Annotated in this window: 92 protein-coding genes and 4 tRNA genes (2 of these 96 cut by a window edge); 38 read left to right on the top strand and 58 right to left on the bottom strand. The window is 70.5% G+C overall.

From position 1 onward, the window contains the following. The 3 genes from J3P44_RS07630 to J3P44_RS07620 all read right to left on the bottom strand — a co-directional run. On the bottom strand, positions 1 to 114 hold the 5' portion of the coding sequence (locus J3P44_RS07630; protein WP_255889686.1) for a hypothetical protein. 237 nt of this gene lie to the left of the window's left edge; the window shows 114 of its 351 coding nt (coding positions 1-114); it begins with the start codon at positions 112 to 114; its stop codon lies beyond the left edge, outside the window. Positions 115 to 161: 47 nt separating this feature from the next. Beyond that, positions 162 to 1,379 carry a class I SAM-dependent RNA methyltransferase gene (locus J3P44_RS07625; RefSeq protein WP_255889685.1) on the bottom strand — a complete coding sequence of 406 codons (1,218 nt, stop codon included), beginning with the start codon at positions 1,377 to 1,379 and terminating at the stop codon, positions 162 to 164. Between the two features lie 61 nt (positions 1,380 to 1,440). Further along, entirely contained in the window at positions 1,441 to 3,486 is a 2,046-nt protein-coding gene (locus J3P44_RS07620; RefSeq protein WP_255889684.1) for an APC family permease, read from the bottom strand. 56 nt (positions 3,487 to 3,542) lie between these two features. Between J3P44_RS07620 and J3P44_RS07615 the strand changes: the two genes are divergently transcribed. Beyond that, the gene (locus J3P44_RS07615) at positions 3,543 to 4,205 is read left to right on the top strand and encodes a potassium channel family protein (protein WP_255889683.1); all 663 of its coding nucleotides are present in this window, start codon (positions 3,543 to 3,545) and stop codon (positions 4,203 to 4,205) included. A 42-nt stretch (positions 4,206 to 4,247) separates the two neighbouring features. Beyond that, positions 4,248 to 4,919 (top strand): potassium channel family protein, encoded by a 672-nt coding sequence (locus J3P44_RS07610; protein WP_255889682.1) that lies wholly within the window; start codon positions 4,248 to 4,250, stop codon positions 4,917 to 4,919. A gap of 13 nt (positions 4,920 to 4,932) precedes the next feature. Here the strand turns inward: J3P44_RS07610 and J3P44_RS07605 are convergent, their stop codons facing one another. The 4 genes from J3P44_RS07605 to dut form a co-directional block, all read right to left on the bottom strand. Further along, positions 4,933 to 5,658 (bottom strand): DUF3159 domain-containing protein, encoded by a 726-nt coding sequence (locus tag J3P44_RS07605; protein WP_255889681.1) that lies wholly within the window; start codon positions 5,656 to 5,658, stop codon positions 4,933 to 4,935. Next, entirely contained in the window at positions 5,655 to 6,017 is a 363-nt protein-coding gene (locus J3P44_RS07600; protein ID WP_255889680.1) for an OB-fold nucleic acid binding domain-containing protein, read from the bottom strand. The genes J3P44_RS07605 and J3P44_RS07600 overlap by 4 nt, the downstream gene beginning before the upstream one ends. Positions 6,018 to 6,020: 3 nt before the next feature. Beyond that, complete coding sequence (locus tag J3P44_RS07595; RefSeq protein ID WP_255889679.1) at positions 6,021 to 6,683, bottom strand: DUF3710 domain-containing protein; 663 nt, start codon at positions 6,681 to 6,683, stop codon at positions 6,021 to 6,023. Between the two features lie 61 nt (positions 6,684 to 6,744). Continuing rightward, a complete protein-coding gene (dut, locus tag J3P44_RS07590; protein ID WP_255890018.1) occupies positions 6,745 to 7,182 on the bottom strand; it encodes a dUTP diphosphatase in 438 nt (145 codons plus the stop codon). A gap of 108 nt (positions 7,183 to 7,290) precedes the next feature. Here dut and J3P44_RS07585 point away from each other — a divergent pair, with 108 nt between their 5' ends. Both J3P44_RS07585 and J3P44_RS07580 read left to right on the top strand, forming a co-directional pair. Beyond that, positions 7,291 to 7,755: a DUF3093 domain-containing protein gene (locus J3P44_RS07585; RefSeq protein WP_255889678.1), complete on the top strand. Its 465-nt coding sequence runs from the start codon at positions 7,291 to 7,293 to the stop codon at positions 7,753 to 7,755. Positions 7,756 to 7,765: 10 nt separating this feature from the next. Next, a complete protein-coding gene (locus J3P44_RS07580) occupies positions 7,766 to 8,095 on the top strand; it encodes a DUF4235 domain-containing protein (RefSeq protein WP_255889677.1) in 330 nt (109 codons plus the stop codon). Between the two features lie 79 nt (positions 8,096 to 8,174). Here the strand turns inward: J3P44_RS07580 and J3P44_RS07575 are convergent, their stop codons facing one another. The 3 genes from J3P44_RS07575 to J3P44_RS07565 all read right to left on the bottom strand — a co-directional run bounded on the left by J3P44_RS07575 (position 8,175) and on the right by J3P44_RS07565 (position 10,632). Next, positions 8,175 to 8,465, bottom strand: coding sequence for a DUF4193 domain-containing protein (locus J3P44_RS07575; RefSeq protein ID WP_056600397.1), 291 nt, complete (start codon positions 8,463 to 8,465; stop codon positions 8,175 to 8,177). Positions 8,466 to 8,707: 242 nt separating this feature from the next. Then, positions 8,708 to 9,517 carry an inositol monophosphatase family protein gene (locus tag J3P44_RS07570; RefSeq protein ID WP_255889674.1) on the bottom strand — a complete coding sequence of 270 codons (810 nt, stop codon included), beginning with the start codon at positions 9,515 to 9,517 and terminating at the stop codon, positions 8,708 to 8,710. After that, complete coding sequence (locus J3P44_RS07565; RefSeq protein WP_255889673.1) at positions 9,514 to 10,632, bottom strand: ferrochelatase; 1,119 nt, start codon at positions 10,630 to 10,632, stop codon at positions 9,514 to 9,516. Before J3P44_RS07565 ends, J3P44_RS07570 begins: the two co-directional genes overlap by 4 nt. A 33-nt stretch (positions 10,633 to 10,665) precedes the next feature. On the opposite strand from J3P44_RS07565, the gene J3P44_RS07560 reads away from it, so the two are divergent. After that, positions 10,666 to 11,862 carry an MFS transporter gene (locus J3P44_RS07560; RefSeq protein WP_255889672.1) on the top strand — a complete coding sequence of 399 codons (1,197 nt, stop codon included), beginning with the start codon at positions 10,666 to 10,668 and terminating at the stop codon, positions 11,860 to 11,862. After that, on the top strand, positions 11,859 to 13,193 hold the full coding sequence (locus J3P44_RS07555) for a D-arabinono-1,4-lactone oxidase (RefSeq protein ID WP_255889671.1): 1,335 nt from the start codon (positions 11,859 to 11,861) through the stop codon (positions 13,191 to 13,193). Before J3P44_RS07560 ends, J3P44_RS07555 begins: the two co-directional genes overlap by 4 nt. Positions 13,194 to 13,223: 30 nt before the next feature. On the opposite strand, the gene J3P44_RS07550 is transcribed toward J3P44_RS07555, so the two are convergent. Then, positions 13,224 to 13,859, bottom strand: a complete 636-nt coding sequence (locus J3P44_RS07550) for a trimeric intracellular cation channel family protein (RefSeq protein WP_255889670.1) — start codon at positions 13,857 to 13,859, stop codon at positions 13,224 to 13,226. 199 nt (positions 13,860 to 14,058) lie between these two features. Between J3P44_RS07550 and sepH the strand changes: the two genes are divergently transcribed. Next, entirely contained in the window at positions 14,059 to 15,018 is a 960-nt protein-coding gene (sepH, locus tag J3P44_RS07545; RefSeq protein ID WP_255889669.1) for a septation protein SepH, read from the top strand. Between the two features lie 6 nt (positions 15,019 to 15,024). Beyond that, positions 15,025 to 15,858 carry an MOSC domain-containing protein gene (locus J3P44_RS07540; protein ID WP_255889668.1) on the top strand — a complete coding sequence of 278 codons (834 nt, stop codon included), beginning with the start codon at positions 15,025 to 15,027 and terminating at the stop codon, positions 15,856 to 15,858. 2 nt (positions 15,859 to 15,860) lie between these two features. Here J3P44_RS07540 and J3P44_RS07535 read toward each other — a convergent pair whose 3' ends face one another. Beyond that, complete coding sequence (locus J3P44_RS07535) at positions 15,861 to 16,697, bottom strand: sulfurtransferase (RefSeq protein WP_255889667.1); 837 nt, start codon at positions 16,695 to 16,697, stop codon at positions 15,861 to 15,863. A 54-nt stretch (positions 16,698 to 16,751) separates the two neighbouring features. On the opposite strand from J3P44_RS07535, the gene J3P44_RS07530 reads away from it, so the two are divergent. After that, positions 16,752 to 17,405, top strand: coding sequence for a thymidine kinase (locus J3P44_RS07530; protein WP_255889666.1), 654 nt, complete (start codon positions 16,752 to 16,754; stop codon positions 17,403 to 17,405). 19 nt (positions 17,406 to 17,424) lie between these two features. Here the strand turns inward: J3P44_RS07530 and J3P44_RS07525 are convergent, their stop codons facing one another. The 3 genes from J3P44_RS07525 to J3P44_RS07515 are packed head-to-tail and all read right to left on the bottom strand — an operon-like array spanning position 17,425 to position 21,994. Continuing rightward, positions 17,425 to 18,636 carry an alkaline phosphatase family protein gene (locus J3P44_RS07525; protein ID WP_255889665.1) on the bottom strand — a complete coding sequence of 404 codons (1,212 nt, stop codon included), beginning with the start codon at positions 18,634 to 18,636 and terminating at the stop codon, positions 17,425 to 17,427. Between the two features lie 19 nt (positions 18,637 to 18,655). Beyond that, positions 18,656 to 19,237, bottom strand: coding sequence for a DUF5998 family protein (locus J3P44_RS07520; protein WP_255889664.1), 582 nt, complete (start codon positions 19,235 to 19,237; stop codon positions 18,656 to 18,658). A 27-nt stretch (positions 19,238 to 19,264) separates the two neighbouring features. Next, positions 19,265 to 21,994 carry a bifunctional acetate--CoA ligase family protein/GNAT family N-acetyltransferase gene (locus tag J3P44_RS07515; RefSeq protein ID WP_255889661.1) on the bottom strand — a complete coding sequence of 910 codons (2,730 nt, stop codon included), beginning with the start codon at positions 21,992 to 21,994 and terminating at the stop codon, positions 19,265 to 19,267. Positions 21,995 to 22,116: 122 nt separating this feature from the next. Here J3P44_RS07515 and J3P44_RS07510 point away from each other — a divergent pair, with 122 nt between their 5' ends. Genes J3P44_RS07510 through J3P44_RS07495 form a run of 4 tightly spaced genes read left to right on the top strand, consistent with a single transcriptional unit; the run spans position 22,117 to position 27,627 of the window. Continuing rightward, on the top strand, positions 22,117 to 24,621 hold the full coding sequence (locus J3P44_RS07510; protein ID WP_255889660.1) for a DNA gyrase/topoisomerase IV subunit A: 2,505 nt from the start codon (positions 22,117 to 22,119) through the stop codon (positions 24,619 to 24,621). 5 nt (positions 24,622 to 24,626) lie between these two features. Continuing rightward, complete coding sequence (locus tag J3P44_RS07505) at positions 24,627 to 25,355, top strand: LppX_LprAFG lipoprotein (RefSeq protein WP_305122098.1); 729 nt, start codon at positions 24,627 to 24,629, stop codon at positions 25,353 to 25,355. Continuing rightward, positions 25,352 to 27,103, top strand: coding sequence for an MFS transporter (locus tag J3P44_RS07500; RefSeq protein WP_308212238.1), 1,752 nt, complete (start codon positions 25,352 to 25,354; stop codon positions 27,101 to 27,103). Before J3P44_RS07505 ends, J3P44_RS07500 begins: the two co-directional genes overlap by 4 nt. A gap of 29 nt (positions 27,104 to 27,132) precedes the next feature. Further along, positions 27,133 to 27,627, top strand: coding sequence for a beta-class carbonic anhydrase (locus J3P44_RS07495; RefSeq protein ID WP_255889659.1), 495 nt, complete (start codon positions 27,133 to 27,135; stop codon positions 27,625 to 27,627). Positions 27,628 to 27,762: 135 nt separating this feature from the next. Here J3P44_RS07495 and J3P44_RS07490 read toward each other — a convergent pair whose 3' ends face one another. Beyond that, positions 27,763 to 27,903: a hypothetical protein gene (locus J3P44_RS07490; protein ID WP_255889658.1), complete on the bottom strand. Its 141-nt coding sequence runs from the start codon at positions 27,901 to 27,903 to the stop codon at positions 27,763 to 27,765. A 146-nt stretch (positions 27,904 to 28,049) separates the two neighbouring features. Between J3P44_RS07490 and J3P44_RS07485 the strand changes: the two genes are divergently transcribed. Then, positions 28,050 to 28,301, top strand: a complete 252-nt coding sequence (locus tag J3P44_RS07485; protein ID WP_255889657.1) for a DUF4242 domain-containing protein — start codon at positions 28,050 to 28,052, stop codon at positions 28,299 to 28,301. Between the two features lie 19 nt (positions 28,302 to 28,320). Here J3P44_RS07485 and J3P44_RS07480 read toward each other — a convergent pair whose 3' ends face one another. Both J3P44_RS07480 and J3P44_RS07475 read right to left on the bottom strand, forming a co-directional pair. Then, a complete protein-coding gene (locus J3P44_RS07480) occupies positions 28,321 to 28,857 on the bottom strand; it encodes a GNAT family N-acetyltransferase (protein WP_255889656.1) in 537 nt (178 codons plus the stop codon). Continuing rightward, positions 28,857 to 30,929, bottom strand: coding sequence for a DNA gyrase/topoisomerase IV subunit B (locus J3P44_RS07475; RefSeq protein WP_255889655.1), 2,073 nt, complete (start codon positions 30,927 to 30,929; stop codon positions 28,857 to 28,859). Before J3P44_RS07475 ends, J3P44_RS07480 begins: the two co-directional genes overlap by 1 nt. A 304-nt stretch (positions 30,930 to 31,233) precedes the next feature. On the opposite strand from J3P44_RS07475, the gene J3P44_RS07470 reads away from it, so the two are divergent. From J3P44_RS07470 to J3P44_RS07460, 3 genes are all read left to right on the top strand, one after another. After that, positions 31,234 to 31,467 carry a DUF7455 domain-containing protein gene (locus J3P44_RS07470; RefSeq protein ID WP_255889653.1) on the top strand — a complete coding sequence of 78 codons (234 nt, stop codon included), beginning with the start codon at positions 31,234 to 31,236 and terminating at the stop codon, positions 31,465 to 31,467. Between the two features lie 92 nt (positions 31,468 to 31,559). Continuing rightward, positions 31,560 to 32,036: a DUF456 domain-containing protein gene (locus J3P44_RS07465; protein ID WP_255889651.1), complete on the top strand. Its 477-nt coding sequence runs from the start codon at positions 31,560 to 31,562 to the stop codon at positions 32,034 to 32,036. Then, complete coding sequence (locus J3P44_RS07460; RefSeq protein ID WP_255889650.1) at positions 32,036 to 32,863, top strand: EamA family transporter; 828 nt, start codon at positions 32,036 to 32,038, stop codon at positions 32,861 to 32,863. Before J3P44_RS07465 ends, J3P44_RS07460 begins: the two co-directional genes overlap by 1 nt. 24 nt (positions 32,864 to 32,887) lie before the next feature. On the opposite strand, the gene J3P44_RS07455 is transcribed toward J3P44_RS07460, so the two are convergent. Then, positions 32,888 to 33,439: a hypothetical protein gene (locus tag J3P44_RS07455; protein WP_255889649.1), complete on the bottom strand. Its 552-nt coding sequence runs from the start codon at positions 33,437 to 33,439 to the stop codon at positions 32,888 to 32,890. 106 nt (positions 33,440 to 33,545) lie between these two features. Between J3P44_RS07455 and J3P44_RS07450 the strand changes: the two genes are divergently transcribed. Beyond that, complete coding sequence (locus J3P44_RS07450) at positions 33,546 to 34,673, top strand: CapA family protein (protein ID WP_255889648.1); 1,128 nt, start codon at positions 33,546 to 33,548, stop codon at positions 34,671 to 34,673. Between the two features lie 16 nt (positions 34,674 to 34,689). Here J3P44_RS07450 and J3P44_RS07445 read toward each other — a convergent pair whose 3' ends face one another. From J3P44_RS07445 to J3P44_RS07425, 5 genes are all read right to left on the bottom strand, one after another. Then, positions 34,690 to 35,697, bottom strand: coding sequence for a M28 family metallopeptidase (locus J3P44_RS07445; RefSeq protein WP_255889646.1), 1,008 nt, complete (start codon positions 35,695 to 35,697; stop codon positions 34,690 to 34,692). Positions 35,698 to 35,954: 257 nt separating this feature from the next. After that, positions 35,955 to 36,158: a hypothetical protein gene (locus tag J3P44_RS07440; RefSeq protein WP_255889645.1), complete on the bottom strand. Its 204-nt coding sequence runs from the start codon at positions 36,156 to 36,158 to the stop codon at positions 35,955 to 35,957. A 116-nt stretch (positions 36,159 to 36,274) separates the two neighbouring features. Further along, entirely contained in the window at positions 36,275 to 37,765 is a 1,491-nt protein-coding gene (locus tag J3P44_RS07435; protein WP_255889644.1) for an RNA polymerase sigma factor, read from the bottom strand. 95 nt (positions 37,766 to 37,860) lie between these two features. Continuing rightward, positions 37,861 to 38,427 carry an HhH-GPD-type base excision DNA repair protein gene (locus tag J3P44_RS07430; RefSeq protein WP_255889643.1) on the bottom strand — a complete coding sequence of 189 codons (567 nt, stop codon included), beginning with the start codon at positions 38,425 to 38,427 and terminating at the stop codon, positions 37,861 to 37,863. 40 nt (positions 38,428 to 38,467) lie between these two features. Beyond that, the gene (locus tag J3P44_RS07425; protein WP_255889642.1) at positions 38,468 to 38,869 is read right to left on the bottom strand and encodes a universal stress protein; all 402 of its coding nucleotides are present in this window, start codon (positions 38,867 to 38,869) and stop codon (positions 38,468 to 38,470) included. Positions 38,870 to 38,995: 126 nt separating this feature from the next. Here J3P44_RS07425 and J3P44_RS07420 point away from each other — a divergent pair, with 126 nt between their 5' ends. Then, positions 38,996 to 39,415 carry a hypothetical protein gene (locus J3P44_RS07420; RefSeq protein ID WP_255889641.1) on the top strand — a complete coding sequence of 140 codons (420 nt, stop codon included), beginning with the start codon at positions 38,996 to 38,998 and terminating at the stop codon, positions 39,413 to 39,415. A gap of 15 nt (positions 39,416 to 39,430) precedes the next feature. On the opposite strand, the gene J3P44_RS07415 is transcribed toward J3P44_RS07420, so the two are convergent. Both J3P44_RS07415 and J3P44_RS07410 read right to left on the bottom strand, forming a co-directional pair. Continuing rightward, a complete protein-coding gene (locus tag J3P44_RS07415) occupies positions 39,431 to 40,894 on the bottom strand; it encodes a glutamate-cysteine ligase family protein (RefSeq protein WP_255889640.1) in 1,464 nt (487 codons plus the stop codon). Positions 40,895 to 40,947: 53 nt separating this feature from the next. After that, a complete protein-coding gene (locus tag J3P44_RS07410) occupies positions 40,948 to 41,910 on the bottom strand; it encodes a DUF4192 domain-containing protein (protein WP_255889639.1) in 963 nt (320 codons plus the stop codon). A gap of 178 nt (positions 41,911 to 42,088) precedes the next feature. Here J3P44_RS07410 and J3P44_RS07405 point away from each other — a divergent pair, with 178 nt between their 5' ends. Next, a complete protein-coding gene (locus J3P44_RS07405; RefSeq protein WP_255889637.1) occupies positions 42,089 to 43,390 on the top strand; it encodes a DNA polymerase IV in 1,302 nt (433 codons plus the stop codon). 697 nt (positions 43,391 to 44,087) lie between these two features. Next, on the top strand, positions 44,088 to 45,050 hold the full coding sequence (locus J3P44_RS07400; protein WP_255889636.1) for a sigma-70 family RNA polymerase sigma factor: 963 nt from the start codon (positions 44,088 to 44,090) through the stop codon (positions 45,048 to 45,050). Between the two features lie 27 nt (positions 45,051 to 45,077). Here J3P44_RS07400 and J3P44_RS07395 read toward each other — a convergent pair whose 3' ends face one another. The 4 genes from J3P44_RS07395 to J3P44_RS07380 are packed head-to-tail and all read right to left on the bottom strand — an operon-like array spanning position 45,078 to position 49,308. Further along, positions 45,078 to 46,403, bottom strand: coding sequence for a glycoside hydrolase family 3 protein (locus tag J3P44_RS07395; RefSeq protein ID WP_255889635.1), 1,326 nt, complete (start codon positions 46,401 to 46,403; stop codon positions 45,078 to 45,080). Between the two features lie 40 nt (positions 46,404 to 46,443). After that, positions 46,444 to 47,040: a dephospho-CoA kinase gene (coaE, locus tag J3P44_RS07390; protein WP_255889634.1), complete on the bottom strand. Its 597-nt coding sequence runs from the start codon at positions 47,038 to 47,040 to the stop codon at positions 46,444 to 46,446. Then, positions 47,037 to 48,326, bottom strand: a complete 1,290-nt coding sequence (locus J3P44_RS07385; protein WP_255889633.1) for an aspartate aminotransferase type Ic — start codon at positions 48,324 to 48,326, stop codon at positions 47,037 to 47,039. Before J3P44_RS07385 ends, coaE begins: the two co-directional genes overlap by 4 nt. Positions 48,327 to 48,357: 31 nt before the next feature. Next, the gene (locus J3P44_RS07380; protein WP_255889632.1) at positions 48,358 to 49,308 is read right to left on the bottom strand and encodes a GlxA family transcriptional regulator; all 951 of its coding nucleotides are present in this window, start codon (positions 49,306 to 49,308) and stop codon (positions 48,358 to 48,360) included. A 93-nt stretch (positions 49,309 to 49,401) separates the two neighbouring features. On the opposite strand from J3P44_RS07380, the gene J3P44_RS07375 reads away from it, so the two are divergent. Genes J3P44_RS07375 through J3P44_RS25430 form a run of 4 tightly spaced genes read left to right on the top strand, consistent with a single transcriptional unit; the run spans position 49,402 to position 50,736 of the window. Beyond that, on the top strand, positions 49,402 to 49,560 hold the full coding sequence (locus tag J3P44_RS07375) for a hypothetical protein (RefSeq protein WP_255889631.1): 159 nt from the start codon (positions 49,402 to 49,404) through the stop codon (positions 49,558 to 49,560). 14 nt (positions 49,561 to 49,574) lie between these two features. Continuing rightward, on the top strand, positions 49,575 to 49,730 hold the full coding sequence (locus tag J3P44_RS07370) for a hypothetical protein (RefSeq protein ID WP_255889630.1): 156 nt from the start codon (positions 49,575 to 49,577) through the stop codon (positions 49,728 to 49,730). Between the two features lie 50 nt (positions 49,731 to 49,780). Continuing rightward, complete coding sequence (locus J3P44_RS07365; RefSeq protein ID WP_255889629.1) at positions 49,781 to 49,951, top strand: hypothetical protein; 171 nt, start codon at positions 49,781 to 49,783, stop codon at positions 49,949 to 49,951. 41 nt (positions 49,952 to 49,992) lie between these two features. Next, positions 49,993 to 50,736, top strand: a complete 744-nt coding sequence (locus J3P44_RS25430; RefSeq protein WP_255889628.1) for an AMP-binding enzyme — start codon at positions 49,993 to 49,995, stop codon at positions 50,734 to 50,736. Between the two features lie 95 nt (positions 50,737 to 50,831). Here J3P44_RS25430 and rpsA read toward each other — a convergent pair whose 3' ends face one another. Continuing rightward, positions 50,832 to 52,316: a 30S ribosomal protein S1 gene (gene rpsA, locus J3P44_RS07355; protein ID WP_255889627.1), complete on the bottom strand. Its 1,485-nt coding sequence runs from the start codon at positions 52,314 to 52,316 to the stop codon at positions 50,832 to 50,834. A 218-nt stretch (positions 52,317 to 52,534) separates the two neighbouring features. Next, on the bottom strand, positions 52,535 to 53,437 hold the full coding sequence (locus J3P44_RS07350) for a phosphotransferase family protein (RefSeq protein ID WP_255889626.1): 903 nt from the start codon (positions 53,435 to 53,437) through the stop codon (positions 52,535 to 52,537). A gap of 179 nt (positions 53,438 to 53,616) precedes the next feature. On the opposite strand from J3P44_RS07350, the gene J3P44_RS07345 reads away from it, so the two are divergent. Together J3P44_RS07345 and J3P44_RS07340 are read left to right on the top strand one after the other, a co-directional pair. Further along, positions 53,617 to 55,599: an Ig-like domain-containing protein gene (locus tag J3P44_RS07345; RefSeq protein ID WP_255889625.1), complete on the top strand. Its 1,983-nt coding sequence runs from the start codon at positions 53,617 to 53,619 to the stop codon at positions 55,597 to 55,599. A gap of 74 nt (positions 55,600 to 55,673) precedes the next feature. After that, entirely contained in the window at positions 55,674 to 56,495 is an 822-nt protein-coding gene (locus tag J3P44_RS07340) for a class I SAM-dependent methyltransferase (protein ID WP_255889623.1), read from the top strand. A gap of 83 nt (positions 56,496 to 56,578) precedes the next feature. Here the strand turns inward: J3P44_RS07340 and J3P44_RS07335 are convergent, their stop codons facing one another. Together J3P44_RS07335 and J3P44_RS07330 are read right to left on the bottom strand one after the other, a co-directional pair. Beyond that, entirely contained in the window at positions 56,579 to 59,248 is a 2,670-nt protein-coding gene (locus J3P44_RS07335) for a hypothetical protein (protein WP_255889622.1), read from the bottom strand. Beyond that, positions 59,245 to 59,787 carry a hypothetical protein gene (locus J3P44_RS07330; protein ID WP_255889621.1) on the bottom strand — a complete coding sequence of 181 codons (543 nt, stop codon included), beginning with the start codon at positions 59,785 to 59,787 and terminating at the stop codon, positions 59,245 to 59,247. Before J3P44_RS07330 ends, J3P44_RS07335 begins: the two co-directional genes overlap by 4 nt. 194 nt (positions 59,788 to 59,981) lie before the next feature. Here J3P44_RS07330 and J3P44_RS07325 point away from each other — a divergent pair, with 194 nt between their 5' ends. Then, complete coding sequence (locus tag J3P44_RS07325; protein ID WP_255889620.1) at positions 59,982 to 61,229, top strand: lipopolysaccharide biosynthesis protein; 1,248 nt, start codon at positions 59,982 to 59,984, stop codon at positions 61,227 to 61,229. Further along, complete coding sequence (locus tag J3P44_RS07320) at positions 61,226 to 62,500, top strand: lipopolysaccharide biosynthesis protein (RefSeq protein ID WP_255889619.1); 1,275 nt, start codon at positions 61,226 to 61,228, stop codon at positions 62,498 to 62,500. Before J3P44_RS07325 ends, J3P44_RS07320 begins: the two co-directional genes overlap by 4 nt. Here the strand turns inward: J3P44_RS07320 and polA are convergent. Continuing rightward, entirely contained in the window at positions 62,459 to 65,173 is a 2,715-nt protein-coding gene (gene polA, locus J3P44_RS07315) for a DNA polymerase I (RefSeq protein WP_255889618.1), read from the bottom strand. The genes J3P44_RS07320 and polA overlap by 42 nt on opposite strands. A 72-nt stretch (positions 65,174 to 65,245) precedes the next feature. Between polA and J3P44_RS07310 the strand changes: the two genes are divergently transcribed. Next, positions 65,246 to 65,713 carry a hotdog fold thioesterase gene (locus tag J3P44_RS07310; protein ID WP_372496503.1) on the top strand — a complete coding sequence of 156 codons (468 nt, stop codon included), beginning with the start codon at positions 65,246 to 65,248 and terminating at the stop codon, positions 65,711 to 65,713. 25 nt (positions 65,714 to 65,738) lie between these two features. On the opposite strand, the gene J3P44_RS07305 is transcribed toward J3P44_RS07310, so the two are convergent. From J3P44_RS07305 to J3P44_RS07275, 7 genes are all read right to left on the bottom strand, one after another. Then, on the bottom strand, positions 65,739 to 66,308 hold the full coding sequence (locus tag J3P44_RS07305) for a GNAT family N-acetyltransferase (protein ID WP_255889617.1): 570 nt from the start codon (positions 66,306 to 66,308) through the stop codon (positions 65,739 to 65,741). 90 nt (positions 66,309 to 66,398) lie between these two features. Next, positions 66,399 to 67,097, bottom strand: coding sequence for an ABC transporter ATP-binding protein (locus J3P44_RS07300; protein WP_255889616.1), 699 nt, complete (start codon positions 67,095 to 67,097; stop codon positions 66,399 to 66,401). Between the two features lies 1 nt (position 67,098). Further along, positions 67,099 to 68,058, bottom strand: a complete 960-nt coding sequence (locus tag J3P44_RS07295; protein ID WP_255889614.1) for an ABC transporter ATP-binding protein — start codon at positions 68,056 to 68,058, stop codon at positions 67,099 to 67,101. Further along, a complete protein-coding gene (locus J3P44_RS07290) occupies positions 68,051 to 69,190 on the bottom strand; it encodes a branched-chain amino acid ABC transporter permease (RefSeq protein WP_255889613.1) in 1,140 nt (379 codons plus the stop codon). The genes J3P44_RS07295 and J3P44_RS07290 overlap by 8 nt, the downstream gene beginning before the upstream one ends. Then, positions 69,187 to 70,158 (bottom strand): branched-chain amino acid ABC transporter permease, encoded by a 972-nt coding sequence (locus J3P44_RS07285; protein ID WP_255889612.1) that lies wholly within the window; start codon positions 70,156 to 70,158, stop codon positions 69,187 to 69,189. The genes J3P44_RS07290 and J3P44_RS07285 overlap by 4 nt, the downstream gene beginning before the upstream one ends. Before the next feature lie 125 nt (positions 70,159 to 70,283). Further along, complete coding sequence (locus J3P44_RS07280; RefSeq protein WP_255889611.1) at positions 70,284 to 71,432, bottom strand: branched-chain amino acid ABC transporter substrate-binding protein; 1,149 nt, start codon at positions 71,430 to 71,432, stop codon at positions 70,284 to 70,286. Positions 71,433 to 71,606: 174 nt separating this feature from the next. Beyond that, positions 71,607 to 72,272: an ANTAR domain-containing response regulator gene (locus tag J3P44_RS07275; protein ID WP_255889610.1), complete on the bottom strand. Its 666-nt coding sequence runs from the start codon at positions 72,270 to 72,272 to the stop codon at positions 71,607 to 71,609. A gap of 38 nt (positions 72,273 to 72,310) precedes the next feature. Here J3P44_RS07275 and J3P44_RS07270 point away from each other — a divergent pair. Beyond that, positions 72,311 to 72,383 (top strand) — tRNA-Leu (locus tag J3P44_RS07270). A 308-nt stretch (positions 72,384 to 72,691) separates the two neighbouring features. On the opposite strand, the gene pyk is transcribed toward J3P44_RS07270, so the two are convergent. From pyk to J3P44_RS07210, 12 genes are all read right to left on the bottom strand, one after another. Continuing rightward, complete coding sequence (pyk, locus tag J3P44_RS07265) at positions 72,692 to 74,140, bottom strand: pyruvate kinase (RefSeq protein ID WP_255889609.1); 1,449 nt, start codon at positions 74,138 to 74,140, stop codon at positions 72,692 to 72,694. Positions 74,141 to 74,205: 65 nt separating this feature from the next. Beyond that, positions 74,206 to 75,690 (bottom strand): glutamate synthase subunit beta, encoded by a 1,485-nt coding sequence (locus tag J3P44_RS07260; protein ID WP_255889608.1) that lies wholly within the window; start codon positions 75,688 to 75,690, stop codon positions 74,206 to 74,208. 65 nt (positions 75,691 to 75,755) lie between these two features. Then, entirely contained in the window at positions 75,756 to 80,318 is a 4,563-nt protein-coding gene (gltB, locus tag J3P44_RS07255; protein ID WP_255889607.1) for a glutamate synthase large subunit, read from the bottom strand. Between the two features lie 142 nt (positions 80,319 to 80,460). Next, positions 80,461 to 81,465: a prolipoprotein diacylglyceryl transferase gene (lgt, locus tag J3P44_RS07250; protein WP_255889605.1), complete on the bottom strand. Its 1,005-nt coding sequence runs from the start codon at positions 81,463 to 81,465 to the stop codon at positions 80,461 to 80,463. A gap of 8 nt (positions 81,466 to 81,473) precedes the next feature. Next, positions 81,474 to 82,073: an SCO family protein gene (locus J3P44_RS07245; protein ID WP_255889604.1), complete on the bottom strand. Its 600-nt coding sequence runs from the start codon at positions 82,071 to 82,073 to the stop codon at positions 81,474 to 81,476. A 13-nt stretch (positions 82,074 to 82,086) separates the two neighbouring features. Further along, complete coding sequence (trpA, locus tag J3P44_RS07240) at positions 82,087 to 82,905, bottom strand: tryptophan synthase subunit alpha (RefSeq protein ID WP_255889603.1); 819 nt, start codon at positions 82,903 to 82,905, stop codon at positions 82,087 to 82,089. Next, on the bottom strand, positions 82,902 to 84,185 hold the full coding sequence (gene trpB, locus J3P44_RS07235) for a tryptophan synthase subunit beta (RefSeq protein WP_255890014.1): 1,284 nt from the start codon (positions 84,183 to 84,185) through the stop codon (positions 82,902 to 82,904). The genes trpA and trpB overlap by 4 nt, the downstream gene beginning before the upstream one ends. Positions 84,186 to 84,193: 8 nt before the next feature. Beyond that, positions 84,194 to 84,991 (bottom strand): indole-3-glycerol phosphate synthase TrpC, encoded by a 798-nt coding sequence (trpC, locus tag J3P44_RS07230; protein WP_255889602.1) that lies wholly within the window; start codon positions 84,989 to 84,991, stop codon positions 84,194 to 84,196. Positions 84,992 to 85,036: 45 nt separating this feature from the next. Beyond that, complete coding sequence (locus J3P44_RS07225) at positions 85,037 to 85,234, bottom strand: HGxxPAAW family protein (RefSeq protein WP_255889601.1); 198 nt, start codon at positions 85,232 to 85,234, stop codon at positions 85,037 to 85,039. Positions 85,235 to 85,276: 42 nt separating this feature from the next. Beyond that, entirely contained in the window at positions 85,277 to 85,897 is a 621-nt protein-coding gene (locus tag J3P44_RS07220; RefSeq protein WP_255889600.1) for a Trp biosynthesis-associated membrane protein, read from the bottom strand. Further along, the gene (gene hisI, locus J3P44_RS07215; protein WP_255889594.1) at positions 85,890 to 86,255 is read right to left on the bottom strand and encodes a phosphoribosyl-AMP cyclohydrolase; all 366 of its coding nucleotides are present in this window, start codon (positions 86,253 to 86,255) and stop codon (positions 85,890 to 85,892) included. The genes J3P44_RS07220 and hisI overlap by 8 nt, the downstream gene beginning before the upstream one ends. Continuing rightward, positions 86,252 to 87,070 carry an aminotransferase class IV gene (locus J3P44_RS07210; protein WP_255889593.1) on the bottom strand — a complete coding sequence of 273 codons (819 nt, stop codon included), beginning with the start codon at positions 87,068 to 87,070 and terminating at the stop codon, positions 86,252 to 86,254. Before J3P44_RS07210 ends, hisI begins: the two co-directional genes overlap by 4 nt. A gap of 138 nt (positions 87,071 to 87,208) precedes the next feature. Here J3P44_RS07210 and J3P44_RS07205 point away from each other — a divergent pair. From J3P44_RS07205 to J3P44_RS07195, 3 genes are all read left to right on the top strand, one after another. Continuing rightward, positions 87,209 to 87,281 (top strand) — tRNA-Gly (locus J3P44_RS07205). Positions 87,282 to 87,315: 34 nt separating this feature from the next. Then, a tRNA-Cys gene (locus tag J3P44_RS07200) sits at positions 87,316 to 87,386 on the top strand. Between the two features lie 23 nt (positions 87,387 to 87,409). Beyond that, a tRNA-Val gene (locus J3P44_RS07195) sits at positions 87,410 to 87,481 on the top strand. A gap of 172 nt (positions 87,482 to 87,653) precedes the next feature. On the opposite strand, the gene J3P44_RS07190 is transcribed toward J3P44_RS07195, so the two are convergent. From J3P44_RS07190 to J3P44_RS07175, 4 genes are all read right to left on the bottom strand, one after another. Next, positions 87,654 to 87,851: a helix-turn-helix domain-containing protein gene (locus J3P44_RS07190; protein WP_255889592.1), complete on the bottom strand. Its 198-nt coding sequence runs from the start codon at positions 87,849 to 87,851 to the stop codon at positions 87,654 to 87,656. After that, positions 87,844 to 88,083, bottom strand: a complete 240-nt coding sequence (locus J3P44_RS07185) for a hypothetical protein (RefSeq protein WP_255889591.1) — start codon at positions 88,081 to 88,083, stop codon at positions 87,844 to 87,846. Before J3P44_RS07185 ends, J3P44_RS07190 begins: the two co-directional genes overlap by 8 nt. A gap of 173 nt (positions 88,084 to 88,256) precedes the next feature. Continuing rightward, positions 88,257 to 91,007, bottom strand: coding sequence for a MobF family relaxase (gene mobF, locus J3P44_RS07180; RefSeq protein ID WP_255889590.1), 2,751 nt, complete (start codon positions 91,005 to 91,007; stop codon positions 88,257 to 88,259). Between the two features lie 445 nt (positions 91,008 to 91,452). Continuing rightward, positions 91,453 to 91,653, bottom strand: coding sequence for a hypothetical protein (locus J3P44_RS07175; RefSeq protein ID WP_255889589.1), 201 nt, complete (start codon positions 91,651 to 91,653; stop codon positions 91,453 to 91,455). A 380-nt stretch (positions 91,654 to 92,033) separates the two neighbouring features. Between J3P44_RS07175 and J3P44_RS07170 the strand changes: the two genes are divergently transcribed. The 4 genes from J3P44_RS07170 to J3P44_RS24940 all read left to right on the top strand — a co-directional run. Then, positions 92,034 to 92,555 (top strand): hypothetical protein, encoded by a 522-nt coding sequence (locus tag J3P44_RS07170; protein WP_255889588.1) that lies wholly within the window; start codon positions 92,034 to 92,036, stop codon positions 92,553 to 92,555. 1,174 nt (positions 92,556 to 93,729) lie between these two features. Next, positions 93,730 to 95,181 (top strand): sensor histidine kinase, encoded by a 1,452-nt coding sequence (locus tag J3P44_RS07165; RefSeq protein WP_255889586.1) that lies wholly within the window; start codon positions 93,730 to 93,732, stop codon positions 95,179 to 95,181. Further along, positions 95,178 to 95,849, top strand: a complete 672-nt coding sequence (locus J3P44_RS07160; protein WP_255889585.1) for a response regulator — start codon at positions 95,178 to 95,180, stop codon at positions 95,847 to 95,849. The genes J3P44_RS07165 and J3P44_RS07160 overlap by 4 nt, the downstream gene beginning before the upstream one ends. A 252-nt stretch (positions 95,850 to 96,101) precedes the next feature. Beyond that, positions 96,102 to 115,343 carry the 5' portion of a right-handed parallel beta-helix repeat-containing protein gene (locus tag J3P44_RS24940; RefSeq protein ID WP_305122093.1) on the top strand. It continues 573 nt past the right edge of the window, so the window shows 19,242 of its 19,815 coding nt (coding positions 1-19,242); its start codon is at positions 96,102 to 96,104; its stop codon lies off the right edge, out of view.

Here is a 115,343-nt window from a genome sequence, read left to right as displayed (position 1 = left end):
GGCCTCGGCGTCCGGCTGCACCTCGCTCCAGTCGCTGTCCAGGACGTACTGCCGGGCGTCGATCAGCCGCCTGGCGTGGGCGACGGCGTCCGGGTTGACGGCATAGGTGGCCACCCCGCCACCCTCCCCCGGTCCCCAGCGGGAGACAACCCTCCGACGCTTCAGCGACGGGCGGGCTCGAGCAGCGCGACGCACTCCACGTGGTGGGTCATCGGGAAGAGGTCGAAGGACCGGATCGCCGTCAACGCGTAGCCGTGCTCGGCGAAGATCGCGACGTCGCGCCCCAGGGCGGCCGGGTCGCAGGCGACGTACGCCACCGCGCGGGGGCGGCGGTCCACCACCTGCTCCACGACGACCCGCTTGGCGCCCTCACGCGGCGGGTCGAGCACGACGAGGTCGAACGGCTCGTCGAACCCTGCGCGCAGCACGCGGTCGGTGGGGCCGCACTCGACGACCGCCCCCTTGAGCGCGGCGAGGTTGGCGCGGGCGTGCTGGCAGGCCGTGCGGTCCGCCTCGACCGCGACGACGCGGGCGCCCGTCGCCTCGCCCACGAAGCGCGCGAAGAGGCCGACGCCTGCGTAGAGGTCCAGCGCACGCTCGGCGGGACCCGGCTCGAGCAGGTCGAGGACGGCCTCGACCAGGACGCGGGGCGCTTCGGGGTGGACCTGCCAGAAGCCGTCGACCGCGACGCTGAAGGGGTGGGTGACGCTGCCGACCGTCACGTCATGTTCCGACGTCGAGGCGTCAGGCTCTCCGGGCGACCACTCGCCGTGAGGTCCCGGCTCCACGCCCGGCCGGGGCCGGGCGGCCTCCACGGCGATCAGGCAGTCGTCCACCGGCACGAGGTGGTGGGAGCGGTGTGCCCGCATGGCCGGGCGGCCGTCCGGCAGCACGGCGTACCGCTGGCGCGTGCGCCACCGCAGGCCGTCGTCGGGGCGGCCCGGGACCGGGACGGGCTCGACCCTCAGGCCGCTGACCAGCTCCGAGTCGGGGTCGAGCCTGCCCAGGCGCACGAGCTGCTCCCGCACGACAGCTGCCTTGAGGTCGCGCTGGGCTGGAAGCGCAACGTGCTGGAAGTCGCAGCCTCCGCACAGACCGGGGCCGGCGAAGGGACAGGGTGCCGCCACCCGGTCGGCCGAGGAGGCCAGCACCGACACCGCGTCGCCGCGCCAGAAGCGGTCACCGTCGGTGCCCTCGGTGATCTCGACGACCACCCGCTCGCCGGGCAGGGCGTGGCGCACGAACACCACCCGGGAGTCGGGCTCGGGCAGGCGCGCGACGCAGTGGCCACCGTGCGCGACGGGGCCGACAGCCACTTCGAAGCGCTCCCCCACCCGCGACCGACCGCGCGCCCGACGGGGTCGGGCCGAGCGGCTCACGCGGGGTCCTCGCGGCGTTGTTCGGGGGAGCGCAGCGGAGGAGAAGAACGCCGTGGGGTGTTCATCTGTCCTTCCGACGGGACTCGCGCGAGGAGACGCGACCCCTGCGCAGGTCTCCGGCGTGCACGCGTTCGTCCTCGCGCATCTCGCGCTCCTGGGCGACCTGCGAGGACCGCAGCTGGTAGGGCACCGAGATGACCATGACACCCGGGCTGAAGAGCAGCCGCCCCTTGAGTCGCAACGCGGTCTGGTTGTGCAGCAGCTGCTCCCACCAGCGGCCGACGACGTACTCAGGGATGTAGACGGCCACGACGCCGCGCGGGCTGGCCCGTCGGATCTCCTGGGCGTACTCCACGATCGGCCGGACCACCTCGCGGTAGGGCGAGTGGAGCACCTTGAGCGGGATGTCGAGACGGCGCTCGTCCCATTCCTCGAGGAGCCGGTTGGTGGCCTTGGTGTCGATGCTGACGTAGATCGCCTCGAGCACGTTGGGCCGCGTGGCCTGGGCGAACGCGAGCGCGCGCAGCGTGGGCTTGTGCAGCTTGGAGGCCAGCACGATCGCGTGGACGCGCGTCGGCATGATCTTGTCCTGCTCGTCGGCGGCGAGCTCGAGCTCGACGTGGGCGTAGTGGCGACTGATCGCCTGCATCACGAGGAAGAAGAAGCCCATCGCCAGGATCGTGATCCAGGCGCCCGAGAGGAACTTGGTGACCAGCACGATCACCAGCACGACCGCGGTCATGCCGAGCCCGAAGGTGTTGATCGCGCGCGAACGCATCATCCGCCCGCGTGCGGCCGGATCGGTCTCGGTCTTCAGGTGGCGCGTCCAGTGCCGGATCATGCCGAGCTGGCTGAGGTTGAAGGAGACGAAGACGCCCACGATGTAGAGCTGGATCAGCTTGGTGGTCTCGGCGTCGAAGGCCCAGATGAGCAGGATCGACAGGGCGGCCAGGAAGACGATGCCGTTGCTGTAGGCGAGGCGGTCGCCCCGCGAGCCCAGGGACCGCGGCGCCAGGCCGTCCTGGGCGAGGATCGAGCCCAGCACTGGGAAGCCGTTGAAGGCGGTGTTGGCCGCGAGCACGAGGATGATGCCGGTGACCGAGACCACGAAGTAGAAGCCCGGCGAGAAGTGGTCGAAGACGCCGGCCGCGATCTGGGAGATGACCGGGTGCTGCTCGTAGCCGTCCGGCAGTGCTCCACCGGCCGAGTTCCTGAGCCGGTCGAGGTGATGGGGGTCGACGAAGCGGATGCTCATCTGCTTGGCCAGGACGATGACGCTCATCATCATCGTGATCGCGATCAGTCCGAGCATGAGCAGCGTGGTGGCGGCGTTGCGGCTCTTGGGCTTGCGGAACGCGGGGACGCCATTGCTGATCGCCTCGACGCCGGTCAGCGCCGCACAGCCCGACGAGAACGCCCGGGCGAGCAGGAACATGAGGGCCACCTGCGTGAGCGGCCCGTCCCACCCCGGCTCGGGCTCGATGACAAGCTGGGCGCTCTCCGCGTCCGGCAGGTCGCCGGCGAGGAGCCGGAGCAGGCCGTACGCGCACATGCCGAGGATGGCGAACATGAAGAGATAGGTCGGCACGGCGAAGAAGGCCCCGGACTCCCGGACCCCTCGCAGGTTCATCGCGGTGAGCAGGACCACCGCCACCACCGCGGCCGTGGCCTCGTGCCCGATGAGTGCGGGGATCGCCCCCGCGGCGTACTGCGACGCCGACGAGATCGACACCGCGACCGTGAGGACGTAGTCGCAGAGCAACGCGCTGGCCACCGTGACGCCGGCGTTGCGGCCGAGGTTGACGGTCGCGACCTCGTAGTCACCACCGCCGGACGGGTAGGCGTGGACGGTCTGGCGGTAGGACGCGATCACGGTGAGCATGACGACAGCGACGGCGAGCCCGATCTTCCAGGACCAGACGTAGGTCGAGGCGCCGGCCACGGCCAGCATGATGAACACCTCGTCCGGCGCATAGGCCACCGACGAGAGCGCGTCGCTGGCGAAGACCGGCAGGGCGATGCGCTTGGGCAGCAGGGTCTCCCCCAGCTGGCTGCTCCGCAGCTTGCGACCCAGCAGGATCCGCTTGGACACGTCGCCGACACTCACGGGCGGCAAGCCTAGACCCGCGCACGGCGGACTCCCGGCTGGGATACGGTTCTGGTGTGCATGTCGTGATCATGGGTTGTGGCCGCGTCGGTTCGACGCTCGCCCGCAGCCTCGAGGACCGCAACCACACCGTGTCCATCATCGACAGCGAACCCGACTCGTTCCGGCGCCTCGGCCCGGAGTTCAACGGGGACAAGATCACCGGCTACGGCTTCGACCAGCAGGTGCTGGAGAAGGCCGGGATCCGGCGCGCCGACGCGTTCGCCGCGGTGTCGAGCGGCGACAACTCCAACATCATCGCCGCGCGCGTCGCCCGCGAGACCTTCGGCCTCCAGCAGGTCGTCGCCCGCATCTACGACCCGGGCCGTGCCGAGGTCTACCAGCGTCTCGGCATCACGACCGTCGCGACCGTCAAGTGGACCGCCGACCAGATCCTGCGCCGGATCCTCCCCGCAGGTGCCGAGCCCGACTTCCGCGACCCCTCGGGCACGATCCGCGTCGACCACGTGCCGATCCCGGAGCCCTGGATCGGCAACCGGACGGTCGAGTTCCAGATGCAGTCGCGCAGCCGGATCGCGTGGATCGACCGACTCGGCGAGGGCATGCTGCCCACCCGCGAGACGGTGCTCCAGGAGGGCGACATGATCCACCTGGTGATCCGCGAGGAGCACGCAGCCCACGCCTACGCGGTGCTCGAAGCCGGCCCCGAAGACGACTGACCGACCCCACGATCGACACTGGAACCCAGGAGCACTGCAGACATGCGCGTCGCCATCGCCGGAGCAGGGGCCGTGGGTCGCTCGATCGCCCGCGAGCTGATCGAGAACGGTCACCAGGTCCTCCTCATCGACAAGAACCCCTCCTCGATCCGCCCCGAGCGCGTCCCCAACGCCGAGTGGCTGCTGGCCGACTCCTGCGAGCTCTCCTCGCTGTCGGAGGCACAGCTCGGGAAGTGCGACGTGGTCATCGCGGCCACCGGGGACGACAAGGCCAACCTCGTCACCTCGCTGCTCGCCAAGACCGAGTTCGGCGTGCCCCGCACGGTGGGCCGGGTCAACCACCCCAACAACGAGTGGTTGTTCACCGAGGCCTGGGGTGTCGACGTCAACGTGTCGACGCCCCGCATCATGTCCGCCCTCGTCGAGGAGGCCGTCTCGATCGGCGACCTCGTCCGCCTCTTCACCTTCCGGCAGGGCAACGCCAACCTGGTCGAGCTGACCCTGTCAGCGGACTCCCCCTTCGTCGGGACCCCCAGCGGGCTCGTCCCGTTCCCGGACAACTGCGCACTGGTGACGATCCTGCGCGACGGGCAGGTCTACACCCCGGACGCCCAGCAGCCGCTGGAGTCGGGTGACGAGCTGTTGTTCGTGGTGCCCGCCGAGGTCGAGACCGAGCTCGAGCAGCTGCTCTCCCCCACCAGCCACCCCCGCTGAGCGTCGTACGCCGTCAGGCGGCGGCAGGGCCCGGCGACACCGGCGTCCGGTTGCGCGACAGCAGCCAGACCATCGAGCCGAGGGCCGCGAGCTGGAGCGGCCACCCGAGGACGATCTTGAGGACCCCCAGTGCGGCGATCGCCGCATCGGGATCCATCGAGCCCGCCGAGCCGGCGAGCCAGATCGGTGCCTGGATCGCGACCCTCAGCAGGCAGGGCGCGACGAGGAGCCAGGTCAGCCGGCTGCAGAGCTTCACGATCTGGCGGTCGGAGTGCCACGCCGTGGGGTCACCGGTGATGCTGCCCACCATGAAGCCGACCAGCGGCCAGCCGACCACGCAGGTGAACGCCAGCACGAGGGCGTAGCCCCCGTTGTAGAGGATGCCGGGCAGGAAGTAGGCGAGCGCCTGGTCCTGCTCGGAGCCCCCGGCCGCGGCCGACCGGTAGACGAAGAACCAGCCGATCCCGATGCCGAAGAGGGCATTGACGACGAACTGCACCGTGGAGCGCTGCACGAGCCGGACCGCCAGCAGCATCAGCGCCGCCCCGATGCTGACGCCCAGCGCGGTCTGGAGGTCGCGCATCGTCAGCCAGGTGACGGTGAAGAGGATCGTCGGCACGGCCGCCTCGGCCATGCCGCGCCGCCCGCCCAGGGCCTTGGACAGCTGATGACGCACCACAGCCTCGACCGTCTCGGCCTCCACCTTGTCCGGGTGGGGGGCCGGCGTCGAACCGCTCACGGGCGCAGCTCGTAGCGCGGGTTGAACATGATCGGGACGCCGCCTTGGCGGCCGATGCAGCCGGCCACGGTCACCGACCGGCCGGGGTCGACGCCGCTGATCCTGCGCCGGCCGAGCCACACCACGGTGATCACGCCCGAGCCGTCATCGAGCTCGGCCTCCAGCGCGGGCACACCACCGCGCGGGCGGAGCGTGACCGTGCGCAGCACGCCGCTGACGATGACCTGCTCGCGCTCGGGGGCGTCGGCGATCGCCACCGCCTCGGGCGTCGCGTGGGACTGGCGCAGGTCACGCTGGTGCTGGTCAGCGCTGTCGGCCCACCTCGACAGGGCCTGGCGCAGTCGGCTCTTCTCCGGCACGACTCACCTCACTCGGCGCGCGTCTTCGGGCAGCCGCACCGGCAGCGGCTCGCCGACCGGCATGGCCTGGTCGCCGCGGCGTACGACGACCTGCGCGAGGGCGTCCTCCCACTCCGACGTGTTGTCGGGGTCGAGCGCCGGGCGGCCGAGGAAGGAGGCGCGCAGCATCCAGCGCTCGCCGTTGATGCCGACGATCCGCGACGGCTGGGTCGCCTCGGTGCCGTCGGGACGCTTGACCGGCATCTGGCACACGAGCTCGGTGCCCCAGCGCCCCTCGCGCTCGGTGGCCTGACCGCCGCGCCGCGCCATGTCCGCAGCGATCTGGGGACGCACCGTCGACCACAGGTCGCCGTTGCGGGGCGCGGCGAAGGCCTGGAACTCGCACGCCCCGTCGGAGCCGGCGAGCATGACTGCCCGGACCTGGCCGCTCTGCTCGTCGACCTGGAGCCTCAGCTCGCGCTCGGCGATCGGCGGCAGGAGCACGGAGCCCAGGTCGACGCGGTCGATGCCGTCGCCCTCGACCTGGGAGACGTCGAACGGTCCCGCGCCGGGCGTGCCGGAGCCCTCCCCGGAGACCGCCGCGGCCCGGCCGGTCTCGTCGGCGGTCTCGGGCGCAGTCTCGGGGGCAGTCTCGAGGGCCTGGTCTGCCTTCCGGCGGAACCTCACGTCAGAACTCCTTGCAGATGGACGGTCGATGGACTGTCGATGGACCTCGTCGCGGACCGGGTCATGGACGCGAACCGGTACCTGTAGAACCGTAGCCCCCGGCGCCCCGGGACGACTCGGGGAGCACCCCCACCTCGACGAAACGAGCCCGCTCGAAGCGCTGGACCACCAGCTGCGCGATCCGGTCGCCGCGCGTCAGGGTCACCGTCTCCCGGGGGTCATGGTTGATGAGCAGCACGGAGATCTCGCCACGGTAGCCCGCATCCACGGTGCCGGGAGCGTTGACGATCGACAGCCCGTGACGGGCCGCCAGTCCCGAGCGGGGGTGCACGAGCCCGACGTAGCCGTCGGGCAGCGCGATCGCGAGACCGGTCGGGACCAGCGCCCGCTCACCGGGTGCGAGGGTCACGTCGACGGTGGTGTGGAGGTCGGCCCCGGCATCGCCGGGGTGGGCGTACGACGGGAGCGGCAGGTCGGCGTCCAGGCGGACGACGGCGATGTCGACGTCGTGGTGCTCTGGGTCGGGGTGGTCGAGGTCGTGGTGGTCGAGGTCGTGGTGGTCGAGGTCGTGGTCGGGCACGAGGACTGAATCTATAGGCTCTGCGCCGTGGACTACGCCGAACGCCTCACCGTCCCCCTGCGCTGGTGGGCGCAGGGCACGATGCTGGTGGCGTCGTTCTGGCTGGCCGTCCTGGTCGCCACCCCCGACGACGAATACGTCGCCTGGTCGATCACCGCCGTGGCGGGGGCCCTCATGGTGTCCCTGCTCGTGGGCTACGGCCGGGCCCGGGTCGCGGTCGAGGGTGGCACGCTCCGGGCCGGACGCGCCCACATCGCGCTGGAGCACGTCGGCGAGGTGACCGCGCTGGACGCCGATGGCGTACGACGCCTGGCAGGTGTCGACGCCGACGCCCGGGCCTACCTCCTGCTCCGCCCCTACCTCAAGCGCGGGGTCCGGGTCGAGGTCACCGACCCGGCCGACCCGACGCCCTACTGGCTGGTGAGCTGCCGTCGCCCGGAGCAGATCGTCACGGCCGTCAGGGTGGGCCGGACCGGATCCCGGTCTGGGTAGGGTGGCCGGCATGGCCTCCAAGAACACCTCGAACAGCAAGTTCTACTCGGCCTTCTCGCTCGTGGCGGCGCTCGGTGCCGCTGCCCTGGCCAAGAAGGGCCTCAACACGACGTGGCGCGCGGCCACCGGCAAGAACCCGCCCGCAAACCCCGCCGACCCCGACGTGGGCCTGGCCGAGGCGGTCATGTGGGCAGCGCTGAGCGGCACCCTGATCGGCGTCGCACGGATGCTCGCGGCGCGGCGCGCGGCCACCTACTACGCCAAGTCCACCGGGCACCTGCCGCCGCAGCTGCAGAAGGACGACCAGGACGCCTCGAAGGCTCCCGCCCCCACAGCCTGACGCGCCCGCCTGCCCGACCGGCCCCGGACGCGACACAGCGCCCGTTCCTCACCGAGGAACGGGCGCTGTTCTCGAGGGGTCAGATGCAGTCGCGGCAGATGAGCTTCTTCTCATCGGCCAGCTGCGAGCGGTGGTGCACCAGGAAGCAGCTCATGCAGGTGAACTCGTCGTCCTGGCGAGGCATGACCTCGACCGCCAGCTCCTCGTGCGAGAGATCGGCACCGGGAAGCTCGAAGGACTCGGCCGCCTCGGTCTCGTCCTCGTCGACCTTGCCGGAGTTCTTGTCGTGGCGTCGGGCCTTGAGCTCCTCGATGCTCTCCTCGCTCTGGTCCTCCTCGGACTTTCGCGGTGCGTCGTAGTCAGTGGCCATCGAATCCCTCTCCCCATGCTGTCGTCCAAGCCGGCCGGATCGCGGCGCGGGCCTGAGACCGAGCTGTGCTCGTCGTCGGCGCCAGATTGTGCACCATGGACCGCTTCCGTGGTGAACCGGTCCGCAACGTGTCGCAAAACAGTGGAGCACGTCTCCCTATTCCCCGATTTCCCACCCGATTCGATCACCCGTACGGGTGGGCCGTCGGGCGTGGTGTCCCGCGAGGAAGTCAGGCCAGGAAGTCAGGCCAGGAACCCAGCGGCATCCAGCGCCTCCACGAACGTGTCCCAGCCGTCGGCCGGGGCACCCACCACCACGTGGCGCACGCGCTCGGCGTCGCGCGTCATGCTGTCCTCCAGCAGGCCGAACCGGCCCCCGGCCTCGCGCAGCACCAGACCGGCTGCCGACCAGTCCCATGGCTGCGGCCCGGCCTCGACGTAGCAGTCCGCGGTGCCGTCGGCGACGTGGCACAGGTCCAGGGCGGACGACCCCATCCGCCGGATGTCGCGGACCTCAGGAAGGAGCCGGGCGATGCAGGCGGCCTGGTGCCGGCGCACCTCGCGCTCGTATCCGAAGCCGGTCAGCACGAGTCGCTCGGCCAGCGGAGGCGAGGGACGTACGCCGATCCGCTGGCCGTCGCGCGTTGCGCCGAGCCCGAGCGCAGCGGCGTACTCCAGTCCGGTCGGGATGCTGACCACGGCACCGGCGATCACCTCGCCGTCGACCTCGGCCGCGATCGAGACCGCGCACTCGGGCAGGCCGTAGAGGTAGTTGACCGTGCCGTCGATCGGGTCCACCACCCACCGCACGCCAGTGGTGCCCGGCAGGTCGTCGCCCTCCTCGCCGAGGATGGCGTCATCGGGCCTGACGGCCGAGAGGCGGGCCCGGATGAGCGTCTCGACCGCTCGGTCGGCCTCCGTGACCACGTCGGTGGCGCTGGACTTGGTGTCGGCGACGTCGATGCCACCCAGCTGCATCTCCCGGGCCAGGTTGGCGCCCTCATGGGCCACCGTCCGGGCCAGGTCGCGCAGCTCTGCCGCGTCAGCGCTCACGAGTCGGCCCCGCACAGCGCGGGCCGCGGGCCGCGGGGGTTGGGGCAGCAGCCCGCCCCGCAGAGGTCGGGGCCTGCACCGAGGGACCCCACGGCCGGTCGGGTCGGCTGCTCACCCCTCTCGGCGGCCGCGCGCTCGAGCACCAGGTCGCGGACCATCGCGACGAAGCGCGGGTCGACGCCGGCCGTGGCGGCGCGGACCGCCGTGATGCCGAGGCGCTCGGCCGTGGCCATCGCCTCGGTGTCGAGGTCGTAGATGACCTCCATGTGGTCGGAGACGAACCCGATCGGCACCAGCACGACCATGCTCACTCCGTCTGAGGCCAGCTCGGTGAGGTGGTCGTTGACGTCGGGCTCGAGCCACGGCGTCGACGGGTCGCCCGAGCGCGAGCAGTAGACCAGGTCGTGGCGGTGCGCCCGCCCGGTCGCCTGCCTCACCCGGGCGGCCACCTCGTCGGCCGCGCTGCGGTGCTGGCGGACGTACGCCCCGCGGGGCTGTGCGCGTGCCTCCTCGGGCGCGCCGCTGGTCTCGGCCATCGCGGTCGGGATCGAGTGGGTGACGAACACCAGTCGCGCCGTGTCGCCGTTCTCGGGGAGCTCGCCCAGCGCCGCCAGGCACCCGTCGACGACGGGCCCGATGAAGCCGGGGTGGTTGTAGTACTGCCGGAGGCGGTCGAGTCGCGGTGCTCCGGGTGTCTGGGCCACGGCGTCGAAGAGGTTCTCGCGGTACTGCCGGCACGACGACCAGGACGAGTAGGCCGACGTGGTGAAGACCGCCGCCCGGCCGACCCCGTCGGCCGCCATGGCGGAGAGCGTGTCGGCGAGGTAGGGCTCCCAGTTGCGGTTGCCGAAGTAGACCGGGAGGTCGATGCCCTGGTCGGCGAAGTCCTTCTCGAGGGCCGCGACCAGCGCGCGGTTCTGGTCGTTGATCGGGCTCCGGCCGCCGAAGAGGAAGTAGTGCTGCCCCACCTCCTCGAGCCGCTCGCGGGGGATCCCTCGGCCGCGCGTGACGTTCTCCAGGAACGGCACCACGTCCTCGGGCTTCTCCGGCCCCCCGAAGGAGAGCAGGAGGAGGGCGTCGTAGGGCGTCGCGTCGGGGTGACCCGCGGGATTCATGTCGCCAGACTAGGCGGACCTACCATCTCCTCGATGCTCGACACCTACCGCCGGGTGCTGACCCACCCGGGCGCCCTCGCCTTCAGCAGCGCCGCCCTGGTCGCACGGCTGCCGATCTCGATGGTGGGCCTCGGGATCGTGCTGCTGGTCGAGCAGCGGACCGGCTCCTACGGGCTCGCCGGCACCGTGTCCGCCGTGTTCGTGCTGGCCCAGGCCGCCGTCGCCGTCCTGCACGGCAGATGGGTCGACCACTACGGGCAGTCGCGGGTGCTGCCGCTGGCCATCTCGGTCTTCGGCGCCGGCCTCGCGCTGATGATGCTGGCGGTCGAGCAGGACTGGCCGCGGGCACTCACCTACGTCTTCGCCGCGGTCTCCGGGGCGGCCCTCCCCCAGGTCGGCGCGAGCGTGCGCACACGCTGGTCGCACCTGCTCCACGACCCCCGGGAGGTGCAGACCGCGTTCGCCCTCGAGGCCGTCCTCGACGAGGTCGTCTTCGTGGTCGGCCCGGTCCTCGTGACCTTGCTGGCCACCAGCTGGCACCCCGTCGCAGGACTCACCTGCGCGGTGGTCAGCGGGATGGTGGGCACCTTCGCCTTCGCCGCCCAGCGGCGCACCGAGCCGCCGGCCGGCCGGAGCGGGCCCACCGGGCCGCGTCCGCCCATGCCGTGGCGCCTGGTCCTGCCGCTGGCCCTCGTGTGCCTCACCCTGGGCGCCCTCTTCGGCGCGGCCGAGGTCACCACCGTCGCCTTCGCCGAGGAGCAGGGCAAGCGCTGGGCGGCGGGCTGGCTGCTCGCTGCCTGGTCCTTCGGCAGCCTGGTGGCCGGGCTGGTCACGGGCGCCGTGGCCTGGCGCAGCGGCCCGGACGCGCGCCTGCGCTGGGGGTCTGCGGCGATGGCGCTCGCGATGGCCCCGCTGATGTTCATCGAGTCCGTCCCGCTGATGGCGGTCGTCCTGCTCGTGGGCGGGCTGGCGATCGCCCCGACGATGATCGGCGCGATGACGATGGTCGAGCAGGGCGTGCCGTCGAGCCGCCTCACCGAGGGCATGGCGATCCTGCACACCGGGATCGTCGCCGGCGTCGCGCCGGGGGCGAGCATCGCGGGGTTCGTCGTGGACCACAGCGGTGCGTCCACGGCGTACGCCGTCGCACTGGCCGGTGGCGTGCTCGGGGCACTCGTCGCCCAGACTGCCCGCCGATCCCCCGCCACATCCCCTAGCCTGCGGGCATGACGACGCCCGTCCAGCAGATTCCCACTGGCACCCGCTGGAGCAACTGGTCCGGTCTCGAGGAGGCCACCGCGCAGGCAGTGGAGTCCCCGGCGTCGGTCGACGCGGTCGTCGACGCCGTACGCCGCGCTCGCGAGGCTGGCACCACCGTCAAGATGGCCGGCACCGGGCACAGCTTCACCGGCATCGCGGCACCGGAGCACACGATGCTGCGACCGGAGGGCCTCAGCGGGATCCTCGAGGTCGACCGGGAGGCGATGACCGTGACGGCGCGGGCCGGCACCCCGCTCAAGGAGCTCAACCTCGCCCTCGAGGGCCTCGGCCTGTCCCTGCACAACATGGGCGACATCGCCGAGCAGACCCTCGCCGGCGCCACGTCGACCGGCACCCACGGCACCGGGGGCACCGCTGCGGGCCTGGCCGCCCAGCTGGCGGGGCTCGAGCTGGTCACCGGGACCGGTGAGGTGGTGCGTGCCTCGGCCCAGGAGAACCCGGAGGTCTTCGAGGTGGCGCGGGTCGGCCTCGGCGCGCTCGGCGTCCTCACCAGCCTCACGTTCCACGTCGAGCCGCTCTTCGTCATCGATGCCCTCGAGCAGCCGATGAGCTGGGACCACGCGCTCGGCTCCTACGACGAGATGACCGCGGCGGTGCACCACGTGGACATGTACTGGTTCCCGCACACCGACCGGATGATCGTGAAGCAGAACGTCCGCACCGACCTCGACCCCGGCGAGCAGGAGCCGCCGTCCGGGCTCGCCGCCTGGTGGGAGGACGAGCTCGTCTCCAACGTCGTCTTCGGCGCCCTGTGCCGCGTCGGGGAGCGTGCCCCGGACCTGGTCCCGCGGATCAACCGGATGGCCACCCGCGTGCTCACCGAGCGCCGCTACAGCGACCTGGCCCACCGGGTCTTCGTCACCCCACGCCGGGTCCGCTTCCGCGAGATGGAGTACGCCGTCCCGCGCGAGGCCGGCCTCGACGTGCTGCGCGAGTGCCGCCGCGTCATCGACGCGAGCGACTGGCGGATCGCCTTCCCCGTCGAGATCCGGACCGCACCGGCGGACGACATCCCGCTGTCCACTTCCCACGGGCGCGACAGCTTCTACCTCGCCTTCCACGTGCCGCACCGCACGGACCACCGGGCCTACTTCTCCGGTCTCGAGCCGATCCTCCGCGACGCCGGCGGCCGCCCGCACTGGGGCAAGGTGCACACACGCACGGCCGCCGACCTGGCACCGGCCTACAGCCGCTTCGACGACTTCCTCGCTCTGCGCGAGCGGCTCGACCCCGACCGGGTCTTCGCCAACGACTACCTACGCCGGGTGCTCGGCGACTGACCTGAGAGACCCGGACCGGCCTCGACAGGCTCAGACGTTCGCCGGCCCCTTGGGCAGCGGTGCCCGCCAGCCGCGGACGAGGGCGAGCAGGCGCCAGCCGAGGCAGGTGCTGAAGCCGGCGGCTGCGACGAGGACCAGCGGGAGGTCGGTCCGGTCGAGCAGGACCGCGACGGCAGCGCCGGCCAGGGCGGGTGTCGCGTAGAGGGCGCCCTCGAAGATGACCGGGACGCGCGCGGTGAGGAGGTCGCGCAGGATGCCGCCACCGATGCCGGTGACCATGCCCAGCAGGGCGGCGGGCAACGGGCCGAGCCCGTGGTCGACCGCCTTCAGCGCGCCCGTGACGCAGAAGAGCGCCAGCCCGAAGGCGTCGAACAGGGTGAACACCCGTTCCAACCGGCCGATGGTGGGGTGGAAGGCGAACGTGAGCAGACCCGCCCCCACGGGGACGAGCAGGTAGCGCCAGTCGGCCAGGGCCGCGGGCGGGGTCGCGCCGATCAGCACGTCGCGGATGAACCCGCCGCCCAGGCCCGTGACACCTCCGAGCACGAGGGCACCGAAGATGTCGAGCTGCTTGCGCACCGCCACCAGCGCACCGGTCACCGCGAAGACGAAGATGCCGGCCAGGTCGAGCACGACCAGGGTCGCGGCGAGCTCGTTCGGTGGCACATGCGAAGGCTAGGGCCAGCGACCGGCCTCGCGTCCACCCGACCCACCTGCGAGGAGCCGCGCCGACCTGCCCGACCTGCTCCCAGCCCGCTCGGCGCGCCGTACGCATAGCGGTCCCGGGGCGACACGCTGGCGTAGGCTCGGCGCACCGGATGCCACCGGCGCATCGACGACCACACCAGGCAGGAGCCCCCAGGCCATGGCCCAGCTGACGTTCACCGGACGCAGCGGGGACGGCAAGCGCCTGCTGCTGGTGGACGCGTCGGGCCAGGAGCACTTCCTGGTGATCGACGCCCGGCTCCGCCGCGCCCTGTCAGGCGTGCCCGAAAGCAACGGCCAGTTGGAGATCCCGATGGAATCAACGCTCCGTCCCCGCGACATCCAGGCGCGCATCCGCGCGGGTGAGACTCCCGAGGCGGTCGCCCACGCCGCCGGCACGTCCGTCGAGAAGATCATGCCCTTCGCCGCGCCGGTCGTGGCCGAGCGCGCCCACGTGACCCAGCGCGCCCAGCTCGCATCCGTACGTCGGCGCGCCAACGAGTCCGGTGCCCGCACTCTCGGCGAGGCCGTCAGTGCACACCTGAGGTCGCACAATGTCGATCCCAGCGTCGTGGAGTGGGACGCCTGGCGCCGCGAGGACGGGCGCTGGACAGTGACCGGCCACTACGACGTCGCCGGTCGCACCGGCACGGCGACCTTCTCCCACGACCCGCGCGGCAACTTCGTGACCGTCGACGACGAGGACGCGCGCTGGCTGGTCGGCGACTCCGCTCCGGCGTCGAGCGAGGGGTCGGCTGCCGACGACCTCGCGGCCGCGCGCCAGCGCCGGCTCAGCGCCGTGTCCGACGAGGAGCTCGCCCTCGGCGACGACGCCATCGAGATGGTGGCCGACGAGGAGTCGGCCAGCGAGACCACGATGGAGCTGGCCGAGACGTCACTGGGCACCGAGCAGCCGGTCGAGGCCTACATCGACGACGCCGTCGATGCCCCCGATGCCACGAGGTCCGCGAGCGACGACGCGTCGGACAAGGCGGCGGACGAGGTGGACTCGCACGACGATGCGCCCGCCGAGCCACGCTCGAGGCCGGCGAAGAAGCGCGGTCGCGCGTCGGTGCCGAGCTGGGACGAGATCATGTTCGGCGGCGGCAAGAACGACTGAGCGTCCGTGCGCCTGCTTCAGGTCAACGTCCACCCCCTCAAGTCCGGAGCCGTCCGCACCCTCGACGCGGCCATGGTGCACCCGCGCGGCCTCGAGGACGACCGCTCGTGGATGCTCGTCGGGCCGGACGGACGCCTGGTCTCCGCGCGTGAGGCGCACGGGCTGTTCAGCATCGTCGCGGACACGCCCGCGACCGACCGGGCCGTTCCTGGCGCCTTGCGACTGAGGGCGCCCGGCCATCCCGACCTGGTCGTCGGACAGCCCGTCGGCGCACCGGTGCCGGTCCGGCTCTTCTCCCTCGACCTGCAGGCGACACCGGCCGGACCCGAGGCGGACGGGTGGCTGCGGTCCGTGCTCGGCACGGACGTACGCCTCGTCTGGTGTCACGACCCGGCCCGCCGCCGGCTCCAGCCCGGCTACTCCTCGCCCGAGGACCACACGGCCTTCGCCGACGCCTTCCCGGTCACGGTGGCCTCCCTCGCCTCGCTGCGCCGGCTCAACGACTGGATCGTCGAGCGGGCGCTGGAGACCGGGGAGGAGCCGCCCGCGCCGCTGCCGATCGAGCGGTTCCGCGCCAACCTGGTGGTCGACGGTGACGAGCCGTTCGCCGAGGATCACTGGCAGGAGCTGACAGTGGGAGACGTGGGCTTCCGGGTCGCCAAGCCCGTCAGCAGGTGCGTGATGACCACGATCGACACGGAGACGCTGACGACCGCCAAGGAGCCGATCCGCACCCTGGCTCGGCACCGGCTGGTCGGCGGCAAGACGATGTTCGCCCTGCACCTCCTCCCCCTGTCGACCGGGTGGCTCAGGGTCGGCGACGAGGTCTCGGTCCGCTGACCTCAGCCCGTCTCGACCGGGCGTCGGGGGTCGGTGATCCAGCCGCTCCAGCTGCCGGGGTAGAGCGCCGCGTGGATGCCGGCCACCTCCATGGCGAGCACGTCGTGGGCGGCCGTGACCCCTGATCCGCAGTAGGCAGCGACCGATCCGGACGTGTCGGCGCCCACCGCCGCGTACGCCTCCCGCAGCCGGTCCGGCGACCGGAACCGTCCGCGTTCGTCGAGGTTCTCGGTCGTGGGCACGTTGACGGCACCGGGGATGTGTCCGGCCACCGGATCCACCGGCTCCGTCTCGCCGCGGAACCGTTCGGGCGCGCGGGCGTCGACCAGGACGTCGACCCCGAGCACGCCGTCGGCCTCGACGACCGGCATGTGCTGGGTGCCCGAGAGCGTGAAGTCGCCCGGCTCGACGTCCGGCTCCCCCGACTCGCTCGCGTGCCCGTCCTCCAGCCAGGCGGACCACCCGCCGTCGAGGACGCGTACGTCCGGGTGGCCGTGGTGGCGCAGCAGCCACCACGCCCGCGCCGCCGCTCGGCCCTGCCAGTCGTCATAGACCACGACCGGGCGGTCGGAGCGCACACCGGCCCGGCGCATGGCTGCCTCGAACCGCTCCTCGTCGGGCAGCGGGTGCCGGCCGCCCTCGCCCGGCGGGTCAGCCAGGTCGCGGTCGAGGTCGACGTACGCCGCGCCGGGGATGTGACCCGCCCGGTGCTGCCCGAGGCCGGGCGGACCACCCATGACGTAACGGATGTCGAGCACGGTGACGCGATCGAGGTCGGCGGCCAGCTCGTCCGGGCTGATGAGCGGATCGGGGCTCGTGCGGGCAAAGTCCTCGTCCATGCCCGGCACGGTAGCCGCCGGACCGGGCGAGCGCTGTGACAAGATCGCCCGGTCATGGCTGAACTCCACTTCTTCACGGGCACGATGGACTCCGGCAAGTCGACGCTGGCGCTCCAGACCAACCACAACCACGCCGCCCGCGGACGTGTCGGCCGGATCTTCACCAACCACGACCGCTCCGGGGCGCCCGTGGTGTCCAGCCGGCTCGGCCTCACCCACGAGGCGCTCGAGGTCGACACGGCCTTCGACTTCTGGAGCTACGTCGTCAACACGTTGACCCGTGGCGGTCGCATCGACTACCTCATCTGCGACGAGGCCCAGTTCTACTCCGCCGACCAGATCGACCAGCTCGCCAAGGTCGTCGACGAGCTGCAGATCGACGTCTTCGCCTTCGGCATCCTCACCGACTTCCGGTCACACCTCTTCCCCGCCAGTGCCCGGTTGGTCGAGCTCGCCGACCGGATGAACGTGCTCCAGGTCGAGGCGCTGTGCTGGTGCGGCAAGCGCGCCACCCACAACGCCCGCACCGAGAACGGCGTCATGGTCGTGGAGGGTGAGGTCATCGTCGTCGGGGACGTCGAGCAGGCCGACGAGCCGCCCGCGGACGTGGCGTACGAGGTGCTGTGCCGCCAGCACCACCGCCGCCGGCTCACCGCCGCGCGGGCCAAGGCCGTCAGCCTGGCCCCGGAGCCGCTGCCCTTCGGCTGACCGGGCCGCTCGGCCGCGCTCAGCCCACCAGGATGGGGATCAGCATCTCGGTCGAGGTGAGCGACCCGTGCATCCCGATGAGGGTGTCCTCGTAGGCGAAGTCGCGCGTCGAGACGACCGCTGCGTCACCGTGGCAGGCCACCATGACGTCGCCGAGGCGCGGCCGCACCCCCGGCTGGACCGCGCCGAACCAGCCGCGCCCGATCGCGTCCTCGCGCGTCACCACGGTCGCCTGCCCCGCCAGCACCTCGCGCCAGGTGTCCACCACGTCCGGTACTGCTCCGGCCGAGCAGTAGAGGTGCCGGAAGCGCGCCTCGCCGCCCAGCAGCGCCACGCCGTCGCGCATCCCGTCGACCTCGTCCACGTCGACGCGCGCCTCCCGCGGGCTGTCGACCATGCCGTGGTCGGCGACCACCAGCAGGCGGGTGGAGGCCGGCAGTGCCTCGCGCAGGTGCTCGGCCTGGGCGTCCACCATCGCGAGCTGCTGGAGCCACTGGCTCGACGCGACCCCGAACTTGTGGCCGGTCCAGTCGAGGTCCGAGTCGTAGACGTAGGTCAGGGACGGCTGGTGCGCCGTCGCGCCGACCGCCGCCGCGATGCGCTCGCCCACGCGGTCGGCGCCGACGTAGGTCGCTCCACGCTGCGAGGCGACGGTCAGTCCCGATCCGGCGAACTCGCGCTTGTTGACCGACGTGACGTGGACCCCCGCGTGTGCCAGTCGCCCGAACGCGGTCGGGTGCGGCTGCCACGCCAGCGGATCGATGTCCTTGTCCCACCACAGGTGGTTGAGCAGCCGGTCGGTGCCGGGGATCCGGGCGGTGAAGCCCACCAGGCCGTGGGCGCCCGGCACCAGCCCGGTCCCGAGCGAGGTCAGCGAGGTGGCCGTGGTGGACGGGACGCCCGCAGTGCCGGTCGCGCCGCCTGCGGCCAGCGACGACAGGTAGGGCGCCACGTGTCCGTAGCGGCTGAGCAGCTCGGCGCCCATGCCGTCCACGAGGAAGACGACGTACGACGGCGCGGGCGGGAGCTCCAGCCCGGCGGCGTGCCCGTCCAGCGCGACCCCGAGCGCGCGGGCGACCGACGGGATGACGTCGGCCAGCGAGCGGTCGCCGTAGGCCGGCGGCGTGAAGACGGCCGGGGAGGTCCCGTCGATCTCCGGGGTGGTCACCGCGAGGTGTTCAGCCGGGGTCCCCGCGGCGTTGTTCGTCGGGGGGAGCGCAGCGGAGGACACGAAGAACGTCGTGGGGTGGTCATCCGCGTGTCCGCGCGGACAGCGCGTCGGCGAAGGCCAGCAGTCCACCCACAGCGTCCGCGCCCTCGGCGGCGGCGGAGACGCGCAGGGTGTAGTCGTCACCGGCGAGCGTGCCGGTGTAGCCGTGGTCGGCGTCGCAGTTCGGGTCCGAGCAGGTGGCGGGCTCGAGGTCGAGGCGCCCGACACCGCCCCAGCCGATCGTCAGCACGGCCTCGGCGGGCGGCGCGACACCCTTCGTCGGGTTGGCCACCATCCGGGTCACGACCACCGTGCGGATCGAGGTGAGCGTGACCGCCTCCGTGGTGGTCGAGGTGTAGGGCTCCGGCAGCATGTCGTCGCCTGGGTGCTCGTCGGTGTGGGCGATCACCAGGCGCGTGGGCGTGAGCAGGAGCGCCGTGAGGTGCCGGCGTACCTCCTCGTGGTCGAACGTCGTCTCGTGGTGCACGAAGTAGGAGACGACCTCCTCACCACCCGCGGCCGAGAAGACGCCGTCGGCGACCACCTCGGGGTAGTAGCCGGTGCGGTGGATCGCCTGGCGGAGGTCGTGGGAGACGTCCGCGTCACGGGTGGAGCGGGGCATGCGGCCCAGTCTGTCACGCGACGCGCGTCAGTCGGGGAGAGTGTCCCCCGGCATCGAGCTGAGGCGGCGCACGAACCAGTCGGACCGAGGGTCCTTGACCGGCTCCACCCGCACGCTCGCGCCCAGCACGCTCGTGCCGTCGGCCCCGGCCAGCACCAGCGGAAGCTGCAACGCGCGCACCTGCGGCAGGTCGTGCTGGAGCTGCGCGACCTGCCGCACGAGCCGCTCGATCTCGCCGACGTCGACGATCTCGCTGCCGCGGTAGCCGAAGAGCAGCGGCGACGCCTTGATCTCACGCACCATGTCCTGCGCGTCGTGGTCGGCCAGCGGCGGGATGCGGTAGGACCGGTCGCCCAGCAGCTCGGTGAGCGGACCGCCGATGCCGAACGACAGGACTGGACCGAACAACGGGTCCTCCATCGTCGCGATCGTGACCGGGATGCCGGGCGGCGCGTTGCGCTGCACCACGAAGCCCGCCCGCTCCGGGTCGGTGATGAGGTCGTTGAGCGAGCTCCAGGCGTGGGCCATCTCCTCGGGGGTGTCGATGTTGCGCCACACGTGTGCCAGGTCGGGTCGGTCGCGGAGATGGTCGGCCGTCGCCTTGAGGACCACGTCCCAGCCCAGCGCCTCCCCCGCCGCCGTCGCCTCGTCGAGGGTCTCCACCGCGTAGGTGTCCCACAGGTCGATGCCGTAGGCGCGCAGGAGCCGGTGCTGCTCGCCGAAGTCGAGGTCGCGGCCCTCGGGGTGGTTCATCAGCAGCTCGTTGACCAGGTGGCGGGCCGCGTCGCGGTCGGTGGAGTCCAGGTCGGCGACCGTCGACTGGGGCACGCGCAGCCACACGGCGTACTCGACGACGTGCGCGAGGGCGCGGACCGCGGCCTCGACCGCGGGGTAGGACGGGACCGAACCGCGGCCGGCACTGGATCCGGCGACGTCGGGCACGCGGAGCAGCTCGGGCACGCCCTCGGTGCCGAGGAACGTCGAGACGATCGGCTTGTCGGACTGCTCACCGACCGCTGCGAGCACGTTGGCCACGTCCTCGCGGGCGCCGGCGACGTTGAGGGGTGGGATGAAGATGGCCACGACCGCGTCGACCTCGGGGTCGTCGATGGCGCCGTCCAGCGCGTCCTCGAAGTCCTCGGCGGTGGCGTCGGCGCCGAGCGCCACGGTCTTGTTGACCACCAGGCCGACCGAGTTGGCCGCATCGGCGGCCAGCAGGCCGAGTGCGTCGGAGTTGCCGACGATGGCGACGCGTCGCCCGCGCGGCAGCGGCTGGTGGGCGAGCAGCTGCGCGACGTCGAACATCTCCTCCAGCGACTCGACCTGGATGATCCCGGCCTGCCGGAACATCGCGTCGACCGCCTCCGGGGGCGCGCCGATCTTGCGCACGGCGTGGCCCATCGGCACGCCCTGGGAGCTGCGTCCGGAGCGAACCGCGACGATCGGCTTGCGACGGCTGACCCTGCGGGCGACCCGGGAGAACTTGCGCGGGTTGCCGATGGACTCGAGGTAGAGCAGCACGACCTCGGTGGCGTCGTCCTCCTCCCAGTACTGCAGGAGGTCGTTGCCGGAGACGTCGGCGCGGTTGCCGGCGCTCACGAAGGTGGTCAGGCCCAGGCCACGGTTCTGCACCTTCTCCAGGATCGCCGAGCCGAGCGCACCGGACTGGCAGAAGAACCCGGCGCGACCGCGGGGCGGCATCACCGAGGAGAGGGAGGCGTTGAGGGAGACTTCAGGGTCGGTGTTGATGATGCCGAGCGCGTTGGGGCCGATCAGCCGCAGGCCGTAGGAGCGGGACAGGCCGACCAGGCGGCGTTGCCGCATCCGGCCCTCCTCCCCCGTCTCGGCGAATCCGGAGGAGATCACGACGAGGCCGTGCACGCCCTTGGCGGCACAGTCGAGCACCACGTCCTGGACGGCCTCGGCCGGCACCGCGACGATCGCCACGTCGACCTCGCCCGGGATGTCCCCCACCGTCTTCCATGCCGGCATGCCGGCGACCGAGTCGGCGTTGGGGTTGACCACGTGGATGCGCCCGCCGAAGTTGCCGAGGACCAGGTGGCGCACCAGGGCCCGGCCGATGGTGTCCTGGCGCCGGCTGGCGCCGATGATGGCGACCGAGCGCGGCGAGAAGAACCGCTCGATCGAGGCGTACTCGGCCCGGTGCTCGCGCTGCTCCATCACACCGATCGCGGTGTCGGTCGGGTCGATGCGGAAGACCATCTCCATCACGCCGTCCTCGAAGGCGCTCTTCACCTGGTAGCCGGCGTCCTTGAACGTGTGGATCATCGCCTGGTTGTCCGGCAGCACCTCGGCGACGAACTCCTCGACACCGCGCTCGCGGCCGGCCTGGGCCAGGTGCTCGAGCAGCAGCTGGCCGATGCCGCGGCCCTGGTGCTTGTCCTCCACCAGGAACGCCACCTCGGCGTAGCCGGGGCGGATCGTGTCGTAGCGACCGACGGCGATCATGTGGCCGGCGACCAGCAGGATGAGGGCCACCCGGTCCCGGTGGTCGACCCGGGTGAAGCGGTCGAGGTCGCGCTCGGAGAGCTCGGGCATCGGTGAGAAGAAGCGGTAGTACTTGGACTCGTCGGAGACCCGGCTGTAGAAGTCGACGAGGAGCTCACGGTCCGCGGGCTGCATCGGCCGGATGTGCGCGGTGCGGCCGTCGCGCAGCAGGACGTCGGCCTCCCAGTGGCGAGGCGGCGGCGGAGTCGTCGCGCCCAGCTCGTCTGCTTCGGCGTCCGCTTCGGTCACGGCCTCAATCTATCGGGCATCGGGGGATTCGGGCGTCGCGGCCCGGCACCGGTCCAACCGCCAGGCCTCCCTTCGGCGTGCCCCCGACCGGACACGCGGCACCAACGGGGAGAATGGCCCGCATGGCACGACGTACGGCGAAGCAGCCCCTTCCGGACGACTTCGAGGAGCACATCCTCGACACCGACATCCGCGACGAGATGCAGTCCTCGTTCCTGGAGTACGCCTACTCGGTCATCTACTCCCGGGCGCTCCCGGACGCGCGCGACGGCCTCAAGCCGGTGCAGCGCCGCATCCTCTACACGATGGACGAGATGTCGCTGCGTCCCGACCGGGGGCACGTCAAGAGCGCCCGCGTCGTCGGCGAGGTCATGGGTCGGCTGCACCCCCACGGCGACGGGGCGATCTACGACGCGATGGTGCGGATGGCGCAGCCGTGGTCGATGCGGCTGCCGACCATTGACGGGCACGGCAACTTCGGCTCGCCAGACGACCCGCCGGCGGCGATGCGCTACACCGAGTGCCGGATGGCGCCCGCTGCGGTCGCGATGACGGCCTCGATCCACGAGGACACGGTCGACTTCAAGCCCAACTACGACTCCCGCGAGACAGAGCCGGTCGTGCTGCCGGCCGCCATCCCCCACCTGCTGGTCAACGGCGCGGCGGGCATCGCGGTCGGCATGGCCACCAACATCGCCCCGCACAACCTGGTCGAGGTCGTCCAGGCCCTCAAGCACCTGATCACCCACCCCGCGGCGTCGCTCGACGACCTGATGCGCTTCATCCCCGGGCCGGACCTCCCCACGGGCGGCAAGATCGTCGGTCTCGACGGCATCCGTGACGCCTACGAGTCGGGCCGCGGCACCTTCCGGATGCGCGCGACCACCCGCGTCGAGTCGGTGACGCCTCGACGCAAGGGGATCGTGGTCACCGAGCTGCCCTACGGCGTCGGCGAGGAGCGCGTCGTGGAGCACATCAAGAAGCTCGTGCTGGCCAAGAAGCTGCAGGGCATCGCGGACATCAAGCAGCTGGGCGACCGCCACCAGGGCCTGCGCCTGGTCATCGAGATCAAGAACGGCTTCGTACCCGAGGCGATCCTCGAGCAGCTCTACCGCCAGACGGCGCTTGAGGACTCCTTCGGCATCAACGCGGTCGCCCTGGTCGACGGCCAGCCGCGCACGCTCGGCCTCAAGGCGATGCTCGACGTCTTCCTCGGTCACCGCTTCGACGTCGTACGCCGTCGCTCCAGCTTCCGGCGCGCCAAGGCCGCCGACCGGCTGCACCTCGTCGACGGCCTGCTGATCGCCATCCTCGACATCGACGAGGTCATCCAGGTGATCCGGACCTCCGACAACGCGGCGGCGGCCAAGGAGCGGCTGATCTCGGTATTCGACCTCTCCGACGCGCAGGCCGACTACATCCTCGACATGCCGCTGCGCCGCCTCACCCGCTTCTCCAAGCTGGAGCTCGAGAAGGAGAAGAGCGAGCTCGAGCGCACCATCGAGCACCTCGACGCGATCCTCGCCGACGAGAGGCTGCTCCGGAAGGTGGTCTCCGACGAGCTCACGGAGGTGGCCAAGGAGCACGGCACCCCGCGACGTACGGTCCTGCTCGCCTCGGCCGGCACGACGGTCACGGCGGCCTCGGCCACGCCGCTCGAGGTGGCCGACGACCCGTGCTTGGCGCTCCTGTCGTCCAGCGGTCTGCTGGCCCGTACGACGTCGGGCTCGGCCCCCGGACACGGCGAGGGACGCGCCAACCACGACGTCGTCACGAGCGTCGTGCGCACCACGGCCCGCGGCGAGGTCGGAGTGATCACCAGCCGGGGCCGGCTGCTCAAGGTGGGCGTGCTGGACATGCCCGAGCTGCCCGACGGAGCCTTCGACCCCAACCTGCAGGGCGGTCTGCCGCTCAGCGAGATCCTCTCGCTCGAGCCCGGCGAGCGTGCGCTGGCGCTGTCGTCCCTGCCGACCGAGGGCCCGGGTCTCGCGCTCGGCACCCGCGACGGCATCGTCAAGCGCGTCAACCCGGACGTCCTCGGACGCGACGAGTGGGAGGTCATCGGGCTCAAGGATGGCGACGAGGTCGTCGGCGCCGTCGAGCTCGTCACGGGCGAGGAGGAGCTGTGCTTCATCTCCTCCGACGCCCAGCTCCTGCACTTCTCCGCCGCAGGCGTGCGTCCCCAGGGCCGGTCCGGCGGCGGCATGGCCGGCATCAAGCTCGCCGCAGGGCAGCACGTCGCCTTCTTCGGCGCCTTCGACCCCACCGACGCGGTCGTGGTCACCGCGTCAGGCTCCTCGACCGCCCTGCCCGGCACCGAGGCCGGCGCGGTGAAGGTCACGCCCTTCAGCGAGTACCCCGGCAAGGGCCGCGCCACCGGCGGGGTGCGCAGCCACCGCTTCCTCAAGGGCGAGGACACCCTCGTGGCGGCCTGGGCGGGACCGGGCCCCGCCCGTGCCGCGGCCGCCAGCGGCGCCCCCATCGACCTTCCGGAGGCCAACGGCCGACGAGACGGCTCGGGCACGCCCGCCGCCCAGCCGATCGCGGCCGTGGCCTCCCCCGTCGCGGCACAGGTCGCGGCGTCGGGCGCCACGTCCACCGCCCCTGCGCCCCCTGTGGAAGGCTGACGCCCATGTCTGCTCGTGCCCGGACCTCCGGTCGTCTCGCCGCCACCGTGACGGCCGCCCTGCTCTCCGTCCCCACCCTCGCCGGCTGCTCCGGCGACGAGCCCGACGCCGGCTCCGGATCCGGGAAGTCGCCCGAGGAGGTGCTGGCCGAGGCCTCGACCAAGCTGGCTGACACCACCGGAGTCGACCTCACCCTGTCCGCGGGCGCGCTGCCCGAGGGTGTCTCCGGCATCGCCGAGGCGGCCGGGACGGTCACCGACGCGCCCGCCTTCGACGGCTCGATCACGGTCGTCTTCGCCGGACAGACGGCTGAGGTCCCGGTGATCGCCGTCGACGGCAAGGTCTTCGCCCAGCTCCCGTTCACCGACGGCGCCTGGCAGAAGGTCAACCCCAAGGAGTACGGCGCCCCGGACCCCGCGAGCCTCGTCGGCGACGAGGGCTTCCCCGGCCTCCTCACGCTCACCGAGTCACCCGAGGCCGGCTCGAGCGTGCGCGGCGGCGCCGACAACTCCGAGGTCCTCACGACCTACTCCGGCACGCTCCCCGGCGACGCGATGGACGCGGTGATCCCGTCGTCGTCCGGTGACTCGTTCGACGTGGAGTGGCAGGTCACCGATGACGGCGAGCTGCGCACGGCGACGATGACCGGCGTGTTCTACCCCCACACCGATCCGATGACCTACACCGTCGAGTTCGCCGACTACGACATCGAGAAGGAGATCACCGCGCCGTGACCGAGACCGAGCAGGTCTCGCGAACCTCGCGGCTGCTCCTGTCGATGGCGGCGCTCGCCGTCGCCTTCGCCGCCGCCGACACGTACGTCGTCGTGCTGGCACTGCCCGACATGATGACCGGCGTCGGGGTGCCGATCGACCAGCTGCAGCGCGCCGCCCCGATCGTCAGCGGGTTCCTGCTCGGCTACGTCGCGATGCTTCCGCTCATCGGCCGGATCGCCGACCTGCGCGGGCGCGTGCCGGTCCTGGTCCTGGCGCTGGTGCTCTTCGCGCTCGGCTCCCTCATCACCACGCTGGCCTACGACATGCCGAGCATCGTGGCGGGCCGGTTCCTGCAGGGCGTCGGCGGCGGCGGCCTGGTGCCCGCCACGCTCGCCCTGGTCGCCGACCTCTACCCCGTCGAGCGTCGCGGGGTGCCGCTCGGTGTGGTGTCGGCCGTGCAGGAGATCGGCTCGGTGCTCGGTCCGTTGTTCGGCGCTGCTGTGCTCGCCGTGTCCGACTGGCGGGCGATCTTCGCGATCAACCTCGCTGTCGGACTGGTGCTGGCCGCCGCCATCCGGACCCTGGCGCCGGGCGAGCGCTCCGGGTCACGCCGACGACGCCCCGACGTCGTCGGCGTCGTGCTGCTCCTCGCCACCCTCGCCGGCGGGGCCGTCGTCTTCCTCCGGCCCTCGGCCTTGATGCGCGATCTCACGTGGGGCCGGCTCTTCATCCCCTTCACCGGCGACGGCCGCTGGCTCACACCGGTCGGCGCCCTCACCGTCGCCGCGCTGGTGCTCCTGCTGGCCTGGTGCTGGTTCGCACCGCGCCCCCTCCTCGACCTCCGCGGCTGGGGGCGGGTGCTCGTCGAGGCCGACCTCGTCGGTGCCCTGCTGCTAGCCGCCGCGCTCGGCGGCGTGATCCTCGCCTTCGCCACCGCCGATCCCAAGATCGAGGTGTTCTCGCCCCGCGGGCGCTGGTACCTCCTCGGTGCGGTCCTCGCCTCGGCGGCCTTCGCGTGGCACGTCCGCCGCGCAGCCAACCCCCTCGTTCCGCGCGGCGCTCTCCGTCGTACGCCGGCGTGGGGGGCGCTGCTGGTCAGCTTCTTCGTCGGCGCCGCCCTGATCGCCGCGCTGATCGACATCCCGCTGTTCGCGCGCACGACGGTCTACCCCGACGACCAGCTCCCGGCAGCACTGGTGCTGGTGCGCTTCCTCCTCGCGCTTCCGGTGGGCGCGGTGGCCGGGGGCTACCTGATCCGCTTCATCTCCCCCGGTCTCGTCACGGCCGCCGGGATGCTGATGGCCGCCGCCGGCTTCGTGCTGATGACCCGCTGGGGGCTCACCACGATCGAGGAGCCGATCGCCAACCTCGCGCTGATCACCGGCGGTCTCGGATTCGGGCTCGCACTGGCCCCCGTCAACGCCGCGCTGCTGGCCCACACCGACGACGATGTCCACGGCGTCGCGAGTGCGTTCGTGGTGGTCTCCCGGATGGTCGGCATGCTCGTCGGCATCTCCGCCCTCACCACGATCGGCCTGCGGCGCTACTACGCCGAGCAGCTCGCCGTACCTCCCGTGCAGGAGGTGTGCGACGGCAAGAGCAGGTGCAAGGCGTTCTCCGACCTGCTGCGGGTCGCGGGCATCGCCCAGGAGCACGCCGTCTTCTGGGGCGCGGCCGGGTGCGCGTTGGTTGCGGGTCTCCTCGCGCTCGTGCTGTTCCGTCAGGTCGGCCCCACCAGGCTCGCGGCGCGAGACGTGTTCTCGTAGGGCGCATGAGGAGCGCTAGCCTGCGGGTCGTGCACGAATTCGACGACCTCATGGAGGCGAACCGGGCGTTCGCCGAGTCCTTCGACCTTGGCGGCTTCGACGGCAAGGCCCACGCCGGCATCGCGATCGTGACGTGCATGGACTCGCGCATCGACCCGCTCCGGATGCTCGGCCTCGAGCACGGCGACGCCAAGATCTTCCGCAACCCAGGCGGCCGGGTGACGCCCCAGGCCCTCGAGGCCCTGGTGCTCGGGGTGCACCTGCTCGGCGTGGAGCGCATCCTCGTGGTGCCGCACACACGCTGCGCCATGGCGTCCGCCTCCGAGGCGGAGCTGCGCGTCAAGGTCGGCGCGTCAGCCGGCGTGGACGCGAGCTGGCAGTCCTTCGGGGTTGTCACCGACCAGCTCGAACAGCTCCGTGAGGACGTGGTGAAGGTCCGCACGCACCCCCTGATCGGCGACCGCGCCACTGTCGGCGGCTTCCTCTACGACGTCGACACCGGACTGCTCAGCCAGCACGCGTGAAGCCCCCGATGGATCTCCACTCCTACGAGTGGAACTTCATCTGCGGCTGAGCGTGAATCGGCGTCGTGGGTCTGAACTTCCACTCGCGCGAGTGGACGTTCATCCTGGGCGGCGTCACTCAGGGCCGGGGCTGCCCTACGTCGCCTGCTCGCGCCGGATCGTCTCGGCGACCTCGGCCACCGCTCGGTCGGTTCGCGACTGCCTCTGGGCGTCCTGCATGCCGTGGCGGACCGCCAGCCGGATGACCCAGTAGAGGATCACCAGGACGGGGCCCACACGACGGACGAGAGCACCAGCTGCGCGACGACGTCCATGACCGAACACCCTCGGGCCAGGCCCTGAAACAGGTCCAGACCGGTCTGCCCGACGGCCCAAGTCGGGAGGAGACTCACAAGAAGTCCTGAGTGGAAGGAGGTGGCGAGATGCCCTTGTTCATGGACGTCCACCACATGGAGGGCGGCGTCGCGGCCGGCGACGTGGCACAGGCGCACATGGCTGACATGCAGGAGCAGGCCAAGTACGGCGTCAACTACCTGAAGTACTGGGTCAGCGAGTCCGAGGGAAAGATCTTCTGCCTCGTCGACGCACCGGATGCCGAGTCCGCCAACACCGTGCACCGCGAGGCACACGGCCTGGTGGCCGACGAGATCTACGAGGTCAGCGAAGGCGCCTGACGCAGCCTCGTACGGTGGCTCACTCGGTCTCGGAGCCGCCGTACGTCGGCCAGGCGCGCCCCATGACGACCTGGTCCTCGGTGAGCCCCGGACCGATGACCGCCCATCCGGCGGAGCGGTAGAGCCGGCGGGCCGGGTCCTCGGGGTCCGACGAGGTCATGAGCACCCACCTCGGCTGCTGGAGCCCCTCGGTCAGCTCCGTGATGACCTGCCGCCCGATGCCGGCTCCGCGAGCCTGGCCGGCGACGCCGATGCTCACGAGCTCGAAGTGACCGCCGAGCCAGTCTGCAGCAACTGCAGGGTGCAGCACCCGGGCGGCGTTGTCGGTCCACCACTGACCGCGCTCCCCCGTGTAGCCGTAGCCGAACCCGACGAGTCGCCCGTCCAGGCGGGCGAGGGCGAGCCGGAATCCCGCCCGTGCCGTGTGCCGGTCCCAAACCTGTTGACGCCATGTCTCCAAGTCGTCGAAGTCACCGAAGACGCTGCGGTAGAGCGGCCAGAGCTCGTCAGTGAGGAGGCCGTCGACGGCCCCCTCGACGAGCACGACCTCGGACATCACGCGTCGAGCGCCTCGACGTCGACCTCGTAGGCGCCCTGGACGATGAAGTCCTTGCGGGGCGCGACGTCGGAGCCCATCAGCAGCTCGAAGACCCGGCTCGCCTCGTCGACGTCGTCGATGGTCAGCTTGCGCAGCGTGCGGTAGCGCGGGTCCATGGTGGTCTCGGCCAGCTGGTCGGCGTCCATCTCGCCGAGGCCCTTGTAGCGCTGCACCGGCTCCTTCCAGCGCACGTTCTTGCGCTTGAGCTCGGCGAGCTTGCGCTGCAGCTCGTCGTCGGAATAGGTGTAGACGTACTTGTCCATGCCCTTCTTGGGGTTGGACAGCTCGATGCGGTGCAGCGGGGGCACGGCCGAGTAGAGGCGCCCGTCGCGCACCAGCTCGGGCATGTACTTGAAGAACAGCGTCGCGAGCAGGCACCGGATGTGAGCGCCGTCGGAGTCGGCGTCGGCCATCAGGATGATCCGGCCGTAGCGCGCCGCCTCGAGGTCGAACGTACGCCCCGACCCGGCGCCGACGACCTGGATGATCGAGGCGCACTCGGTGTTCTTGAGCATGTCGCCGACCGTGGCCTTCTGGACGTTGAGGATCTTGCCCCGGATCGGCAGCAGGGCCTGGAACTCGCTGCTGCGCGCGGCCTTGGCGGTGCCCATCGCCGAGTCGCCCTCGACGATGAAGAGCTCGGTGCGCTCGGTGTCGGTGCTGCGGCAGTCGAAGAGCTTCGCCGGCAGGGCGGAGGACTCCAGCGCGTTCTTGCGACGCTGGTTCTCCTTGTGCTGACGAGCCGCCAAGCGGGTCTTCGAGGCCCCGGCGACCTTCTCCATCACCAGCTTGGCCTGGGCCTTCTCGACGCGCTTGGTCGAGGTCAGGAACGACTTCAGCTCCGAGGCCACCACCTTGCGCACGACACCACGCGCGGCCGGGGTGCCGAGGATCTCCTTGGTCTGGCCCTCGAACTGCGGCTCGGCCAGGCGCACCGTCACGACCGCGGTGAGGCCCTCGAGCACGTCGTCCTTGATGACGTCGGCGTCGGCGCTCTTGAGCACCTTGGCGTTGCGCATGGCGTCGTTGAAGGTCTTGGTCAGCGCGCTCTCGAAGCCGCTGACGTGGGTTCCGCCCTTGGGCGTCGCGATCACGTTGACGAAGGACCGCACCTCCGTGTCGTAGGCGGTGTCCCACCGCACTGCGACGTCGACGGTGAGCTCGCGCTCGACCTCCTGGGGCGTCATGTGGCCCTTGTCGTCGAGCAGGGGCACGGTCTCGGTGAACGTGTCCGTGCCCTGGAGGCGCAGGATGTCGGTGACCGGGTCGCCGTGGGAGAGGAACTCCACGAACTCCGCGATGCCGCCGTCGTGGCGGAACTTCTCCTCGACCATCTCGGAGGTGCGCTGGTCACGGATGACCAGCTCCAGGCCCGGCACGATGTACGACGTCTGCCGGGCGCGGCCGAGCAGGCCGTCCATCTCGACGCGCGCGTCCTTGGTGAAGACCTGCTTGTCCGGCCAGAACCTGATCCGGGTGCCGGTCCTGCCCTTCGCCACCCGCTTGCCCTTGCGGGTCAGCCCCGACTTCGGCGTGAAGGCCGCGGTCGGTCCCTCCCCGTCGAAGACTCCCGGCACCCCGCGCTGGAAGGACAGGCCCTGCTGGGTGGGCGCGCGGTCGACGTCGATGTCCATCCGCGACGAGAGCGCGTTGACCACCGACAGGCCGACACCGTGGAGGCCACCGGTCGCGACGTAGGAGCCGCCGCCGAACTTGCCCCCCGCGTGCAGCTTGGTCGCCACGACCTCGACGCCGGACAGCCCCGTCTTGGGCTCCTTGTCGGTCGGGATGCCGCGCCCGTCGTCGTAGACCTCGACGGAGCCGTCGTCGTGCAGCGTCACCTCGACCCGGTGGGCGACACCAGCCAGCGCCTCGTCGACGCCGTTGTCGATGATCTCCCACAGGCAGTGCATCAGCCCGCGTGTGTCGGTCGAGCCGATGTACATGCCGGGGCGCTTGCGCACGGCGTCAAGGCCCTCGAGGACCAGGAGGTGCGCTGCGTTGTAGGTGTTGTCTGCCGGTGCTGCCACGGACGTCCTGTCGTGCTCGAACGAGTGCTTCTACGTCAACTTCTTCTGGGGCACGACACTACCCGCGACACGCCGGAGGACGACGGAGGCACGCCTGCCGGAGCCATCCGCCCGAGCGGTCTAGCGTGGGCCTCCTCACAAGGTCCCGCTTCTGCAACGGCCTGTCCACGAATGAGGACAACGCCAGCGGGGAACTGTGAGGCGTGATTCACTGAACGTGTTCTCGACCCACCGGCGCCAGCGGGAATCTTTGTCCCACTGACTACGTTGGGCCAGACACCGATGAACAAGAAACGAGGCTGACGTGACCACTGCCACCGCACCCACCCAAGCCGTCCTGACGGCGGGTGACCGCTGCGACCGCTGCGGCGCCCAGGCCTACCTCCGCGTGGAGCTCCAGACCGGCGGCGAGCTGCTGTTCTGCGCGCACCACGCTCGTGAGCACGGCGAGAAGCTGCGCGAGATCGCTGCCGCGGTCCACGACGAGACGCACAAGCTCGAGACCCCGGCCGGCTCGGCCGCGGACAACGAGGCCTGAGCACCTGCCGACACCTACTTCCAGCAGCGGCCCCGGACACGCTCTCCGGGGCCGTTCTGCGTCCCGGCGGCCATCTCTGGGAGGGTGAGGTCGTGAGCGCCACCGAGGTCCTGATCGCCGTCCTGGTCGCCGTCGGCATCGCGGGCATCATCGTCCCGGTCCTCCCCGGCACCCTGCTCGTCCTGGGAGCGATCCTGGTGTGGGCGCTCGAGATCGGCACCTCCACCGGGTGGGTGGTCTTCGGCATGTGCGCCGCGTTGCTCGTCGGCGGCACGGTGGTGAAGTACCTCGTACCGGGCCGGAGCCTCAAGGCGGCCGGTGTCCCCAACCGCACCCTGCTCGTCGGAGCCGCCCTGGCGTTCGTGGGCTTCTTCGTCATTCCCCTCGTGGGCATGTTCATCGGCTTCGTGCTGGGGGTCTACCTCGCGGAGCGCGGGCGCGTGGGAGCCACCCAGGCGGGGCCGTCCACCCGCAGAGCCCTGAAGGCGGTCGGCGTCTCGATCCTGATCGAGCTGGTGGCCGCCTTCCTCGCCGCGGTGACCTGGGTGGTCGGCGTGGCGGTCACCTGATGGCCATCCTGCTGTCCCTCGCGGCGGCGCTCGCCTACGGGCTCTCGGACTTCGTCGGCGGCCTCGCGTCGCGTCGTACGTCGGCGTGGCCGGTCGCATTCGTCGCTACCGCAGCCGCCTTCGTCGGCTCCCTCGGCCTGGCTCTGGTCACCGACGGCTCGCCGACGCGGACCGACCTGCTCTGGGGAGCCCTCGCGGGCGTCGGCACCGGCGCCGGAGGCGCGTTCCTCTACCGAGGCCTCGCCGCCGGGCGGATGGGCGTGGTGGCCCCGATCTCCGCGGTGGGGGCCGCACTGGTTCCCGTCTGCGTGGGCGTGGTGACCGGCGAGCGCCCCGCGCTCCTGGTGTGGCTCGGGATCGCGGCCGCGGTGCCGGGCATCTGGCTCGTCAGTCAGGAGCAGGGCAGCGGGGGTGACCTGGCCGCAGGCATCCTCGACGGCGTGCTCGCCGGGCTCGGGTTCGGGCTGCTGTTCGCCGCGATGGGACAGATCCCCGAGGAGGCGGGCTTCGCGCCCCTCGCCGTGGCCCAGGCCGCGGGGCTGGTCTGCGTGGCGGTGACCGCGACCGTGCTGGGTGGCCGCTGGGTGCCGTCGGACCGCTCCCAGGCATGGGGCATCCTCGCCGGCGTGCTGGGCACGGCGGCGGTGGTCGCGTTCCTGCTCGCGACCCAGACCGGCCTGCTGACCGTCGCCTCGGTGGTGACGTCGCTCTATCCCGCGATCACGGTGGGTCTGGCCGCGTTCGTCCTGCGCGAGCGCATCCACCTCTCCCAGGGGGTCGGGCTGGTGCTGTGCGGGGTGGCCGTCGGACTCGTCGCTGCAGCCTGAGGGCCGTGCCCGGGCCGGAAGGGCTCAGACGCCGAGGCCGGACGTGACAGGCAGGCTCCAGCGGTGGCGCTTGGGCGCCCAGTCCGTCACCGGGTGCGAGCCGTCGGCCTGGTCGACCATCTTCACCGACACCCGGACCGGCGTCGCCCGGTCGAAGCAGTCACGACTGATCACCGCGCGGAAGACGTCGGCGTGCCACTTGGGCCGCGCCTCGTAGTCGCAGTCGACGCGCTCGTCGCTCCCGCGCCACGCGACCGCCTCGGTGAGGACGTAGTCGGTGCCGTCGCCGAGGCCGCTGCTGAGGACGTACTCGGGCCCCTTCACGTCGCGGTCGGCGTCGATGAAGACCGAGACGCCGGCGGCGCTCGACCGCATCAGCTCGTTGAACCTCACCTTGACCAGGAGGTTCTCGCGCCCGTGGTTGGCCTCGAGGCCGTAGATGTCGGTCAGCGACGCGCTGGCGTCGGCCGGGTCGTCGATGCTGAAGAACTCCGCGGACTTCGCGTGCGCGGGAGCAGCGATCAGTCCGGCGAGCACGAGGGCGGACGTGGCGGCGAGTGAGCTCCGAGTTCTCATGACGCGAGTGTGGCACTACTCACCCCCCGCGCGTCCACCTACTTGTGGGGGTGGCGGACAGACGGACGCCTGATTCGTCGACGGCGCCCGTGCCACACTCCTCGGCATGCCGTCATGGGTCCGCTGGTGCCCGGTCGTGCTGGCGCTCGCCCTCACCGGCTGCATTCAGACCGAGGACCGGCGCTCGTCGCACACCCCTTCCCCGACGCCGTCGGCCACCAGCACCTCGCCGTCCCCCGAGCCGAAGCAGCCGCCCCGGCGGGAGCCCGTACGCCTCGCCTTCGCCGGCGACATCCACTTCGAGGGGGTCCTGGCCGACCGCCTGCGCGACCCGTCGACCGCGCTCGCACCAGCCACTGCAGCCCTCGCCGCCGCCGATCTCGCGATCGTCAACCTGGAGACGTCCGTCGGCACCGGCGGCAGCCCCGAGCCCGGCAAGCGCTTCACGTTCTCCGCCGGTCGGGAGGCCTTCGACGCGCTGACCCACGCAGGTGTCGACGTGGCCAGCATGGCCAACAACCACGCGCTCGACTTCGGCCGCGCCCGGCTGCCAAGCACGATGCGCGCCGTCCGCGCCGCTGGCGAGGCGGATCCTCCGCTCTCCGTCATCGGGATCGGCAGCGACCAGCAGCAGGCGTTCCTGCCCGCGCTCACCGAGGTCGGCGACACCGTCGTCGCAACGCTGGCCGCCTCGCTCGCCGACCAAGACCCCACCGCCGACCCCACCGGCCACTGGGCGGCCACCCGCACCCGGTCGGGCATCGCCGACGCGACGGCCCCGTCCCGGCTCCTCTCCGCGGTGCGCCATGCCGACGAGACGGCCGACGTCGTCGTGGTCTACCTCCACTGGGGCATCCAGGGCGAGAGCTGTCCCTCGCCCGACCAGCGCCGCATCGCCGGTCGACTCGTCGGAGCCGGTGCGGACGTCGTCGTGGGGAGCCACGCCCACCAGCTGCAGGGCGACGGGCGGCTCCAGGAGGGCTACGTCGCCTACGGACTGGGCAACTTCGCGTGGTACTCCCCCGGCACCGGCGCCACCTCGCGCACCGGAGTGCTCACCCTGACCGTGCGACCACCGGCCGCGCGATCCGGCCGGGCTCGGGTCGTCCGCTCCTCGTGGTGGCCGGCGGCCATCGGCACGGACGGCCTGCCCGCAGCGCTCGCCGGTGACGCGGCCGCAGAGTTCCGGGCGGAGCGGCAGGACCTGCGGGAGTGCTCCGGCCTCACCCGGTGAGGATCGGTGCCGGAGGTCAGCGCGGCGCCAGCCACTCCAGGAGGACCCGGCCGACCCGCTCGAGCTGGGCGGGCTGCACGACGGCCGCGATGTCGCCCGCTGAGTGGTAGGCCGCGTAGGACGTCGAGCCGAGGCGGACGCCGGGCAGGCCAGCACGCACGAACGACCAGTGGTCGCTGCTGCGCTGGCCCGGATCGGCGACAGCCGGGATCCCCAGCCGACGGGCGGTCGCGAGCAGGCTGGCCTGCACCGGGTCGGAGTCCCCGGCGGACCCGACCGGCACCGCTCCCCCGACGCCGACGCGATCCAGGGAGACCATGCCACGGAGGGCTCCCCGCTGCTGCGACGTGAGCCCCGCGACGTACTGCCGCGAGCCGTAGTGGTGGTCGTCGTCGAACATGCCTCGTGGCTCCTCGGCCCCGAAGGCGACGAAGACCACCGGCAGTCGCGTCCTGCCCGCGGACACGGCGTCGGCCACCGCCAGGACGACCCCGATCCCCGAGGCGTTGTCCTCGGCCCCAGGTGCCTGCGGCACGGTGTCGAGGTGCGCGCCCACGATGAGGTGGGGCTCGGCGGGGTCGAACCCGGGGCTCGTGGCCACCACGTTCTCGGACGGACCGGCAGGGACCGGCACCCCCCACGACACCCCGGCAGGTACGTCGACGGGCTGGCGCGTGACCTCGAAGCCCATCCGGGTGAAGGAGCGAGCGACCCAGTCGGCGGCGCGGGCGTACGACTCCCCGGTGGCCTCGCGCGGCCCGATCGTCCCGGCCAGGTGCCGCACCGCCTCGACCGCGACGTCGAGGTCGAGGTCGTCGGCATCGACCGGCTCCGGGTCGCGGGACGGGTCGGTTCCGGACGTCGGATCAGGGTCCGGCGCAGGGGTCGGCTCCGGGTCCTGCGTCGTCACCTCGGGTGGCGCCGGCACCGGCCGGCCCTCGGGACGCGAGCCACCCGAGCAGGCCGACAGGACGAGCACGGCAGACAGGGCGATGGCGATGGCGATGCGACGCGTCCGGCCCATGCCTCACCGTAGCGGGGTGTGGAGACAGCCAGGCGCGGGAGCATGAGCGCCCGCGCGTCGAGCGGGCTCGTAGCCCTTCGGGCGGTGCCGAGGGATGGAATCCACGTGTCGGGGTACCGACCGACACGACCGAAGTGGGGGCACGCGGTCGAGGCCCCGCCGGTCCCCCCGTGATTGGCGGGGCCGTCCGCGTCGTGGCGAGTCACCGACGCAGGGCGAGCGGCCAGGACTGCGCGAGCAGGCGCAGAGCGGGCACGTCAGGTACCACGTGTGCCTCGACCACGCAGGTGGAGGATCGATCCCAGCCCGATAAGGCCGCCGCCTATCAGGTAGGGCCAACTGCTCTCGCGAGGTAGCAGCTCGAACTCGCCAGCGGCGATCATGGCTACCCCGGCAAGGAAAACCAGCACCCCCGCGACCTTGAGGCCGGGCGATGGCTCGATGGGTGGTTCGTTCTTCACGACACGCAGTCTCGCCTGAAGTCAGGACCAGAAGGGCGGTGCGGGGGCAGCGTGTCGCCAGGAGCACCCCGACAAGGCTCCTGACCTGCACCGGAGCGACTACCGGGACCAGAACCTCAGTCCAGGTAGTCGCGCAGGACCTGCGAGCGGCTGGGGTGCCGCAGCTTGGACATCGTCTTCGACTCGATCTGGCGGATCCGCTCCCGGGTCACGCCGTAGACCTTGCCGATCTCGTCCAGGGTCTTGGGCTGGCCGTCGGTGAGGCCGAAGCGCATCGACACCACGCCGGCCTCGCGCTCGGACAGGGTGTCCAGGACCGCGTGCAGCTGCTCCTGGAGCAGGGTGAACGAGACCGCGTCCGCCGGGACGATCGCCTCGGAGTCCTCGATGAGGTCACCGAACTCCGAGTCGCCGTCCTCGCCGAGCGGCGTGTGCAGCGAGATGGGCTCGCGACCGTACTTCTGGACCTCGATGACCTTCTCGGGGGTCATGTCGAGCTCCTTGGCGAGCTCCTCCGGGGTGGGCTCGCGGCCCAGGTCCTGGAGCATCTGGCGCTGGACGCGGGCGAGCTTGTTGATGACCTCGACCATGTGGACCGGGATGCGGATGGTGCGCGCCTGGTCGGCCATGGCCCGCGTGATCGCCTGGCGGATCCACCACGTGGCGTACGTCGAGAACTTGTAGCCCTTGGTGTAGTCGAACTTCTCGACCGCACGGATCAGGCCGAGGTTGCCCTCCTGGATGAGGTCGAGGAACAGCATGCCGCGACCCGTGTAGCGCTTGGCCAGCGAGACGACCAGGCGGAGGTTGGCCTCGAGCAGGTGGTTCTTGGCCCGCCTGCCGTCCTCGGCGATCCACTCGTACTCCTCGAGCATCTTGGCGCTGATCCGCCCGCCCTTGGCGAGCTTCTCCTCCGAGAACAGGCCGGCCTCGATGCGCTTGGCCAGCTCGACCTCCATCTCGGCGTTGAGCAGCGGGACCTTGCCGATCTGCTTGAGGTAGTCCTTGACCGGGTCGGCGGTGGCGCCGGCCACCATGACCTGCTGCTCGGGCTCGTCGGTCTCGTCGGCCGCGGAGACGGTGAAGGCCTGCTTCTCGTCCTCCTTGATCGTCGGATCCTTGGCGATGTCCTTCTCGAACTCGGCGTCGGGGATGTCCGGCAGGATCTTCTTGCCGTCCGGCCCGATCGACGCCGCGACCGCACCGAGGTCGACGACCTCGGTGTCAGCACTCTTCGCCGCGGCCTTCTTGGCGGTGGTCTTCTTCGCCGCAGCCTTCTTCGCAGGAGCCTCGGCGTCCTTCGTGGCGGCAGCCTTCTTCGCCGGCGCCTTCTTGGCCGCGGTGGAGGTCGCGGCCCGCTTGCTGGTGGCGGCCACCGCACGCAGGCTGGGGGCGGCGTCCAGCTGGACGGAGATGCCGAGGCCGCTCAGGTGCACGAGGAGAGCCTTCAGGTGACGGGGCTCGACACCTGCCTCGTCACTCGCGCGGCGTACGTCCTCGGGGGACACGGTGCCGGTGGGGGTGCCGCTGGCGACCAGAGCGGTGATGGAGGGGTGCGTCAGCACCTCTGCGGGGAGCAACTTGCGTGCGTGTGAAGACACGAACACCTCTCGTCGAGCAACTTCGGGGCGCGGCGAGGCCCGGTGACGTCAAGAGCCGCGTCGTCATTCTGCCACGGTCCTCCACGCATGCCGACACGTGGTCAGCCCGAAGTGCGTGCGGCGGCCTTCTTGGACTTCTTGAAGTCGCGCACCTTCTGCAGGGAGTCGGCGTCCACGACGTCTGCCACCGAGCGGTGGCCCTCGAGGGCGTAGTCGCCCACGACGGCCTCCCAGCCCTCCGGTCGTACGCCGAGCTGCTTGGCGAGCAGGGCCACGAAGATCTGCGACTTCTGCTTGCCGAAGCCGGGCAGCGCCATGACCCGCTTGAGCAGGTCCTTGCCGTCGGCGGCCTCGGTCCACAGCCGGGAGGCGTCCCCGCCGTAGGTCTCCTCCACGATGCGAGCGAGCTCCTGGAGCCGGGCCGCCATGGACCCCGGGAACCGGTGGATCGCCGGCGGGGTCGCCGCCATCGCTGCGAACTCCTCAGGGTCGGCTGCAGCGATCGCGTCCGGGGCGAACGTGCCGAACCGGTCGAGCACCTTCGCCGGACCGCGGAAGGCGTGCTCCATCGGGTACTGCTGGTCGAGCATCATGCCGGCAAGCAGGGCGAAGGCCGAGTCGTCGAGAACCTTGTCGGCGGTGGCGTCGCCGGTGATCTGGATACCCATGCACCCATCATCGCGCACGATCCATGAGGCGAGGTGCCGTCTACTGCGCCTTGACCGCCAGGACCGGGCAGGGGGCGTCGAGGAGGACGCGCTGGGCGTTGCTGCCCAGGATGAGCTTGCCCACCGGAGAGCGGCGGCGCAGCCCGATGACCAACAGCTCGGCGTTGTTGGCCTCGGCGATGCTGATCAGGTCCTCGGCCGGCTCGAACCCGCGCACCAGCTGGCGGATGTCGTGCTCGACGCCGGATTCCTCCAGGGTCGCCTTGATGCCGGCGAGGTCGTCCTCCGCAGCCCGCGCCTTGGGACCGTCGAACTCCTGACCCCCGCGGTGTGAGTTCACCACGACGAGCTTGCTGCCGCGCAGCTTCGCCTCGTTGATACCGGCGCTCAGGGCGGCTTCGCCCTCCGGCTTGGGGACGTATCCGACGACAACGGTGCCCATGGTGTCTCCTCTCGTGGCCACAGCTTCCTCCGCCGTTGGCCTGCTGGCACCGTAACGGAAACCGGCTGCCTTGGGCAGCCTGTGGAGAGGCGGGTTGCCGCGGCGCACCTGCGGCAGGGTGAGGGCGTGGCACTCCAGGCACCCATCGACCGACACACCCACCGCGTGCTGCGGGCTGCCACGCTCCAGCTGGTCGAGGGCGAGCGCCGGCGACGCTTCCCGACGGCCCTCCACGCCGGGGAGCCCGGATGCAGCGTCCGTCACGTCGAGGATCCGGTCCTCGCCGATGCCGGCCTGCGCGCAGACGTGGCGCTGTCCCTGCTGCGACAGGCCGCGAGGTTCACGCCACGACCTTGTCTGTGGCTGACCCGACCCGGTGAGCTCACCCCGCACGACGACGACCTGCGGTGGCTCGGCCCCACGACGTGGGCCTGCGCCGCCCTCGGCAGTCCGCTCGGGCTCGTCGTCGTCACCCGCCGAGGGTGGTTCGACCCCGTCAGCGACGTACGCCGTGAGTGGCGGCGGCTGCGGCGCACCACCGGGTAGGGACCGAGGCGTGCGTCAGTCCCAGAGGTGCACCGGCTCGTTGCTGTGCATCCGGTCCCGGTAGTCGAGCAACGTCGCGCGGAGCGCGTCGTAGCGGTCCTCTCCCCCGCGCTCGCGGACGCGCTCGACGAACCACGCGGCTCCGCTGGTCTCCTGGAGGCACCGCTGTTCGATGATGCCGAGGTAGCGGTCGCTCTCCTCCGCGGGCACTCCCCAGGCGTCGAGACCGGCCTGGGCCATCGGCAGCAGCCGGCGGAGCACCAGCTCGGTGGCGCGGACCTGTCCGACCCCGGGCCAGTAGACCTGGGCATCCACTCCCATCTGCGCGCCCACGTGGAAGTTCTCCTCGGCGGCGGAGAAGGACATCTGCGACCACAGCGGTCGCTCGCTCTCGGCGAGGAACCGGATCAGGCCGAACCAGAGGGCGGCGTTGGCGATCGTGTCGGCCACGGTCGGACCCGCCGCGAGCAACCGGTTCTCCACGCGCAGGTGGGGCACACCGTCGGCGATGTCGTAGACCGGGCGGTTCCAGCGGTAGATGGTGCCGTTGTGGAGCCGCAGCTCGTGGAGGGTGGGCGTGCCACCGCCCTCGAGCACCGCGAGCGGGTCCTCCTCGTCGGTCACCGGGAGGAGAGCCGGGAAGTAGCGCACGTTCTCCTCGAAGAGGTCGAACACCGAGGTGATCCACCGCTCGCCGAACCACACCCGCGGCCGGACGCCTTGGGCCTTGAGCTCCTCGCTGCGGGTGTCGGTCGCCTGCTCGAAGAGCGGGATGCGCGTCTCGCGCCACAGCTCCTTGCCGAGGAGGAACGGCGAGTTGGCGGACACCGCCACCTGGATCCCGGCGATGGCCTGGGCGGCGTTCCAGTAGGCGGCGAACTGGTCGGGCGAGGTCTGGACGTGGAACTGGGTGCTGGTGCAGGCAGCCTCGGGGACGATCGAGTCCGCGGTGGTGGTGAGCCGTTCGCGCCCGGAGATGCTGATCGTGATGTCCTCACCGCGCGCGGCGAGGATCTGCTCGGAGAGCAGCTTGTAGCGCGGGTTGGCGCTGAGGGAGGAGGGGTTCATGTGTCCCTCGGCCAGCGTCGGCAGGATTCCGATCATCACCTGGTGCGCGCCGACCTGGGCCGCCTTCTCCTCCGCGTCGTTGAGCGAGCGACGCAGGCTCTCCTCGAAGCGGGCGAGGCCGCCCTCGCGCAGCTTGGCCGGGGCGAGGTTGATCTCGATGTTGAACTGGCCGAGCTCGGTCTGGAAGTCGGGATCGGCGATCGCCTCGAGGACCTCGGCGTTCTTGAGGGCCGGATCCCCCACCTCGTCGATGAGGTTGAGCTCCATCTCCAGGCCGGTCATCGGGTCGTCGGTGTCGAAGCGTGCCTCGCGGAGCATCCGGGCGAAGACGTCGAGGTTGCGTCGCACCTTCTCGCGATGCCGTGTCCGGTCGGCCCGGCTGAACTCCTGTTGCGCGACCTCTTCACCCATGAGCGCACCCTAGTCACGGCGGGACTCGGCGGGAACCGCCTCGAAGGGGGGTCTCAGGCTGCGGGATCCGCCGTCCCGGGGACCTGCGGGCGCAGCACCTCCCAGGTGTCGGGTGGGGTGGCGGCCTCCAGCAGCTGCGCCACGAGGCCGGCCAGCGAGTGGGCGGGCTCGGCGTCGCGGCAGCGGTCGACGGCACACCACGCGAGGGCACCGTCGCCGACCAGCCATGCCGCGAAGGCCAGGATCGCGGCCGGAGCGGCCACGTGGGCGCAGGGCAGCCGTCGCACGGCGTCCGACCAGAGGTCGACCGCGCGGCGTGCCTCGCTGCGGGAGAGCCACACCCACGCCTCGTCGCGTCCGTCCCCGGCCGTCACCGTCACGGCGACGGAGGCGAGCTCGGGGCGCGAGAAGGTGGTGCCCTGCTGCAGGTGGCGGCGGACCAGGGCTGCGAGCGCGCCGGCGGGGAGCGGGTGCGCCCCCGCGAGGTCGGGCTCCAGGAGCCGCGCGGACGCCGCATCGGGCGCGATCGTGGCCCGCAGCGCCTCGCGGCTCGCGTGGGTGACGCGACCGTCGAAGACGCTCTGTGCGGTGAACCGGTGGTCCGCGAGGGCGAAGCGGACACCTCGGTAGGCGGCGACCGGGGCGCCCGGGAGCACGGCGTACCAGTGGTCGTCGTGGACCCGCAGCACGTCGCGGACCCCGATGCCGGCGGCCGTGAACTCCTCGTGGATCGACCACGCGGCCTCGTCCGCAACCGTGGTGTCGTCGTCGTAGACGACCACGATGACCTCCCGCACGCCGTTGAGGCGAGCGGGGCGCAACAACGCCTCGACCACGTCGTCGACGTCGTCGGGGTCGTGCGGGAGGTCGACCCGGGCGTGCATTCCGCCCCGAGACCCGGTGCTGACCATCACCACCGATCTCTCGGGGACGAAGCCGAGGGCCAGAGGCACGAAGGCGGCGATGTCGTCAGGCGTGCGGGCTGTCAGGACCAGTGAGTCGGGTGTCGGGTTCATGGCCGAGACGCTCCCCGCGACCTCCGACCATGCATGCCGCGACGTCGGCGGGCCTGTGGACAGCTCCCGTCCGGCCCGACCTGTGGACGATTCGTGGCCCCGCAGGGCGTGGCCGTCCTGCGACAATGCGGCACGTGAATGGGCGACGGGCGGGGCACGCCGACGGGTGCCGGCGCTGATGCGCGCCTCCGCGTCGCTCCTGCACCTGGACCTCGACGCCTTCTTTGCCGCGGTCGAGCAGCGCGACAAGCCCTCGCTGCGCGGCAAGCCGGTCATCGTCGGTGGGACCGGCGGGCGTGGCGTGGTGGCCACGGCGTCGTACGAGGCGCGTCGCTACGGCGTCGGCTCCGCGATGTCCACGCGGGAGGCCCGCGCCCGGTGTCCGCACGCGGCGTTCCTGAGCGGGCGGTTCCACGCCTACCGCGAGACCAGCACCCGGGTCATGGCGGTGCTGCGCGACCTGTCGCCCCTGGTCGAGCCGCTGTCCCTCGACGAGGCCTTCGTCGACCTCGCGGCCGCCGACCTGCCGGACCTGGAGGTCGCCACCGTCACCGAGGCCGGACAACGCCTCCGGGATCGGGTGCGGGACGTCACCGGCGGCCTGACGGCGACCGTCGGGATCGCGTCGTCGAAGTTCGTCGCCAAGGTGGCCAGCGAGCTCGACAAGCCCGACGGGATGACCGTCGTGCCGCCCGGCACCGAGCTCGACCTGCTCCGGCCGATGAAGGTCACCGTCATCCCCGGGGTCGGGCCCGCCACAGCCGAGCGGCTGCGCCGTGCCGGCATCCACACCATCGCCGAGCTGGAGCTCGTCAGCGAGGACGAGCTCGTCCGCCTGCTCGGCCAGGCGCACGGGCACGGGCTGTGGCAGCTGGCCCGGGCACAGGACTCGCGACCGGTGCTGGCGGAGCGGGAGACCAAGTCCATCAGCGTCGAGGGCACCTACGACACCGACCTCACCGACCGGCGCCTGATGGAGGGACTGCTCACCCGACAGGCCAAGGAGGTGGGCACCCGGATGCGCAAGAACGGCTTCTCGGGACGGACGGTGACCATCAAGGTCAGGCTGCACGACTTCACCACACTGAGCCGCTCCAGCACCCTCTCCAGCCCCACGGACGACGGCGCGACCATCGGCCGGATCGCGCGGTCGCTCCTGGGCGACCTCGACACGACGGGCGGGGTCCGGTTGCTGGGCGTGGGGGTCTCCGGACTGGCCGACTGGGTGCAGGAGGACCTGTTCGGCGAGACGGCGCAGGACGACGAGGTCGAGGTGGTGCTGCCCGAGCCCCCGCGACGCAGCTGGCCGCCCGGGGCCGACGTCGTGCACGACGAGCTGGGGCCGGGCTGGGTGTGGGGATCGGGCTCGGGCGTCGTGACGGTGCGCTTCGAGACGGCGGACACGCCGCCCGGTCCGGTGCGCAGCTTCAAGGCCGACGACCCGGCGCTGCACCGGGTCGAGCCACCTGCCGAGGCCTGAGCTCGCTCCGTACGCCAGACGAGGCGATCGGCTCAGCACACGAGCGTGTCGCCCGCGTTCGCTCAGGGTTCACCTGTGCCGAGTTGCGCGCCTTCGGCACGATCAGGCAGCCTCGTGGGCACCTCGGGAGGAACTTCGGGGCAACTCGGGGCAAATGGGTGAGGGGCTCCAGATGGTATGAGCATCAGGAGCCCCTCAGTTTGCCCGGGAAGGTGACGTCCGAGCCACCGCATCGGCTTCCCAGCTCCCGCCGACCCCGTCACCGGGCCTGCGCAGCGAGCAAGCTCGCCGGGTGGAACTGTTCGTCCGATCCGATCCCCGACTCCGCCGGAGCGGTGTCGGTAGTGAGAGTTCTATGCCTCCCGCGACCCGTCCCGCAAGGGGAAACGACGACAAACTTTCGGTCCCACAGGCTTCCCCACAGAACTTCCTCCGTGCTCCACAGGCAGCGCCCCCTCCCTCCACAGGGGACGGGTCAGGCTGTGGAGACGGGCCGGGCCGCGGTCCGCATGTTCTCCGTCCCGGATGGGAACCCCTGAGAAGTCCCTGAGAGTTCGCAGATCGTGCAACTCCCGGGGCGGTTGGCTCGTCAAGGCAGGTGAAGGCACCGAGCTCCGGCCGGGAATCTGGCACCGGGCACAGGCGTTGGAACAGATGTGCGACACAGGGGTGGTCGCACGAGGAGCAGGAGGACGAGATGAGCACCGCACAGGCAAAGCGCACCACCACGACTCGCGAGATCGAGGGCCGCGACAGCGTCGGCCTCTACCTCGACGAGATCGCCCGCACCCCGCTCCTCGACGCCGAGACCGAGGTCGAGCTCTCCAAGGCCATCGAGGCCGGCCTGCTGGCCCAGCACCTCCTCGACACCGGCCGCGTCGGTCGCCGCAAGGGCGGTGCGCCGCTGAGCGCCAACGAGCAGGAGCTCGAGTGGCTGGCCGAGCAGGGTCGGCTCGCCGTCGACCGGTTCATCGAGGCCAACCTGCGACTGGTCGTCTCCATCGCCCGCAAGTACGGCCGCTCGCAGATGCCCATGCTCGACCTGATCCAGGAGGGCAACACCGGCCTGATCCGCGCGGTCGAGAAGTTCGACTACACCAAGGGCTACAAGTTCTCGACCTACGCCACCTGGTGGGTCCGCCAGGCGATCACGCGCGGCATCGCGCAGCAGGCCCGGGTCGTACGCCTCCCCGTCCACGTGGTCGAGGAGCTCAACCAGGTGGGCAGCGCGCGCCGCACGCTGGAGCGCCAGCTCGGCCGCGACCCCGAGCCGCAGGAGATCGCCACCGAGCTCGGCATGGACGTCGACCGGGTGCTCGACCTGATGAGCTGGGGCCGCGAGCACGTCTCGCTGGACACCCCGGTCGACGAGGACGGTGACACGTCGCTGGGCGACCTGATGGCCCAGGAGACCGCCCCCGGTCCCGACCTCAACGTCCTCGACGCCGAGGCCCGGCAGCGTCTCGACGAGCTGGTCGGCATCCTCGACGAGCGCTCGGCCGACATCGTCCGGGCGCGCTACGGCCTGGCCGACGGGCGCCAGCACAAGCTCGCCGACATCGGCGCCCGGCACGGCATCTCCGCCGAGCGGGTGCGCCAGCTCGAGCGCGAGGCACTGCAGAAGCTCCGCCGCGCCGGCGACCCCGACCTCGCGGCCTGAGGGCACCCACCCTGGCTGCTTGACTGATCAGTACGCCGCGGACAGCAGGTCCCCGCTGGCGGCCTGTGCTCGTGCGACCACGTCGCCGGGCACAGGCCGTTCTGCTGCGATGCGGGCCTGCCACATCTGGAGGGCCACGACCCGGGCTGCGGCTTCCTCGACGCGCTCACGTGAGATGTCGCCGGAGCCCATCGCATCGACCACGATCCGGTGCGTGGCAGCGGTGTCCACCGGCATCAGCAGCAGGTCCGCCCCGGCGCGGAGAGCCTGCAGCGCCGGCGTGGGCCGACCGCCGACGGCGCCCATGCCGAGCGAGTCGGTGATCGTCACGCCCTCGAAGCCGAGGTCGTCGCGCAGCAGTGCGTAGACCTCGGGGGCCATGCTGGCCGGGACGTCCGGCGCGATCGCGGTGAGGTCGAGGTGGCTCAACATCACCGCCGGAGCCTGGTGGGCGATGGCGGACTCGAACGGCGGCAGGTCGTGCGCCTCGATCTCGGCCAGCGTCGAGTCCACGACGGGCAGCGTGTCGTGGCTGTCGCTCGTGGCGGTCCCGTGCCCGGGGAAGTGCTTGACGGTCGAGACGATGCCCGCGTCGTCGTACCCCTTGATCGCGGCCCCGATCGCCTGCGCCGCGACGCCCGGGTCGTCGGAGGGAGACCGGGCGCCGATGGTCGGGTCGGCGGCGCCGATCGTGACGTCGGCGACGGGGGCGAAGACCCAGGTGAAGCCCAGTCCGCGCAGCTCGAGGCCGGTCGTCAGGGCCGCGGCCCGGGTGACCCGGCGACCGAGCCTCGGGTCGGCGGCGATGGCCAGGCCCGCCGACTGGAAGTGCGGGAACTCGGTGGCGACGCCTCGCAGGTGGGAGACGTAGCCGCCCTCCTGGTCCACGCCGATCACCGGCGGGAAGTCGCGTCCGTCGCGCGCGGCGGCCTCGGAGATCGCGGCGGTCATGGCGCGCACCTGCCCGGCATCCACGATGTTGTCCGTGGTGACCGACACGCCTGCGAGGTGCAGCTCGCGCACCATCCGGGCCGGTTCCTCGGGGTCGGTGCCGTGGAAGCGTCCGACGATGACCTGCCCGGCGAGCTGCTCGGGCGTCCAGCCCTCCACCAGCTCTGCGGCCTCCTCGATCTCCCCGAGCGTGGGACCCCAGGAGGACGGCGTCTCCGGGTCCTCCTCGGGCTCACTGGGGGTCTCGGTGGCCGCGGGGCCGGATGTCTCCGACGGGCTCGAGGACGCGTTCGACGAGGTGCCTGGAGCCGTGTCGTCGGGATCGGATCCCAGCGACGCACAGCCGCTGACGAGCAGGACCCCTGCTGCGATCACGGCCAGGCGGGGTCGGATCGGGAGCACGCCGGGAGGGTACCCGGCTCGGCGGAGCAAACGAGAACCGTCAGGCGCGCGCGGCCAGCTCCAGGTAGATCCGCTCGACCTGCTGGCGCAGGTCGTCCAGCGACCCGGTGTTGTCCACCACGTGGGTGGCGATCGCCAGCCGGTCCTCTCGCGTCGCCTGCGCCGCGATCCGGGACTCGGCGTCCTCGCGTGCCCAGCCCCGGTCCTCGACCATCCGAGTGACCTGGAGCTCCGGAGGAGCGTCCACCACGATCACCGCATCGAAGGAACCGGCACGACCGACCTCGGCCAGCAGCGGGATGTCGTGCACCACGACCGCGTGCGTCGATGCAGCCGCCTCGAGCTCCGCGCTCCGCGCGTGGACGAGCGGGTGGATGATGCGCTCGAGGCGCTTGCGGGCGTCGACGTCGCCGAACACCAGGGCACCCGTCGCCGGTCGGTCGAGGTCACCCTCGGGCGTGAGCAGCCCGGGCCCGAACTCGGCGACCACCGCGTCGAGCCCCGGCGTCCCCCGCGCGACGACCTCGCGGGCCAGCGCGTCGGCGTCGATGACCACGGCACCCAGCTCGGCGAGGATCGCCGCGACGGTGCTCTTGCCAGAGGCGATCCCACCGGTGAGTCCGACCCGGACCGTCACGTGGACGCCTGGCCCGCGGCCTTCTCGAGGGCAGCGAGCAGCACGCAGGTGGCGACGGCCTCCATCGCCTCCGTGACCTCCGTGAGCGGCGGCATGGTCGGCGCCAGCCGGATGTTGGTGTCGTCCGGGTCGTGCTTGTAGGGGTACGACGACCCGGCGGGGGTCAGTGCGACCCCGGCCTCCTTGGCGAGCGCCACCACGCGGCTAGCGGTCCCGGGCACCACGTCGAGGTTGACGAAGTAGCCCCCAGTCGGCCTGTTCCAGGTGGCGACGTCTCGTCCCCCGAGCCGGTCGGTGAGCACCCGGTCCACCTCGGCGAACTTCGGCGCGATGATCTCCCGGTGCTTGGCCATGTGCTCGCGCACGCCCTGGGCGGAGCCGAAGAACTCGGCGTGCCGCAGGTGGTTGACCTTGTCCGGACCGATCGCGCCGTTGGCGAGGTGACCGAGGTACCAGGCGACGTTGGCGGTCGACGCCGCCAGGAAGGCGACGCCGGCGCCGGCGTAGGTGATCTTCGACGTGGACGCGAACATGATCGGCCGGTGCGGATGCCCGGCCGCAGACGCGAGGGTGAGGATGTCGGCGCTCTTCGCCTCGTCCTCGGTGAGGTGGTGCAGCGCGTAGGCGTTGTCCCACAAGATCTTGAAGTCTGCGGCCGCGGTCGGCATCGCGGCGAGGCGGGCGGCGACGTCCTGGCTCACGACCGCGCCGGTCGGGTTGGCGTACGTCGGCACGATCCAGATGCCCTTGATGCTCGCGTCGTCGGCGACGAGCGCGGCCACGGCGTCCACGTCGGGGCCGTCGTCGTGCATCGCGACGGTGACCATCTCGATGCCGAGGCTCTCCAGCAGGGTGAAGTGGCGGTCGTAGCCCGGCACCGGGCACACGAAGCGCACCTTCTCCTCGCGGCCCCACGGGCGCTCGGAGTCGACCGCGCCGAAGAGCATCAGGTAGAACAGGCAGTCGCGCATCATCGTCAGGCTGGAGTTGCCGCCGGCGACGACCTGATCGGGCTCGACCCAGAGCAGGTCGGCGAACATCTCTCGCAGCTCGCGCACCCCCTCGAGGCCGCCGTAGTTGCGTACGTCGACCCCGGCGGCGTCCTTGGTGCTCGACGGCAGCCGCAGCAGGTCGTCGGCGAGATCGAGCTGCTGCGCCGACGGCTTGCCACGCGTCAGGTCCAGCTTGAGCCCCCGGGCCTTGAGCTCGGCGTAGGCGGCACGCTGCTCCTCGAGCAGGGTGGCGAGGTGGTCGGCGGACAGGTCGGCCAGCGCAGTCGCGTTCACACGCGCAAGGCTACCGAGGGTCGTGGTCGAGCTAGGCAGGCGTCCGGAACGTACGCCGGTACTCCTGAGGGCTGACTCCGCGGGATCGACCGAAGTGGTGGCGCAGAGTGGCGGCGTTGCCGAAGCCGACCTCGGCGGCGACCCAGTCGATCGAGTGGTCGGTCTGCTCGAGCAGCTCCTGCGCGGCGCGTACGCGCTCGCCGAGGATCCAGCTGTAGGGCGTCGTGCCGGTCTCCTCCTTGAAGCGACGCGCGAAGGTGCGAGCCGACATGTGCATGTGGCGGGCCAGCGTCTCGACGTCGAGGTCCTCGGCGAGGTTGGCCGCGATCCAGGCGAGCAGGGGTGCCAGCGCCTCGGACTCGCAGACCGGGACGGGTCGGGCGATGTACTGGGCCTGGCCGCCGTCGCGGTGCGGCGGCACGACCATGCGGCGTGCGGCGTTCGCGGCGACCTTGGCCCCGAAGTGCTGGCGCATGACGTGGAGGGCCGCGTCGAGCCCGGCCGCCGAACCTGCTCCGGTGACGATCGACCCGTCCTGCACGTAGAGCACGTTGCCGTCGATCGTGGCCTCGGGGAAGCGCGCCGACAGCTCGTCGACGTGGCGCCAGTGGGTGGTGGCCCGCCGCCCGTCGAGCAGCCCGGCCTCGCCCAGCATGAACGCCGCCGTGCAGTGCGCGAAGACCAGAGCACCCCGGTCGTGCGCGTCGCGGACGAGCTCCACCACTTCAGGAGAGGGGTCGAGGTAGCCGCGCTTGGGGATCAGGCAGACCAGGTCGGCGTCGGCCGCGTCGTCCAGCGAGTGGTCGACGTGGAGGTCGTAGCCGGTGGCCCCGGCCACCCGTCCCGGGCGCGGGGTGGCGACGATGAAGTCGAAGACCGGGTTGTCGTCGTCGGGGTGGTAGGGCTCGCCCCACACCTCGCACATCGACCCGAGCCCGAACGGCTCGGCTCCGTCCTGCACCACGGCTACGACCTTCTTCATGGACTCAGCGTGCACCATCGGTGGCAGGAAATCAACTAAGACTGTCATTCCTGCCACTGGTGGCAGGAACTGAATGGGCGGAGGATTACTGCCATGAACACCATCCTCTTCATCCTGGTCCTGACCGCCGCCGTCATGTTGCTGGTCAGCTACGCACGCCACGACCGGTTCGCCGGCCCCTCCAGCACCGCTCACCCCTTCGACGAGCTCGGCCCCGTCGAGGAGCGCCGGCACCTCGTACCCCGCGCCTGACCCAGCATCTGAGGGTGGCCCGCGGACAGACAATGCCGTTCGTGGGCCACGTCGAGCTTCGTCAGGGATCGCGCGTCGCGCTGCTCGTGCCCGGCTCCGCCTCGTACGTCGACCTGGTGCTGTCGCTGCTGGCCGCGGGGATGTTCCGGTCCCGCTCGACCCGGCCCTGACCGACGCGGAGCGCTCCCGCATCCTCGGTCCGATCGCCCCCGACCTTCTCGTGACCACGCAGGCCGATCTCGACGCGATGATCGCGAACACGCCCGAGCAGTTCGTCCGCGGGCTCCCCGTTGGGCGGCCGATCCACTGCACCAGCGGGACGACGGGCACCCCGAAGGGCGTGTGGTCCGGCCTGCTGTCGGAGGCCGACGCGACAGCGCTATCCGCGTGACAGACGCCATCGCGACGGAACGTCCCACCACGGTGTTCTGCGTGCCGACCCACCTGCAACGCCTGTTCGCCTACTGGGACGAGGTCGGAACCCCGTACCTGTCCTCGTTCCGCCTCGTGGCGCATGCCGGCGCGCCATGCCCGCCGGCGGTGAAGCACCGTCTCATCGAGCTCTTCCCGCCCGGCTCGACGTGGGAGTTCTACGTGGGAGTTCTACGGCTCGACCGAGGGCCAGTTCACCGCGTGCCGCTCCGAGGAGTGGCTCACCCGGCCCGGCACCGTCGGACGCGCTCGACCGGGGCGCACGCTGACCACCGACGAGGACGGCCGGATCTGGTGCGCGTCCCGGAGCATGCTCGGTTCACCTATCTCGGCGCCCCCGAGGAGACGGCAGCCGCGTGGCGCGACACGCCGGCCGGGCCCGCCTTCACCGTCGGCGACGTCGGCCGGCTCGACGCCGACGGCTACCTCTACCTCGACGGGCGTCGGACGGACCTGTCATCTCCGGCGGTCAACGTCTATCCGCTCGAGGTCGAGAACGCGCGCGAGGTGCCTGGGATCGAGGACGTGGTGGTCTTCGGCGTGCCGGACCCGCAGTGGGGTCAACGGGTGTGCGCTGCGGTCGTCGGCACGGCGCCGGTGGACGCGCTGGCTGCCCACGCCCGGCAGGTGCTCGCCCCCGCCAAGCGCCCCAAGGACTACACGAGAGTCCCTGAGCTCCCGATGACCGCAACCGGCAAGGTCCGGCGTGAGGCGCTCCCCGACCTGCTCCTCCGGGACGGGTGAGATCGCGCGGCGCGCGCGGGGCATGACCGTACGCGCGCAACGGCCCGCCGGGAGTCCCCCGGCGGGCCGTCGTAGGTGGTGTCAGGTCGAGCGGATCAGCTGGCGCCGCCGGTCAGCTTCTCGCGGAGCGCCTGCAGCGCCTCGTCGGAAGCCAGCGAGCCGCCGGTGTCACCCGCGGTCTCGTCGGCCGCGACCTCGCCGCCGGAGGAGTACGAGGTGGCCTCGCCGGCCTCGGCCTCGGCCACCTTCGCGTCAGCCTGCTGCTTGACGTGCTGCTCCCAACGGGCGTGCGCCTTGGCGTACTGGTCCTCCCAGATCGCGCGCTGGTCGTCGAAGCCCTCGAGCCACTCGCCCGTCTCGGGGTCGAAGCCCTCGGGGTAGACGTAGTTGCCCTGCTCGTCGTAGGTCGCGGTCATGCCGTAGAGCGTGGGGTCGAACTCCTCCACGTCTGCGGCGGCAGCGGTCTCGTTGGCCTGCTTGAGCGACAGCGAGATGCGGCGACGCTCGAGGTCGATGTCGATGATCTTGACCATGACGTCGTCGTTGACCTGGACGACCTGCTCGGGGATCTCGACGTGACGCTCGGCGAGCTCGGAGATGTGCACCAGGCCCTCGATGCCCTCCTCGACGCGGACGAACGAACCGAAGGGCACCAGCTTGGTGACCTTGCCCGGGACGATCTGACCGATCTGGTGGGTGCGGGCGAAGTGCTGCCAGGGGTCCTCCTGCGTCGCCTTCAGCGACAGGGAGACACGCTCGCGGTCCATGTCGACGTCGAGAACCTCGACGGTGACCTCATCACCGACGGCGACGACCTCGGACGGGTGGTCGATGTGCTTCCAGGACAGCTCGGAGACGTGGACGAGGCCGTCGACGCCGCCCAGGTCCACGAACGCACCGAAGTTGACGATCGAGGAGACGACACCCTTGCGGATCTGACCCTTCTGGAGCTGGGTCAAGAAGCCGTGGCGGACCTCGGACTGCGTCTGCTCGAGCCAGGCACGGCGCGACAGGACCACGTTGTTGCGGTTCTTGTCGAGCTCGATGATCTTCGCCTCGAGCGTCTGGCCGACGTAGGGCTGCAGGTCGCGGACGCGACGCATCTCCACGAGGGAGGCCGGCAGGAAGCCGCGCAGGCCGATGTCGAGGATGAGGCCGCCCTTGACGACCTCGATGACGGTGCCCTCGACGACGCCGTCCTCCTCCTTGACCTGCTCGATGGTGCCCCAGGCCCGCTCGTACTGAGCGCGCTTCTTGGACAGGATGAGTCGGCCTTCCTTGTCCTCCTTCTGGAGGACCAGGGCCTCGACCTCGTCGCCCACGGAAACGACCTCGTTGGGGTCGACGTCGTGCTTGATCGACAGCTCGCGCGAGGGGATGACGCCCTCGGTCTTGTAGCCGATGTCGAGCAGGACCTCGTCGCGGTCCACCTTGACGATGGTGCCGGCAACGATGTCACCGTCGTTGAAGTACTTGATCGTCTCGTCGATAGCGGCGAGGAAGTCCTCTTCGGACCCGATGTCGTTGACAGCCACCTGAGGGGCGTCGTAGTCCGGAAGAGTGGAGAGCGTGCTCGTCATATGGAAGAAGATTCCTTGGATGGATGGAGTCGTGCGGACGCACGCAGCCGTCCGTTTCACTGGTCCCCGTCGCAGACGGTGACACGGCGAGCCTGGGTTCGCTCGGTATGGAAGCCGGGCAGACGACTGGCGCAGCCTCAAAGACTACGCGGGTGCGACAGTTGGCGTCCAACCGGGGCGCACGCTCAGCCCACGCTCGTGGCCCGACTCGCGCACGCTCACCACTGACCGGGCCAGGCGTGCAGGTCCCCGTCGGCGGCGATGGCGCGCAGCAGTGCCTCGGCCCGGTCGGCGACCGGGTTCTCGCCGGCCCGCGACGCCAGGTCCACCAGAGCCCACAGATCGGCGGCGCGCGCCCCGTCGAGGAGGGTCTCGGCGCGGCCGCCACGCAATCCGGTCCACGCGGCCAGCACCGCCTCGACGTACGCGGGGTGGCGCTCGAAGCGGACGAGGTTGCCGACGTCGGTCCAGGGATGCCCGGCGTGGGCGAACTCCCAGTCGAGGACCGCGGTGAGCTCGAGCGTGTGCGGGTCGACCAGCACGTTCTTGGGGTTGAGGTCGCTGTGCACGAGGCAGGCTCGTCCGACCCCGTCCAGCAGGTCCTGGGCGGACGCGGCCACCTCGCCGAGCCCAGCCCGATCGGCCGCGGACCAGTCGGTGAGCCGCGTCTCGACCCGCTCGGGCAGTCCCGCGTCGGGGAACTCCCCCACGGCGAGCCCTGCGTCGAGGAACGGTCCGGGCCGCAGCATCGGCATCCCGGCCAGCGTCCCGGCCGCGCGCCCCATGGCAGTGCCGAGGCTCGCCAGCCCGGCATCGTCGTTCTCGTCACAGAGCCGAGCGGCGACCAGGTCGCCGCGCTCCCCCGGCATCCACGAGGTGACCAGCAGCCCCGGTTGACCGGACCCGGCAACCTCCCGGCGTACCTCCACCACCTCTGGCACCGGCACGAGTCCACGCACGAGGTGCAGGATCGCCGCGTCGACGTCCGGCGCCTCGGCGCCGCGCGGATCGCCAGGCGGGTACACCCGCACCACGGTCCGGTCCCCCGCCACCTCGGCCACGAACGTGCGGCCCGAGAAACCGCCGGTCAGCGGGGTCAGGGAGGGGGCCGCATCGCTCACCGGGCGATCGTGTCACAGCGCCGCAAGGTAAAAGGTTCGACAGAGATTTCACCCCAGCGGGTGGAAATGGGGTTACTTCCAAGTGGTCCGCTCGTTGTTCGGCTGAGATCACCCGTAGTTCTCATGTGGATCGCCCGGGGATCCGAGCCAGCAGCACCACTCACGAGGGGGTACGACAGATGTCTGCACACCACCACCACCGGCCGTCCCGCCGGTTCACCAGAGGGGCCGCGGTCACGCTGGCCGTCGTCCTGCCGGGCTCGCTCCTGGCACTGACGCAGTCGCCGGCCTCTGCCGCACCGCTGCCCGCGACCTACTCCGCCGACGCCCATGCCGACATCGTCGACCTCACTGCCGACGTCCTGGCGCCGCTGGCGCCCGGGTCGGTGGCGCAGGCCAAGATCGCGCACAGCAGGAGCTCGGCATCCAGCACCTCCGGCGGCGGCACCACGACAGCCAGCTCCGCCAACCTCGATGGCCACCTGGTCTTCGGCAACGTGCCGGTCCCTGTGGACACCGAGACGGTGACCGCTCCGCCCAGCGCCGACCCGCCAGCCCGCGAGCTGGCGGGGGTCCCGTTGTCACCGGTCGCCGACATCGGCGTGATCACCGGCGACGTCCGGGCCGCCTGGGCGGGCAGCAACGCCTGCGTCCCTGCCCAGTCGGGCACCCGCACGCTCTCCGAGTCGCGTACGACGCTGGACGGTGCCACGCTCCTCGACACGCCGACGCCCGTCGGGACCCTCGTCGAGATGACCGAGTCCGAGACGGTGACCGGCACCTACCTCGTCGACGACAACGCTGGCGGCTCGGACGTCGTCTCGCGTGCCACGACGATGGTGGGCGACATCGACCTGCTCGGCGGGGAGGTGACCGTCGACGTGACCAACGAGGTCGTGCTCGAGGCACGCTCCGACGGCACGAACGGCACTGCCGGCTACGCCAGCCCCCCGACGATCGTTGCCTCGGGCGGCGAGAACGAGATCCCGATCCCGCTGGACGACCAGCCCCAGCCCATCCCGCTCCCCGCCGAGCTCGACGCCGTCGTCAACCTGACGATCACAGGCTTCAAGGTGGACGACCAGTCCTCGGGCGCCACCGGCAAAGCCTCTCTCGACGCGCTCTACCGCATCGACCTCGAAGTGCTCGCCCTGCCGGCGCCGGCTCCGGCAGTCAAGGTCGCCGACGTCTCCCTGGCCGTCGCCCCGATGGCCGTGGAGGCCACCGCGCCCAGCGGCGGCGTCGACTGCGGCGCCGGACCGTCCTCGGGTTCGATCGGCGCCCCCGACATCACCTCGCCTGCCCCCGGCGCCACGGTGACTGACAGCACGCCGCCGATCTCCGGCACGGGTCAGCCCGGCGCCACGGTCACTGTCAGGGAAGGCGGCACCGTGCTGTGCACGGCGGTCGTGCGCAGCGACGGCACTTGGTCCTGCTCGCCGACGACGCCCCTCTCCGCGGGTCCGCACACGGTGACCGCGACCCAGACCGACGGGCAGGGCAACACCAGTGCCGCCGACTCGACCACGTTCATCGTCGTGCCGGACCCCAACGATCCCGACGGTGACGGCCTGACCAACGCCCAAGAGACGGCCCACGGCACCGACCCGACGAACCCCGACACCGACGGTGACGGCCTCACCGACGGCGACGAGGTCAACATCCACCACACCGACCCGCTCAACCCCGACACCGACGGTGACGGCCTCACCGACGGCCAGGAGGTCAACGGCGTCAAGATCCGCGAGTCGTTCAAGATCTGCGGCAAGAAGGCGCGCAAGTCCATCACGGTGCGGACCAACCCTCTCCGCAAGGACACCGACAAGGACGGCATCCGCGACGGTCGCGAGGTCAAGGGATACAAGATCAAGCAGCGCGTGATCACGCGAGCGGGCACCTTCGTGATCGGCAAGACCCGCTCCAACCCCACGAAGAAGGACACCGACCGCGACGGCCTCAAGGACAAGGTCGAGAAGTCCGGCAAGGCCAACAAGCGGTTCGGCAAGGCCAAGTCCGATCCCAGCAAGTGCGACACCGACAAGGGCGGGATCTCCGACGGCGCCGAGGTCAAGGCGCGGTCCAACCCCGCCGACGTGAAGTCCGGCCCGCGCAACCCGCTTGGCCGTGTCGACTCGAGCGGCCGACTCCCCCACGGCGGCTGAGACGTCGCGCCCCTGAGGTGCCGGCGCACCGGGCAGTCAACTGTCCGGTGTGCCGGCACCATTACGCTCCGAGGGTGGAGGATCACCTGCCGCAGTCCGTACGAGTCGAGCGGCGCCCCGTCTCCGAGGGTGAGTCCCGTCGCGCCAACGGGCCTGACTGGGACCGGTACGCCGACGAGTACCAAGCCACGCACGGCGCGTTCCTCGGCGACGCGGGCTTCGTGTGGGGTCCCGAGGGCCACACCGAGGACGAGCTGGGGATCCTGGGCGAGGTCGACGGGCTCGACGTCCTGGAGGTGGGCAGTGGCGCCGGCCAGTGCTCGAGGTGGGTCCGCACCCACGGGGGGCGTGGTTTCGGGCTCGACCTGTCCCACCGGCAGCTGCAGCACTCCCTCCGGCTGGACGAGGAGACCGGCGTCGCCGTCCCATCGGTGCGCGGGACGGCCACCGAGCTGCCGTTCGCCTCGGCCGCGTTCGACATCGTCTTCTGCTCGTTCGGGGCGCTCCAGTTCATCAGCGACATCGACGACGCCGTGGCCGAGGTCGCCCGGGTGCTGCGGCCGGGAGGCCGCTTCGCGTTCTCCGTCACCCACCCCACCCGGTGGATGTTCCCCGACGACCCGGGCGACGCCGGGCTCACCGCCACCCAGTCCTACTGGGACCGCACCCCCTACGTCGAGGTCGACGACGCCTCGGGTGTGGTGTCCTACGTGGAGCACCACCGCACGCTTGGTGACTGGGTCCGCCTGCTCGCGGGCCACGGCTTCACGCTCCACGACCTCGTGGAGCCTGAGTGGCCCGAGCACCACGACCGCGTCTGGGGCGGGTGGTCACGCGCCCGGGGGTTGCTCACCCCGGGGACGGCGATCTTCGTGGCGCACATCCGAAGCAGCTGATCCGTCGCCACAGCGCCGCTGTCGACGGGAAACGACGTGGACGGCGTCGCCCACAGGGCGACGCCGTCCACGGTCGGCTGTGATCAGGCGAAACGTCGTCGAAGGCCCAGCGCCGCGAGACCGGCACCCAACAGGACGAGGGCCGTCAGACCACGGGTCGCGTTGCGTCCGCTCTCGCCGTCGTCACCGACGAGCTCGAAGGAGTAGGCCGTCAGCCCTTGCGCGCCCTCCGGAGCGCCGTACGCCATCTTCTGGACATCGGCCCGAGCGGCGCCCGCCTTCATCACGGCGTAGAGCTTGCCGTACTCCTGGGCGGTGTCCTCCCCGGCGCTGATGAGCATGGACATCCCCTCGTCGGAGAGTCGACCAGCACCGTCGACGATCTGCGGCGCGCCGGCAGCGGCCTTGTCGAGGCCCTCGGCCAGGAGCCCGGAGCCGTCGGCAGCAGCACCGAGTCCGTCGGCGAGCTCGCCGGCACCGTCGGCGATCTTCGCTGAACCCTGACTGGCAGTCCCGGCGCCGTCCGCCAGCTCGACCGTGCCGGCAGACAGCTTCTTCGCCCCTGCTCCGAGCTTGCCGGTTCCGTCCTGGAGCGCACCGGCACCGTCCGCCAGTTGCCCGGTGCCCTTGGCGAGCGTGTCGGCACCTTCGGCGAGTTGCCCCGTGCCCGCGTTCAGCTCGCCGGCGCCGGCAGAGAGCGCGTCGGCGCCGCCATCGATCTTGGCCAGCCCGTCGGCGAGGGCGCTCGACCCCGTGTAGGCCGACCCGGCGCCCGAGGACAACTGGGTGATTCCGGTGACAGCGGACGTCAGACCGACCTGGAGGGATGCGAGACCCCCCTGCACCTGCACCAAGCCTGCCCTGAGGGCCACGCCACCGTTCTTCAGCGTGGTGGCCCCGTTCTTCGCGTCGGTGATGCCCGTGCTGAGCTGCTGCATGCCGGGGATGAGCTGGGTGTTGAGCCCCGTGATGGCATTGCCCAAACCGGCGGAAACCTGGAGCAGACCTCCGTTGGCTGCGGTCAGCTTGACCTTGCTGTCCTGGACACCCGGCAGGATCTGCGTGTCGATGACCGCGTCGCACACCTCAAGGCAATCGGTGGTCTTGAGGAAATTGAGTCCAGCGATCAGCTGGTCGAGGCTGCCGCCAAGCTTGACTGCGTCGTTGAGACCTGTCTGGACCTGGTCGACGCCGCCCTTGGCCCCTACCAGACCCGGGGTGGCTGGAGAGCCGTCGCCGCGCAACTGCTGCAGGCCAGCCAGGAGCTGAGCCGAACCGCCCTGCGCCGCGGCGAGGCCCGTCTCGAGGGACTGCAGGCCGCCGAGCAGTGTTGTCGGCTGGTCGGTGGTGCCGACCTTGACCAGGATCTCGTCGACACCCGCCTTGAGTGACTTGGCGCCCTGAAGCGCCTTGGGCAGCCCTTCGACGTCCGCGAGCTGGCCGAGCCCACCGCTGATGAGCTTGAGGCCCTCCTCGAGCGTCTCGCTGCCGGTGAGCGCGTCGCCCGTGCCCTTCGCGAGAGTCTTCGCGCCTTCGGACAGCTTGGTAGCGCCGTCGTCCAGCTTGCCGGCACCGGTCGCGACCTTGTCCGCGCCGCCGTCGACCTTCCGCGCCCCGGCTGACAGCTTGTTCGCGCCCGCATTCAGCTCACCCGCTCCGGCAGCCAGGTCGCCGGCGCCGTCCCGCAGCTGTCCAGCGCCGTCCTCGAGGCGGTGCAGACCCGCTCGCAGCTCGCCCGTGCCGTCGGCCAGTCGCCGAGCTCCGGGTGCGGCCTCTCCTGCCAGACCCGCGTTGAGCTCGTCCGCGCCGTCGCTCAGCTTGATGAGACCGGCGAGCAGGTCCGCGGAGCCGTCACGCAGCTTGAGAAGGTTCTCGTCGATCGTGTTGGCTCCCATCGCGAGCTGCAGGCCCGTAGCCGATCCCGACTCGTAGCTCTTGCCCGCCGACCGGAACGACACACTCTCGAGAGGGTTGACCGGGAGCGCCGAGATCGACGAGCCCGGTACGACCCCGTCGGTGATGGTGGCCGTGTAGCCGAACTCCATGCTGGGAGAGCCGATGGGCGGGAACAGGGTCATGGTGAAGCTCAGCTTGGTGCCGCCCTTACCATCGCCCGCCAGGTTCGCCTGCTGGGACTGAACGTTGCTGAAGTTCGGGGGAGCCACAGTGGTGAGCGAGCCGACGATGGGAATCGGTACTTCGACGGTCTCGGACGTGAGTCCGCCCTTGCCGTCCGGGAACGACACCGTCTGCTCCACACCGGTCACGTTCACCACGGTGTAGCGCACCTCGAGCTCACCGCTCTCACCGACGACGTCACCCGGTTCGACGGCCTTCCCGTCCAGGAGGTATTCGACCTTCACGTCCAACGGCAGCTCGCCGCCGAAGTCGCTGACCGATCGAAGGCGCTCGACACCGTCCACATTCGTGGACACCGTCTGCGCGCCGTTGGCGACATCGAATCCGGTGAACCCGTCGAGATTGCGCAACCCGGTCTCCTCGATCGGATTGACGACCTCCACCGAGCCTTCTCCGATGAGGGTGAGCTGTTCGTACACCCGGCGGGAGTCCACCTTGCCCTCCGCGTCCATGTACACCTGGACCGTCTCGGTGTTGACGACTTCGACGTCGTTCTCGGCGGCGGCGTACGCCGGCGATCCGAGGGAGAGCGCAACAAGACCGAGTCCGGAAAGGGCGACGCCGGCGACTCGTGCGGGCCGGACGAAGATCGCACCGCTCTTGAGGTTGTTCACTTACTGGTCTCCATCATCTCGTTGAGCGGGGTATCAGTGTCCGAAGCGCTCGGCGGTGCGGGGTCGGCAGCGGCCGGGTCGCGGGGCGACGGACCAGTCGCGGCAGCAACGACGAAACCCACCGCGATGCACAGGAGCAGGGCACTTGCGGTGGACACCGAGGTGTCGAGCACTCGAGTGGCCGCTTGCGTGTAGGTGAATTCGTAGGCACCCGCCAGGCTCGCACCTCCAAGCAATGCAGCCCACAAGGGCAGCCTTCCGACGCTGATCGCGAACACGCCGACGCACAGGAGCACGATGAAGGCAGCGGCCACGGCACGACCGGCCGAGGTGTCCGGAGTCACAGCGGCCCGGACGAGGTAGCCCACGTATGCGGCGACGAATCCGAGGGCAAACGCCGCGAGGCGCCGGCTCACCGTCTGATCGGGCACCAGAGCGACGATTGCGCCGGTGGCCACGCCCAGCAGTGCCACGGACTCCACCTCAAGATCCAAGGCCTCACCGACGAAGATGGTGAGCCCCGTGAACAGGACCAGCAACAGTCCCGCAAGAAGGGTTCTACGCATGCAAGCATTCCTCCCATAGACGTGATCCCCGGTGGGACCACGGACCGCCCGAGCGAGCGTTCGCCGGATACTACCGTCCGGTAGTCGGATTGTCGGCCTTTCGACCGACATCGTCCGCCTGGAGCCGTCGACAGGCGATCTGGGGGCCCGCACCTAGGATCAGCCGCGTGGGCGACGAGACCGGCTTGGCAACGAGGCGCTCCTTCGACGGCAGCGCCGTCGCCGTGGCCACGAGCATCATGAACGTCGCCACCTACGGGTTCACCATGATCGCGGCGCGGATCATCGGCCCGAGCGAGTACGGCGCGTTCGCCGCCTGCCTCGGCCTGCTCATCGTGGTCCAGGTCGGGGCGCTGGGGCTCCAGGCGACCGCGGCCCGGCGCATCGCGGTCGACCGGGGCAACGTCGCCGCCATCGAGTCGGCAATTCTGTCCCTCACCACCAAGGTGGCTGGCGGCGCCGGGGTCCTGATGCTCATGCTGGCTCCCGCAATCGATGTGCTGCTCAACCTGGACAGCCTCGCCACCGCGGTCGTGGTCGCCATCGCCGTCGTTCCGTTGACCATCGCAGGAGGCCAGGCCGGGATCCTGCAGGGCGAGCGCAGGTGGGGCGCGCTTGCCGTCTTCTACCTCGCCGGGGGCATCCCTCGCCTGCTCGTCGGCACCGCCATCATCCTGTGGCGACCGGACGCCACAGCCGCGATCACGGGCGTCGCGATCGGCTTCGTGTTCCCGGTCCTCGTCGGCTGGTGGGTGCTGCGCCATCGCCGGACGTCTGCCGAGGCCGCGCCGGAGCACTCCGCACGCGCGATGCTGCGCGAGAGCGCGCACAACTCGCAGGTCCTGTTCGTCTACTTCTCGTTGTCGAGCGTCGACATTTTCCTCGCGCGCCACGTGCTCGACGAGCACGACGCCGGTCTCTACGCCGCCGGCCTGATCATGACCAAGGTGATGCTGTTCCTTCCGCAGTTCATCGTCGTGATCGCCTTCCCCGACATGGCCACCCCGGCAAACCGGCAGCGTGCGCTGGTGCGCAGCCTGCTGGCGGTCTCCGGGCTCGGTCTGGTGGTGGTCGCCGGGGCGTGGGTGCTCTCGGGCGTGGCGATGATCTTCGTCGGCGGCTCCAACTTCGGCGAGGTCGAGGACCTGCTGTGGGTCTTCGCGGTGCTGGGCACGGTGCTGGCGATGCTGCAGCTGCAGGTGTACGCCGTGCTCGCCCGTCAAGGTCGACGTGCCGTGATGCTCGTGTGGGGAGCCTTGGCGGCTGTGGTCGCCCTGGGACTCCAGGTCGACACCGTGGCTGGGCTCGTGGGGGTCGTGGTCGGCGTCGACTCCGTCCTGCTGGTGGTGCTGACGGTGATCAGCCTGCGGATCGCCACGCGTCCGACGCCTCCTCCCACCCCCCTTCCCGCATGAGCGGCGGATCCCTGCGCCGCTTCCTCGGCGGCAGCGGCGGGATCATCGTCGGGACGGCGGTGATGAACGTCTGCACCTTCGGCTTCACGATCGTCGCTGCCGGCATCCTCGACACCAGCTCCTACGGCGCCTTCTTCGCCCTGCTCAACCTGCTCATGGTCATCTCCGTGGTCCACATGGGTCTGCAGGCCACCGCGGCACGGCGCATCGTGGCCGACCCCGGCTCGGTCGCCCGGATCGAGGGCACGATCCTGCGGGTCGGCTATGCCACGGCACTGGCGGTCGGCGGGGCGCTCCTCGTCCTGTCCCCCGCGGTGACCTGGCTGCTGCAGCTGGACTCCGTCGTGCCCGCGCTCGTGCTCGCCGCGCTGGCCGTGCCCACCACGGTCATGGGAGCCCACGTGGGCATCCTGCAGGGCGAGAAGCGGTGGGTGGCGCTCTCCTGGGTCTACGTGCTGGCGGGCGTACCCCGGATCGCCGGACTGGCCGTGCTGTGGTGGCGCCCCACCGAGAGCATCGCCCTGTTCGGCAGCGGCCTGGGCTACATCGCCCCGGTCGTCCTCGGCTGGTGGGTGCTGCGCCGAGCCCGCTCGGCACCCGTGGCAGAGCCCGCCGCACCGGCGCGGCCCGAGTCCACCGCGCCGTGGCCCCTCCTGCGTGAGGCACTGCACAGCAGCCAGGCGTTGCTGGCCTTCTTCGCCGTCGCCAACGTCGACATCGTGGTCGCCCGACACGTGCTCAGCGACCACGCCTCCGGCTTGTACGCCGTCGGGCTGCTGGTCGCGAAGATCATGCTCTACCTGCCCCAGTTCGTCGTGATCGTGATGTTCCCCTCTCTCGCGACCGCCCACCAGCGCCGGCGCGCGGTGGTCGTGGGCACCACCGCCATCCTGGGGCTCGGCGCCGTCTGCACGCTCGGCGTGCTGCTCGTGGCCGGCACCGCGGCCGACGCGCTCCACAGCGAGAAGATGCAGGCGGTCGAGGGTCACCTCTGGCTCTTCGCCGTGCTCGGCACCCTGTTGTCGGTGACCCAGCTGCTGGTGTACGCCACCTTGGCCCGGCAGGGACGACGGTCGATCCACCTCGTGTGGGCGGCGCTGGTCGTGTCCGTCGTCGCCGGGTCGGTGACGACGGCACCGACCCAGCTGCTCGGCGTGATGATCGGCGTCACTGCCGTGCTGACGTCAGCCCTGGTAGCGCTCAGCCTCCGCAGTGACGCGACGGACCACTCAGTGGGCGGCGTCGTGCCAGCTGCGACCCGTGCCGATTGAGACGTCGAGCGGCACGGCGAGGTCGGCCGCGCCCCCCATCTCGGCGCGCACCAGCGCACCGAGTGCCTCGCCCTCGCCCGGAGCCACCTCGAACACGAGCTCGTCGTGCACCTGCAGCAGCATCCGCGAGCGGAGTCCTTGCTCGGTCAGCGCGCGCTCGACCCCGAGCATGGCGACCTTGATCAGGTCGGCCGCCGAGCCCTGGACGGGCGCGTTGAGCGCCATCCGCTCGGCCGTCTCGCGCCGCTGGCGGTTGTCGCTGGTCAGGTCGGGAAGGTAGCGGCGGCGACCCAGGATCGTCTCGGTGAAGCCGGAGCGCCGTGCCTCGTCGACGATCCCGCCGAGGTAGTCGCGCACGCCCCCGAAGGTCTCGAAGTACTCGGTCATCAGCGCGGCGGCCTCGCTGGTGCTGACGCGCAGCTGCTGGGACAGCCCGAAGGCGGACAGGCCGTAGGCCAGGCCGTAGTTCATCGCCTTGATCTTGGCCCGCTGCTCGGTGCTGACGTCGGTCGCGTCGACGCCGAACACGCGCGCGGCCGTGATCGAGTGGAAGTCCTGCCCGGAGCGGAAAGCCTCGATCAACAAGGCGTCCTCCGACAGGTGCGCCATGATCCGCATCTCGACCTGGCTGTAGTCGGCGGTCAGGAGCGACTCGCTGCCCTCGCCCACCACGAAGCCCTGCCGGATCCGGCGACCGGCCTCGGTGCGGATCGGGATGTTCTGCAGGTTGGGGTCGGTGCTCGAGAGCCGCCCGGTCGCGGCGATGATCTGGTTGTAGGTCGTGTGGATGCGCCCGTCGGAGGCGACGGTCTTGAGCAGTCCCTCGACGGTCTGCCGCAGGCGGATCACGTCGCGGTGACGCAGGAGGTGCTGCAGGAACGGATGCTCGGTCTTCTCGAAGAGCTGCTGCAGCGCGTCGGCATCGGTGGTCCAGCCGGTCTTCGTGCGCTTGGTCTTGGGCATGTCGAGCTCGTCGAAGAGCACCACCTGCAGCTGCTTGGGCGAGCCGAGGTTGATCTCCTTGCCGATCACGTCGTAGGCGTCGGTCGCTGCCGCGCGGACCTGGTCGCCGAACTCCGACTCGAGACCCTCGAGGTAGTCGGTGTCGACCGCGATGCCGACCTGCTCCATCCGGACCAGGGTGCCGATCAACGGGAGCTCCACCTCGCTCAGCAGGCGGGTCCCGCCGCGCTCCTCGACGGCCCCGTCCAGCGCGTCGGCGAGGTCGAGGACCGCTCGGGCCGTCAGCATCGCCGTGTCGCTCGCCGAGGTGTCGCCGATCGCGTCGAAGCTGAGCTGGTCGGCATCTCCGGAGTCCTGGCGCAGCTCGCGCCTGAGGTAGCGCAGGGTCAGGTCGGCCAGGTCGTAGGAGCGCTGGTCAGGCTGGACGAGGTAGGCGGCGAGAGCCGTGTCGACCTCGAGCCCGGCGAGCACCCAGCCACGCGCGGCGAGAGCGAGGCTCGGGCCGTTGGCGTCGTGGACGGCCTTCGGACGACTCGCGTCCGCCAGCCACGCGGCGACGGCGGCTTCGTCCTGGGGTCCGATGTCCGTGGCGTCGATCCAGGCCGCCTGACCGGTCCCCGTGGCCACGGCGACCGACTGGACGTCACCCGTGCCCGCGCGCCAGGTGCCGGAGACCGCGACGCCGACCCGCTCACCCGCGGGCGCGTGCTGCTCCAGCCAGGCCGCGACCTCCCCCGCAGCCAGCCGCCGCCCGTCGAGCTCGAACCCCGACTCGGCCGGGGCGGAGTCGGCCGGAGCGGGATCGATGGTCTCGAGCAGCCGCGAGCGGAGCTCGCCGCGGAACTCGAGCTCGTCGAGCAGCTCGAGGCCCTCGGTGCGGTCCCATGACTGGCGCTCCAGCTCGCCGGGTCGTACGGGAAGGGTCAGGTCACGCACCAGCGCGTTGAGCCTGCGGTTGCGGATCACGTCGCCCAGGTGGGCGCGCAGTGCCTCGCCCTTCTTGCCGGTGATCTCGTCGGCGCGGGCGATGACGTTGTCGAGGCCGTCGAATTGGTTGATCCACTTCGCGGCGTAGCCCTGCCCCACACCGGGCACGCCGGGCAGGTTGTCGGAGGTCTCCCCCACGATCGCAGCGAGCTCGGGATAGCGGTGCGGCGGCACGCCGTACTTCTCCAGCACCGCGGCCGGGGTGAGGCGGGCCAGCTCGCTCACACCGCGCATCGTGTAGAGAACGGTCGAGTCGTCGGTGACCAGCTGGATGGAGTCACGGTCGCCGGTCATGATGAGGACCTGCATGCCCTCGTCCAGCGCCTGGGTCGCGAGCGTGGCGATGATGTCGTCGGCCTCGTAGCCGTCCATCGAGAGGTGCTGGATGCGCAGCGCGTCGAGCACCCGACGGATCAGGGGCAGCTGGCTGCCGAACTCGTCGGGGGTCTTGTTGCGCTTGGCCTTGTAGTCGCTGTACTCCTCGAGCCGGAAGGTCTGGCGCGACTTGTCGAAGGCGACGGCGACGTGGGTGGGGGTCTCGTCGCGCAGCACGTTGACCAGCATCGAGGTGAAGCCGTAGACCGCGTTGGTGTGCTGCCCCGTCGCGGTCGCGAAGTTCTCCACCGGCAGGGCGAAGAAGGCACGGTAGGCCAAGGAATGACCGTCGAGGAGGAGGAGACGGGGGCGGGGCTGCTCGCTCGTGGGCGCACTCGATCCAGGCACCCGCCGACTCTAGCCGCCGCCGCCGACAGCCCCGACGGGGGCAAGCCGAGGCGCTCGGAGACAATGGCGTCCATGAGCACGACTCCTGACTCCGCCCGCGCCTCCGCCCCCGCCTCGCTGGACGGCCTCAGCATCGAGGACTTCGTCGCCTCCTTGCCGGAGGGCATGGGCCGCCTCAACGAGAAGATGGGGGTCGAGCTCCTCGAGATCTCAGCCGAGCGGGTCGTGGCGACGATGCCGGTGGAGGGCAACACGCAGCCCATGGGCCTGCTGCACGGCGGCGCGTCGGTCGTGCTGGCCGAGACGCTCGGCTCCGTCGGCTCGGCGTTCCACGCCTACCCCGACAAGGTCGCGGTCGGCGTCGACATCAACGCCACCCACCACCGATCTGCGACCAGCGGAACCGTGACCGGGGTGGCGACCGCCATCCACCTGGGTCGGTCCTCCACGTCGTACGAGGTCGTCATCACCGACGAGCGCGGCAAGCGGTTGTGCACCTCACGCATCACCTGCGCGCTGGTCCAGGCGGCGAAGGGCTGAGCACCCGGCCGGTCTCCCGGTCGGGTCAGCCGGGGACGCGCTCGCGCCGGATGCGGCGTGCGGCCAGCACCCGGTCGATGCGCTGCTTGCTGGTGGCGGCGTGGCTGACCTGGCGCGACTGAGGGAGATGGGCACGGACCGCGCTCGTCGTGGCCGCCCGCAGCATCGCCTGGGGCGCGAACGACAGACGCGCCATGAAGCGGTTTGCGTCACGTGACTCCGCCGCAGCGGCCGTCTGGACGTGGGCGATGCCGTGCTGCTCGGCGAAGCGGCAGGCCGCCTCCATCAGCGCGCTTCCCACGCCCTTGCGGCGGAACTGGGGGAACACGTGGGGCGAGACGGCCAGGACCGCCGGCTCGAGGTTGAGCGGGGTGAACGTGGTGGCCTCGAGGTAGACGGCTCCGGCGAGCTCTCCGTCGATCTCGGCGACCGCGACGCACTGGCCGTCACGTTCGCGTGAGGTCGCGACCACCTTCGCCACGTCCGCCAGCTGCTCGTCGAGCCCGCCCTTGCGCAGGATGTCGCTCCACAGCTCACGCAGCGAGGCGACGTCCGAGGGCTCTGCCGCGCGTACGGTGACTGGCGTGCGACTCATCGACCCACCACTTCCTCGAGCTCCCACTGTGGCCCCCTGCCGGCCTTCCCCGGCACCACACCCGGGCGACCCTACCGCCCGGCACATCGGTCAGGCTACGCCGAGGTAGGCCTCGCGCACTGTGGGATCGTCGAGAAGCTCAGCACCGGTTCCGCCCTTGACGATCCGCCCGGTCTCCAGGACGTAGGCGCGGTCGGCACGGGAGAGCGCCTGCTTCGCGTTCTGCTCCACCACCAGGATCGTGGTGCCCTGTGCGCAGATCTCGGTGATGATGTCGAAGATCTGCTGGATCAGCATCGGGGCGAGACCCATCGACGGCTCGTCGAGCATGAGCAGCTTGGGACGCGACATCAGCGACCGGCCGATGGCCAGCATCTGCTGCTCACCGCCCGACAACGTGCCCGCGACCTGCTTCTTGCGCTCGAGCAACCGCGGGAACAGGCCGAAGACGCGCTCGTAGTCCTCGTCCATCGCCTCCTTGTCCTTGCGGGTGTAGGCGCCCATGTTGAGGTTCTCGGTGACTGTCATGCCCGGGAAGATCCCGCGCCCCTCGGGGCACAGCACCAGTCCCTTGCGCAGACGCTGGTCGGCCCGAAGCTTCGTGACGTCCTCGCCGTCGAACAGCACGGAGCCGGACGAGAGGCCGCGCACCCCGGAGAGTGCACGCATCGTCGACGTCTTGCCGGCGCCGTTGGCGCCGATGAGGGCGACGACCTCTCCCTCCCCGACCTCGAGGCTGATGCCGTGGAGGGCCTGGATCTTGCCGTAGTTGAGGACGGCGTCGTTCATCTCAAGCAGCATCGTCGGGCTCTCCCAGGTAGGCAGCGATGACCTTCGGGTTGCGGGCGACCGCTTCGGGGGTGCCCTCGGCGATCTTCTGGCCGAACTCGAGCACCACGATCCGGTCGGTGACGCCCAGGACCAGCTTCATGTCGTGCTCGATGACCAGGACCGTGTGTCCCAGGTCGCGGATCCGGCGGATGAGGTCCATGAGGTCCTCCTTCTCCGCCGGGTTGAAGCCGGCTGCCGGCTCGTCGAGACAGAGCAGCTCCGGCTGGGTGGCAAGGGCCCGGGCGATCTCGAGGCGCCGCTGGTAGCCGTAGGGCAGGTTGCGCGACAGCTCGTGCGCCCGGTCGGCGATGCCGACGAACTTCAGCAGCTCCATGCTGCGCACACGGCCGCTGCGCTCTTCCAGGGTGTGCCGACTGATGCCGAACACCTTGGCGAGGCTGCGCTTGAGCGGGTTGTCCGGCAGGTCGTCCTCGCTCGGCCGCACGCGGTAGGCCCGGAACAACGCGCCCAGGACGCTGGTCTTGTGGCGTGCGTCGCAGCCGACCATGACGTTCTCGAGGGCAGACATCTCGGGGAACAGCCTGATGTTCTGGAAGGTCCGGGCGATGCCGAGCTGGTTGATCTTGTGGGGCTTGGTGCCGCTGATCACCTGGCCGTTGAACCTCACCTCACCCGCGGTGGGTGTGTAGACGCCGGTCATGACGTTGAAGCACGTCGTCTTGCCGGCACCGTTGGGACCGATCAGGCCGAGGATCTCGCCGCGCTTGATCGAGAAATGGACGTCGTTGAGCGCGACCACGCCCCCGAAGCGCAGCGTGACGTGGTCGATCTCGAGCAGCGTCTCGCCCTCCGGCCCCACTTCGATGCTGAGAGCCTCGTGGTCCGAGGTGTCGGGTGCGACCGTGAGCGGTGCGTCGGACCCGGTCTCGGGGTCGTTCTGGATCGTCTGGTCAGACATCGACTGCAGCCTCCTGGGCTTCGGTCTTGCGGTCCTCGAATTCTCGTGCTCTCCGTCTGCTCGGCACCAGTCCCTGCGGGCGCAGGATCATCACCAGGACCAGGGCCACGCCGAAGGCGAAGGGCCGCCACTCCTGGAACTCACGGAACCGCTCGGGCAGGTAGGTCAGCAGGAACGCGCCCAGCAGGGCGCCGTAGATGTTGCCCGATCCCCCGATGACGACCATGGCCACGAAGAGGAACGAAAGCTGCACCATGAACGCGTTGGGCTCGACGTACTGCTGCTTGCTGCCGAACAACAGACCGGCCAGGCCGCCGACCGAGGCGCCGATGGCGAAGGCCCACAACTTGAACTTGAAAGCCGCGACTCCCATGATCGCCGCAGCGTCCTCGTCCTCGCGGATCGCGAGCCAGGCCCGACCGACCCGGCTGTGCTCGAGGCGGAAGGCCAGGAAGATGATCAGGATCAGGATGGTCAGGGCGAACCAGTACCACCGTTCGGCGTCGATGGTGTTGAAGAAGGGACGACCGCCGATCTCCGGCCCCGGGGGCACGGGCACGCCGCTGATGCCAGTCGCGCCGTTGGTCACGTTGTCGAGGTTGCGGGCGGTGATCCGGATGATCTCGCCGAATCCAAGGGTCACGATGGCGAGGTAGTCACCGCGCAGCCGCAGGGTCGGTGCGCCGAGGATCACGCCGGCAACCAGGGACATGGCGATCGCGATCGGGATGCACATCGCGAATGGGACGGCCCACTCCTCGCCGAGGCCCAACCTGCTCTGGAGGGCCTCCACGACCGGCGAGGACGGGGAGCCGAACAGGGCCACCGAGTAGGCGCCGAGGGCGTAGAACCCGACATAGCCGAGGTCGAGGAGGCCGGCGAAGCCGATCACGACGTTGAGGCCCACAGCGGCGATCATGTAGACGACGATCAGGAACAGCACGCTCGCCCAGTCGGAGCCTCGCGCGCTGAGGTCGGTGCGGATGTAGGCGAACGGCAGGATGTTGAGGAACGGCAGGTAGAACGCGAACGCGATCACCAGCAGCATGCCGATCTTGCGCACCCAGTTGGGGGCCTCGGCGAGGCGGTCGCGCAGCTTCAGGCCGCGGTAGGTGTCGAGGATCTGGCTCATGCGCGTGCCTTTCCGAGGGACTCGCCCAACAGGCCGGTCGGGCGGAACATCAAGACGACGACAAGGACGACGAACGCCGTGACGTTGGCCCACTCCGAGCTCCAGATGGTGGAGGCGTAGACCTCGGCGATGCCGAGCAGCAAGCCACCCACCAGGGCGCCTCGCAGGTTGCCGATGCCTCCCAGGACGGCGGCAGTGAAGGCCTTGAGCCCGATGATGAAGCCGATGTCGAACTTCGTGATGTCGTACTGGATGGTGTAGAGCAGAGCGGCGACACCGGCCATGGCGCCACCGAGGACGAAGACCAGCATGATGACGCGGTTCTGGTTGACACCCATGAGCGACGCGGTGTCGGGGTCCTGCGCGACGGCGCGGACGCCGCGACCCAGACGGCTCTTGTTCACGAAGGTGTCCAGCGCCAGCATCATCACGATCGCACCCACGATGATGATGACGCGGGTGTTGGTGATCGTCAGGTCGACGCCGGGAATGGTGAACAGATCCCTGGTCTGGAGCACCGACGGGATGTTGACCGTGACGCGGCCGAACGGAGGCCCGAAGAAGAACCTCAAGACCTGACCGAAAGTCTCCACCAGGACCATCGAGCAGCCGATGCCGGTGATGAGGAAGATGAGGGGCGGCGCGCCCTTCTTGCGAAGCGGCCGGTAGGCGATGCGTTCCACCGCCAGCGCCGTTCCTGCCGAGGCGAGCATCGCGGCGATCAGCGCCAGCAACGTCGCTCCGATGACGGCGGCCAGTCCGGCGCCGGCAGAGACCCCGAGGACGGTGTAGACGCCCAGCACCGTCCAGGTGCCGACCATGAAGACCTCGGAGTGCGCGAAGTTGATGAGCTTCATCACGCCGTACACCATCGTGTAGCCGAGCGCGACCAGAGCGTAGATCGATCCGCGCGTGATGCCGTCGAGCGTGTGGCGGTCGAGCCCACTGAACAAGGCGTCGAAGTCCACTCAGGACCCCTCCCAGACAGGGCCCCGTTGACGGGGCCAAGGATCGGGGGCGACCGGTGCTACCGGCCGCCCCCGCATTGCTTGGTACTACTGGTGATTCAGGTGTGCAGGTGTCTCAGGCGAAGTCAGGGCTTGACCTCGACCTCCGGCACCAGGGTGCCACCTTCGTTCTTGTAGGCCCAGTAGGACACGTTCTCCTTGGGAACGTCGCCGTTCTCGTCGAACGCGATCTCCTTGCTGAGGCCCTCGCCGGTGTAGCCGTCGACGAACTCCTCCATCTCCTCGCGGGTGCGAGCACCGTCGTCGAGCGCGGCGAGGAAGACGCTCATCGCGTCGTAGCCCTCGGCAGCGTAGGCGCCAGGCGCAGCGCCGAACTCCTCTTCGAAGTCGGCAGCGAAGGTGCTGTCCTCCGCGATCGGAGCACACGGGCACATCACGACCGCGCCCTCACCGGCCGGGCCGACCGCGTTGCCGAAGTCGGCACCGTAGAGGCCGTCACCACCGACGAACGGGGCGTCGATGCCGGCGTCGCGCATCTGCTTGAGCAGCGGCGCGGCCTCGGCGATGTAGCCACCGTAGAAGACGGCGTCGGGCTGGGCCGACTCCATCTTGGAGATCGTGGGCGCGAAGTCGGTCTGGCCGACCTCGGTCTTGTCGCGCTGGGTCATCGCGTTGCCGAGGGTCTCCTCGACGCGGTCGGCCAGCGGCTCGCCGTAGGCCTCGGAGTTGTCGACCACGAACACCTTGGAGGCGCCGAGCTCGTCGGTGAGGTAGTTGGCGATCGCCGCACCCTGGTAGTCGTCGTAGGGCACCAGACGGTGGAAGACGTCGACCTGGTCCTCCTGGGTGAGGTCGGTCGCGGTGGCCGACTGGCTGACCATCGTCACGCCGGCGTCGGCGTAGATGCTCTTCGTGGCCCGGGTCTCACCCGAGAACGCACCGCCCATGACGCCGATGAAGGTCTCGTCACCAGCGATCTGGGTCGCCACCGGGGTGGCCTTGGCGGGGTCGCCCTCGGTGTCGAACTTCTCCATCGTCACCTCGCACTCGTCGTTCTCCCACTGCTTGAGAGCGAGCTCGGCCCCGTCGACCGACGGAAGAACGATGCTGGCGTTGGCGCCCGACAGGGCTCCCATCACGCCGATCTTGAAGTTGCAGTCCTCGCCGGACGCGTCGCCGCCACCATCGGTGTCGGTCGTTCCGCATGCGCTGAGCACCAGACCGGCAGCGGCCGCCATGGCGGCGACCTGCCACGTCTTGGATGAGCGGATCATGGATCCCTCCGTAGTTCTATGGGCTGTTGGGCTGTCCACCTCGGCAGCCTCGTGGCGGGAACCTAACACCCTCACTGTGGCCCGGGACACGATTGCGCCCTCCCAGTGGCCTGCCGTTGCCGTTTCGTGACCTAACGGTCTGTACCGGACACGCGTCCGTAACCTGACCTGTCCTCAGGATGTAGCGTCAGGCCCCTCTTCGCGCCTGTCGCCGGTGCCGAGTCCGGCCACCCCGTGCTCGACCACGCCGTCGGCCACCTGCCTCATCGACAGGCGCAGGTCCATGGCCGTCTTCTGGATCCACCGGAACGAGTCGGGCTCGCTCAGGCCCAGCTTCTCCTGGAGCACCCCCTTGGCCCGGTCGACCGACTTGCGGGTGGACAGCGACTCCTGGAGGCTGGAGACCTCCTGCTCGAGGACCGTGATCTCGGCGTACCTGCTCACCGCCATCTCGATGGCGGGCACCAGGTCGCCGCGCTGGAACGGCTTGACGAGGTAGGCCATCGCTCCGGCGTCCCGCGCACGGGCCACGAGGTCGCGCTGGGAGAACGCGGTCAGAATGACGACCGGGGCGATGCGCTCGCTCGCGATCACCTCGGCCGCAGCGATGCCGTCCAGGACAGGCATCTTGACGTCGAGGATCACCAGGTCGGGCCTCAGGTCGCGGGCGAGCTCGATGGCCTTCTGGCCGTCGCCGGCCTGACCGACCACCTCGTAGCCCTCCTCGACGAGCATCTCCGCGAGGTCCATCCGGATGAGGGCTTCGTCCTCGGCGATCACGACGCGGCGGACGTCTTCGCCGGCGTGGGGGGCGGGGCTCGGGTCAGCGGGCTGCGTCACGTGGGCAAGGCTAGTCGGGTACGGTTTCCCCGCTGCAGGCCCCGGTAGCCCAACGGCAGAGGCGATGCTCTCAAACAGCATTCAGTGTGAGTTCGAATCTCACCCGGGGCACCCTTTCCTCTCGACCCCGTCCCCGACGACGTGCTCGCCGTACGAGCGGTGCCCCAGCGGCATTCCTGGCTGCTGAAATGCCGCTCACGCACCGGTGGCGGGAGCGTCGCGGGCAACCCGCCGTACGAGCGGTGCCCCAGCGGCATTCCTGGCTGCCGAGATGCCGCTCACGCACCGGTGGCGGGAGCGTCGCGGGCAACCCGCCGTACGAGCGGTGCCCCAGCGGCATTCCTGGCTGCTGAAATGCCGCTCACGCACCGCTGCGCGAAGGATCGAGACCGTAGGGCTGACCGGTCCGAAGGCCTGAGTCAGCTCAGGCGTCGGTAGGCCGGCGCGGCCTCGTTGATCGCGTCCCCCATCCGGTGGATCCGCAGCGCGTTGGTCGAGCCGGGGATGCCGGGCGGGCTGCCCGCGATGATGACCACGAGGTCGCCCTCCGTGACCCGCCCGATCGCCAGGAGCGCCTCGTCGACCTGGCGCACCATCTCGTCGGTGTGCTCGACCTCGGCGCCCTGGAAGGTCTCGACACCCCAGGTCAGGGCGAGCTGCGATCGCGTCCGGGACTGGGGGGTGAAGGCGAGGATCGGGACCGGCCCGCGGTAGCGCGAGAGGCGCTTGGCCGAGTCGCCGCTGGTCGTGAACGCCACGACGTACTCGGCGTGGACGCGCTCGGCGACCTCGGCCGCGGCCTTGGCGATGATGCCGCCGCGCGTGTGCGGCTGCCAAGTCACTGCGGCCATGTGGCCGAGACCGTGGTTCTCGGTGGACTCCACGATGCGAGCCATCGTCTCCACGGCGACGACGGGGTACTCCCCCACGCTCGTCTCCCCAGAGAGCATGACGGCGTCGGCGCCGTCGAGGACGGCGTTGGCGACGTCACTGGCCTCCGCGCGCGTGGGCGCGGGCGCCGTGATCATCGACTCGAGCATCTGGGTGGCGACGATGACAGGCTTGGCGTTGCGCCGGGCCTTGTCGATGATCAGCTTCTGGTGGATCGGCACGTCCTCGAGCGGGCACTCGACGCCGAGGTCACCTCGGGCGACCATGATGCCGTCGAAGGCGTCGACGATCTCGTCGATGTTGTCGAGGGCCTGCGGCTTCTCGATCTTGGCGATCACCGGCAGGTGGATGCCTTCCTCGCGCATGATCACGCGCACGTCCTCCGCGTCGGCGGCACTGCGCACGAAGCTGAGGGCGACGAAGTCCACGCCGAGCCTCAGCGCCCAGCGAAGGTCGTCGGTGTCCTTCTCGGACAGCGCCGGGACCGACACCGCGACTCCGGGCAGGTTGATGCCCTTGTTGTTGGAGACCTTGCCGGGCACGACGACCTCGGTGACCACGTCCTGCCCGTCGACCGCCGTCACGCGTAGGCGTACCTTGCCGTCGTCGATGAGCAGCGGGTCGCCGGGCTTCACGTCACCGGGCAGTCCCTTGTAGGTCGTGCCGCACTGCTTCGAGTCGCCGACGACGTCACGCGTCGTGATCGTGAACGTGTCGCCCTTCTTCAGCTTCACCGGTCCGTCGCCGAAGGTCTCGAGGCGGATCTTGGGACCCTGCAGGTCGGCGAAGACGCCGATCGCGTGTCCGGTGTCGTCGGAGGCCTGGCGGACCAGGCGGTAGGCGGCCTCGTGGTCGGCGTACGCCCCGTGGCTCATGTTGAGCCGGGCGACGTCCATTCCTGCGTCGACAAGGGCTCGGATCCCCTCCGGGGTGTTCACCGCGGGGCCGAGGGTGCAGACGATCTTTGCTCTACGCACGTGCCTCAGCCTAGCGGACATTGGATCGTTCCAAGGCCCGCGTCCCACGACCCGGCCACCGAGCCTCAGACGGTCAGCGGGCGCTCGTGCGGCTTGATCGGCGCGGGCAGCGTGGTCGAGCCGGTGAGGTAGGCGTCGACCGCAGCCGCCGCACTGCGCCCCTCGGCGATCGCCCACACGATCAGCGACTGTCCGCGACCCACGTCGCCGGCCACGTAGACACCCGGCACCGACGCGGCGTACGACTCGTCGCGCCGTACGTTGCCGCGCTCGTCCAGCTCCACACCGAGCTGCTCGATCAGGCCCGGGCCCTCTGGACGGCTCTTCTCCGGTCCGACGAAGCCCATGGCGAGCAGCACCAGCTGGGCCGGGATCTCGCGCTCGGTGCCTGCGACGGGCTGGAACTTCGCGTCCACCTCGACCAGACGCAGACCCGCGACGTGGCCCTCGGCGTCGCCCACGAACTCCTGGGTCGAGACCGCGTAGACCCGGTCGCCGCCCTCCTCGTGGGCCGAGGAGACGCGGAACGTCATCGGGTACGTCGGCCACGGCTGGCCCGCGGGACGGTCAGCCCCGGGCTGCGGCATGATCTCGAGCTGGGTGATCGACCGGGCGCCCTGGCGGATCGACGTACCGAGGCAGTCGGCGCCCGTGTCGCCGCCGCCGATGATCACGACGTCCTTGTCGGTCGCCAAGATCTGGTCCGAGCCGTCGGTCGTCGGCGACTCGCCCAGCGACGCCCGGTTGGCCTGGGGCAGGAACTCCATGGCCTGGTGGATGCCGCCGAGCCCCCGGCCGGGGACCGGGAGGTCGCGGGCGTCAGTGGCGCCCATCGCGAGCACGACGGCGTCGTAGCGGGCCAGCAGCTGCGGACCGGTGAGGTCACCGCCGACGTCGACGCCGGCGCGGAAGACCGTGCCCTCGCGACGCATCTGGTCGAGGCGCCGGTCGAGGTGCTTCTTCTCCATCTTGAACTCGGGGATGCCGTAGCGCAGCAGGCCGCCGATCTTGTCCGCCCGCTCGTAGACCGCGACGGTGTGACCGGCGCGGGTGAGCTGCTGGGCGGCGGCCAGGCCGGCGGGACCGGAGCCGATCACGGCGACCGTCCTGCCCGAGAGCCACTCCGGCGGCTCCGGCCGGACGTAGCCGGAGCCCCAGGCCCGGTCGATGATCGAGACCTCGACGTTCTTGATGGTCACCGGGTCCTGGTTGATGCCGAGGACGCACGCGGTTTCGCACGGCGCCGGGCAGAGCCGGCCGGTGAACTCGGGGAAGTTGTTGGTCGCGTGGAGCCGGTCCATCGCGCCGTCCCAGTCGTCACGCCAGACCAGGTCGTTCCACTCCGGGATGATGTTGCCCAGCGGGCACCCCTGGTGGCAGAACGGGATGCCGCAGTCCATGCAGCGACCGGCCTGGGTTGTGATGATCGGCAGCAGCGCGCGGCCGACGCCGTCGGGGTAGACCTCGTCCCAGTCCTGGACGCGCTCGGCGACCTCGCGACGCGAGGCGACCTCGCGACCGTGCTTCAAGAAACCCTTGGGGTCAGCCATCCTGCGTCACCTTCTTCATGGGCGAGCAACGAGGCTCGCGGTAGGACAACTCGTGCTGAGGATGCTCACCCATGGAGGACCTCCATGATCCGCGCTGCGGCCTCGTCCTCGTCGAGGCCCTCCTCGAGGGCCTCCTCCCGAGCCTCGAGCACGCGTTTGAAGTCGCTCGGCATCACCTCGGTGAAGCGGGCGAGCGATCCGTCCCAGTCGGCCAGCAGCGCTGCCGCGATGGTGGACCCGGTCTCCTCGGCGTGCTGCTCGACGAGCGACCTGAGCTCGTCGGCCGCCTTGCCGGCGACAGGCGCCAGCTCGACCAGCTCGGGGTTGACGCGGGTCTCGTCGAGGTCGAGCACGAAGGCGTAGCCCCCGGACATGCCGGCCGCGAAGTTGCGTCCCGTCTGCCCGAGCACGACGACGACGCCGCCGGTCATGTACTCGCAGGCGTGGTCGCCGACGCCCTCGACCACGGCGCTCGCGCCGGAGTTGCGGACGCAGAACCGCTCGCCGGCCCGCCCGCTCAGGAAGATCTGCCCCGAGGTGGCGCCGTAGCCGATCGTGTTGCCGGCGATGATCTGCTCGCCCGCCTCGAACGTCGCGGCACGGTCGGGTCGCACGATGATGCGACCGCCGGAGAGGCCCTTCCCGACGTAGTCGTTGGCGTCGCCCTCCAGGCGCAGGGTGATCCCGCGGGGCACGAACGCCCCGAACGACTGACCGGCCGATCCCGTGAGGGTGATGTCGATCGTGCCCTCGGGCAGACCCTCGCCGCGATAGCGCTTGGTCACCTCGTGGCCGAGCATCGTGCCCACCGTGCGGTTGACGTTGCGGATCGCGACCTGGGCGCGCACCGGCTCGCCCGTCTCGAGCGCCGGAGCCGCGATGGCGATCAGCTCGTTGTCGAGCGCCTTGTCGAGTCCGTGGTCCTGCACCTTGGTGTTCCGGAGATCCTGGTCCTCGAACTGGCCGAACTCCCCGTGCCGGGAGGCCTGGTGGAGGATCGGCGCCAGGTCGAGCCCGGCGGCCTTCCAGTGGCCCACGGCCTCGGCGACGTCGAGCGTGCCGACCTGGCCGATGGCCTCGTCGAGGCTGCGGAAGCCCAGCTCGGCCATCAGCTCGCGGACCTCCTGGGCGATGAACTCGAAGAAGTTCACGACGTGGTCGGCCTGCCCGTTGAAGCGCTCGCGCAGCACCGGGTTCTGCGTCGCGACCCCTACGGGGCAGGTGTCGAGGTGGCAGACCCGCATCATGATGCAGCCGCTGACGACCAGCGGGGCGGTCGCGAAGCCGTACTCCTCGGCGCCGAGCAGGGCCGCGATGATCACGTCACGGCCGGTCTTGAGCTGGCCGTCGGCCTGCACCACGATCCGGTCGCGCAGCCCGTTGAGGAGCAGCGTCTGCTGCGTCTCGGCGAGACCGAGCTCCCACGGACCACCCGCGTGCTTGAGGGAAGTCAGCGGCGACGCGCCGGTGCCGCCGTCGTGCCCGGAGACCAGGACGACGTCGGCGTGGGCCTTGGACACGCCCGCCGCGACCGTGCCGATGCCGACCTCGGAGACGAGCTTGACGTGGATGCGCGCGGCCGGGTTGGCGTTCTTGAGGTCGTGGATCAGCTGCGCCAGGTCCTCGATCGAGTAGATGTCGTGGTGCGGCGGCGGGCTGATCAGGCCGACGCCCGGAGTGGAGTGCCGCGTCTTGGCGACCCAGGGGTAGACCTTGTGGCCGGGCAGCTGGCCGCCCTCGCCGGGCTTGGCGCCCTGCGCCATCTTGATCTGGATGTCGTCGGCGTTGGTGAGGTACTCGGACGTGACGCCGAACCGGCCGGACGCGACCTGCTTGATCGAGGAGCGTCGCTCCGGGTCGTACAGCCGGTCGGGGTCCTCGCCTCCCTCACCGGTGTTGGACTTGGCGCCCAGCCGGTTCATGGCGATCGCGAGGGTCTCGTGCGCCTCCTGGCTGATCGAGCCGTAGGACATCGCGCCGGTGGAGAAGCGCTTCACGATCTCGGAGACCGGCTCGACCTCGTCGATGTCGACCGGCTCGCGGACGCCGTCCTTGAAGGTGAACAGCCCGCGCAGGGTCATCAGCCGCTCGGACTGCTCGTTCACCCGGGCGGTGTACTGCTTGAAGATGTCGTAGCTGCCGGTGCGCGTGGAGTGCTGGAGCCGGAAAACCGTCTCCGGGTCGAACAGGTGCGGCTCGCCCTCGCGGCGCCACTGGTACTCCCCGCCGATGGCGAGCTCGCGGTGCGCCGGCGAGATGCCCCCACGGGGGTACGCCGTCGCGTGCCGGCGGGCCACCTCCTCGGCGATCGTCGCGAGCTCGATGCCGCCGAGCTTGGACGTCGTACCGGTGAAGTAGCGGTCGATGACGGTCTGGGAGAGGCCGACCGACTCGAAGATCTTGGCGCCGGTGTAGGAGGCGACCGTCGAGACGCCCATCTTGGACATCACCTTGAGCACGCCCTTGCCGAGCGCCTTGATCAGGTTGGCGACGGCCTTCTCGGGCTCGACCTTGACGAAGTAGCCCTCGCGCGCGAGGTCCTCGACGGACTCCATGGCGAGGTACGGGTTGACAGCGGCCGCGCCGTAGCCGACCAGCAGGGCCACGTGGTGGACCTCGCGGACGTCGCCGGCCTCGACCAGCAGCCCCACCTGGGTGCGGGTCTTCTCGCGGATCAGGTGGTGGTGGACGGCGCCGGTCAGCAGCAGCGACGGGATCGGCGCCAGGTCGGCGGTGCTGTGGCGGTCGGAGAGCACGATGATCCGGGCACCCTCGGCGATCGCGTCGGAGACCTCGGCGCACAGCTCGTCGAGGCGCGCGGCGAGGGCCTCACCTCCCCCGGCCACGTCGTAGAGGCCGCGGACGACGTGGACCTGGAAGCCCGGCATGTCGCCGTTGCGGTTGATGTGCCGGATCTTCGAGAGGTCGTCGTTGGAGAAGACGGGGAACGGCAGGACGATCTGGCGGCACGACGCCGGCGTCGGAGCCAGGAGGTTGGCCTCCGGGCCGATCGACCCGCTGAGCGAGGTGACCAGCTCCTCGCGGATCGCGTCGAGCGGCGGGTTCGTCACCTGGGCGAACAGCTGGGAGAAGTAGTCGAACAGCAGCCGCGGCTTGTCGCTGAGCGCGGCGATCGGCGTGTCGGTGCCCATCGAGCCGAGCGCCTCGCCGCCCGTGTTGGCCATCGGGCTCAGCAGGACCCGCAGCTCCTCCTCGCTGTAGCCGAAGACCTGCTGGCGCCGGGTGACCGAGGCGTGCGTGTGCACGATGTGCTCGAGGTCGTCGACGTCGTCGAGGTGGATCAGGCCGGCGTGCAGCCACTCGTCGTAGGGGTGCTCCGAGGCGAGCTGGCTCTTGATCTCCTCGTCCTCGATGATCCGGTGCTCCTCGGTGTCGACGAGGAACATGCGGCCGGGCTGGAGCCGGCCCTTGCGGACCACGGTGGCCGGGTCGAGGTCGAGCACGCCGACCTCGGACGCGAGCACCACCAGCCCGTCGTCGGTGACCCAGTAGCGCGAGGGGCGCAGGCCGTTGCGGTCCAGGACCGCGCCGATCTGCGTGCCGTCCGTGAACACGACGCAGGCAGGCCCGTCCCACGGCTCCATCAACGTGGAGTGGAACTCGTAGAACGCCCGGCGCTGGGCGTCCATGTCGCGGTGGTTCTCCCAGGCCTCCGGGATCATCATCAGCACCGCGTGCGGCAACGAGCGTCCGGCGAGGTGCAGCAGCTCGAGGACCTCGTCGAAGGACGCCGAGTCCGAGGCCCCCGGGGTGCAGATCGGGAAGAGCCGCTCGAGGTCGCCGGGGATCAGGTCGCTCTCGAGCAGTGCCTCGCGAGCCCGCATCCAGTTGCGGTTGCCCATCACGGTGTTGATCTCGCCGTTGTGCGCGATGAACCGGAACGGGTGGGCCAGCGGCCAGCTCGGGAAGGTGTTGGTGGAGAAGCGCGAGTGCACGACCGCCATCGCCGAGGCGACGCGCTCGTCGGTCAGGTCGGGGAAGACCCGGTCGAGCTGGTCGGTGGTGAGCATGCCCTTGTAGGCCAGGGTGCGCGAGGAGAGCGACGGGAAGTAGACGTCGGTCTCGGACTCGGCGCGCTTGCGCAGGCAGAACGCCAGGCGCTCCAGGCCCATGCCGCTGACCCGGGCGCCCTTGCCGGCCACGAACAGCTGGGCGAACGTCGGCATGACGCTGCGAGCGGTCGCACCGAGGGTGGAGTCGTCGATGGGGACCTCGCGCCACCCGAGGACGACGAGGCCCTCCTCGTCGGCGATCTCCTCGATCCGCTGACGGGTCTTGGCGACCGTGTCCGCGTCACCGGGCAGGAACGCCGTGCCGACGGCGTACGACCGGGCCGGCGGCAGCTCGAAGCCCGCCTCCTGCGCGACCTCGCGCAGGAACGTGTCCGGGACCTGGAGCAGGATGCCGGCACCGTCGCCGGAGTTGACCTCGGCGCCCGCAGCGCCGCGGTGGTCGAGGTTGCGCAGGGCGGTGAGCGCCTTCGCCACGATGTCGTGGCTGGCCTCACCCGTCAGGGTCGCCACCATGGCGACGCCGCAGGCGTCCTTCTCCTGGCGAGGGTCGTAGAGACCCTGAGCAGCAGGGAAGTTCGGCGGGAATGCGTGCATGGAGGCATTCTCCCGTCGTCGTCTCGACACGCCAGGGAACGAGTTCCCGGGCAGGCCTGGGTTGGGCGATACCGCTGGGGACGACGTTGGCCCGAGCGAGACGGAACATATCACCGGCGGGTGGCCGCCGGTGCGGGGTGTTTCAGGCCGTGGGACCGGCCGCGGGCTGGTCACGGGAGTCCTCGGAGGCACCCGAGCCCGCGGAGGCGTCCGGGTCCGGTGAGTCGGTGGAGTCTTCGGCGGAGTCGTCCGCGGAGTCGGCGGCGCCGTCGGGCTCCGGCTCGCGGGTGCGCACCTGCTCCTCGCGCCCGGGGTGGCGCCGCGCCGACCACACGAAGTAGAGCGCGGCCAGCACGAACAGCACGATCGAGGTCCACACGTTGAGGCGGAGGCCGAACACGTCGTTGAGCTGCACGTCGTCGATGCGCAGGTTCTCGATCCAGCCGCGCCCGGCGGTGTAGAGCATCACGTAGAGCGCCGCCACCCGGCCGTGGCCGAGGCGGAAGCGTCGGTCGAGCCAGATGAGCAGCGCGAAGGCCGCGAGGTTCCAGAGGCACTCGTAGAGGAAGGCCGGGTGGAACGTCGTCACGTCGAGGTACTGCGACGGCCGGTGGGCGACGTCGATCTCCAGGCCCCAGGGCAGGTCCGTGGGACGGCCGTAGAGCTCCTGGTTGAACCAGTTGCCCCAGCGGCCCATCGCCTGTGCGACCAGCACGCCCGGGGCAATGGCGTCGAGGAGCGGCACGATCTTGATGCCGCGCACACGCGCGCCGATCCAGATGCCGAGCGCTCCGAGGGCGATGGCGCCCCAGATGCCGAGACCGCCGCGCCAGACGTACAACGCGGTGACCGGGTTCTCGCCCTCGCCGAAGTAGAGCTCCCAGTCGGTGGCGACGTGGTAGAGCCGCCCACCGACCAGGCCGAACGGCACCCCCCAGATGGCCAGGTCGCTGACCTCACCGGCCCGGCCGCCGCGAGCGACCCAGCGGCGCTCCCCGATCCAGATCGCCAGGACGATGCCGAGGATGATGCTCAGCGCGTAGCCGCGGATCGGCACGGGACCGAGGTTCCACACGCCGTCGGCGGGGCTGGGGATGGACATGAGGGTCACCAGCGCGGTGTCCAGCGTGAGATCCGGGGAGGGCATGGGAAGCATCATCCTTGGTCGAGCAACATGGTGACGTCGTGGGCGAGCTGGGCCTGGGACACGTCGGAGCTCCAGAACGTCTCGACGTCGTCGTCGGCGCTGATCCCGAAGACCTGGGTGCCGTGGTCGACGTCGTAGCCGGCGTCGGGCAGGGTGGCCGGGTCGAGCTCCTTGCCGGAGGCGTCGAAGTAGCCGATGGCGACCTTCATGCTCGACGCGACGTCCCTGATGGCGGCGAGGTCGCCCGTGAGGCCGACGATGCTCGGGTCGAAGGCGCTGACGTAGTCGGCGACGACCGCCTCGTCGTCACGCGCCGGGTCCGTGGTCACGAAGACGACGTCCAGCCGCTCCTTCTGCCCATCGTCGAGGCGGGTCAGGGTGCCGGCCAGCGTCGCCATCACCTGCCCGCAGATGTCGGGGCAGTTGGTGTAGCCGAAGAAGACCAGCGTGAGGTCCTCGTCGGTGTCCTCGGTGAGGCTGTAGGCCTCGCCGTCGGTGTCGACGAGGGGTGTGGACGACACCTCGAAGGGCGGGTCGAGGGAGGTTCCGGTGAGCTCCGCCGGCTCTCCCCCGCCACCGCAGGCCGTGACGAGCCCGAGCAGCGACACGGCCAGGAGGGTCCTACCTCTTGCCACGTCGTACGCCCTCGGCCAGGTCGGCGGTCAGTGCCCGCAGCGCCTCGATGCCCGCAGCCTCGTCGCCGGGGTGGTCGAGCAGGGTCCGGACGAAGGCCGAGCCGACGATCACCCCGTCTGCGTACGCGGCCACCTCGGCGGCCTGGTCGCCGTTGCTGACGCCGATGCCGACAGCGACGGGGATGTCGCCCGTGGCGCGCACCCGGCCCACCAGCGGACCGGCGAGGTCTGAGGTGGCGTCGCGGGCACCCGTGACGCCCATGACGGCGGCGGCGTAGACGAAGCCGCGGCTCGCGCGGGCGGTCATCGCGACCCGCTCGTCGGTGGAGCTGGGCGCGACCAGGAACACCTTGTCGAGGTCGTGCGCGTCGGCCGCCTCGATCCACTCGGTGCCGTAGTCGGGGGTGATGTCGGGCGTGATGAGCCCGGCTCCCCCGGCCTCGGCCAGGTCGGCGGCCCACCGCTCCACGCCGTAGCGCTCGATGGGGTTCCAGTAGGTCATCACGAGGGTCGGCACCCCGGTCTCGGCGACGGCCGCGACCACCTCGAGGACGTCCTTGGTGCGCACGCCGGCGTCGAGCGCCTGCTGGGCCGCGGCCTGGATGGTCGGGCCGTCCATCACCGGGTCGCTGTAGGGCAGGCCGATCTCGATCGCGTCGCAGCCGGCCTCGACCATCGCGCGCAGCGCGGTGACCGATCCCTCGACCGTGGGGAACCCGGCGGGGAGGTAGCCGATCAGCGCCGACCGGTCCTCGGCGCGCGCCTTCGCGAAGGCGGTCGAGGTGGAGGTGGTGGTCGCCGTCACTGCTCGGCCTCCTTCTCGACCTGCTCGAGGTCGGCGTCGGGCCCTTCCTCAGCGTCACCGAGGCCGAACCACTCGATGGCCGTCCCCATGTCCTTGTCGCCGCGCCCGCTCAGGTTGATGATGATCGTCGCGTCTGGCCCCTTCTCCTGCCCCAGCCGCTTGGCCACCTCGAGCGCACCCGCCACGGCGTGCGCGGACTCGATCGCGGGGATGATGCCCTCGGTGCGGCTCAGCAACGCCATCGCCTGCATGGCCTCGGCGTCCGTCACGGGCGTGTACGACGCCCGCCCGGAGGCCGCGAGCCACGAGTGCTGCGGACCGACGCCGGGGTAGTCGAGCCCGGCGGAGATGGAGTGGGACTCGATGGTCTGGCCGTCCTCGTCCTGCAGGACGTAGGTGCGGGCGCCGTGGAGCACTCCCGCCTCACCTGCGTGGATCGTGGCCGCGTGACGGCCGGTCTCCACGCCGTCACCCCCGGGCTCGAACCCGTGGATCTCGACCCCCTCGTCCTCGAGGAAGGCGGTGAACAGGCCGATCGCGTTGGAGCCGCCGCCCACGCACGCCGCGACCGCGTCCGGCAGCACGCCGTACTGCTCGAGGCACTGGGCGCGGGCCTCGTCGCCGATGCCGCGGCAGAAGTCGCGGACCATGCTCGGGAACGGGTGCGGACCGGCGGCGGTGCCGAAGAGGTAGGCGGTGTGGTCGACGCTGGCGACCCAGTCGCGCAGGGCCTCGTTGATCGCGTCCTTGAGGGTGGCGCTGCCGGACTCGACCGGGATCACCGTGGCGCCGAGCAGCTGCATGCGCGCGACGTTGAGCGCCTGGCGGCGGGTGTCGACGGCGCCCATGTAGACGGTGCAGTCGAGGTCGAACCACGCAGCCGCGGTGGCGCTGGCGACACCGTGCTGGCCGGCCCCCGTCTCCGCGATCACCCGCGTCTTGCCCATCCGCTTGGTCAGGAGCGCCTGCCCCATCACGTTGCGGACCTTGTGGGCACCCGTGTGGTTGAGGTCCTCGCGCTTGAGCAGCACGCGGGCGCCGGCGATCTCGGACAGCCGCTCGGCGTGGTAGAGCATGCTCGGCGTGCCGGCGTACTCGCGCAGCACCCGCTCGAACTCGGAGACGAAGGACTCGTCGGCCATGGCCTCCTGCCAGGCGTCAGTGAGCTCGTCGAGCGCCGCGACGAGGGCCTCCGGCATGAACCGCCCGCCCCACGTCTCGCCGAAGTAGCCGCGGTCGTCGGCCTCGTACCTGGTCCGCTGGCGGGCCGGCTGACCCATCACTTGACTCACGGGGCAGTCACTCCTGTCATCGCTCGTACGGCGGCCTCGGGGTCCCCGTCCTTGACCAGCGCCTCGCCGACGAGCACCACGCCGGCACCTTCGGTGACGAAGCGCCTGACGTCGTCGACGCCGGCGATGCCGCTCTCGGCCACCTTGACGACGTCGGCGTGGATCTGAGGGGCGAGGCGCCCGAACACGTCGGAGTCGACCTCGAGGGTCTTGAGGTTGCGGCTGTTGACGCCGATCAGCTCGGCGTCGAGGGCCAGCGCTCGCTCGGTCTCGGCCTCGTCGTGGACCTCGACCAGGACGGTGAGGCCCAGCTCGCCGGCCTCGTCGTTGAGGCGGCGCAGCGTGTCGTCGTCGAGCGCCGCCACGATCAGCAGCGCGAGGTCGGCACCGGTGGCGCGGGCCTCGACAAGCTGGTAGGTCTCGACGATGAAGTCCTTGCGCAGGATCGGCGTGTCCACCGCAGCCCGGACGGTGCGCAGGTCGTCGAGGCTGCCGCCGAAGCGGCGCTCCTCGGTGAGGACCGAGATCGCCGCCGCCCCGCCCCGGGCGTACGCCGTCGCGAGCGCTGCCGGGTCGGGGATGTCGGCCAGGTCACCCTTGCTGGGGCTGCGCCGCTTGACCTCGGCGATGACGCTCGACCCCCGCGCGCGGAAGTGCGGCATCGGGTCCCGCGGCGCCGGGGCGTCGGCGAGGTGCGCGAGGAGGTCCGACAGCGGCAGCGCGGCCTCGCGGCGGGCGAGGTCCTCGCGCACTCCGGCGATGATGTCGTCGAGCACGGAACCGGTCGCAGGCATGCGCTCAGCCTCTCACCCGGACCCACCCCGCGCGGGGGCGGTGTCTCAGTGGTCGGAGGAGTTGAGCCCGAGCTTGGACAGCACGAGGAACAACGGGAACGCGACCACGGCGATCACGATGCCGATCCACAGCATGAGCTCGCTGATCGGCGAGAGGAGCAGGGCGACGCTGCCCACGACGAAGCCGAGCATCGCGACCGCCACCGCGGTCCAAGCAGCGGGGGTGTTGCCGTGGCTGGCCATGAGGCGTGCTCCTTCGTCGGATCGTCCGTGTGCGCGCCGAGTCTAGGCGGTCGGGTCCCGACCTTCGTCGAGGGCCTTCCAGATGTCGATGTTGCTCTCCGGGGCGTCGGTCGGCCGGGCCTCGCCGGTCGCGCGGGCACCGGCCGGAGCGTCGTACTTGCTGCCCATCTCGGGCCACGACGGCACCAGGACGACCGCGGCCACGGCAGCCGTCACGCACAGCACGCCGGCCAGCAGCGCGGCCGGCCACCAGTCGTTGTTCATCCAGACGGACACCGCGGAACAGTCCCGCCAGGGCGCCGCGCCGGCCTCGACGGCTTCGCGGCGCGCCGAGTCCTTCAGCGAGGAGTACGCCTCGATGGCAGTGACCAGGTAGCCGGCCGACGCCACGACTGCGAGAGCAGCCACCGCGCGCCGGAACCGGCCGCGGCTCACCAGGACCACGCCCCACGCCGCGAGCACGACGAGGGACAGCGCGCCCGCGAGCGGCGAGCCCAGCTCCAACGCCGCGTAGTCGACTCCGGGGACGGTTGGGCACTCCCCGCCCGGTGGCTCCACCTCGAGCCACGGCTTGGTGCCGGCCACCGCAGCGAGCGCCGCCGAGGCGAGGCCGAGCAGCACGACCGGCCCGAAGGTGCGGCGTGACCTCTGCGGATCAGCCATCGACGCGGTGCACCAGGTCGCTGTCGAAGCAGGTGTGGTCGCCGGTGTGGCACGCCGCGCCCACCTGGTCGACCACGAAGAGCAGGGTGTCGCCGTCACAGTCGAGGCGGATCTCCCTGACCCACTGCACGTGGCCCGAGGTGTCGCCCTTCACCCAGTACTCGCGCCGCGAGCGGGACCAGTACGTCGCCCGGCCGGTGTCGATCGTTCGGCCCAGCGCCTCGTCGTCCACCCAGGCCAGCATCAGCACCTCGCCCGAGCCGTGCTGCTGCACGACGACGGGCACGAGCCCCTCCGCGGTGTGCCGGAGCCGTGCGGAGATCGCCGGGTCGAGGGTGGTGGGGTGGGGAGTGGTCACGGATCTATGGTCTCAGCCTCGCGGGCGGCCCACGTCTCCGCACACCGCTGCGTCACCGGACCGGGAGCGGGGAGGTCACGGCCGTCCCAGCGGGCGATGGCCTGCACGTCGCGGGTCGTGGACACGAGGAAGGCCTCGCTCGCGCGGTCCAGGACGTCGGGGAGGGGTGCGTCGACCTCGCGCGCGCCGCACCACTCGATGACCAGCTCGCGGGTGATGCCGGCGAGGCAGCCCGAGTCGAGGCTCGGGGTGCGCAGCTCGTCGTCGAGGACGTAGAAGACGTTGGACCCGGTGCCCTCGCACAGGTTGCCCGCGGTGTTGGCGAAGATCGCCTCGGTGCCGCCGCGCTCGGCAGCGTGCGCCAGCGCGATCACGTTCTCGGCGTACGACGTCGTCTTGAGGCCGGCCGTGGCGCCGTGCTCGTTGCGGGTCCACGGCACGGTGACGACCGAGGTCGAGTCGGGCGCCGGCGCGATGGGGCTGTAGGCGACGACGAGCGTCGGCGGACCGTCGCCCCGTCCCGAGCCCATCGGCGCCCGCCCGGCCGTGTAGGTGATCCGCAGGCGCCCGATCGGGTCGTCCTCGATGACCGCCTCGACGCCACGTCGTACGTCGTCGAGGTCCGGAGCGGGCAGTCCCAGACCGGCGGCTGAGCGCTCCAGCCGCGCCAGGTGGCGGGTCAGCGCGAACGGTCGGCCACCCAAGGTCTTGACGGCCTCGAACACCGCGTCCCCCACGGTGAACCCGTGGTCGGTGACTGCGACCGCCCCCTGGGTCGGGTCCGTCAGCAGGTCGCCGTTGAGCCATGCGCGCATGGCGTCACTCTAGGGGCCGGGCCCCCACCCTCGCCCGCCAGCCGGACACGCCATTCCAGGGGTCGATTTTGGCGCCGCGAAGGCCATGGGCTACTGTTCCACTCGCACTTCAGCCGGGAAAACCGGAGGGAGTTGCAGGCGGACATAGCTCAGTTGGTAGAGCGCAACCTTGCCAAGGTTGAGGTCGCGAGTTCGAGTCTCGTTGTCCGCTCGGAAGGTCTCCCCCGTTCATTCGGAACCTCCACGGTGGGTTGGCCGAGAGGCGAGGCAACGGACTGCAAATCCGTCTACACGGGTTCAAATCCCGTACCCACCTCGCATCGTTTCACAATTCAACACGGGCGATTGGCGCAGCGGTAGCGCGCTTCCTTGACACGGAAGAGGTCACTGGTTCAAACCCAGTATCGCCCACTAGAGAAACCGCAGGTCAGAGGCCCTTTCGAGGGCCTCTTTCCATGTCCCGTGCAACATACGTGCAACAAGCCGACCGCCTGGCCCTGGCCATCAGCTGCACCCGAGTGCTAGCCGTTCGCTGGTTCGGCCAGCCACTCCCCCAGGCACGATTACGACGGCCTGACAACTCTTAGCAGCGCGCTGCCGGGATCTGCCGCGGCGTGGCCTCCAGGTCCTCGAGCTTGATCCGGATGGCCCGCTTGCCGCAGCGGTACGCCGGGAGGGTGCCGGAGGCGATCCAGCGCCGGATGGTCTTGACCGAGACCGACATGGCCTCGGCGGCCTCGTCGAGGCTGAGGTAGACCGGGATGGTGCGTCGCTCAGTCATCGGAACGCACCTCTACCCGCGGGGCTGTGGCGGCGGCGAGGAAGCGTCGGGCCTCGGCAACGGTGATGTAGAGCCGGCCGACGCCTTGGAAGCGGGTCCACCTGGGGCCGACGCCACGTTGGCGCCAGTCGCGGACGGTGCGCTGCGGTGTGCGGATCAGTTCGCAGAACTCCTCGAACAGAAGCAGGGCGTTGTCGTCCCAGTCGTCCGGGATGCCGATGGGTGTCACCATCACGTTGCCTTTCGTCGTGGCCGCCGACCGATTCGGTGGCCTTCACCCGGAGAAGCAACAACGTGCTCGGCGGATCGGACATCTGTGACCGCTGCTGTCGAGACCGGAGCCTCTCCTGGTCTCCTATGTCGTCCGGGCCCTTCCGGGCGATCACCTGGAGACCAGGAGGTTGGTCAGCGGCCGATCCCATGGGAGGTCGGCGGGGAGGTCGGAATCGGCTGGGGCTCGGGCCGGCGCCGAGCACCCTCCCGCAACATCGCAGCCTGCAGTCCGATGGGCGCTGGCGGCGCGCTCGGTCCGTACCGGTCGATGTCGTCCGCGGCCCGCTGGGCGGCGTGGCTCGGGCCGAGGTCGGCGCGGTCACGGCTGAAGACCTCGACCCACTGGTTGCGGGCGTCGTCGACCGTGTCGGCGACGAGGTGGGCGACGTTTTGGTGACGGCCCCGGGTCATCCCGACGTACGCCGACGCGGCGCCCGTCGTCTCGCCGAGCGCGAAGTGGGCGGAGTCGACGGTTTCACCTTGGGCTCCGTAGGCGGTGGTGGTGAAGGCGAGCTCGACGTGCTCGCGGACGTAGTCGGCGGGGAGCGCGCGTTGGCCGGCGCGGCCGGTGACGAGCAGGCCGCCGTCGATGCCGATTCCGGCCACGGTCCAGGTGTCACGGTTGGCGACTGCCAGGTCGCGGTCGTTGCGTCGGGTGGCGACCCGGTCGCCGAGACCGATCCGCTCACCACGACGCGTGATCGGCTCACCAGCCCGTTCACCAGATTGCTCACTAGCCTGTTCACGAGGTTGCTCACCGGGTGGTGCGCCGGCGTCCTGGCGGCGGTCGCGGATGGCTGCGTTGAGCGCGGCGACTTGGTCGCGGGTGTCGGCGATGACGAGATGGTCCCCGTCATCAGACTGGGCGGCGCCGATGGCGGCCAGGGCTGCGGTGCGTTCGACCTCGCTAGCATGCAGCACGATCTGCCCGCGCTCGAGCAGGGCGCCGAAGACCTCACCAGGCCGCTCACCAGTGCGCATGAGCAGGCTGAGGTCGGCGTAAGCGGGGTCGCCGAACCGGTGGACCGACTCGAGCTCGTGGTGTCCTGCGGGTGACACCCAGCGGGCGGCGAGGTCGAGGACGCCGCCGCGGCCGACGGCTGGGAGTTGGTGGCGGTCGCCGAGGAGCGCCACGGTTGCGTGCGCTCGGTCGGCGATGGCGAACAGGGCGCGGGCGGTGTCCTGGTCGAGCATGCCGGCCTCGTCGACGAGGAGGACGTCGCCCGGGAGCAGGCGGGCACGTGAGTCGGGTCGGGCATCGGATGCAGCCTCCGGTGCAGTCTCGGTGTGGGACCAGTGGCCCTCGTCGTCCCAGCGGTAGCCGTGTTGGTGGATTAGCCAGGCGGCGGAGAACGCGTCGGCGCCGACCTGCCGTTGTGCCGCGTGGGCGGCCTTGAGGGTGGGGGTGACGACCACGAGCCGGCGGTCGGCGGCGTCGAGGACGTCGCGTGCGGCGGCCAGCGTCGTGGTCTTGCCGGTGCCGGCGGCGCCTTCGATCACGAGCAGACCGGCGTCGCCGGCCAGCGCCGCGACGACGCGTCGTTGCGCGGGGTCGAGGTGGGCGATGCCGCGGAGCCGGACCGCAGTGGTCACCGGCCGCGAAGCGCGCGCAAAGATGCTGTCGACCAGGTCGGCTTCGACGGCGAGGACCCGTTCGGACGTGACGCTGCGGACGTGCTCGGGGACGTCGTCACGGTCCAGCAACGGCACGCACCGTGTCCGGGCACGATCGGCGACGTCCTCGACCAGCTCATGCCGGACCGCTCTTTCGGCGACCACGCCGACGGAGGCGATCAGTCGTTCGGCCTCGCCACGAATGTCGGCTCCGTTCCACGCCGACCGCTTCGCGCCGAGCCGGGTGAGCACCAGGTCCGCGGCGACGTCCCGGTTGAGCCGCCCGATCTGCAGACCCGGCACTGCCGCCAAGTTGGTCGCCGGGTTGGCCGCCCGGGTGGTCGGCGGGGTGAAGCCGAGGTCGCGCAGCTCTCGGTTCCAGGCGGCGACGAGGTCGGCGCCACTGCGGGGTACGACCTTGTCCGGCCGCGCGTCGGCCCAGGCGCGTCGGTCCCAGGTTTGGCGCAGTCGTGGTCCGGGCTCCTGGCCGGGGTGCTCGGCGCGCCAGGCGGCCTCGTACCGGTCGACGTTGCGGGTGATCTGTGCCGCGCGCTGGCTGAACCCACCGGTGTACGGCGCGAGCTGACGGATCTCGCCGTCGTCGTCGAGCGTGTAGCCACGCGCCGCGAGGGCCGCCCGGAACTCGGGGTCGCACATCACGGCCGCGTGCCCGATCCCGTTGAGCGCCTCGATGCTGTCGACGACCCCGACCGAGTGCAGTCCCCGCCACGCCCCGCGCGCGAAGACGCGTGCGTTGATCTGCACGTGCAGGTGGCGGTGCGGGTCCCCGGCCCGCGAGGTGTAGTGCCGCACGACCGCCGCCTCGACCATCTCCACCGGGACCTGCACCTGCCGACCACGCGGCCCGACCCGCGTGGTGGCGTGCTCGACCACCCACCCGATCACCTCACCAGCGGCCCGATCCATCGCCGCGTCGTACGCCGTCGCGACGTCGGGGTGGAGTGCCGCGGCGAGCGACCAGGACTTCGGTCCATTGATCACGACCTCGACGAACCGCAGCGCCCGTGCGTCGTCACGCAACCGTCCCTTGGCCGCGCCGGTCAGTACGTCGTAGCCGGCGACCCAACGTTCGTAGGCCGGGCCGTCGAGGTCGTCGGCTCGCCGCACCGCGCCGGGGCCGGCGATGTAGTGCTCGGCCAGACCGGTTCCTTCGGCCAGGTAGTAGTCGTCGACTCGCGAGTGGTCGGCCTCGACATAGGAGCGCGCAGCGGCCGCAGACCCCCGGTAGAACTTCACTCCACCGTGCATCGCCCTCGTCACCGCCCGTCAGCACTCGTCACCTAGCCTTGAAATGACGCTCGGCCCGCCCCGAGGGGCGGACCGATCTACCGACCTTCGTAGCATGCGTGCCGTTGGCTATAAGGGGGTCTGGGCAGGCTGTCAGGCGACTGGCTTCCAGAGTCGTCACTGATCGGCACTCGCGCTGTCGAGCTGCAGCCAGACTGGCGTATTGGCGGCGGGGTCTGTTTGGTGGATTGGCCAGAGGAGGTTGCGTGGTTAAGCCTCGGTCACGACAGGGCAATACCTGCCGAACCGCATGACGCTCCGTCCCGAAACCAGGACACGGAAGGCTCAAACCGATCGCGCAGCTCCAGAGACACACCGACGTCGCCACAGTGGTCGTTTTGCGGGAGGGTGTGCAGGGAGGATTTGCTTCGACCTGAGCTGCGCCTCAGCGGGTGCCGAACCGACGTCAGTGCGGGTCGTCCGGAGACTCCTGCTGCACGTCGCCCGACTGAGACCCCGGCCCGGGCGTCACACCAAGGATCCGATCAATCTCGGATCTCGACAAAGGCCCCTCGGACTCACCGGCGGCCACGATCAGGGCCGTGGTCAACTGGACCTCCTCGAGCAAGGCCTCGTCAACCAACCCGAAGTCGAACTGGTTGATCATGCGGGCCTCCTCAGCTCCATTTCGTAGCCTTGGCACACACTCCTGTGTCGACGACGCCATGAGTCCCATGCCAGGAAGAAAGCCAGGTGCCCCGAGGATCAAGCAAAAGCCGTTTCGTAGAGCTGCGACAAGGCACGGACGGGTCAACGGTCGTTCAAGTCAGTGAACGTCTGGTGCTGGGACTCAAACCCCAGTGATCCCTCCCCGTTTGTCGAGCACGCCCATCACTGCGACCACGATGCGGGCGCCATCGTGCGCAATCGCGTCGCCACAAGCGTTCATGAAGTTGAACGCGTCATCCTCTGGTGCCGGCGGTGGCGGAGCACAATTCTGATGGTGCGCGCACTTGCGTGCTCAACTCCTCGAAAGGTGCGCACACGATGAACAGAGTTCTGGCCGGCCTCACCGCACTGCCATTCGTGACAGCGTGCGTCGCTCTCGGTGCGGCGCCCGCCCACGCCGACGACACGACGTGCCGCGGCACGATCGGGGCGGTCAGTCTCGATGGCAACGTGATCGTGCCGGAAGGCGCGCTCTGCAGGCTGATAGGCACCCGCGTCGACGGCAATGTCCACGTGCAGTCGGGAGCGATCCTGAAGGCGAAGGGCGTCCGCGTCGGGGGCAGTGTCCAGTCGGAGAATCACGAACGCGTCGTGGTCAAGGCGCTGAACGGCCGCCGATCGCATGTCGACGGGAGCATTCAGCTCAAGCAGGGTGGCGGCGGCAGGATTGCCAAGACCAGCGTCGGAAGCGACATTCAGCTGTTCACGAACGGCGGCCTGTTTGTCGTGGAACGCAACCATGTCGACGGCAACCTCCAGTGCAAGAGCAACAACCCGAAGCCAATCGGCGGCAACAATGTGGTCCAGGGCAACAAAGAGGACCAGTGCCGCGATCTTTGACGGGGTCGCCGAACCACACGAGATGACGACCGACTCGGCCGGGTCCTCCTTGGCGCTAGCTTTCGCGATCAGGACCACCTAAACCGGCGCCGACCGGTCGACGCCAGGTCGGGATCCGGCGAGGAGCCGACTGTCGAGGGTGGCCTGCCGCACAGCGAGACGATGGAGTAGATGCGTCTCGTCTCGCCGAAGATTGAGTCGCGTCCTCGAGCTCCTGCCCCGTCACCTAGAGCGTCAGCGCCGGGGGCGGTAATGCCGCCACGTGATGAAGGCAGCGACTGCCACGGCTCCCAGAAGCACCAGCGTGAGCACCACGTTTCCCGTCATGTACTTCCCGCGTCGCTTGACCGCTCCGCTCGATCCATCACGGCGAACGTGACGACGAGCTGGGGAGGGTTCCGGGACTCCCTTCGGCACAACCGCTTCTCGCGAACGCACGACAAGTGAAGCCGATATCGCGACCATCCACCCTCGCCCGAGCCGATCCCAGCGGTCACGCCGATCACCTCCCAGCCGGTCGAATTGAGCAGACGGGCGCCCACCGGGTCATCGCACCACTCTGGAGCTCTGCGAGGCCATGCCTAACCAGTCCCGCAGCCGTTCAAGTCCATGAACGCGGCGGGGCTCGCCTTTGAGGGCGGCCCAGCACTCGGGCTGGCCGTCGGTTCGGAAAGGGCCCATGTCGAAGTCACATGATGTCCGCCCTCCCCGCGTCACCGTCCACGACGTCGAGATCGATGGACAGACCATGGCGGTCATGATCGACGACAACGTCCCGGCCACGGGCGGTGGCCGGTCCCGGGCGACGTGGGTGAGCACCGACCGCGGGGTGGGGGCGTCCCGCGACCGATGCTCGCCACGCTCGCGCTGCGCCACCCAAGCATCGCGCGCCGCCACTCGACAGCACCAGCGGTCGCGCGTTCAAGCTCCTGAACACGTCACCGCGGAGGGTGGCGATGCTGCCGCGTGATGATGGCAACCGGGGTCACGGCTCCCAGGACCACGCGAGCGCCGCGATGCCGCCAGTCCCCATCCAGTCGTTGAACTCGGACCCCTGGGCATCTCGAGCGGTCTGGACCATTTGAGAGCCATTCCGCGCGTCGCAGCGTGCTGTGGCACGCCGGTTCAGGAAGATGTAGTGGCCGCCACCCGCGACGCGACCTACTCTCAGGGCATGCCCGTCAAGGGCTTGATCTCGGCAGGCTCGATACTTCCCGTTGCGCTGGCCGCCGTATCCGGAGTCGTGATCACGACGGCCGTCTCAGTCGCGCGCCTCTCCCCCTCGCTGGGCACCGACCGTCATTCGTTCGGCGTGCTCACCCTGGACGACCTCCATGAGGGACAGGTCGAGCTCGCTGCGGCGATGGTGCTGATCCTGGCCGCAGCCGTTCTGTGGGAGCGTGTGCGGCGCGTGCCAACACGTGGGCACCTGCTGCTCTTTGCCGCACTCTGCACGCTGGCCGTCGACAACCTCGTGTCCGCGCTCTTCACCGCCGGATTCGACTCCTTGTCCACCAGTCGCTTCGCCACGTGGGCGACCAGCTCGATCGGCCTGGTCGCGGTCGTCCTCCTCCTGCTCGCGGCCTGGCTGCCCGACGAGAGGCTGGTCCGGCCACGCCTGGCAGTGACCACGACGATGGTGGCCACGGGCGGGGTCGTGGGACTCGCGGTGACCATCGCCTGGGTGTTCCGTGGCGTGTTGCCAGCAGCCTTCGACACGAGACCAGACACGCCCGAAGACCTCACGCTCCTGAGTGAGCACCCGAGCCTGTTCGTCGGTGAGGTGTTGGCCTCGCTCTGCTGCTTGGTTGCCGGCCTCATGTTCACCAGGGCCGCGCACAGGCGCCAGGACGACCTGACCGGTTGGCTCGGCGTCGCAAGCGTGCTTCTGGCGGTCTCGTACGCCAACTACGCCCTCGTCCCGTCCCACTTCACGGAGCTCCTCTTCCTGGGCGACTACTTCTTCCTCACCGCGGTGGCGGTGCTTCTCGTCGGCGCCGCCCAGGAGGTCCGGGCCGCCGAAGCGGCACTGGTCGACTCCGCGCTGTACGGCGAGCGCCGACGCATCGCGCGAGAACTGCACGACGGCGTCGCCCAGGAGCTCGCCTTCATCGGCACGCAGACCCACACGATCACCAGCGCCCGCGACCCTCAGAAGGTGGCTCGCGCCACGCACCGGATCCAGGAGTCCGTGGACCGTGCGCTCGACCAGTCGCGCAGTGCCATCAAGCTGCTGTCCGGCCCCGTCGACGAGTCCCTCGCCGCCACCATCGAGGCCGCAGCGGATGTGGTGTCGCGACGCACCGGAGCACACGTGTCGCTGGACCTCGACCGATCGATCGTGGTGACCACCGAAGTCCGTGCCGCCCTCGCCAGGATCACCCGCGAGGCCATCAGCACCGCCGCCCGGGTGGGCGGAGCCGACAAGGTGCGTATCGACCTGTGGACCAACGGATCCGTCGGACTGCGGATCGTCGATGACGGCTCCGGCCTCGACCCGCACGCAGGGCCCGCGATCGCCTCGGCGCTGGCGAGCATCCGCGAGTCAGCTGAAGCGGTCAACGGGAGCGTGACGATCGAGACGGGTGACGGCACCGGAACCACGGTGGAGGTGCGCGTGCCATGAGCCGGACCCCTCGCGTGCTCATCGCCGACGACCACCAGGCCATCCGGGTGGGCGTCCGCGAGGCCCTGGAGAGCGGCGGCTGCGAGGTGGTGGGCGAGGCCGAGTCGGCGTACGCCGCCGTGGAGCTGGCGCACCGAGTGCGTCCTGACGTGTGCCTGCTTGACATCGGCATGCCGGGCAGTGGGCTGTGGGCGGTTCGGAAGATCACTCAGGACAACCCAAGCTGCAGGTGTGTCATGCTCACCGTCTCGGAGAGCTCGGACCATCTGGTCGATGCACTCCAGGCCGGTGCCATCGGCTACCTCCTCAAGGACATCGCGCCGTCGGACCTTGCCCCTGCCGTGCGCGCCGCGATCGAGGGGGAAGCCATCCTCAACGGCGTGCTGACTGCGCGCGTCATCGAAGCGCTCCGGGGAAAGCGTCGCACCGCGAGGGTGGTCAACAGCCAGGGGCACGAGGTGACGTTCACCGACCGCGAGTCCGAGGTGCTCCGGCTCCTCGTCAGCGGCCTCTCGACCGGGGAGATCGCCTCCCGGCTGTTCGTCCAGCCGATCACTGTCCGACGCCACATCTCGGATGCGGTACGGAAGCTCCGCGTGACCAGCCGAGCCGAGGCTGTCGCGCTGCTACGTGGCCAGTCGAGCGGGCACGACAACCGGGCAATCTGACCTGAGCGTTCAGCCACCTGAACGCGAAGATGACACCGCGACGTCATGCGATCCCTCCACTTGGGGCGTTTGCTCGGGACTCATGGCGGCGCCTCTGTCGCCTCGAGGGGTTGTGGCGCGATGTACGGATCTCGCAGTTCATCTCGGCAGGGTGTGACGTCGGCACCAAACGGGTCTCGGCACGGGCGCGGGCGGCTTCGAACGCCCCCCCAGCACCATCGCGGCCCTCGCCGCGGCCTTCGCCACGTCCTGATGTCGATGCTGGCCCTGACCATCGGGTCCGGAGCCGTTGCCGCGCTCGACCTCCCCGCCCAGGCCGCCGCGGCCGGCGCCACACTGGTCGTCGACAGCACCATGGACGCCGTCGACACCAACGTCGGCGACGGCGTGTGTCGCGCTGCCGGTACGGGCTGCACGCTGCGGGCTGCGATCCAGGAGGCCAACGCGAACCCCGGCGCCGACCTCATCCACGTCCTCCCCGGCACGTACGCGATCGGAATCGCGCCGATCAACGAGAACGCCGCCAACGTCGGCGATTTCGAGATCCTCGACCCGGTGACCATCGAGAAGGCACCGGGTCATCTCGGCGACGCCATCGTCGACGGCGGCACTCCCCTGCCCAGCTCCCCGCTCATCGCGCGCGGGCTCGACCGGCTCTTCGAGGTACACCCCGGCGCCGGTGACGTCACGTTCCGGAACCTCACGCTGCAAAACGGCTTCAGCCCCGAGGAGGGCGGCGCGATCCAGAACTGGTCGATGGGCAAGCTGACCCTGGACGGCGTGACGGTCAAGGACAACTACGCGGAGAAGGCCGGTGGCGGGCTCAACCACGCGGACCTCAACGACTACGTGTGGACGACCGAGCCGCCGAACCTCGAGCTCCTCCCCCACGGCCGCGTCGAGATCACTCGCTCGACGTTCACGGGCAACGGCTCGAGCGGCGGCACCGGCGCCGCGATCAACAACGTCTCGGGCGGCACGATCACCATCTCCCAGGGCAGCGTGGTCACGCTGAACCCGGGACCGATCAAGCCGGACCCGCTGGACCCGGAGCAGTTCGTCCTGGTCGACCCGGCGGACTACCCGCTAGCGGCGAGCGCCATCGCCAACCAGGCGCGGTGGGGGAAGGTCGGCACGCTCAAGATCGCCGACTCGACCATCTCGCTGAACGCGGCCGAGGGCAACGGCGCCGGCATCCTCAGCGAGGGCGACAGCATCGTCGAGGTCACCAACACGACGATCACCCAGAACCGCACCTCGGCCTCAGGCGCCGGGCTCTACAGCGAGGGCGGCACGGTCACCGTCTCGGGCAGCACCATCTCCAAGAACCAGGCCGCGAACGGCGCCGGCCTATACAGCGGAGGCCACGTCTCGCAGCACGGACTACGCGGCACGTTCACCCTCAAGGACTCGCAGGTGCTCGAGAACACCGCCGAGAACGGGGGTGGCCTCTTCAACGACGGCGACGCGCAGCTCTCGGTCACCGACACGACGTTCAGGAAGAACCACTCGTCCGACCACGGCGCGGCGATCTCCAGCGAGGGGCGGTCGAACATGACGCTGACCCGCGTCACGGTGGCCGAGAACGAGTCATGGGGCGAGGGCGGCGGCGTGTGGACACACAGCGAGCGCCAGCAGACGGTCGTCGACTCCACGTTCACGAACAACCACGCCGGCGTGCCGCACCTCGAGGACGGCCTGATGACCGACGACGTCGCCGGCGGCGGCGCCCTGCACACGGATGGCGGCCCCCTGACCGTCCGGGGCTCGACGTTCGACGAGAACAGCGCGACGGAGGAGGGCGGCGCCCTCAGCCTCAACAACATGGGAGACGTCGACATCGTCGACAGCACCATCAGGGACAACCGCGCCTACGACGGCGGCGGCCTGGAGAACAGCGCCACCGAGGTCACATTCCGGCGGGTGCTGGTCTCGGGCAACCGGGCCAAGGGAGCGGGCGGCGGCATCTACAACACGGCGAGCGGCCACTTCCGGCTCGTCGACTCGACGATCAGGGGGAACAGCGGCGTCATCGGCGGCGGGCTCGCGAACGCCCCGGACAACGCCATCATCGTGCGCGGGTCGCTCTTCCTGAACAACACCGCCCGCATCGGCTTCACCGAGGACGGCGAACTGGACGAGAACGCCGGCAAGGGCGGCGGCATCATGAGCTTCGCCGACGGCGACTCGCTCTACGAGAACACGACGATCTCGGGGAACAAGGCAGGGAGCGCCGGCGGCGGCCTCTTCCACGACGCCGACGGAGAGCTCCGGCTCGTGCACATGACCATCTGGCGCAACTCGGCGCCCGCGGGCGGCGCGGTCGGCGTCGTCGAGTCCGACTTCGTCCCGCCCATCCCGCCGGCGGCGAACTCGGCCGTTATCGTGAAGAACTCGATCCTTGGCGGCAGCCTCCAGGGCGGCAGCTGCGACTGGTACGTCCGCTCGGAGGGCGGCAACCTCGAGACGGGAGCGCGGAACACCTGCTTCCTCGCGGTGACGGCGGAGACCGCCGAGAGCCCGATCGAGCTCGGCGTACGTGATCGGCGCGGTGACCCGCAGCTGGAGGCGATCGCCGACAACGGCGGCCCGACGCTGACGCACGCGCTCCGGTACGGCAGCCTGGCGATCGACTCGAGCGCGCCGCCGTGCTCGGTCGTCGACCAGCGCGGGATCGAGCGGCCGCAGAACGGCCGCTGCGACGCGGGCGCCTTCGAGTACGTCGGCGACCCGCCGGCCAACGACGTCCAGCCCCCGGAGACGGAGTTCAACTACCCCGAGGACGGCCCCTTCCAGGACGGCCTCGAGACGATGGCGTTCCGGTTCCGCGGCACCGACAACCAGACCGCGCCGGGCGAGCTCAACTTCGAGTGCCGCTTCCTGGAGATCGACCTGGTCGAGGAGCCGGAGCCGGTCGCGCCCTGGGATCCGATCCCTCCCGAAGAGATGTGGAACGGCTGCGCCAGCCCCTGGTCGGTCCCGCTTCCCGAGGAAGGCCTGTTCAGGTTCGAGGTGCGCGCCATCGACCGCGCCGACAACACCGACCCGACGCCGGTGAGCCAGTTGATCAGCGGTGTGGGGATGACCCCGCCGGAGACCCTCATCGTCGAGGCTCCGGGCCTCACGCCCGGCACGACAGTCCCACCCGCCCCGGCCAGCACGCCGACCACGAACAGCCGCTCGGCGCTGTTCAGCTTCAGGGCCGTCAGCGACTTCACGCCCTCGCAGTTCGCCGAGTACGAGTGCCGGCTCGACAGCCGCGACCCGGACATGTGGCTCGAGTGTTTCAACCCGACCATGTTCAGCGACCTGGCCACCGGCCTCCATACCTTCGAGGTCCGGGCGATCGCGGGTGAGGCCGCGGGGCCTGACCCGACCCCCGCGCGGTACACCTGGCGCGTCGGGCCCGATCCCGACGACCCGGGTGCGACGCCGATCAGCTGTGACGAGGCGAACATCACTCTGACCCCGAACGCCGACGGCTGGGCGGACCAGGTCAACCCGCTCGAGAACTACTGGACGATGACGGAGCTCGAGGTCCGCTCAGACGCGACGATCCCTGCCACCGGACCGACGGAGCACCGGAACGCGCGCGCCTTCTTCCGGTTCCCCCTGCAGTCCGACGCGCCCGACTGTGAGCTGGTCTCGGCCACCCTGCGCCTCTACTCCGGCGGCCACACCGAGGGCCGGACCCTTCTGGCCGTCCCGCTCGCCGAGACGTGGAAGGAGAGCACCCTCAATTGGGTCAGCCAGCCCGATCAGGTCGCGGGCGCCGTCGGCGCCCCGACCGGATCCGGGGAGGGCTACCGCGAGTTCGACGTCGAGGCGCACGTCGAGGCGATCTTCGCCGGTGAGATGCCGAACTTCGGCTGGGCCGTCAAGGACCAGCAGGAGAGCGATCCCGAGGGTGGCGACCAGAGCTTCGTCTCCCGGGAGCAGCCGCAGGATCCGCCGGAGATCACCCTGCCCGAGCTGGAGCTGCGCTTCGAGGCGGCCGCCACGCCGCCCCCGCCGGAGCGGGAGGAGCCGGGGGCTGCGGAGGTCGTGACCTGCGGGCAGGTCATCACCGAGAGCACCAAGCTCGCGGCCGACGTCACCGGCTGCCTCGGCGAGGGCATCGCCATCGGGGCGCCGAACATCGTCCTCGACCTCAACGGGCACACGGTCGCGAGCGGGCTCCTGCTCGAACCGGGCGAGGAGGACAACCTGACCCCGGGCATCCGCAACGGCTACCCGAACGTCGAGATCCGCAACGGCACCGTCACCAATTACGGCTACGGCGTCCTGCTCGGCCCGGGCTCCGTCAACAGCGACGTGCACCACATGACCCTCACCCGCAACGCCCTCACCGGCGTGCAGCTCTTCGACGCGGACAACGGCCGGCTGGGAAGCACGGTCCGCGACAGCGTCTTCGACTCGAACGGCGAGACCGGTCTCCAGCTCATGAGCGGGACCGAGGGCAGCCTCATCGAGGACAACTACTTCATCTCCAACGGCATGTCGATCCACCTGTTCGACAGCCACCGCAACGTCATCCGCAACAACACGATCAGCGGCATCATCCTCGACCCTGCCCTCGATTCGGATGCCGGCATCGTGCTCGAGAACGGGTCGCGGCAGAACGTCGTCGAGAACAACGACATCAGCGACACCGGCGACGCCGGCGTCGTCATCCACCAGGGCTCCCACGGCAACACCGTCCGCGGCGGCGTCCTGGTCCGGAACGGCGACGCGGGCGTCATCGTGTCGGACTCCGACCGGATCGAGGTCGACGGCGTGCTGGCGCACCAGCAGTCCGACGGCGGCGTCGTGCTGTCCAACTCGAGCAACAGCGTCGTCAAGAACAGCGACCTGCGCTACAACCCGTCCGGCGTCGACGCGGGCGGCACGAACAACCTCGTGGTGGAGAACAACGACGTCTCCAACTCGCTCCAGACGGGTATCGCACTCGGCGACGGCGTCAACATGGTGATCCGCAACAACGTCGCGAACCGGACCGGTGGCGCCGGCATCTCCGTCGACGCCAGTGCCTTCGACACGCTCGGCAACGCGGTCGGCGGCGCGCTCGTCGAGGGAAACACCGCCAACGAGAACGCCGAGAGCGGCATCGCCGTCACCGTCGCCAAGCACACCATTCGCAACAACACGGCCAGCAACAACAGCAACTACGGCATCGACGCCGGCGAGGAGCCGGTCCAGGGCGAGCCTCTCGACCCCAACCGGAACATCGACGGCGGTGGCAACACCGCGGCCGGCAACCACTCCGACGGCGTCACCCCAGGCCTCCCCGACGCCGTCCAGTGCCTGGGCGTCGTCTGCGCAACGGGAGACCCGACCCCGATGGCGCCGGTCGACCTTGCCGCGCCGGAGACGACGCTCACCTCGGTGCCTCCCGCCGTGACCGGGAACGAGACCGCGGTCTTCGAGTTCACCGCCAACGACGGCACGAACGGCGACCCGCTGACCGCGATGAGGTTCGAGTGCCGCCTCGACGCGCCGCCAGACCCGCCGCTGCCGCCGGAGGAGCCCGAGCTCGAACCTCCCGACCCGACCGAACCGCCCGAGGTGCCCGAGCCCCCGGAGGGCGAGTTCTGGGCCGAGTGCTCGAGCCCGAAGACCTTCCTGAGCCTCGAGCCAGCTGTGGACCACCACTTCGAGGTGCGCGCGGTCGACCAGGCCGGCAACTTCGACCTCACCCCCGCCGAGTACACGTGGCGGATCGAGGCCGGCGTCGAAGAGGACGGCACCGAGGAGTGCGGCCCCGGCGAGACCCTCGGCGTCGACTGCACCGTCGCGGGCGTCGCTCCCGACACCCGCATCACCGCCGCGCCCGGTGAGCTGGTCACCGACGTCGCCGGCACACGCTTCGACACGACCAACCGCGCGGCCACCCTCAAGTTCAACGGCATCGACAACCGGACCGCGGGCTACAACCTCACGTTCGAGTGCCGTGTCCACTACGACGAGTTCAACGACCACCTGACCCAGGCCGACATCCCCTCGGAACAGGTGCTCCCGTTCGAGCCGTGCGTCTCACCCGAGCAGTACAGCGACCTCAGGTACGGCGGCCACATCTTCGAGGTGCGGTCCATCGACCTCGGAGGCAACCGGGACGTCACGCCGGCCTCGCACACCTGGTGGGTCTACCCGCCGCCGCCGGACACGACGCCGCCAGAGACGAAGCTCCTCTCCGGCCCCGACCCGACGACTGTGCAGACGCGCGCGACGTTCACCTTCAACGGCACGGACAACCAGACGCCCGCCGAGGAGCTCGGGTTCCAGTGCCGTCTCGACGGCGCGATGAGCGGCGGCCAGCCCGCCTGGACCACCTGCACCTCGCCGTACACCGTCAACGGGATCGCGCCTGCCCACCACGTGCTGCAGGTCCGCGCCGTCGACCTGGCCGGGAACGTCGATGACGTGAACGGGGATGTCGACGACCCGACAGCGCCGGACGCCCTCGACCCGAGCGACGGGGTCCCAGCCGCCTTCGAATGGACCGTCGGCGCGACCCCGGTGACGAAGACCGTCTTCTGCGGTCAGAAGATCACCCAGAGCATCATCGTCAACAACAACCTCGGTGACTGCCTCGGCCACGGGCTCATCGTCGGAGCCGACAAGATCACCATCGACCTCAACGGCAAGACGATCGACGGCAAGGCGCTCGGCGCCGCGATCCTCAACAACGGCTTCGACTCGGTGACGATCAAGAACGGCCGTCTCACCGACTACGACTACGGCGTGATGCTGAACAACGGCGCCAAGCTGAACATCGTCGAGGGCGTGACTGTGGACCTGACCCAGGACGCGGCCATCGCCCTCGGCCACGGGACCTTCCCCGAGGACCCCGCCCTGGCGCCGAGCGAGCCGGTGCCGGGCTTCCAGTCCGGAGTCGACGGCAACATCCTCCGCTCCAACACCCTGGTGTCCAACAAGCGCGGCGTCTGGCTGCTGAACGGCGCGAAGGACAACCTCGTCCACGGCAACCTGATCGGCAACTCGAGCGACGACTCCGTCTGGATCGAGCGTGCCAACCAGAACCTGGTCGAAGGCAACAGCATCCAGGCCTCGAGCGGTGCCGGCGTGCTCCTCGAAGGCGCCGTCGACAACACCGTCAGGGAAAACTCACTCGTGGACGTCAGCGTCGGGGTCCTGGTCGGCGCCACCACGCAGGGGCCGACGGTCGGCATCGAGTCGACGGGGAACCGGGTTGAGGGCAACACCGTGTCCGACAGCGCCGGGCCGGCCCTGGAGATCGACACCTCGAGTGGGAACCAGCTCATCGACAACACCGCGACGCTGGTGAGCTCCGCCGCGATCGACCTCTTCCACGGCAACTACAACGTCATCCGGGGCAACGAGGTCGGCGGAAACAAGGCCGGCATCTCGCTGAAGAACTCGAGCGGCAACCTGATCGAGGGAAACGACGCCAGCGACTCCGAGGGAACGGGCATCGATCTCCAGTCGCAGTCGTTCTCGAACACCCTGCTCAACAACGTCTCGAGCGACAACGTCGGCGGCGGCATCTACATCGGCGACGAGACCCCGGCGGGCCAGGGCACCCTGGTGCAGGGCAACACGACCAACGGCAACAAGGGCATGGGCATCCAGGCTTCGAAGCCGAGCCACATCTTCAAGGACAACGTCGCCTTCGACAACGGCAGCTGGGGCATCAACGTCGGCGACCCGTCCGGTGGCAAGTCCAACATCGACGGCGGCGGCAACGTCGCCCAGGGCAACGACGGCCCGCTCGGCGTCGACCTCAAGCCCCAGCAGTGCTACAACATCACCTGCACCGGCGGCCTGGGCGGCGGCGACCAGATCTCGCCGAACACGAGCATCCTCGAGACTCCGGTCAACCCGAGCTCGGAAAGTGTCGCAGTGTTCCGGTTCACCGGCGCCGACAACGCGAGCCCGGTCACCTTCGAGTGCCGGTTCGAGAGCACGCTCGAGTCGGACTGGCGGGCGTGCACCAGCCCCGCCAGGTACAACAACCTCGCCAACGACACCTACACGTTCGAGGTCAGGGCGGTCGACTTCTCGGGCAACACCGACCCGACCCCGGCGACCTACACGTGGGCGGTCGTGCTCGGCGACTTCAAGGCTTCGATCGACTCGACCCCGGACAAGGTCACCGTCGACACCAGCGCGACGTTCGAGTTCTCGGCGAACCGCGACACCGGTGTGACCTTCCGATGCCTGCGCGTCGACGCCGGCGCGGACCTCACCGGCCTGTGGGCAACCGCGCCCGCGTGCGCCTCGCCGAAGACGTACACGGGCCTGGCCACGGGTGACCACGAGTTCTGGGTGCGGGCCACCGACGCCGCCAGCAACTTCGACACCAAGATGTACGCCTGGACGGTCGGTGCGCCACCCGTCGCCGAAAGCGTCTCGTGCGGCCAGATCCTGACGCGAAGCACCCGACTGCTCAACGACCTGGTCGACTGCGGCGGCCACGGCCTGATCGTCGGCGCGCCCGGCATCACCATCGACCTCGACGGCCACGTGGTCGACGGCCTCGGCCTCGACGCCGGCATCCTCAACAACGGCCACGACGACGTCACGATCACCAATGGTCTCGTCACCCAGTTCCTCAACGGCGTCCAGCTCAACCCCGGCACCGCGCGCAACTCCGTGCACCGCCTGCGGGTCGAGGGGAACGACGAGGCCGGGGTCGCGCTGTCCGACGCCGACCAGGGCACCGACGGCAACACGATCCGCGACAACTCGATCGTCGCCAACGAGATCGGCATCGCTCTCTACACCGGCACGCGGCACGCCGTGATCCGGGACAACACGCTCGCCGCGAACCTCGGCGAGGGCGCGATCGTCCTCGAGTTCGCCAGCGAGAACCTGATCGAGGGCAACCAGATCGGTCAAAGCGGCGCCAGTGGTGTGTCCCTGCTCGGCGGCGGCAGCAACACCGTCACCGACAACGTCCTCAAGGACAACGGCGGCATCGGGATCATGGCCGGCGACGACCTGCTGGCCTCCAACGACAACCTCATCCAGCGGAACACGATCCGCGGCGGCCAGGGCGGCGTCCTCGTCGCGGGCGACGGCAACACGATCCTCAACAACGACGCGATCGGCACCACCGGTCCCGGCGTCTCCGTCGAGCTGGCCACCGACACGATCGTCAAGGGGAACGACTTCAGCGGCAGCGCGGGCGGCATCGTCGTCGGTGAGGCCACCGGAACCATCGTCGAGGCGAACAACGCCAGCGGGACGCTCGGCTCCGGCATCGAGATCGGCGAGTTCTCGCTCGACTCCGTCGTCCGGGACAACACCGCGAGCGGCAACGGCGGCGACGGGATCGAGATCACGGAGTCGTCCGTCCTCAACCGGGGCACGCTGGTCGAGAACAACACCACGGACGCCAACGGTGGCGACGGCATCTACGTCGAGGGCGCCGGGCACACGGTCAAGAGCAATGTCGCCCAGCTGAACGGCGGCTGGGGCATCTACTCCGTCGGCGCGGTCGACGGGGGCGGCAACTTCGCCGCCGGCAACATGGAGCCCGACCAGTGCTTCGGCGTCGTCTGCGAGATCGGCACCGTTCCCGGCGCGCCGGACACCTGGATCGTCTCCGGCCCGGCGGACTGGGACATCGGAACGCCCGGGATCCAGAGCGGCAGCCGGAACGCGAGCTTCACCTACATGGGCGCCGACGAGTTCAGCCCGATCACCGACCTCGTGTTCGAGTGCCGACTCGACTCGACCAACGCGCTCGCTTGGGAGGACTGCGAGTACCCGGCCGAGTACCTGAACCTGAGCCCCGGCGAGCACACGCTGGACATCCGCGCCATCGACATGCTGGGCCAGGGCCTGGCGGACCCGACACCCGCCAGCTTCACGTGGAGCTACGTGCCGCTGCCGACCGGCGTGGCGCCCCAGGTGACCCTCGACGTCGTGCCGGACGACATCGAGCCCGGCACGCCCGGTGTCCAGACCTGGCTCCTCGACGCGATCTTCACCTTCCACGCGAACGAGCCCGACGTCACCTTCCAGTGCAAGGTCGACGCCAACGGTTACGAGCCGTGTGGATTCGAGGCGGCCACCTTCATGAACCAGGGCGCCTTCGAGTGGGCGCTCGCCGAGAACGAGGTCGGCCCGCACACCTTCTCCGTGCGCGCCATCGACTTCGAGGGCAACGTCGGCGCGCCGACCACCTTCACGTGGGAGCTCATGGGCGTCAACGTGGTCATCACCGACGGACCCGGCTTCACGCCGGCGTCCGGCGGCCCGCAGGGCGACCCCGCGACCGGCGGTCCGACCGCAAGCACCTCCGCCGAGATCACCTTCGAGGCCAACGTCGGCGACGTCCAGTTCTGGTGCCGCTTCGACAGCCTCGACCCGGGCGACTACTTCCCGTGCGAGTCTCCGTTCCGCGTCGGCCCCGCATTCGCCGGCGACACGGCGTACCCGGACGCGCTGCTGCCGGGCGATCACGTGCTCGAGGTCTACGGCGAGTCCGAGCTGTTCGGCTCTGCGGCCGAGCTGGAGCCTGCGATCTATGAGTGGGAGGTCGTCGACGCCGTCGACACCGTGCCGCCCAACACGACCATCGAGCGCGCCCCGGTCGCGGCCGACCTGAGCTCGACGGTCTTCGAGTTCAGCGGCACCGACGACCTGACGCCGGAGTACCTGCTCACCTTCGAGTGCCAGGTCACCGACGGCACGGCGCTCCCCAACGACAACGAGTGGGTCGAGTGCACGACCCCGTTCAACCTGCTCGACGTCTACTCGTACGCCGATCCCCAGATGCTGCTCACCCAGCACACGTTCCACGTGCGCGCGGTGGACATGTCCGAGCCCGAGTTCCCGGACCCGACGCAGCCCAACTTCGAGGGCAACGCTGACCCGACCCCGGCCTCGTACACCTGGACCCCGGTGGCGGACACCCGCGCCCCGTTGGTCAGCATCACCGGCGGTCCCGCCGGCGGCGCCACCGTGGGCCAGGAGCCCGAGCTCTACACTTTCTCCGGCCACGACAACGCGACGCCCCAGCTGCGCCTGGAGTTCGAGTGCGCTGCCTTCCTCACCGCGGCCGGTATCGGCTCGGCGGAGTGGGCATCGTGCGAGTCGCCGGTCGGCGGCGGCTACGACATCAGCGGCCTCGAGCCCGGTGCCTACACCGTCGCCGTGCGGACGACCGACCTCGCCGGCAATATCGGCCCGGCCGCCACGCGCACCGTCACGGTCTCGGCCGCGCCCGTCGTGACGTTCCTCAGCGGACCGGACGGCCGTCTCGACCCGATCTCCGGTGAGCCGGACGGCACGAGCGGAACCGAGAACGCCGTGTTCACCTTCGAGACCGACCAGCCCGGCTCCACCTACGAGTGCTCCGTCGACGGGTCCGACTTCCTGCCCTGCGGTGGGACGACCACCCCGGCGACCGGCGCGGCCTGGGTCGTCGAGAACGGCACGCATGACTTCACGGTCCGGGCCACCAACCCCCAGGGGATCGTCAGCGAGGAGGCGGTCTACGAGTGGCTCGTCCAGCTCAGCGCCGACACCGCGGAGCCGAGCTCCCAGATCGTCAACGGGCCGGAGAACGGCACCCTGCAGACTGTCGCGACGTTCACCTTCAAGGGCACCGACAACCGGACGCCCGCCGCGAGCCTCACCTTCGAGTGCGCGCTCGACTCGACGACGTCCTGGAACTCGTGCACCTCGCCCGAGCAGTTCTCCGACCTCACGCGCGGCTCGCACACGCTGCGCCTGCGGGCCGTCGACGCCGCCGGCAACATCGAGTCGACGCCGTCCGAGTACACCTGGATCGTGGCGCCGCCGCCCGTGGTGACCATCCTCACCGGGCCCGGTGTGGAGCAGGAGGAGACGACCGACAGGTCCGTCACCTTCACCTTCTCCTCGGACGTCAGCCCCGTCACGTTCCACTGCTGGCTCGACGGCAAGTTCAACCCGCACCTGCCAGGTGACACGTCGAAGCCCGCCCCGTGCGACCCGACCGGTCAGAGCTACACCGACCTCGGGATCGGCGACCACCTGTTCGCCGTGCGCGCGGTCGACCAGTTCGGCAACATCGGAGTGTGGGAGGACTCTGAGTTCCGGATCAGCCCGTCCGAAGCCACGATCACCTCGGCCCCGGCCAACGGGACGAGCACCACGGCGTCGTTCGAGTTCACCAGCGAACCGCACGACCCGGGCGCGGTCTTCTACTGCTCGCTCGACGACCGTCCGTTCGGGCTCTGCGAGTCGCCCAAGACCTACACGAACCTGTTCCCCGGTGAGCACACGTTCCAGGTGCAGACGCTCTACACCGGCGTCGACTGGCAGGGCCTGCCGTTCGAGCACGACCCGATCCCGGCCGTGCACACCTGGACGGTCCAGGACTTCACCGCGCCCGAGACGACGATCGAGTTCGGCCCCGCTGCGACGACGATGAGCACCAGCGCATACCTCCAGGTCAACTCGGACGATCCGACGGCCACGATCGAGTGCACGCTCAACGGCGTCACCACGGACTGCGAGCCGGGTGTCGTCACCGAGCTCACCGACCTCGTTCCTGGGGACTACACCTTCAGTGCGGTGGCCGCCGACCCGTCCGGCAACATCGACCCGACCCCGGCCACGTACGAGTGGACCATCGGCACGCCCTCCGGCCCGCCGAACACGGCCGTCGGTGACAACGTCGCGGTCGACCTCGGGAGGGTGAAGGTGACCTACTTCTCGGTCCAGACCGCCGGCACGACCACGGCCGACCGGCTCGGCGGCGGCCCCTCGCTGCCCGAGGGCTACGGCGGCGGCAGCGCGCAGATGTACGACGTCTCGACGACGGCGGAGTTCACCGACCCCGTCACGGTCTGCATCGACTACGACGTCAGCGACTTCGGCGGCGGCACGCCGTCCGTGCGGCTGCTGCACTTCGACGGCACCGAGTGGCTCGACGTCACAACGCTGAACAACCCGTTCTCCTCGCCGGGCCGCGTGTGCAGCAACGAGGTCGAAGGCTTCTCGCTCTTCGCGGTGGCCCGCGCCTCTTCCGGCATGGCGCCGGAGGCGTACATCCTGTCTGGGCCCGAGGGCCCGCTCGGCCCCGAGGGTCTCCCGACCAGCACGAGCGGCTCGGCGAGGTTCGAGTTCTGGGTCGACCAGCCGGGCGCGATCGCCCAGTGCTCGCTCGACGGTGACCCGTTCTTCTACTGCGAGTCGCCGGTGACGGTCGGCCCGCTCGAGGAGGGCGGCCACGAGTTCATGGTGCAGGCGATCAACGAGTTCGGCTGGGTGGACCTGACCCCTGCCCTCTACGAGTGGGAGGTCCTCGGGCCGGACGTGACGCCGCCGACGACGCTCATCACCAGCGGCCCGCCCGAGGGCTCGTCGACGCCGAACTTCATCAGCAACTTCGAGTTCTCCGGCACGGACGACTTCACACCGGCACTCGAGCTCGACTTCGAGTGCACGCTCGACGGCGAGGCCATCGGTGGCTGCGAGACGCCCGAGGAGATCGAGGTCACCACGCCGGGCGAGCACACCCTCGTCGTTCAGGCGATCGACGCCGCAGGGAACATCGACCCGGTCGGCGCCACCCGGACCTGGACCGTCATCGACATGTCCGGGCCGGACACCGAGGTGCTCACCGGACCCGAGGAGGAGACCACCGAGACGAGCGCGACCTTCACGTTCGAGGGCTTCGAGCTGCTCAACGACGAGCCGGTCAACCAGTTCGAGTGCGCGCTCGACCAGGGCGAGTTCGGCCCCTGCCCGGGCGGCGTGCCCGGCGAGGCCACCTACCCCGGCCCGCTCGGTGGCGGCGTCCACGTGTTCCACGTGCGCGCGGTCGACCCCGACGGCAACCGCGACATCTCCCCTGCCTTCTACGAGTGGATGATCATCGGCGACGAGGACACGACGCCGCCCGACACATTCATCGTCGTCCACCCGGAGCCCGCGAACTCCGGCCCCGACGTGACCTTCGGCTTCGCCAGCGACGAGCCGGTCGAGACGTTCGAGTGCTCCTACGGGACGGGCACGCCGCCGGCCGCTCCGACCACGTGGCAGGAGTGCGAGACCGTCTGGCTGCTGGAGGGCCTCGGCTCCGGCCAGCACTGGCTGTGGGTGCGCGCGATCGACGCCGCCCTGACCCCCAACACCGACCCGACCCCCGCGGGCAAGGACCGCGGCTTCGGCCCCAACGACACCGACCCGTTCGTCTGGACGACCACCGGCGAGCCCGAGACGATCATCGACTCCGGCCCGGCCGACCCGACCGGCTCCTACACCGCGACCTTCGAGTTCCACTCCGACCAGCCCGGCGCGACCTTCCAGTGCTCGGTCAACGGCTCGCCGTACGTCGGCTGCTCGTCGGGTTACCAGGCCGGTCCGTTCCTGCCCGGGCCGGGCGGAGAGCCGGTGGAGCACGAGTTCGAGGTCCGCGCAGTGAACCAGTACCGCAACGCCGCCGGTGAGCAGGTCGTGGACATGTCGCCCGCGACGTACGCCTGGACGGTGCAGGACGTCACGCCGCCCGAGACCCACTTCCTCGGCGCGGAGGAGATCGGACCCGAGCAGTTCCTCGAGCCCGGCCTGCGGTTCACCTTCCGCGGCGTCGACGACCTCGGCTCCTCCTACGAGCTCGAGTTCGAGTGCGCCATCACCAACACCACCGCGGGCGACCCCGTGGTGTGGGAGGGCTGCGGTGAGTCCGCGGCCGACGACTCGTTCTTCCACGAGATCGCGTACGCCGACCTCGCGGGTGGCGAGTACGCCTTCCAGGTCCGCGCGCTCGACATCGCGGGCAACCACGACCAGACGCCCGCTCCGCATCCCGCGCACGAGTTCACTGTCGAGGCCGAGCCCGAGACGACGTTCCTGTCGGTCACGCCAGACATCGCCGGGCCGGACTTCGAGACGACCGCGACATCGTTCAGCTTCTCCTTCAGCGGGACTGGCGGGAGCTTCATGTGCGCGCTCGACTCCACGATCTTCGAGCCCTGCACGTCGCCTGAGGCGTACTCCGGCGTGCCCTCTGGCGAGCACCTGTTCCAGGTCTTCGCAGTCGGCGAGCACGGGACCCCCGACACCACGCCCGCCGAGTTCGAGTTCGTCAGCGGCACCGACGTGGCGCCCGACGTGACGATCAATCTGGCGACCGCGCCGCCCTCGACCGGCGGCACCGCGACCACGGGGACGATCGAGTTCGGCTCGACAGACCCGGACGCGTCCTTCCTCTGTGTCCTCGACGGCGGGCCGGAGCTCCCCTGCTCCTCGCCGCTCGAGTACGCCGACCTCCCGGCCGGCGAGCAGAACCCACACACCCTTGAGGTGACGGCGACGAGGGCGGACCTGCTGCCGAGCGTCACCCTCAACACGGCGCTGCACGAGTGGGTCATCACCGACGACGCCGCGCCCGAGACGACGCTGCTCGCGACGCCGTCGAGCCCGAGCGGCAACGAGGTGGAGTTCCGGTTCACCGGGTCCGACAACGGCACCAGCGCCGCGAACCTCACCTTCGAGTGCCGGCTTGACGGGGTCGAGCCATGGGCCGGGTGCTCGTCGCCTCACACGGTTCCCGACCTGACCGGTGGGGAGCACACCTTCGAGGTGCGCGCGACCGACCAGACCGCCATCACCGACCCCGAGCCGGCGAGCTACACCTGGGACGTCATCGCGCCGCCGCTGACCACCATCACCAACGAGGCGCCGGTCGGTACCGAGGTCCTCGAAGGTGAGGTCAGCCCCAGCGCCACGGGCGAGCTGTCGTTCTTCGACCAGCCCGGCTCGACCTACCGGTGCCGCCTCGACGCCGTCGACCCGGACGTCGACCCGTTCGAGCCGTGCACGTCTCCGTTCGCGTACGACCTCTCCAACGGCGAGCACGTGTTCGAGGTCAAGGCCACCACGCCCCCGCTGGGCGGTCAGCCGATGACCGAGAGCCCGGCCGCGTCCTACACATGGACCATTGACGCGCCCGACACGGGTGCGCCGGAGACAACCGTCGACCTCGGCCCGGCGAACCCGACGACGAACACGACGGCGACGTTCCTCTTCAGCGGCACCGACAACCGGACCGCCCCGGGCGCGCTCACCTTCGAGTGCTCGCTCGACGGCGCTCCGTTCGCCCCCTGCAGCAGCGGTGACGCCTGGACGGGTCTGGCACTCGGTGACCACACCTTCGCGGTGCGGGCGACCGACACCGCCGGGAACGTCGACGGCATGCCCGCTCAGTACACGTGGACGATCGAGGCGCCTGCCCCGGACAACACCCCCGTGGGCACGAACGTCGAGGTCTCCGCCGGTGGCGCGACCATCACGTTCGCCGAGGTCACCGCGGCGGGCACGACGTCGGTGTCCACCATCACCGCGGACGCGGCCCCGGCGCTCCCGAGCGGCTACGCAGGCGCTGGCGCGAAGTTCTACGACGTCTCCACCACGGCGACGTTCGTCGGCGACGCCACGGTCTGCCTGCCGTACGACGCGCTCGTCGACGCGCACGTCCTGCACTTCGACGGGCAGTGGCTCGACGTGACGCTGGAGCAGCAGGGAACCCTGCTCTGCGGCGTGGTCAGCAGCCTGTCGCCGTTCGCCGTCGCCGAGGCCTCGGCCGCGGTGGCTCCGCAGACGACCATCATCCAGGCGCCGACGGAGCCGGCGATCCAGTCGACCGGCGACGGCGCCGAGGTGCAGTTCCAGTTCGCCTCGAGCATCGACACGATCGAGCGTCCGGCGCAGTTCGAGTGCTCGCTCGACGGAGGCGCCTGGAGCTCCTGCGACTCGCCGTACCGCTTCAACGCGCTCTTCGGAGAGCACACGCTGCGGGTCCGGGCCGTCACCGACACTGGCGTCGTTGACGCGACGCCTGCGTCCTACACCTGGACGGTCCTCGCACGACCGGTCGCCACGATCGGGTCCGGCCCGGCCGACCAGGCGCCGGCCACCCCGGACATCGAGAACGAGGCCCGGTCGGCGACCTTCGAGTTCACCTCCGACCAGCCCGGCAGCACCTTCGAGTGCCGCCTGACAGGTGAGTCGACGGGCACCTCGTGGCAGGCCTGCGAGTCGCCGAGGACCTACGGCAGCCTCGCGCTCGGCGAGTACACGTTCGAGGTCCAGGCGATCAAGGACGGCCACGCCAGCTTCCTGCCCGCGCAGTACGAGTGGGAGGTCGCCGACCTGACCGCCCCGGTCGTCACGATCGACAGCGGCCCGTCGGGCACGGTCGACGAGCGGACCGCCAGGTTCGAGTTCTCGGCGGACGAGCCCGTGACCTTCGAGTGCTCGCTCGACGGTGCCCCGTTCGGCGCCTGCCAGTCGGGCCTCCAGTACACCGGCCTCGACCGCGGCCAGCACACCTTCGAGGTCCGGGCGACCGACACCTCGGAGGGCGAGAACCTCAGTGTCACGAAGAGCCGCACGTGGACCGTCGCCGACCTCACGGCGCCCACCATCTCCCTCACCGGGAAGCCGGCGGCAACGACCTCGGCGACCTCGGCGGAGTTCACCTTCAACGCGACCGACAACTGGTCGGCGCCGGGAGCCATCACGTTCGAGTGCCGCCTCGACGGAGCGGCGTACGCCGCCTGCGGCTCGCCGAAGTCCTACTCCGGCCTCTCGGCAGCGCAGCACACCTTCGACGTGAGGGCGACCGACGCCGCGGGCAACGCGCGGACGGAGGGCCACACCTGGACGGTGGAGGATGTCGTGGACCCGGAGGCGGAGATCACGAGCGTCACGACGGGCTCGCTGATCATCGAGTTCACCGGCACCGACGACCACACCTCGGCCGCGGACCTGGAGTTCCAGTGCCGCGTCGACGGCAACGCGTACGCCTCGTGCTCGAGCCCGAAGACGTACTCGAACGCCGACCTGGCGGCGATGACGCCCGGTGAGCACACCTTCGCGGTCCGCGCGGTCGACGAGGCCGGCAACGTCGGGCAGCCCGACACCCGCACCTTCACGGTGGCGGACACGAAGGCGCCGGAGACCTCGATCACCGGTCACCCGAACGCGACTACCACCAACACCGACGCGACGTTCACGTTCACGGGCAGCGACGACGGCACCACGCCGGCCGGCCTGACCTTCCAGTGCAAGCTGGACGCCGGCTCGTTCGAGCCCTGCGCGTCGGGGAAGTCGTACCCGGGTCTCACGGTCGGGCAGCACACCTTCCAGGTCCGGGCGACAGACGCCGCCGGCAACACTGACGGCTCGCCCGCGAGCCACACCTGGGAGATCCAGGAGCCGGCCCCGACACCCGACACGACCGCGCCCGAAACGACGATCGGCAGCAACCCGCCGGCAACCACGACCCAGACGAACGCGTCGTTCGAGTTCGCGGGCACGGATAACCGGACGCCGAGCGGGAGCCTGACCTTCGAGTGCAGGCTCGACAACGGCTCGTACGCCGCCTGCACCACGCCGAAGGCCTACACGGGCCTGGCGACCGGGTCGCACACCTTCTCGGTGCGCGCGAAGGACGCCGCCGGCAACACCGATCTGTCGCCAGCGACGTACACGTGGACGATCCAGAGCCAGACCGTCAACTGCGGCACCCAGCAGACTCTGACCGCCAACGGCGACTCCTGGGTCGACTCCGGCAGTACGGGTTCGAACAAGGGCTCGGACTCGATCCTCAAGGTGATGTCCAAGAGCGGCGGCAACCTGCGTGCGCTCGTCCGGTTCAACCTGCCGACGATGCCGGCCGGCTGCTCGGTCGAGTCCGCGACGCTGCGGATGTACGCGAAGTCGGCCGCCGGCGGACGCACCCTGCAGGTCCTCCGGCTCGGCGGGTCCTGGACCGAGGGCGGCGTCACGTGGGCGAACCAGCCCGCGACCACGGGAAGCGCGGTGACGACGACCTCGGGCACCGGCTACCGCGAGTGGAACGTGGCCGGGATGGTCCAAGGCATGTACACCGGCTCGAACAACGGCTTCCTGGTCCGAGACGCCAGTGAGAACCAGGACGCCGAGCAGCAGTTCAACAGCCGCGAGGCGAGCACCGACCGGCCGCAGCTGGTGCTGAAGTTCGGCAACGGTGCCCCGCCGAACGGCGTACCGGACACGACGATCACCGGAAGCCCGCGGGCGGCGGACCCGACGACCTCGGCGACGTTCACCTTCAACGGGACCGACGACACGACGCCGGCCAGCAGCCTGACCTTCCAGTGCCAGCTCGACGTCGCGGAGACAGCGCCGTGGACGGCTTGCGCGAGCCCCCGGACCTACACGCAGCTCGCCGCCGGCTCCCACACCTTCCGTGTCCGCGCCGTCGACAGCGGCGGAGCGGTCGACCCGCAGCCTGCGGTCTTCACCTGGACGATCGACCAGACGGACCCGGAGACGGTCATCACCAACGGCCCGCCGTCCTCGACGACCAGCACCAGCGCGCGGTTCGGCTTCCAGTCGCCGGAGACCGGGACGACGTTCGAGTGCAAGCTCGACGCCGGGGCGTGGACCGTGTGCACCTCGCCGAAGGACTACACGGGCCTGAGCGTGGCCCAACACTCCTTCCAGGTGCGTGCGACCGACGCG

This window comes from Nocardioides astragali, assembly GCF_024436375.1.
Classification (GTDB): Bacteria; Actinomycetota; Actinomycetes; order Propionibacteriales; family Nocardioidaceae; genus Nocardioides; species Nocardioides astragali.
The sequence above is the reverse complement of the archived record's forward strand: the minus strand, read 5'-3'. Positions and strand labels throughout refer to the sequence as shown.

Coding starts and splice junctions, on each gene's coding strand:
- J3P44_RS07610 (WP_255889682.1), top strand. CDS start 4,248: ATGCGCGTCGCCATCGCCGGAGCAGGGGCCGTGGGTCGCTCGATCGCC.
- J3P44_RS07580 (WP_255889677.1), top strand. CDS start 7,766: ATGGCCTCCAAGAACACCTCGAACAGCAAGTTCTACTCGGCCTTCTCG.
- J3P44_RS07575 (WP_056600397.1), bottom strand. CDS start 8,465: ATGGCCACTGACTACGACGCACCGCGAAAGTCCGAGGAGGACCAGAGC.
- J3P44_RS07565 (WP_255889673.1), bottom strand. CDS start 10,632: ATGAATCCCGCGGGTCACCCCGACGCGACGCCCTACGACGCCCTCCTC.
- J3P44_RS07560 (WP_255889672.1), top strand. CDS start 10,666: ATGCTCGACACCTACCGCCGGGTGCTGACCCACCCGGGCGCCCTCGCC.
- J3P44_RS07555 (WP_255889671.1), top strand. CDS start 11,859: ATGACGACGCCCGTCCAGCAGATTCCCACTGGCACCCGCTGGAGCAAC.
- sepH (WP_255889669.1), top strand. CDS start 14,059: ATGGCCCAGCTGACGTTCACCGGACGCAGCGGGGACGGCAAGCGCCTG.
- J3P44_RS07535 (WP_255889667.1), bottom strand. CDS start 16,697: ATGGACGAGGACTTTGCCCGCACGAGCCCCGATCCGCTCATCAGCCCG.
- J3P44_RS07530 (WP_255889666.1), top strand. CDS start 16,752: ATGGCTGAACTCCACTTCTTCACGGGCACGATGGACTCCGGCAAGTCG.
- J3P44_RS07520 (WP_255889664.1), bottom strand. CDS start 19,237: ATGCCCCGCTCCACCCGTGACGCGGACGTCTCCCACGACCTCCGCCAG.
- J3P44_RS07510 (WP_255889660.1), top strand. CDS start 22,117: ATGGCACGACGTACGGCGAAGCAGCCCCTTCCGGACGACTTCGAGGAG.
- J3P44_RS07505 (WP_305122098.1), top strand. CDS start 24,627: ATGTCTGCTCGTGCCCGGACCTCCGGTCGTCTCGCCGCCACCGTGACG.
- J3P44_RS07485 (WP_255889657.1), top strand. CDS start 28,050: ATGCCCTTGTTCATGGACGTCCACCACATGGAGGGCGGCGTCGCGGCC.
- J3P44_RS07480 (WP_255889656.1), bottom strand. CDS start 28,857: ATGTCCGAGGTCGTGCTCGTCGAGGGGGCCGTCGACGGCCTCCTCACT.
- J3P44_RS07460 (WP_255889650.1), top strand. CDS start 32,036: ATGGCCATCCTGCTGTCCCTCGCGGCGGCGCTCGCCTACGGGCTCTCG.
- J3P44_RS07455 (WP_255889649.1), bottom strand. CDS start 33,439: ATGAGAACTCGGAGCTCACTCGCCGCCACGTCCGCCCTCGTGCTCGCC.
- J3P44_RS07450 (WP_255889648.1), top strand. CDS start 33,546: ATGCCGTCATGGGTCCGCTGGTGCCCGGTCGTGCTGGCGCTCGCCCTC.
- J3P44_RS07445 (WP_255889646.1), bottom strand. CDS start 35,697: ATGGGCCGGACGCGTCGCATCGCCATCGCCATCGCCCTGTCTGCCGTG.
- J3P44_RS07430 (WP_255889643.1), bottom strand. CDS start 38,427: ATGGGTATCCAGATCACCGGCGACGCCACCGCCGACAAGGTTCTCGAC.
- J3P44_RS07425 (WP_255889642.1), bottom strand. CDS start 38,869: ATGGGCACCGTTGTCGTCGGATACGTCCCCAAGCCGGAGGGCGAAGCC.
- J3P44_RS07415 (WP_255889640.1), bottom strand. CDS start 40,894: ATGGGTGAAGAGGTCGCGCAACAGGAGTTCAGCCGGGCCGACCGGACA.
- J3P44_RS07410 (WP_255889639.1), bottom strand. CDS start 41,910: ATGAACCCGACACCCGACTCACTGGTCCTGACAGCCCGCACGCCTGAC.
- J3P44_RS07405 (WP_255889637.1), top strand. CDS start 42,089: ATGCGCGCCTCCGCGTCGCTCCTGCACCTGGACCTCGACGCCTTCTTT.
- J3P44_RS07400 (WP_255889636.1), top strand. CDS start 44,088: ATGAGCACCGCACAGGCAAAGCGCACCACCACGACTCGCGAGATCGAG.
- J3P44_RS07380 (WP_255889632.1), bottom strand. CDS start 49,308: ATGAAGAAGGTCGTAGCCGTGGTGCAGGACGGAGCCGAGCCGTTCGGG.
- J3P44_RS07375 (WP_255889631.1), top strand. CDS start 49,402: ATGAACACCATCCTCTTCATCCTGGTCCTGACCGCCGCCGTCATGTTG.
- rpsA (WP_255889627.1), bottom strand. CDS start 52,316: ATGACGAGCACGCTCTCCACTCTTCCGGACTACGACGCCCCTCAGGTG.
- J3P44_RS07345 (WP_255889625.1), top strand. CDS start 53,617: ATGTCTGCACACCACCACCACCGGCCGTCCCGCCGGTTCACCAGAGGG.
- J3P44_RS07320 (WP_255889619.1), top strand. CDS start 61,226: ATGAGCGGCGGATCCCTGCGCCGCTTCCTCGGCGGCAGCGGCGGGATC.
- J3P44_RS07310 (WP_372496503.1), top strand. CDS start 65,246: ATGAGCACGACTCCTGACTCCGCCCGCGCCTCCGCCCCCGCCTCGCTG.
- J3P44_RS07305 (WP_255889617.1), bottom strand. CDS start 66,308: ATGAGTCGCACGCCAGTCACCGTACGCGCGGCAGAGCCCTCGGACGTC.
- J3P44_RS07300 (WP_255889616.1), bottom strand. CDS start 67,097: ATGAACGACGCCGTCCTCAACTACGGCAAGATCCAGGCCCTCCACGGC.
- J3P44_RS07295 (WP_255889614.1), bottom strand. CDS start 68,058: ATGTCTGACCAGACGATCCAGAACGACCCCGAGACCGGGTCCGACGCA.
- J3P44_RS07290 (WP_255889613.1), bottom strand. CDS start 69,190: ATGAGCCAGATCCTCGACACCTACCGCGGCCTGAAGCTGCGCGACCGC.
- J3P44_RS07280 (WP_255889611.1), bottom strand. CDS start 71,432: ATGATCCGCTCATCCAAGACGTGGCAGGTCGCCGCCATGGCGGCCGCT.
- J3P44_RS07260 (WP_255889608.1), bottom strand. CDS start 75,690: ATGGCTGACCCCAAGGGTTTCTTGAAGCACGGTCGCGAGGTCGCCTCG.
- gltB (WP_255889607.1), bottom strand. CDS start 80,318: ATGCACGCATTCCCGCCGAACTTCCCTGCTGCTCAGGGTCTCTACGAC.
- lgt (WP_255889605.1), bottom strand. CDS start 81,465: ATGCCCTCCCCGGATCTCACGCTGGACACCGCGCTGGTGACCCTCATG.
- trpB (WP_255890014.1), bottom strand. CDS start 84,185: ATGGGTCAGCCGGCCCGCCAGCGGACCAGGTACGAGGCCGACGACCGC.
- trpC (WP_255889602.1), bottom strand. CDS start 84,991: ATGCCTGCGACCGGTTCCGTGCTCGACGACATCATCGCCGGAGTGCGC.
- J3P44_RS07225 (WP_255889601.1), bottom strand. CDS start 85,234: ATGGCCAGCCACGGCAACACCCCCGCTGCTTGGACCGCGGTGGCGGTC.
- J3P44_RS07220 (WP_255889600.1), bottom strand. CDS start 85,897: ATGGCTGATCCGCAGAGGTCACGCCGCACCTTCGGGCCGGTCGTGCTG.
- J3P44_RS07210 (WP_255889593.1), bottom strand. CDS start 87,070: ATGCGCGCATGGCTCAACGGCGACCTGCTGACGGACCCGACCCAGGGG.
- J3P44_RS07190 (WP_255889592.1), bottom strand. CDS start 87,851: ATGACTGAGCGACGCACCATCCCGGTCTACCTCAGCCTCGACGAGGCC.
- J3P44_RS07185 (WP_255889591.1), bottom strand. CDS start 88,083: ATGGTGACACCCATCGGCATCCCGGACGACTGGGACGACAACGCCCTG.
- mobF (WP_255889590.1), bottom strand. CDS start 91,007: ATGCACGGTGGAGTGAAGTTCTACCGGGGGTCTGCGGCCGCTGCGCGC.
- J3P44_RS07175 (WP_255889589.1), bottom strand. CDS start 91,653: ATGATCAACCAGTTCGACTTCGGGTTGGTTGACGAGGCCTTGCTCGAG.
- J3P44_RS07170 (WP_255889588.1), top strand. CDS start 92,034: ATGAACAGAGTTCTGGCCGGCCTCACCGCACTGCCATTCGTGACAGCG.
- J3P44_RS07165 (WP_255889586.1), top strand. CDS start 93,730: ATGCCCGTCAAGGGCTTGATCTCGGCAGGCTCGATACTTCCCGTTGCG.
- J3P44_RS07160 (WP_255889585.1), top strand. CDS start 95,178: ATGAGCCGGACCCCTCGCGTGCTCATCGCCGACGACCACCAGGCCATC.